The organism is Mycoplasma pogonae (genome assembly GCF_054170725.1).
Genome location: NZ_JBSWZS010000003.1, coordinates 1 through 115,343, shown reverse-complemented (window position 1 = coordinate 115,343; position 115,343 = coordinate 1). Strand labels below are relative to the sequence as shown.

96 protein-coding genes and 1 tRNA gene (1 of these 97 running past the window's edge) are annotated in these 115,343 nt (G+C 26.6%); 40 read left to right on the top strand and 57 right to left on the bottom strand.

Going from position 1 to position 115,343, the window contains the following annotated elements; translation table 4 throughout:
* On the top strand, positions 1-651 hold the 3' portion of the coding sequence (locus ACW95P_RS01715; RefSeq protein WP_457961515.1) for a hypothetical protein. 147 nt of this gene lie to the left of the window's left edge; the window shows 651 of its 798 coding nt (coding positions 148-798); the start codon falls outside the window, past its left edge; the stop codon is at positions 649-651.
* Positions 652-714: 63 nt separating this feature from the next.
* On the opposite strand, the gene ACW95P_RS01710 is transcribed toward ACW95P_RS01715, so the two are convergent.
* Complete coding sequence (locus ACW95P_RS01710) at positions 715-870, bottom strand: hypothetical protein (protein WP_457961513.1); 156 nt, start codon at positions 868-870, stop codon at positions 715-717.
* 350 nt (positions 871-1,220) lie between these two features.
* Between ACW95P_RS01710 and ACW95P_RS01705 the strand changes: the two genes are divergently transcribed.
* From ACW95P_RS01705 to ACW95P_RS01680, 6 genes are all read left to right on the top strand, one after another.
* Positions 1,221-1,976 carry an Mbov_0400 family ICE element protein gene (locus tag ACW95P_RS01705; protein WP_457961512.1) on the top strand — a complete coding sequence of 252 codons (756 nt, stop codon included), beginning with the start codon at positions 1,221-1,223 and terminating at the stop codon, positions 1,974-1,976.
* 253 nt (positions 1,977-2,229) lie between these two features.
* On the top strand, positions 2,230-3,573 hold the full coding sequence (locus ACW95P_RS01700) for an Mbov_0401 family ICE element transposase-like protein (RefSeq protein ID WP_457961511.1): 1,344 nt from the start codon (positions 2,230-2,232) through the stop codon (positions 3,571-3,573).
* 2,087 nt (positions 3,574-5,660) lie between these two features.
* Positions 5,661-5,852, top strand: a complete 192-nt coding sequence (locus tag ACW95P_RS01695; protein WP_457961510.1) for a hypothetical protein — start codon at positions 5,661-5,663, stop codon at positions 5,850-5,852.
* Between the two features lie 412 nt (positions 5,853-6,264).
* Positions 6,265-6,654 carry a hypothetical protein gene (locus ACW95P_RS01690; RefSeq protein ID WP_457961509.1) on the top strand — a complete coding sequence of 130 codons (390 nt, stop codon included), beginning with the start codon at positions 6,265-6,267 and terminating at the stop codon, positions 6,652-6,654.
* A 533-nt stretch (positions 6,655-7,187) separates the two neighbouring features.
* Positions 7,188-8,726 (top strand): MFS transporter, encoded by a 1,539-nt coding sequence (locus ACW95P_RS01685; RefSeq protein ID WP_457961508.1) that lies wholly within the window; start codon positions 7,188-7,190, stop codon positions 8,724-8,726.
* Positions 8,710-10,497, top strand: a complete 1,788-nt coding sequence (locus ACW95P_RS01680) for a choline/carnitine O-acyltransferase (protein WP_457961507.1) — start codon at positions 8,710-8,712, stop codon at positions 10,495-10,497. Before ACW95P_RS01685 ends, ACW95P_RS01680 begins: the two co-directional genes overlap by 17 nt.
* A 314-nt stretch (positions 10,498-10,811) precedes the next feature.
* Here ACW95P_RS01680 and ACW95P_RS01675 read toward each other — a convergent pair whose 3' ends face one another.
* The 6 genes from ACW95P_RS01675 to ACW95P_RS01650 form a co-directional block, all read right to left on the bottom strand.
* Positions 10,812-12,770, bottom strand: coding sequence for a type 2 periplasmic-binding domain-containing protein (locus ACW95P_RS01675; RefSeq protein WP_457961506.1), 1,959 nt, complete (start codon positions 12,768-12,770; stop codon positions 10,812-10,814).
* A 1-nt stretch (position 12,771) separates the two neighbouring features.
* The gene (locus ACW95P_RS01670; RefSeq protein ID WP_457961505.1) at positions 12,772-13,593 is read right to left on the bottom strand and encodes an ABC transporter permease; all 822 of its coding nucleotides are present in this window, start codon (positions 13,591-13,593) and stop codon (positions 12,772-12,774) included.
* Complete coding sequence (locus ACW95P_RS01665; protein WP_457961504.1) at positions 13,586-14,437, bottom strand: ABC transporter permease; 852 nt, start codon at positions 14,435-14,437, stop codon at positions 13,586-13,588. The genes ACW95P_RS01670 and ACW95P_RS01665 overlap by 8 nt, the downstream gene beginning before the upstream one ends.
* Entirely contained in the window at positions 14,427-15,788 is a 1,362-nt protein-coding gene (locus ACW95P_RS01660; RefSeq protein WP_457961503.1) for an ABC transporter ATP-binding protein, read from the bottom strand. The genes ACW95P_RS01665 and ACW95P_RS01660 overlap by 11 nt, the downstream gene beginning before the upstream one ends.
* Positions 15,789-16,239: 451 nt before the next feature.
* On the bottom strand, positions 16,240-18,051 hold the full coding sequence (gene dnaG / locus ACW95P_RS01655; protein WP_457961502.1) for a DNA primase: 1,812 nt from the start codon (positions 18,049-18,051) through the stop codon (positions 16,240-16,242).
* 23 nt (positions 18,052-18,074) lie between these two features.
* Positions 18,075-19,457: a glycine--tRNA ligase gene (locus ACW95P_RS01650; protein WP_457961501.1), complete on the bottom strand. Its 1,383-nt coding sequence runs from the start codon at positions 19,455-19,457 to the stop codon at positions 18,075-18,077.
* Between the two features lie 197 nt (positions 19,458-19,654).
* Here ACW95P_RS01650 and ACW95P_RS01645 point away from each other — a divergent pair.
* Positions 19,655-19,730: transfer RNA gene (locus ACW95P_RS01645), tRNA-His, on the top strand.
* 778 nt (positions 19,731-20,508) lie between these two features.
* On the opposite strand, the gene ffh is transcribed toward ACW95P_RS01645, so the two are convergent.
* Genes ffh through ACW95P_RS01630 form a run of 3 tightly spaced genes read right to left on the bottom strand, consistent with a single transcriptional unit; the run spans position 20,509 to position 24,672 of the window.
* On the bottom strand, positions 20,509-21,867 hold the full coding sequence (ffh, locus tag ACW95P_RS01640; protein ID WP_457961500.1) for a signal recognition particle protein: 1,359 nt from the start codon (positions 21,865-21,867) through the stop codon (positions 20,509-20,511).
* 20 nt (positions 21,868-21,887) lie between these two features.
* Positions 21,888-23,861 carry a DUF2779 domain-containing protein gene (locus ACW95P_RS01635; protein WP_457961499.1) on the bottom strand — a complete coding sequence of 658 codons (1,974 nt, stop codon included), beginning with the start codon at positions 23,859-23,861 and terminating at the stop codon, positions 21,888-21,890.
* The gene (locus ACW95P_RS01630) at positions 23,848-24,672 is read right to left on the bottom strand and encodes an MAGa7180 family putative nuclease (protein WP_457961498.1); all 825 of its coding nucleotides are present in this window, start codon (positions 24,670-24,672) and stop codon (positions 23,848-23,850) included. Before ACW95P_RS01630 ends, ACW95P_RS01635 begins: the two co-directional genes overlap by 14 nt.
* Before the next feature lie 207 nt (positions 24,673-24,879).
* Between ACW95P_RS01630 and ACW95P_RS01625 the strand changes: the two genes are divergently transcribed.
* The 8 genes from ACW95P_RS01625 (at position 24,880) to ACW95P_RS01590 (ending at position 43,568) form a co-directional block, all read left to right on the top strand.
* A complete protein-coding gene (locus ACW95P_RS01625; RefSeq protein WP_457961497.1) occupies positions 24,880-25,701 on the top strand; it encodes a hypothetical protein in 822 nt (273 codons plus the stop codon).
* 283 nt (positions 25,702-25,984) lie between these two features.
* Entirely contained in the window at positions 25,985-29,680 is a 3,696-nt protein-coding gene (locus ACW95P_RS01620) for a hypothetical protein (protein WP_457961496.1), read from the top strand.
* Complete coding sequence (locus tag ACW95P_RS01615) at positions 29,670-33,371, top strand: hypothetical protein (RefSeq protein ID WP_457961495.1); 3,702 nt, start codon at positions 29,670-29,672, stop codon at positions 33,369-33,371. The genes ACW95P_RS01620 and ACW95P_RS01615 overlap by 11 nt, the downstream gene beginning before the upstream one ends.
* Before the next feature lie 43 nt (positions 33,372-33,414).
* Complete coding sequence (locus ACW95P_RS01610; protein WP_457961493.1) at positions 33,415-33,666, top strand: hypothetical protein; 252 nt, start codon at positions 33,415-33,417, stop codon at positions 33,664-33,666.
* 317 nt (positions 33,667-33,983) lie between these two features.
* Complete coding sequence (locus ACW95P_RS01605) at positions 33,984-37,682, top strand: hypothetical protein (RefSeq protein ID WP_457961491.1); 3,699 nt, start codon at positions 33,984-33,986, stop codon at positions 37,680-37,682.
* Positions 37,672-41,385: a hypothetical protein gene (locus tag ACW95P_RS01600; protein WP_457961490.1), complete on the top strand. Its 3,714-nt coding sequence runs from the start codon at positions 37,672-37,674 to the stop codon at positions 41,383-41,385. The genes ACW95P_RS01605 and ACW95P_RS01600 overlap by 11 nt, the downstream gene beginning before the upstream one ends.
* A gap of 24 nt (positions 41,386-41,409) precedes the next feature.
* Positions 41,410-41,664, top strand: coding sequence for a hypothetical protein (locus tag ACW95P_RS01595; RefSeq protein ID WP_457961489.1), 255 nt, complete (start codon positions 41,410-41,412; stop codon positions 41,662-41,664).
* 17 nt (positions 41,665-41,681) lie between these two features.
* Positions 41,682-43,568 (top strand): S8 family serine peptidase, encoded by a 1,887-nt coding sequence (locus tag ACW95P_RS01590; RefSeq protein ID WP_457961488.1) that lies wholly within the window; start codon positions 41,682-41,684, stop codon positions 43,566-43,568.
* A gap of 211 nt (positions 43,569-43,779) precedes the next feature.
* Here ACW95P_RS01590 and ACW95P_RS01585 read toward each other — a convergent pair whose 3' ends face one another.
* The gene (locus tag ACW95P_RS01585; RefSeq protein WP_457961487.1) at positions 43,780-44,943 is read right to left on the bottom strand and encodes an amidohydrolase family protein; all 1,164 of its coding nucleotides are present in this window, start codon (positions 44,941-44,943) and stop codon (positions 43,780-43,782) included.
* Positions 44,933-45,637 carry a glucosamine-6-phosphate deaminase gene (nagB, locus tag ACW95P_RS01580; protein WP_457961486.1) on the bottom strand — a complete coding sequence of 235 codons (705 nt, stop codon included), beginning with the start codon at positions 45,635-45,637 and terminating at the stop codon, positions 44,933-44,935. Before nagB ends, ACW95P_RS01585 begins: the two co-directional genes overlap by 11 nt.
* A 110-nt stretch (positions 45,638-45,747) precedes the next feature.
* Here nagB and ACW95P_RS01575 point away from each other — a divergent pair, with 110 nt between their 5' ends.
* Both ACW95P_RS01575 and ACW95P_RS01570 read left to right on the top strand, forming a co-directional pair.
* On the top strand, positions 45,748-46,497 hold the full coding sequence (locus ACW95P_RS01575) for a DeoR/GlpR family DNA-binding transcription regulator (protein WP_457961485.1): 750 nt from the start codon (positions 45,748-45,750) through the stop codon (positions 46,495-46,497).
* Between the two features lie 21 nt (positions 46,498-46,518).
* Positions 46,519-47,796, top strand: a complete 1,278-nt coding sequence (locus tag ACW95P_RS01570; protein ID WP_457961484.1) for a hypothetical protein — start codon at positions 46,519-46,521, stop codon at positions 47,794-47,796.
* A 45-nt stretch (positions 47,797-47,841) separates the two neighbouring features.
* On the opposite strand, the gene ACW95P_RS01565 is transcribed toward ACW95P_RS01570, so the two are convergent.
* From ACW95P_RS01565 to ACW95P_RS01555, 3 genes are all read right to left on the bottom strand, one after another.
* Positions 47,842-48,861 carry a hypothetical protein gene (locus ACW95P_RS01565; protein ID WP_457961483.1) on the bottom strand — a complete coding sequence of 340 codons (1,020 nt, stop codon included), beginning with the start codon at positions 48,859-48,861 and terminating at the stop codon, positions 47,842-47,844.
* The gene (locus ACW95P_RS01560; RefSeq protein WP_457961482.1) at positions 48,854-49,765 is read right to left on the bottom strand and encodes a single stranded DNA-binding domain-containing protein; all 912 of its coding nucleotides are present in this window, start codon (positions 49,763-49,765) and stop codon (positions 48,854-48,856) included. The genes ACW95P_RS01565 and ACW95P_RS01560 overlap by 8 nt, the downstream gene beginning before the upstream one ends.
* Positions 49,766-49,900: 135 nt before the next feature.
* The gene (locus tag ACW95P_RS01555; protein ID WP_457961481.1) at positions 49,901-50,386 is read right to left on the bottom strand and encodes a redoxin family protein; all 486 of its coding nucleotides are present in this window, start codon (positions 50,384-50,386) and stop codon (positions 49,901-49,903) included.
* A 340-nt stretch (positions 50,387-50,726) separates the two neighbouring features.
* Between ACW95P_RS01555 and ACW95P_RS01550 the strand changes: the two genes are divergently transcribed.
* The gene (locus ACW95P_RS01550; protein ID WP_457961480.1) at positions 50,727-51,464 is read left to right on the top strand and encodes a YebC/PmpR family DNA-binding transcriptional regulator; all 738 of its coding nucleotides are present in this window, start codon (positions 50,727-50,729) and stop codon (positions 51,462-51,464) included.
* Between the two features lie 90 nt (positions 51,465-51,554).
* Here ACW95P_RS01550 and ACW95P_RS01545 read toward each other — a convergent pair whose 3' ends face one another.
* The 11 genes from ACW95P_RS01545 to ACW95P_RS01495 form a co-directional block, all read right to left on the bottom strand.
* Positions 51,555-60,059, bottom strand: coding sequence for a hypothetical protein (locus tag ACW95P_RS01545; protein ID WP_457961479.1), 8,505 nt, complete (start codon positions 60,057-60,059; stop codon positions 51,555-51,557).
* Positions 60,060-60,323: 264 nt separating this feature from the next.
* Entirely contained in the window at positions 60,324-61,001 is a 678-nt protein-coding gene (locus tag ACW95P_RS01540) for a signal peptidase II (RefSeq protein WP_457961478.1), read from the bottom strand.
* An 11-nt stretch (positions 61,002-61,012) separates the two neighbouring features.
* Positions 61,013-63,682: an isoleucine--tRNA ligase gene (gene ileS / locus ACW95P_RS01535; protein WP_457961477.1), complete on the bottom strand. Its 2,670-nt coding sequence runs from the start codon at positions 63,680-63,682 to the stop codon at positions 61,013-61,015.
* Between the two features lie 226 nt (positions 63,683-63,908).
* Complete coding sequence (locus ACW95P_RS01530) at positions 63,909-64,559, bottom strand: 6-phosphogluconolactonase (protein ID WP_457961476.1); 651 nt, start codon at positions 64,557-64,559, stop codon at positions 63,909-63,911.
* Between the two features lie 6 nt (positions 64,560-64,565).
* Positions 64,566-65,297, bottom strand: coding sequence for a DUF2278 family protein (locus ACW95P_RS01525; protein WP_457961475.1), 732 nt, complete (start codon positions 65,295-65,297; stop codon positions 64,566-64,568).
* A gap of 233 nt (positions 65,298-65,530) precedes the next feature.
* On the bottom strand, positions 65,531-66,586 hold the full coding sequence (locus tag ACW95P_RS01520; protein ID WP_457961474.1) for an aminopeptidase P family protein: 1,056 nt from the start codon (positions 66,584-66,586) through the stop codon (positions 65,531-65,533).
* Positions 66,587-66,605: 19 nt separating this feature from the next.
* Complete coding sequence (gene rpmG / locus ACW95P_RS01515; RefSeq protein ID WP_457961473.1) at positions 66,606-66,758, bottom strand: 50S ribosomal protein L33; 153 nt, start codon at positions 66,756-66,758, stop codon at positions 66,606-66,608.
* Between the two features lie 164 nt (positions 66,759-66,922).
* A complete protein-coding gene (locus tag ACW95P_RS01510; protein ID WP_457961472.1) occupies positions 66,923-67,897 on the bottom strand; it encodes a hypothetical protein in 975 nt (324 codons plus the stop codon).
* Position 67,898: 1 nt separating this feature from the next.
* Positions 67,899-68,729, bottom strand: a complete 831-nt coding sequence (locus ACW95P_RS01505) for a deoxyribonuclease IV (protein ID WP_457961471.1) — start codon at positions 68,727-68,729, stop codon at positions 67,899-67,901.
* A 20-nt stretch (positions 68,730-68,749) separates the two neighbouring features.
* The gene (locus tag ACW95P_RS01500) at positions 68,750-69,532 is read right to left on the bottom strand and encodes a Nif3-like dinuclear metal center hexameric protein (protein WP_457961470.1); all 783 of its coding nucleotides are present in this window, start codon (positions 69,530-69,532) and stop codon (positions 68,750-68,752) included.
* A complete protein-coding gene (locus ACW95P_RS01495; protein ID WP_457961469.1) occupies positions 69,519-70,907 on the bottom strand; it encodes an RNA polymerase sigma factor in 1,389 nt (462 codons plus the stop codon). The genes ACW95P_RS01500 and ACW95P_RS01495 overlap by 14 nt, the downstream gene beginning before the upstream one ends.
* A 223-nt stretch (positions 70,908-71,130) precedes the next feature.
* Here ACW95P_RS01495 and ACW95P_RS01490 point away from each other — a divergent pair, with 223 nt between their 5' ends.
* From ACW95P_RS01490 to era, 11 genes are all read left to right on the top strand, one after another.
* Positions 71,131-72,012 carry a hypothetical protein gene (locus tag ACW95P_RS01490; protein ID WP_457961468.1) on the top strand — a complete coding sequence of 294 codons (882 nt, stop codon included), beginning with the start codon at positions 71,131-71,133 and terminating at the stop codon, positions 72,010-72,012.
* The gene (locus ACW95P_RS01485; RefSeq protein ID WP_457961467.1) at positions 71,987-72,454 is read left to right on the top strand and encodes a transcription antitermination factor NusB; all 468 of its coding nucleotides are present in this window, start codon (positions 71,987-71,989) and stop codon (positions 72,452-72,454) included. Before ACW95P_RS01490 ends, ACW95P_RS01485 begins: the two co-directional genes overlap by 26 nt.
* Complete coding sequence (locus tag ACW95P_RS01480) at positions 72,432-72,932, top strand: hypothetical protein (protein ID WP_457961466.1); 501 nt, start codon at positions 72,432-72,434, stop codon at positions 72,930-72,932. The genes ACW95P_RS01485 and ACW95P_RS01480 overlap by 23 nt, the downstream gene beginning before the upstream one ends.
* A gap of 10 nt (positions 72,933-72,942) precedes the next feature.
* Positions 72,943-73,668, top strand: coding sequence for a TlyA family RNA methyltransferase (locus ACW95P_RS01475; RefSeq protein ID WP_457961465.1), 726 nt, complete (start codon positions 72,943-72,945; stop codon positions 73,666-73,668).
* A gap of 1 nt (position 73,669) precedes the next feature.
* Positions 73,670-74,821 carry an aminotransferase class V-fold PLP-dependent enzyme gene (locus tag ACW95P_RS01470; protein ID WP_457961464.1) on the top strand — a complete coding sequence of 384 codons (1,152 nt, stop codon included), beginning with the start codon at positions 73,670-73,672 and terminating at the stop codon, positions 74,819-74,821.
* Positions 74,808-75,236 (top strand): iron-sulfur cluster assembly scaffold protein, encoded by a 429-nt coding sequence (locus tag ACW95P_RS01465; RefSeq protein WP_457961463.1) that lies wholly within the window; start codon positions 74,808-74,810, stop codon positions 75,234-75,236. Before ACW95P_RS01470 ends, ACW95P_RS01465 begins: the two co-directional genes overlap by 14 nt.
* A 53-nt stretch (positions 75,237-75,289) precedes the next feature.
* Positions 75,290-77,332, top strand: a complete 2,043-nt coding sequence (locus tag ACW95P_RS01460) for an Mbov_0121 family peptidase domain-containing ABC transporter (protein WP_457961462.1) — start codon at positions 75,290-75,292, stop codon at positions 77,330-77,332.
* 70 nt (positions 77,333-77,402) lie between these two features.
* The gene (locus ACW95P_RS01455; protein WP_457961461.1) at positions 77,403-77,693 is read left to right on the top strand and encodes a hypothetical protein; all 291 of its coding nucleotides are present in this window, start codon (positions 77,403-77,405) and stop codon (positions 77,691-77,693) included.
* A gap of 18 nt (positions 77,694-77,711) precedes the next feature.
* The gene (gene ybeY, locus ACW95P_RS01450; protein ID WP_457961460.1) at positions 77,712-78,200 is read left to right on the top strand and encodes an rRNA maturation RNase YbeY; all 489 of its coding nucleotides are present in this window, start codon (positions 77,712-77,714) and stop codon (positions 78,198-78,200) included.
* Positions 78,201-78,214: 14 nt separating this feature from the next.
* The gene (gene cdd, locus ACW95P_RS01445) at positions 78,215-78,601 is read left to right on the top strand and encodes a cytidine deaminase (protein WP_457961459.1); all 387 of its coding nucleotides are present in this window, start codon (positions 78,215-78,217) and stop codon (positions 78,599-78,601) included.
* Positions 78,601-79,476 (top strand): GTPase Era, encoded by an 876-nt coding sequence (gene era, locus ACW95P_RS01440; RefSeq protein WP_457961458.1) that lies wholly within the window; start codon positions 78,601-78,603, stop codon positions 79,474-79,476. The genes cdd and era overlap by 1 nt, the downstream gene beginning before the upstream one ends.
* Here era and scpB read toward each other — a convergent pair.
* From scpB to ACW95P_RS01420, 4 genes are read right to left on the bottom strand one after another with little or no spacing between them, the layout of a single operon-like run.
* The gene (scpB, locus tag ACW95P_RS01435; protein WP_457961457.1) at positions 79,473-80,075 is read right to left on the bottom strand and encodes an SMC-Scp complex subunit ScpB; all 603 of its coding nucleotides are present in this window, start codon (positions 80,073-80,075) and stop codon (positions 79,473-79,475) included. The genes era and scpB overlap by 4 nt on opposite strands.
* On the bottom strand, positions 80,062-80,793 hold the full coding sequence (locus ACW95P_RS01430; RefSeq protein WP_457961456.1) for a segregation/condensation protein A: 732 nt from the start codon (positions 80,791-80,793) through the stop codon (positions 80,062-80,064). Before ACW95P_RS01430 ends, scpB begins: the two co-directional genes overlap by 14 nt.
* A 15-nt stretch (positions 80,794-80,808) precedes the next feature.
* Entirely contained in the window at positions 80,809-81,558 is a 750-nt protein-coding gene (locus tag ACW95P_RS01425; RefSeq protein WP_457961455.1) for a lysophospholipid acyltransferase family protein, read from the bottom strand.
* Positions 81,558-81,866 carry a 4'-phosphopantetheinyl transferase superfamily protein gene (locus ACW95P_RS01420; RefSeq protein WP_457961454.1) on the bottom strand — a complete coding sequence of 103 codons (309 nt, stop codon included), beginning with the start codon at positions 81,864-81,866 and terminating at the stop codon, positions 81,558-81,560. The genes ACW95P_RS01425 and ACW95P_RS01420 overlap by 1 nt, the downstream gene beginning before the upstream one ends.
* Before the next feature lie 233 nt (positions 81,867-82,099).
* On the opposite strand from ACW95P_RS01420, the gene recU reads away from it, so the two are divergent.
* On the top strand, positions 82,100-82,600 hold the full coding sequence (gene recU, locus ACW95P_RS01415; protein ID WP_457961453.1) for a Holliday junction resolvase RecU: 501 nt from the start codon (positions 82,100-82,102) through the stop codon (positions 82,598-82,600).
* Here the strand turns inward: recU and ligA are convergent.
* From ligA to ACW95P_RS01395, 4 genes are read right to left on the bottom strand one after another with little or no spacing between them, the layout of a single operon-like run.
* A complete protein-coding gene (ligA, locus tag ACW95P_RS01410; RefSeq protein WP_457961452.1) occupies positions 82,584-84,905 on the bottom strand; it encodes an NAD-dependent DNA ligase LigA in 2,322 nt (773 codons plus the stop codon). The genes recU and ligA overlap by 17 nt on opposite strands.
* A gap of 24 nt (positions 84,906-84,929) precedes the next feature.
* On the bottom strand, positions 84,930-85,856 hold the full coding sequence (locus tag ACW95P_RS01405) for an energy-coupling factor transporter transmembrane component T family protein (protein WP_457961450.1): 927 nt from the start codon (positions 85,854-85,856) through the stop codon (positions 84,930-84,932).
* Between the two features lie 2 nt (positions 85,857-85,858).
* Positions 85,859-86,770 carry an ATP-binding cassette domain-containing protein gene (locus ACW95P_RS01400; RefSeq protein ID WP_457961449.1) on the bottom strand — a complete coding sequence of 304 codons (912 nt, stop codon included), beginning with the start codon at positions 86,768-86,770 and terminating at the stop codon, positions 85,859-85,861.
* Positions 86,761-87,558: an energy-coupling factor transporter ATPase gene (locus ACW95P_RS01395; RefSeq protein ID WP_457961448.1), complete on the bottom strand. Its 798-nt coding sequence runs from the start codon at positions 87,556-87,558 to the stop codon at positions 86,761-86,763. The genes ACW95P_RS01400 and ACW95P_RS01395 overlap by 10 nt, the downstream gene beginning before the upstream one ends.
* Positions 87,559-87,844: 286 nt before the next feature.
* Between ACW95P_RS01395 and ACW95P_RS01390 the strand changes: the two genes are divergently transcribed.
* The 7 genes from ACW95P_RS01390 (at position 87,845) to nusG (ending at position 92,840) form a co-directional block, all read left to right on the top strand.
* Positions 87,845-88,336 (top strand): division/cell wall cluster transcriptional repressor MraZ, encoded by a 492-nt coding sequence (locus ACW95P_RS01390; protein WP_457961447.1) that lies wholly within the window; start codon positions 87,845-87,847, stop codon positions 88,334-88,336.
* A gap of 1 nt (position 88,337) precedes the next feature.
* On the top strand, positions 88,338-89,234 hold the full coding sequence (gene rsmH / locus ACW95P_RS01385; protein ID WP_457961446.1) for a 16S rRNA (cytosine(1402)-N(4))-methyltransferase RsmH: 897 nt from the start codon (positions 88,338-88,340) through the stop codon (positions 89,232-89,234).
* A gap of 29 nt (positions 89,235-89,263) precedes the next feature.
* Positions 89,264-90,487 carry a hypothetical protein gene (locus ACW95P_RS01380; RefSeq protein WP_457961445.1) on the top strand — a complete coding sequence of 408 codons (1,224 nt, stop codon included), beginning with the start codon at positions 89,264-89,266 and terminating at the stop codon, positions 90,485-90,487.
* 15 nt (positions 90,488-90,502) lie between these two features.
* Positions 90,503-91,654, top strand: a complete 1,152-nt coding sequence (gene ftsZ, locus ACW95P_RS01375) for a cell division protein FtsZ (protein WP_457961444.1) — start codon at positions 90,503-90,505, stop codon at positions 91,652-91,654.
* Positions 91,655-91,827: 173 nt separating this feature from the next.
* The gene (gene rpmG, locus ACW95P_RS01370) at positions 91,828-91,971 is read left to right on the top strand and encodes a 50S ribosomal protein L33 (RefSeq protein ID WP_457961443.1); all 144 of its coding nucleotides are present in this window, start codon (positions 91,828-91,830) and stop codon (positions 91,969-91,971) included.
* Entirely contained in the window at positions 91,971-92,213 is a 243-nt protein-coding gene (secE, locus tag ACW95P_RS01365) for a preprotein translocase subunit SecE (protein WP_457961442.1), read from the top strand. Before rpmG (ACW95P_RS01370) ends, secE begins: the two co-directional genes overlap by 1 nt.
* 30 nt (positions 92,214-92,243) lie before the next feature.
* The gene (gene nusG / locus ACW95P_RS01360) at positions 92,244-92,840 is read left to right on the top strand and encodes a transcription termination/antitermination protein NusG (RefSeq protein ID WP_457961441.1); all 597 of its coding nucleotides are present in this window, start codon (positions 92,244-92,246) and stop codon (positions 92,838-92,840) included.
* A 69-nt stretch (positions 92,841-92,909) separates the two neighbouring features.
* On the opposite strand, the gene ACW95P_RS01355 is transcribed toward nusG, so the two are convergent.
* The 22 genes from ACW95P_RS01355 to rpsP form a co-directional block, all read right to left on the bottom strand.
* The gene (locus tag ACW95P_RS01355; RefSeq protein WP_457961440.1) at positions 92,910-93,449 is read right to left on the bottom strand and encodes a hypothetical protein; all 540 of its coding nucleotides are present in this window, start codon (positions 93,447-93,449) and stop codon (positions 92,910-92,912) included.
* Between the two features lie 34 nt (positions 93,450-93,483).
* Positions 93,484-94,176 (bottom strand): 23S rRNA (guanosine(2251)-2'-O)-methyltransferase RlmB, encoded by a 693-nt coding sequence (gene rlmB, locus ACW95P_RS01350; protein WP_457961439.1) that lies wholly within the window; start codon positions 94,174-94,176, stop codon positions 93,484-93,486.
* A gap of 13 nt (positions 94,177-94,189) precedes the next feature.
* Positions 94,190-95,422: a class I tRNA ligase family protein gene (locus ACW95P_RS01345; protein ID WP_457961438.1), complete on the bottom strand. Its 1,233-nt coding sequence runs from the start codon at positions 95,420-95,422 to the stop codon at positions 94,190-94,192.
* Positions 95,423-95,440: 18 nt separating this feature from the next.
* A complete protein-coding gene (locus tag ACW95P_RS01340) occupies positions 95,441-96,118 on the bottom strand; it encodes a ribonuclease HIII (protein WP_457961437.1) in 678 nt (225 codons plus the stop codon).
* A gap of 2 nt (positions 96,119-96,120) precedes the next feature.
* A complete protein-coding gene (locus tag ACW95P_RS01335; protein ID WP_457961436.1) occupies positions 96,121-97,038 on the bottom strand; it encodes a Cof-type HAD-IIB family hydrolase in 918 nt (305 codons plus the stop codon).
* An 84-nt stretch (positions 97,039-97,122) separates the two neighbouring features.
* Positions 97,123-97,392, bottom strand: coding sequence for an HU family DNA-binding protein (locus ACW95P_RS01330; RefSeq protein ID WP_457961435.1), 270 nt, complete (start codon positions 97,390-97,392; stop codon positions 97,123-97,125).
* Between the two features lie 161 nt (positions 97,393-97,553).
* Complete coding sequence (gene ylqF / locus ACW95P_RS01325; protein WP_457961434.1) at positions 97,554-98,378, bottom strand: ribosome biogenesis GTPase YlqF; 825 nt, start codon at positions 98,376-98,378, stop codon at positions 97,554-97,556.
* A gap of 53 nt (positions 98,379-98,431) precedes the next feature.
* Positions 98,432-100,987: an endopeptidase La gene (lon, locus tag ACW95P_RS01320; protein ID WP_457961433.1), complete on the bottom strand. Its 2,556-nt coding sequence runs from the start codon at positions 100,985-100,987 to the stop codon at positions 98,432-98,434.
* 99 nt (positions 100,988-101,086) lie between these two features.
* The gene (locus ACW95P_RS01315) at positions 101,087-101,728 is read right to left on the bottom strand and encodes an MPN527 family putative ECF transporter permease subunit (protein WP_457961432.1); all 642 of its coding nucleotides are present in this window, start codon (positions 101,726-101,728) and stop codon (positions 101,087-101,089) included.
* An 8-nt stretch (positions 101,729-101,736) separates the two neighbouring features.
* Positions 101,737-102,360, bottom strand: a complete 624-nt coding sequence (gene upp / locus ACW95P_RS01310) for a uracil phosphoribosyltransferase (RefSeq protein WP_457961431.1) — start codon at positions 102,358-102,360, stop codon at positions 101,737-101,739.
* 58 nt (positions 102,361-102,418) lie between these two features.
* The gene (gene deoC, locus ACW95P_RS01305) at positions 102,419-103,081 is read right to left on the bottom strand and encodes a deoxyribose-phosphate aldolase (protein WP_457961430.1); all 663 of its coding nucleotides are present in this window, start codon (positions 103,079-103,081) and stop codon (positions 102,419-102,421) included.
* Positions 103,082-104,377 (bottom strand): thymidine phosphorylase, encoded by a 1,296-nt coding sequence (locus ACW95P_RS01300; protein WP_457961429.1) that lies wholly within the window; start codon positions 104,375-104,377, stop codon positions 103,082-103,084. It abuts the gene before it with no gap.
* 48 nt (positions 104,378-104,425) lie between these two features.
* Positions 104,426-105,124 carry a purine-nucleoside phosphorylase gene (gene deoD, locus ACW95P_RS01295; RefSeq protein WP_457961428.1) on the bottom strand — a complete coding sequence of 233 codons (699 nt, stop codon included), beginning with the start codon at positions 105,122-105,124 and terminating at the stop codon, positions 104,426-104,428.
* A 68-nt stretch (positions 105,125-105,192) separates the two neighbouring features.
* A complete protein-coding gene (locus tag ACW95P_RS01290; protein ID WP_457961427.1) occupies positions 105,193-105,945 on the bottom strand; it encodes a DNA-processing protein DprA in 753 nt (250 codons plus the stop codon).
* A gap of 324 nt (positions 105,946-106,269) precedes the next feature.
* Positions 106,270-106,494 carry a phosphopantetheine-binding protein gene (locus ACW95P_RS01285; protein ID WP_457961426.1) on the bottom strand — a complete coding sequence of 75 codons (225 nt, stop codon included), beginning with the start codon at positions 106,492-106,494 and terminating at the stop codon, positions 106,270-106,272.
* 14 nt (positions 106,495-106,508) lie between these two features.
* A complete protein-coding gene (locus ACW95P_RS01280) occupies positions 106,509-106,925 on the bottom strand; it encodes an MHO_1590 family protein (protein ID WP_457961425.1) in 417 nt (138 codons plus the stop codon).
* Positions 106,918-108,075 (bottom strand): MHO_1580 family protein, encoded by a 1,158-nt coding sequence (locus ACW95P_RS01275; RefSeq protein ID WP_457961423.1) that lies wholly within the window; start codon positions 108,073-108,075, stop codon positions 106,918-106,920. The genes ACW95P_RS01280 and ACW95P_RS01275 overlap by 8 nt, the downstream gene beginning before the upstream one ends.
* Positions 108,065-108,367 (bottom strand): hypothetical protein, encoded by a 303-nt coding sequence (locus ACW95P_RS01270; protein ID WP_457961422.1) that lies wholly within the window; start codon positions 108,365-108,367, stop codon positions 108,065-108,067. Before ACW95P_RS01270 ends, ACW95P_RS01275 begins: the two co-directional genes overlap by 11 nt.
* Before the next feature lie 92 nt (positions 108,368-108,459).
* Positions 108,460-110,331: a type I DNA topoisomerase gene (gene topA, locus ACW95P_RS01265; RefSeq protein WP_457961421.1), complete on the bottom strand. Its 1,872-nt coding sequence runs from the start codon at positions 110,329-110,331 to the stop codon at positions 108,460-108,462.
* Positions 110,332-110,498: 167 nt separating this feature from the next.
* On the bottom strand, positions 110,499-110,849 hold the full coding sequence (rplS, locus tag ACW95P_RS01260; protein WP_457961420.1) for a 50S ribosomal protein L19: 351 nt from the start codon (positions 110,847-110,849) through the stop codon (positions 110,499-110,501).
* A complete protein-coding gene (gene trmD, locus ACW95P_RS01255) occupies positions 110,839-111,516 on the bottom strand; it encodes a tRNA (guanosine(37)-N1)-methyltransferase TrmD (RefSeq protein ID WP_457961419.1) in 678 nt (225 codons plus the stop codon). The genes rplS and trmD overlap by 11 nt, the downstream gene beginning before the upstream one ends.
* 13 nt (positions 111,517-111,529) lie before the next feature.
* Positions 111,530-111,802, bottom strand: a complete 273-nt coding sequence (gene rpsP, locus ACW95P_RS01250) for a 30S ribosomal protein S16 (RefSeq protein WP_457961418.1) — start codon at positions 111,800-111,802, stop codon at positions 111,530-111,532.
* Positions 111,803-112,135: 333 nt separating this feature from the next.
* Between rpsP and ACW95P_RS01245 the strand changes: the two genes are divergently transcribed.
* Both ACW95P_RS01245 and ACW95P_RS01240 read left to right on the top strand, forming a co-directional pair.
* The gene (locus tag ACW95P_RS01245) at positions 112,136-113,527 is read left to right on the top strand and encodes an APC family permease (RefSeq protein ID WP_457961417.1); all 1,392 of its coding nucleotides are present in this window, start codon (positions 112,136-112,138) and stop codon (positions 113,525-113,527) included.
* 551 nt (positions 113,528-114,078) lie between these two features.
* The gene (locus ACW95P_RS01240) at positions 114,079-114,201 is read left to right on the top strand and encodes a hypothetical protein (RefSeq protein ID WP_457961416.1); all 123 of its coding nucleotides are present in this window, start codon (positions 114,079-114,081) and stop codon (positions 114,199-114,201) included.
* Positions 114,202-114,692: 491 nt separating this feature from the next.
* Here the strand turns inward: ACW95P_RS01240 and ACW95P_RS01235 are convergent, their stop codons facing one another.
* Complete coding sequence (locus tag ACW95P_RS01235; RefSeq protein WP_457961415.1) at positions 114,693-115,190, bottom strand: hypothetical protein; 498 nt, start codon at positions 115,188-115,190, stop codon at positions 114,693-114,695.
* Positions 115,191-115,343 lie beyond the last annotated feature (153 nt).

Sequence of the window (115,343 nt, the reverse complement as noted above, 5' to 3'; positions counted from 1 at the left end):
GTAGATTTAATGTCTTCTTTTTCTTATCAAGAAATAAATGATCTTTTTAAATTGAAAATATTCAATGATGAAAATTCAAAAATGAAATTTTTTGAAAACTATAAAAAAAATGATAATATTTACAACTATTTCCATAAAGAAGTGAGTAAAATGTCGAAAAGTAAGTCGAGAAAAAAAAGAGAACTACTTACTGAAAATGAAAGAGTTAAGTTAAAAAAACTTTTAAATGATTTAACAGCTAGCAGAGATGAGATCCAAAGAAACAATACTAATGCAGCTATTATCGGAGGAAGTGGATTAGGTATTATTGCTCTTGGTGCCGCTTTTGCACCTTTTACATTTGGTGCTTCACTTAGTGTACTAGGAGCTATTGGTGTGGGTATGGCAGTATCTGGAACTGATACAGGAATACAAACTAGCACAAGGCTTTCAAACATAAATAACTATATACGTAGATTAAAAAATCTAATTGAAGATGCAAAAACATTAAAAGATTCAGACGATGAGTATAATTTACTAATGAACATTTATAAATTTATAAGAGATTATAAAAAAAACGGACCAGATGCCGCTTGAGGTATTCCCATTGAAAATGGTATAGATATTGAAGATTTCCAAAGTACAGCGGAAAAATTTTATGATGATAGATAATAAATATTTTTCAAATGCAATATTTTTAGTTAAATGAAAAAGTAATGAATTTTCTGATATTATTTATAAAAACATAATTAAATTAATTTTTTTAAAAAGAATTTTAGCTACTTTTATTGTTTGTGTTTTTGCAGGCGTTGGAAGCATCCTTTTAACAAGAGCAATATTTGCTTCAAGCTCAAAAACATTACAAATAATTTTTATATCAATTTCAGTCATTCTTTTTTCATTATCAATAATTACTATTTATTTTGGTATTTTTAAAAAAAATAAATATTGAATAGAATGAGCAAAGTTTATTTATATAAATAAAGAAAAAATAAAAGATAAAAAAAATCTTGTCGAAGTAATAAATATGAATTTAAATGTGAAAAAAAGTGATCTTAAATTATATTTAAAATTTTTAAAATAATATAAATTCATTTGATGAAAAAATGCCAACTTATGTTGGTATTTTTTATCTTTTGTTTCATTAATAAGCAGGTTTTTGAGATATTGCGCAGTATAATTTATATGCAAATAATTAAAATTAAACAACTTAAATATATTAATATATAAGGAGAATTAAAATGAACTTAAATGATAAAAAACATATTCCTTTTTTCACTATTGATGAAACTGTTTTATCTTTTAATACATTAGAAGATGAATTGGGACATCATAAAATATTGATTATTTATAATGAATATAAAAAAGAATTTTGCTATTTAACAACAAGAAGCGCAAGAAACAAACAAGGTAATTTAAAAAAATCTTATAAAGGTGAAATATTAATTACTAAAAAAGACACTTACAAAACAAATAAAAGTTTTGAAAGAGACTTTTATGTAGATACAACAAAAATTTTTACAATTAAAGAGCAAGATTTATTTCCTATTGTGTCAGAAAATGAATTTATTTATTCTGAAGAAATTAACCCTTATAAGGTTTTAAATATTCATCATTCTATTGATAAAAATTTAAAAACAATACCACCTTATATAGCCTTAATGAATGTTTATAAAAATAATGAAAATTCTGATTTTAAATCATACACTTTTTATGCTAATGAAGAATTACTAAAATTAGATTACCAAGATACTCTTCGAAAAAATAAAACTGACATAGAAAAACAAAAAATTCATCAATTAGCAGATGAAATACTAAATGAAAGAAATGTTAAAAATGCAAGCTTAATAAAATCATTTATTAAAATTAATAATTCTGAATTAAATGATTTCATTATAGAAAATAGAGATTATTTTAAAGCACATGATAATTCTAAAAAAGAAGCGCAAGAACAGCAAAAAGAAGATGATGAAGAAGATCTAGGACAAGTAATGTAATTCATACTAAACATCAACTTATGTTGGTGTTTTTTTTGTGTTATTTTTAACACAAATATAACAAATTAGCAGGCTTTTTCATAGTTACGTTTTATAATTTATAGATATATTAGGATATAAAATAAAAATAAATTTCGAGCGACAAATTTAATTTTTAACCCAAGCATTGAATTAATATCAATTAACAATTGGTAATTTAGTTATATATTTTTCAAGCTTAGAATTTATTAAAATCAAACCTGAAGGTAAAGTTATGAATAAAAAGCATGATGATTTAGGTGGGCGACATTTACCAAGTTGTTTAAAATGTCAAAATGAAATAATTTTAGAAAGATACAAAGAACAAGTGGAAGTTCTTGAATGACAATTTCGAGACTCTTTTGAACGTAAAAATATGGGATGGAAAATCCAATTTTATAGAACTAAAAAAGTTAAGACACCTTATGGAATAGCTGAATTTTCGCTTATTCATTATCGTAATAAGGACAATAAAATTGTGCAATTTAATAATCCATTTTTAAATCAAATAGAAGCAGCTGTAGGTCAAAGTAGATTTGATGTTAATTTAAAAAACAAAATTAAGCATCTAATTCAAAATGGATATACATACCAAAATGTTATTAAAGAGTTTGGAAATATTTTTTCTATTGCAACTGTTTCTCGAATTGCAAATGAAAAAGAAGTTGATAATAAGCTGAATGATTATTTTTTAGAGTCTAAAAATAAAGAGTATTTATATATAGAAACAGATGATGCATTTCAAAATTTAAGGTTTAATGGACGTAAAAGTATAAAAATATTATCAAGACTGTTTGTAATGCATTTAGGTAAAAATGCTAATAATAAAATCGTTGGTGCTAATGCTTTAATTGAAAATGAATTGGTTAATTCTAATAAAAGAGCCACAATTAAACAGTTAGCTAACATGTTATTAATGATTAGAAAATACTATTATAGTGATCATTTAAAGATTGTTTTATATGGTGATGGAGCCAGACATATGAAGCAATTAGCAAAATTATTAAATGCTAAATACATACTAGATCCCTATCATTTAAATTCAAAATTGCTAAAAGTAATTGGTTATAAAAATTATAAAACTATTAATAAGCAATTGTTTGCTGAGTTAGCTGATGTTAATTTAGGTAGCATTTATCAACAAATAAGGTATTTATTGTGGCATGTTGATTGAAAAAAAGCTGTTGAAAAACTTTGAGAAGTAGTAGATTTTTTAAGGCAAAAAATGGCTCATGAAGTTATTAGCAAGAGTTTAGGTAATAGCAAAATTAATGAAATTTTTGCTTATATTAAATATCTGAAATTAAATAAAATGGGCTTAAACCAATACCAAGAAAAATACCATATTGGATCTAATACAGAAACATTTGTTAGTCATATTATTAAACGTAAAACAGTTAATAGGTATACAGCAATTGGCTATAAATTATTTAAAAATATCATCATTAGAAACATCAATGATATGCAACATGGAATTTACTTTTTTTCAAATGATTTAAATTTTATTGATCAAAAAAATCCAATACAAATGGTAAGTTCAGGTATGTTTGATTATTATTTTGAAAAGAGGCATGTTTAATTAAAAGGCATGTAAATTTTGCTGTACATTTTGTAGTTTTTAATGGGTTTTTTGTTTATGTGAGGCAAAAAATGTTAAAAATGAGGCAAAAGTTGTGTCATGGTAGAATGATGCTATGAGTAGTGTATTTAAAGGCTTTGAAACAATGCTGAATGTATCAGTGAAGCATATTTTGAGGCAAAAGTGAGGCTTATTTGTAAATGGTGAGGCACATTGTGAGGCACCATGAGGCAAGTTTTATATTCACTTATTAGTGAATATCAGGGATTGGTTGTCAGTGAAACGATTCACAAAGTGACACAACCTTATTCCTGCTTAAAAGCAAAAGAAAATTGTTGAAAACACCAAAAATGAGGAAAAATTTGTAAATATAAATCAAAAGTGAGTCACTATGAGGCATAGTGGTTTTTATCATATAAGGCAATGCGTTGCTCGGTTTTGCTTTTAGAGAGAGATTCCAATGTGATTAAAATACAAATAAAGGACATTTTAAATTAAAAAAACAGCTGGAAAAAATTTTAAAAAAGCATCAGCGATAATTGGCGTTGCTGATAGGTTGTGAATAGTGCAAAATGAATTTATGAAATTGAAAAAAATAAATTAAAACATTAAATGCTGAATGATTAAATTCAAGTGCAAGCTTGCATAATTTGTGATAACAGTTTTGATTTAATCTATTTTAAAAATTGAAATTGAAATTTGCCAATCTCATAATTCAAACATAAAGCCTGTTGTAAGCGATTATTTTGTTGAAGATAAGTAAAACATCGTTGCCAAGTGCTTGCGTCCCTTAAAATGGCTAAAAATAAGTTTTAAACAACTATTTTAATTGCTATGTACATGATAAATGGCTCTAATTCAAGTTTTAAGGGCTCTTAGAGCAACAAAAAAATAAAAGATATGTATTTTATTATTTGAAAATAAAATAAGGCTTAAAATGGCTAAAATTAGCTTATTTGGATTTCAATAATACATTTTAGATGAATTACCAGCTAAAAGGCTCTTGAAAAGGCAAAATCACGAAAATAAACAAACAGATTGAAAATCAAAAACATCTATAAGTATTAATATACTTTATGAGATATATTTGCTTATAGAGAAAAATACGAACGGGTTCTAAAAGAACCCTTTAAGTATATATAAGAGTAATATCCCTTCGGGATATTCCTATTTAAATTATCATAAAAAATTAAAATGTCAAGCAAATAATTAAAAAAGCATTTTTGATTATGTAGCTGGACAAAAATTAAGATTGAGAAATTGAGAAATTAATTAATGGGGCAGCATTGATTAATTGAGGTTATTTTGTTTTGTTTTTTTATGGAGATTGAATGAATTACTAGCAATCAAGTTTAATAACCAGTTGGCATGTGGAGACCAAAAAAAAGAAAAGAAAAAAGAGAAAAGGGGCGTGGTTATAAAAATCTCCACACATGAAAAGATTGGGTTTTTTTATGGAATTCCTGTTCATGCACTAATGCCAGCACCAATACGTTAATACCATTAAACATTTGCAAGAAACTTTTATTTTGTTATTTTGTGTTAAAAAAAAGAAATGATTTTTGGTTTTTGATAATTAATGTGGGTAGCATTAATTAATGGTTTTTTGATAATTTTCATCTTTTTATTAATTAATGAGATCGACCTTAACTTAATGTTTTTTTATAGTTTGGTTTCTAAAAATAATTAGGTTTTTTTCTTGACAACTTGGTGATTTATGTTATAATATGTATGATAAAAGATTCGAGAAGTAGTATAAATATTTTTTATATCATTCTAATATCTCGACCATCTTAAACGTAAATCTACCAACTTATTTTATTTAATTGCAAAAATTAATTACTTTTAAATTTTTAAATACGCAATTTATTAATGCATCTAAATATTTATTCATTTAAAAATTTTAAGCAAAATTAATATAAATTTTTATTTTTAGTAAAATAATTGTTTCTAGCTATAATTTTATATATAGTATTAAAAAATAAAATCTTATTTATAAAAGGTAAAAATGAAAAATAAAAAAAATATTTATGGCTTCTGGGTCTTTTAGGATTTTTTTCCTTAGCTACTACATCATTTTTTTAATCATGAGTTTTTCAATCAATAAAAATGGAATTTTTGTAAAAAATAATTTGGTTGATAATAAAATCACAAAGAGAAAAATTAATAATTTTTTCACTAATTATGATTTATATTTAGAAAAACTAGATAAAAATGCAGACTGACAAGTTGTTAAATCAGTTAAAGTAGTAAATTCTAACGTTGAATTTATTAGATAAACTTCAGAAGAAGAAGCTTATTATAGGATTGTGATAAAAAAATATAGTGATTATGAAAAAGATTTTTCATTAAACAAATTGGCGGTTACATATGTTGAAAATAAGTAAAAGAAAATTAAAATATTTAATATCAATTTTTATTATTTTTTTAGTTATTAGTTTTTCTTTTTTGGGTTATTTTTTAAACAAAAGTGAAGTATTAAATCCTCAAGGGAGTGTTTTGTTAAATAAAGAATAAAAAAATAATAATGTTAAAAATTTAAAAATTAATAATTTTAAAAAAATAGATTTAAATAAATTTGAAAAAAAAGAACAAATTTTTGTTTTATCTTTTCCTTTCTTAATTAAAGAAAATATCAAAAAAGGGATCATTAAAAATGAAAACAATTTAATCGATTGAAAACAAAAACTAGTGGAAAAAAAATATAATGAAAAAAAACTTTTTTTTGATAAATTAAATTTATTTTTAAATGATGAATTTTTTGAAAAATTTAATCTTGTTTTTTTAGCTACAGACAACAGGGAATTTTATCCTTATGATGGATTGGATTCTATTAATATTTTTGAAAACAAAATTTTTTTAAATTACATTAATGGAGAAAAGATTTTAAATAAAGAAACATTTGATCAAATGACTATATATCGTGAAAATGAAATATATTTTGCTATAATTCCAAAATTATCTTTTGATAATTATGAAGTTAAAGTAAATAATATTGAATCACTAGAAAAATATAATGATTACAGAAAAAAAATATCCTACGGTGTTTTTTATAAATTTGATAATGAAGAATTAAAATAAATCAGTAATTAAACTATGATTAAAATACAATAAAAAGTAAACCTTCTTAAATATTGTTAACCCCTCAAGATTATTGAGGGGTTTTTCAATCTAAAATTGATTGAATTTGCTCATCATTATATCAATTTATATATGCTTGAATTTCTTGTTTTGCATATAAAGATTGAGACTCCTCATTTTATCTTTTTTAGATATTTTTCAAATTACTTTATTATATATTTTAAAAAAAATAAACTTTTCTCAGTCTTCCAATTTATTATAAATTTTTTATAATTTTACATCATAAAGTCACTTAGGTTTTCGACCTACACCTTTAAATTTTTAATTTTATAATTTGTTAATGTATTTGAATATTTATGCATTTAAAATTCCTATCTAAACTTTTTACGTTTTTAAACAAAATTATATGAACTTTTGTTTAAAAATACGCACTATTTTAGCATCAAATAAAATATTAAAGCTATAATTTTGATAGGTTAAATTTTAAAGATTATTAAAAAATTTAACTAATATTTTTAATTTGAGAGAGAGCGATGAATTTATTTAAAAGAAAAATTAATACTGAGTCTTTAACTCCACTAGAAGAATATTTCAAATTGCCATTAATTAGACAGTTAATGGGAATATTTTTTATTGCTTTAGGTGCGGGAACGATTTATATTACACCATATATGCTTTATACATTTAAATCGCAATTAGTACAAATAATGAATGTACAAGAATCAAATTTTGCAATTTTATTAACGGTTTATGGTGTAGTTAATACTATTTTTTATATTCCGGGCGGCTGGCTTGCTGATCGGATGTCAACTAAATCATTATTTACAATTTCGATGATCGGAACCGGTATTGTAACTATATGATATTCATTAATTGGAATTCAAGGTGCTAACATTGATTTTAATCAATTAATAATTATTCACATTCTATTTTCTTTTACAACAGTTTTGACTTTTTGATCAGCATTTGTTAAAGGGGTGAAATTATTAGGGCCTCCATCTGAACAAAGCAAATTATATTCAGCAACCGAAACAACGCGTTATTCATTGCAATTGGCTACTTCGTTTATTTCAGTTGCCTTATCAGCTATTTTTGTTGTTTCACCAATTTTTGTTCAATTGACCATTGGGGGAAATCAAATTTCTGGTTCTTCAATGTTTATTGTTTTAATAGTTTATGCTGCAATTTATGTTTTAACTGGAATTTTATGTCTATTTTTATTACCTGGGAAATTTCGGATTAAAAGAAATGCTTTTTATAATAATCGTTATCAATATTTAAATATTCAAAATAAAGTAATTGATTTTGCAACAAAAGCAGAATTAATAGCATACAAAAAAAATCAACGAGTGGAATTTTTTAAAAAAATTGGTCAGGATTCAATTAAAGCATTAAAAAATGTAGATGTTTGATTGATTGCTTTTTTAATTTTCTTTGTCATGAATTGTTATGCTTTTATTGCCTACTATGGTTCAAATGTTTTAAAATCACAACAATGAACTGATCCTACAATTTTATCAGCTTTATCAACAACTTGAACTTATGGAATGCCGATTTTAGGGACTTTATCAATTGCTTTTTTAGTTAAATTTAAATTTAAAAAAACCGCTAGAGCATTAATGTATGTAAGTGCCTTATTAGTTGTTTTTTCATTTGTTTTGTTTATGTTAGGGCTATTAACTGTTTCGTCATGAACGATGGGTTTGGTATTTTTAATTTTTATGTGTTTATCATTTTTCGCTATTGGAGCAGCACGTTCAATTTATTGAGTACCAATGACAGAAACAAAAATCCCTGTAAGTATTTTTGGAATTGCAATTGGAATTATTTCAATTGTTGGATTTTTAAAAGATGTTTGAGTATCGCCGGTACTAGAAGAAATTTTTGCATTTGGGGGTTATGAAGGCAACACAGGAATTTTTAATAATTTAGGGTTAAGTATTTTATTTGGATTTTTATTAGCTAATGCAATTTTAGCTTTTATAACTTCAATATTTATTTTTAGAAGAGTTATTAAAAATAAAAAGAAACTAGTGAAAGAAGCATTTAATTTTAGTGAAAAAGATTTATAAAAATTTGCCCAATATTGATAATTTACCAAATTTACCATGGCAAAGTGACTTTACCGTTTATGACCGAATAGCTGAATGATCACGACCCTTTTTTAATGATGAAGAAATAGAAGAATTTTTGAATTTAGCTAAAAAATTTTATGACTCAAATGAAAAACCAAAAATAGACGCAATTATTGCTAAAAAACAAACTCACAATAGTTCTTGGCTTTCTGATTGGTGAATTAAATATGTTTATTTGGCGGGTCGGCAAGCTCCAACTCCAGAAGTTAATGCCCCATTTTTAAATATTTTTTCTAATTCTGAAAAATACAATGCCTTAGAAATTTTAGCAATTACAATTCATTACTTAGCACAATATTATTTTGATTTTTACAAAAAAACTTTTTTAAATAAAACAATTTTTAAATCATTTAACCATCAAGTAGCAGGTCTTTTTGGAGCGATGCGTCTTCCAAATCATGAATTTGATACTTATTTCGTCAATGATAAACTTGCCAAAGAAATAATTTTTATGTTTAAAAATCATAGCTTTGCAATTGAAGTGATTAAAAATGATCAGGTTGCAAGCATTGCTGAAATTTATCAAACTCTTGAAACGATTACAAAAATAAAATTAAAACAAAAAAAATATGATTTTAATTATGCTTTGTCATTGAATGATCGTGAATTTGAAACTGATTTTTTAAAAATTTTATTGGTAAATAAAAAGAATCAAGCAGCTTTTAAAAAAGTTAAAAATGCCATTGGTGTATTTGCTTATGACGAAGACTTTAACCAAACTTCAAAAGAAGCTATTTTTAAAAATTCAATTGCTAATGAAAATGATTTAAACCGTTGAAATGGCAAAGCATTCCAATTAGTTATTGACCAAAATAAAAATATGGTTTTGTTAATTGATCATTCATTTGTGGATGCTGTTACTTATGGCAAAATTTTTGATCAGATCAATGAAAAGTTTAAGCTTAATAACAATTTCTTAATAAAATTAAAAGTTGAAAATTTAGAGTTTCAACAGCTTGATTTTCAATTAACATCAGAACAAAAAAACGTTATTAAAAACAAATATTCAAATTACATAGACTTTGTAAATTCAGTTTATGCACGCGCCATAAAACTAGATTACTTAAAACGTTCAATATTAAAAAAATTAAATGTAAAAAGTATTGATGCTTTTATTCAGTTAGGGTATCAACTTGCTTATTATTGAACAAATAATCAAATTAGAAATACTTATATTGCTGTTGATATGAGTAAGTATTTTATGGGAAGAACTGAGTGCATTCGCCCCGCATCATTAACGCTCTTGGAATTTATTAAAAATTTTGATTTTTATTTTCAAAATCCAAAAACCGCAGAAATTCAGTGAAATAAATTACAAGACATTCATTATCAAAGAACAAAATTATGTCAAGCAGGACAAGGTGTTAATCGTCATATTCTAGGACTGAAATTAGCTTTATTAGAAAATTCTGAATTAGATAATTTCAAGGAGCTTAAAAAACTTTTAGCTTCACCAGTTATTGCAAACATTTCAGGGAATTACATCTCAACCTCAACTATTAATTATGAACCAATTAAATATGGCTACTTCTATCCAGTTGAAGCTGATGGAATTGGAATTTTCTACATCACAGTTGATGATACTTATCGAGCAATGTTAACTGCCTGAAAAAATAATCAAGTTTTTTTAGATAAATTTATTAAAAATCTTGATTTAGCCTATCAAAGTATGCTTAAGTTACTAAAAAAAATTAACGCTTTAAATTAAATTCTTAAAACCAGCTAGAAAATTTTTCAAACTGGTTTTTTTATTTATACTTAAAATTAATGTAGTTTTGAAATGATTTTGCTAATTTATTAATTTTTCAATATTTTAATTTATTAAAATGAAACATTTCCATAAAAATAGATTTTGTAAATAAAATTTATTTTTTTATCAAAGTTAAGATTACAAATTTTTTTCAAAAATATTTAATTGGATTAATTAAAGAATTTAAAACAACTATTATTAGCCAAATTTCAAAAAAATTAAAAACCAGCTAAATAATTTATAGCTGGTTTTTAATTGCGCGGTTGGAGAAATTATTTTTTAGTTCTTAAATTATATTCACTAATCACTTCAGATCTTAATTTATCGCTAATTGGTTTAATTGACTGATATTCGACTTTATAAATATCAGCGGGATCTGTATCAGTTGTTGGTTGTCCGCCATAAACAGTTTGTTCTGGTTGTTGTGTGATGTAAATATTTAATAAACTTTCTGTTAATTTATCGCTCACTTCATGTGCTATATTGTTAGTGTTGTATTTAGCTTTAGCTTCAGTTAGTTTTTCTTCTAAAGCTTCATCTTCTAAATTAGCATCTAATGCAATAGTAATCAATCCATTTGCATCATGTAAAAAAGCCGTTTCTTCATTTTCGCTATCTTCGCCAGCTAATGAACCATCAGCATTTAAAGCTTTAAAATATGTTTGGGCATCATTGAAATATCATTTACCCATTATTTCAAAATCATTTTTTCAAGCAGGAGTATAGTTAACATAATCATAATTACGTAAAATTGGTACATTACTATAATCTAGATATAAAGCATAATTTTTCTTACCATTTTTTTCCATTAATGGCATATTTGGATTATCGAGATCTGTTTCAGCTTCCCATTCACCTTCTTCATTTTTTTTAAAAAACGGCACTTGCTCTCAAGTTAAAATTTCTTGAAATACTTCTTCCTTAGGTTGGTTAACACCTTTATATATCGATTCAAAAATAACATCATAAATATCATTATTTAATTCTTCAGAATTACTTTTTCGTAAAACAAAACCTTCCATTAAAGTGATATTATGCTTAGGACGAATGTATTTAATTTGGCCATCAGGAATGTCGCTGAAATTATCTGATGAATAGATAGCATCAATCGCATCTCCGTTGTACATAACAGCAACATCATTCCGTGAATTTTTGTCAATTAAACTTTGCAATAATTCTGTTCCATTACTTACAAAAGCATTTTTAGATACATCATTAACACTACCACCGGTTCCGTTTTTAACAACTTCCAAAAACCCTTCAATCATTGATTTGTAATTTGAAGGTGTGACATAACCTGAATAAGTTTCACTACCAAAGGTTGAAATGGTTGAAAAATTTTTGTTAATTAAATTTTGTAATGATGTATTTATGTTATTTAAAAAAGCATTTTTAGCAGCTTTGCTTACATTAACATCATTTCTTTGTAATATAACATCTAACAACTCTTCAATTTTTGATTTAAAATTCGAAGGAGCATCACTATTTTTTAATTCAGAACCAATTAATAAATTATCTCTTGAAGCTTCAGTTCAACCAAAGCGGTTATATTTTTTTTCTGATAATTTTTTCATAATCCCAACAAAAGTTTGGTCTTCAAAACGAATGCCATTTTCTTTTTCTTCATCTGTTAATGTGTTAAATGAATCTGGACGCAAAGGACGTTCTTTATTATCAGTTCCTGTTGTATAAGCAACAACTTTATCTTGGATATAATATGGAATTAAGTATTCTCACATTTCATCAGCAATACCATCGTTGTCATTATCAATTCTTTCATTCTTGTAATTAACTAAATATTTATTATAAGAATCTACATGCTTCATAGTTTCTGGACGTCAATATTTAGCAACTACAGATTTTTTCAGTCTTCCCTTTGCATCAAAACTATTTGGATTGTTTAGCTCAGGAATATTACGTAAAATTTTAGTAAAATCAATTTTTTGGATTTTATCACCAATAATTAATCTAGCAATTTCAAAGTCAGAAGAAATTCCTCCAACTATTCTATCACTTTCAATTGCTCGCGAAAATTCATTTAATTCTGAAAAGGCTTTATATTGAAATTTTTCAGAAATTTCCTTCTCAGCATCTGGATCCAAATAAGATTCAAAATTCATTAATACAGGGCGAAAAGGTTTTTGTGCTCAATGAACAAAACCTGCAATTGTTAACCCAGCAAGTGTTACTAATCCAGAAGTTACTAAAAGTAATTTTTTATTTAATTTCAAGTTACACCGCCTTCTTGTTTTTATATTTTTTAAAAATGATGTAAATGATATTCCCGATAATTACAAAAAATAACATGATTGCTGAAAGTGCTAATGATCAAGTTTTAAACTTACCTTCATACAATTCAGTCCCGATTGTTTCAGTATTAGAAACAATTCTTGTAATAATGAAATCATCAAATGATAAGAAAACACTAATGAAAAATACAAAAATGATTGATGGAATCATGTAAATAAAATAAGTTTTAAATCAGGTACGAATTGGGCCATAACCTAAGTCTTGAGATGATTCCATAATACTTTTTGAAAATTTTTCACTTCTTGGTAACATGAATAAAATTCCATATGGCAAAGCCATTACTGCATGCGAAACAATTACCCGTCACATCCCCTCTTGGTTAGCAAATAATGAACCAAATAAGATTGACAATACCACTGATAAAGCTACAGCAGTTATGATATCGGGATTAATAAGTGGAATTGATGAAGTTGAATTAATAAAAGTACGAGCTAATTTTGATCTTTGTTTTCAAATTGCATAAACTGTAATTAATGAAATTACAATCACAATTAAAGAAACACAAATGGCAATAATAAATGAGTTAATAAATTTATTGGCAATATCAGATTCAAATAATTGTAATCATCCTTTTCAGGTTGTAGTATTTCAAGTCGAAAGAGAAACATCACCTTTTTTTGATTCAGCATTAAAAGAATAAATTGTGGCAAAAATAATTGGAATATAAAATAATCCAATAATAATTCAAACATAACTTTTTCTTAAAATTTCTCTCGAAGTAATAAAATCTCAAATTTTAGACATTTCTCATTCCTTTCAATTTGATGATCAGTCAAGGAATGAAAAACGTTAATGAATAACCACCAATTAAAATTAGAGTTGTGACAATTACCAATGTTGAAGCAATAGCAATATCAAATTGACTAGTTGGATTTGAATAGTAGTTGATTGTATTTCCGATCATTTGAAATTGTGAACCATTTGGTAATAATTTATCAGTGATAATAACTGAAGAAGCAGCCATCAGAAAGACGATTCCAATTCCAGTAAAAATCGCTTTTAAGCCATAAGGTAGTACAACTTTAATTAAAGTTTGAAATTTGTTATATCCCAAATCCTGCGAAGCTTCTAATAAGTTTTTAGGCATGTCACGGAAAACTGTAAATAAAGGGATAATCATGAAAGGTAAATTTAAAAATACAGAACCTAAAACCATAAATCACTCACTAATAATTTGATCCTCACCAATAATTACAGTAAATAAACCTCTTAATGCCAATACCTTAGCAATTGTAAAAATTATTAATGGACTAACAATTAATGAAATTCCATAAACTTGAAAAATTTTTGATTTTGAAGTTGAAATGAAATATGCATATGGTAAGCCGATAAGCAAACAAAAGATTGCAGACAAAATACCAATTTTAACACTTCGTCACATAATTCATCAAGTTGATGCTTGTGAAACAACATTTCATTGGTTGAATTCTTCTTGGTTATCATTTACCGGAACATTGCTTACAGCTTTTACGAAAATTAAAATTGTTGGCAAAATAATAAATAATAAAGCAATAATTGCATAGGGTAAAGCTAAAATTAAACGCGGATGAAAATCAATTTTTTCTTTTAAATATTCCTTAATCTTCATCTCTTGCATACCCTTTTGTATCTTTTTTCATTAAGTGTAATGCATCAATATCTCAGTTTAATTTAATGCTGTCGCCTTCATTGTATTGTTTTGTTGTTTCAACATAAATTATTTTATCTTTGTATCTAACATCAACAAAGTAATATGAGCCTTTGTAGGTGTTTTTGATAACTACCCCATCTATGTAGCCTTTAGTTTTAGAAACGTTCATATCTTCAGGGCGAATTAAACAATCGACTTCTTCACCAACCTTAAATTCATTGTCAGTATGAATTGAATCAATAATTTGACCTAAAATTTCAACTTTCCCTTTTCCCAAATACTTCCCTTTTAGTAGGTTTGAATCACCAATAAAATTGGCAATTCAAGTATTGATTGGATAATCATAAATTTTTTCAGGTGTATCAAATTGTTCAATTTCACCATCTCTAATAACAGCAACACGATCAGATAATTCTAGAGCTTCATCTTGATCATGAGTAATTAAAATAAAAGTAATTCCTAATTTTTGTTGAATATTTCTAAGCAGTTTCTGCATTTTTTCACGAATTTTAGCATCAAGTGCCGATAATGGCTCATCTAGTAATAAAATTTTAGGTTCAATTACTAATGAACGAGCTAAAGCTACCCGTTGTTTCATCCCTCCAGAAAGTTCAGTGATCGCTTTTTGCTCACTACCTTCTAACCCGACAAGATGAATCATTTTTTGAATTTCATCATCAATTTCTTTTCGAGTAATTTTTCTTGTTAAATATTTTTTAACAAACGCTTCTTTTTTACTAATTGCATAATTTTCTCAGTATGAGTATTTAAAGTCAGAATCATCTAATCATTTTTGATATTTTTTCTTAGTATTTTTTGGTAAATTTTCATCTTCTAACGCAACTTCATACTCACTTTGAGTTTTATCTAGCTCTGCCATTTTTTGTTGAGCCTTTTGCTGTCATTGAGATTCTTTTGCTGCTAAATTTTGTAGTAAATCAGGATTGATATTATCTTTGGGATAACGCTTTAGTTTTAATCCATATTTAATATTGTCATAAACATTTAAATGTGGGAATAAAGCATAATCTTGAAAAATTGTTGAAATATCACGCTTGTAAGGTGGTAAATCTTTGATATCAATTCCTTCAATTTTAATTTCACCACGAGTTGCTCATTCAAATCCTCCTAATAGTCGTAAAATTGTTGTTTTACCACTTCCAGAAGGACCTAAAATTGTTATAAATTCCCCTTTTTTAATTTTTAAATTAACATTGTTTAAAACACGTTTTTTACCAAATTCTTTAACAACATCAACGAGTTCAATAAAGTTTTTTTCTTGTTTTTTAGTCCCGCTTAGGCTATTCATATATCTCCTTAATTTTGATAAATAAATAATTTCATTACTAAAAATGAAATTAGGTTATTGAAAATTGTATTATTTAAATATTTAAACTGAATTTTTATCGCAATAAAAACCAGTTACTACTGGAGATAATTATCAAAAAGATCTTGGTTAATTTCAATATAAAAAGAAGGCAAATTACTGTATTTTAAATGAAAAAATTCAATATAAAATTGATCACAAAATTTTTTAATTTCTTTAATTTTTTTAAATTCCTGCCTTGCTTTTTTCATAGTACTTAATAATACCAAAAAAGTTTTAAGATTAAAAAAAATTTACTATTTTTTTTGGCAAAAATTAGTAAATTAAATTTATAAATAAGTAATGAAATTAAATTCTAAATTTTTTAGTTTAGATAAAATCATATCGCAAAAAATTAGTTAAAAATTATTTAATTGACTACTATTAAGAGAAATTAATTTTCTCGTTTAGATATTTTGGTTTTAATATTTTTATTTATTGCTTTAATCATTTCTTTGCTATCATACCCCAATTCTGTAAACCCGTTAGCTTGCTCTTCTTTTTCAAGTGATTCAATTGCTACTAAAGTAGCTTTATCAATTGTAATTTGCTTTAAACGTTCTAATAATTCAAGTAAATCATGATAATTTTGAGAATATTGATTTTTAGGTAAATTATCTGTTTCTTTATTTAAAGCTTCTAAAATTTTGCTTTGTTCCAAATTTAGCGGTGTTGGATATTTATTTTTAAAGTGTTTATCTCTTAGGTTTTCGCCTATTTTCATATAATCTAAAAATGGTCCTCAAGGAACTTCTTTTAACGGAAATGTTTCAAAAAAATGAGGATTTTTAATTAGTAAAAATAAAATTCTTTTGATATGAGTCTGCTGACTTTTAATAAATTCAGATTTTAGATTTTGTTTTTCTAAACGACGCTCACGAAATTGTTGCTCATAATCTAAAAAACTGTCATTTGGCTCTTGTTCCAAAATTTTTTTTTCAACTTGAAACTCTTCTAAAAAATGAGTATCAATTTTAATTCCCATCTCCTTATCAATTTTGTTAATGTAAAAATTTTGTTTTTCTTTTTCAAGATAAGCTAGCAATTCTCCAAAATTAGTTTTGAACTTTTTCACATCTTCGAAAACGGCAAGATCGGTTGTTGCTTTTTGATTTTGATAAAAAAATTCAATTCCTGGCATACGTTGGTTTTCAATTAATTGCTTTAAAGATCCAGAGCCATTTTTAGTTAAATATTCATCAGGATCCAATAAACTAGTATTATGAATTACAAAACATTCAATTCCAGCTTTTATCAAAAGTTTTAAAGACTTAATTGTCGCAGCAATTCCCGCCTTATCACCATCCAAATTTAAAATTACTCGATGGTTTTTCAATAATTTTAAATGCTGATTAGTTAATGCTGTTCCCATAATTCCAACGACATTTTCAATCCCATCACGATAATGAGCAATAACATCCATAAAGCCTTCAACAATAATAATTTCTTTTTTAAAAAGAATTTTTTCTTTAGCATCAAAATAGTTGTATAAAATTTCTGATTTCTGAAATAAACTGTTTTCAGCTGAATTAATATACTTACTTTCTTTTGCATCAGTATGTAATGTACGAGCTGAAAAACCAACAATATCGCCCTGATTATTTTTAATTGCAAATGTTAAACGATTATTAAAAAAAGCTTTTTCATTTTCATTAAGTAATGAAGCATTAATTAAAATATCTACTTGATGTTGTTTTTTTATTAAAGTAGCAACATAAGCGGGGTCAGCAAATCCAATATTAAAACGCGAAATAATTTCATGATCTAGTTTTCGTTTTTGTAAATAAGTTTGCAAATTTTGGTATTTCGAAGCATTAATAAAAATTGTAAATAAGTTGTAAGCATCTTTTAATGCGCTAAGCATTTTTTCTTCGTATGCATCATATTTAATAACTTGATTGTTATTAAAATTACTTTGAATATCAAGTGTAATTCCTTGTTGCTGAGCTAAATATTTAATTGTTTTAACAAAATCTCATTTGTTATAATTCATCAAAAAAGTTACAACATTCCCAGAAGCTTGGCAAGCAAAACACTTAAAAAGTTGCTTTTCCCGCGATACTGACATTGATGGTGAATTATCACTATGAAAAGGACAAATAGATCAGTAATTTTTTCCTTTTTTAGCTAGATTTAAATAGGTAGAAACCACTTCTACAATATCACTATTTTTTACAATTCCATCAAAGTCAATTTTATTATCCATTAACGCCTTTCAATTAATCTTTATTATTTTAAATAAGTTTCAATCTCATTAATTGCAATTCTAGTTTGCTCCATTGTATCGCGATTTCGAATTGTGACTGTTTTTGCACTTTCGGTGTCATAGTCGATAGTAATGCAATAAAAAGTTCCAATCGCATCTTGGCGACGATAACGTTTTCCAATTGATGCTGTTTCATCGAATGTAACATCAAAACCATTTGCTACCAATTTTGTAAATATTTCTTTTGCAAATGATGATTGTTTTTTAGTTAAAGGTAAAATCGCAGCAGTATATGGTGCTATTGATTTAGCTAAACGTAATACTATTCTTTCATCGTTATTATTAGTAAGCTTTTCAATTTCATAAGCGTCTACAAAAATTGCTAATAGCAAACGATCCAATCCTAATGAAGGTTCAATTACAAAAGGAATAATATTTTGATTAGTTTCAGGTTCAGTATAATAAAAATTTTCCTTAGAATGCTCCATATGTGCTTTTAAATCATGATTTCCTCGATTAGCAATCCCTCATAATTCACCTCACCCGAACGGAAAAGCGAATTCAATATCAGTTGTGGCTTTGGAATAATGAGCTAACTCTTCATCTGCGTGTTGACGAAATAGTAGTGAAGTTGGTTTTAATTCAATAACCTTAACCAAAAAGTCATTTGCTTTGGCAATATAATTTGCAAAAACAGCATCAGCTTCAGTTTCTTTTGTGAAAACTTCTAATTCCATTTGCTCAAACTCTCTAGTTCTAAAAATAAAATTTCCTGGGGTTATTTCATTACGGAATGCCTTACCAATTTGACCAATTCCGAATGGTAACTTTGGACGCATTGTACGCACAATATTTTTAAAATTAACAAAAATCCCTTGTGCAGTTTCGGGGCGTAAATAAACCTTGTTTTTAGCATCTTCAAGCACACCTTGTTGAGTTTCAAACATTAAATTAAAATTACGAATTGGTCCTCATTCAACAGCTGAATTATCATATTTAGTAACATTACTTCTTAAGAAATTTTCAATTTCGGAATTATTCATTTCGCCCACATTAATTTCAGGAAATAACTCTTCCATAATTTTGTCAGCTCGGTAACGTTTTTTGTTGATTTTATTTTCAATTAATGGATCAGAAAAATTTGTTGTATGACCAGAAGCTTCTCAAACTAAATTACTCATTAAAATTTTACTATCTAGTCCATAATTGCTAGCTTCTTTAGTAATGAAATTATTTCATCACAAATCCTTAACTTTTTTAGCAATTAAAGCTCCTAGAGGTCCATAATCTCAAGTATTTGCTAAGCCTCCATAAATTTCAGAACCTTGAAAAACAAAACCTACATTTTTTAAATGATTTACTAGTTCTTTCATATTTTTATGAGCGTTTAAATTTTCTTTTTTCACTATACCACCACTATTAATATATATGTATAAAAATGTTTAAAATGTAAAAATAATTTTAAATTAATTATACTTTTAGACAATAAAAATATTAAAAAATCTTTAAATTTAATTTTAGAACAAACTTTAAATATTAATTTAAAATTTTATGAAAAATATTTTTTATTTTTAAAAAATTAGGTATAATAATTTTGCTCTTGGCGGATGTGGTGAAGTGGCTAACACATCGGTTTGTGGATCCGACATTCGCGGGTTCGATCCCCGTCATCCGCCCCATTTTTTTAGATCGATTAATATTGTTTAATCCTTTAAAAAAATGGTTAATAAATTTAATAATGAGGTAACTAATTAAATTAGTTGCTTTTTTATTTTAATTCATTTTTTTATTAGAATTATGCATTAATTTACATATTAAACTAGAACAAAAAAAGTAGATCATAAAATATTAAACTCACCGAAATATTTAAGTGAGTGAAATTTGGAGGTTCATTTTTTTATTATGACAAGGCATTTTGATTAGGGGTTTTTGAAATGTATGAAAAAAGTTATGATTCTTTTATCATTTTTGAAAATGATATTGCAATAAATTCAACAGAAAAAAATATTAAACTCCAAAAATAGAGAAATCACCAAAAGAAAAATAAAGGCATAGGTAAAAAAATAAAACTTTTCATATAAATATTTATTAAGAATTTACAATAAATTAAAAGATTAAAAAATCTACAAAAAAAGCTAAAGAATTTAAAAATACTAATGTAAAATTTTTAATTTAGTAGAACGTAATTATTACAATGCTGCAAACAAAAATATTGTTGCAGCAGATGTTACTTATATTCCAACACTCAAGTATATGAATACAAATTATGTTTGCTTATTAGTGAAAATTCATCAAAACTAAAAAATTCTTTTTTTTAGAATTCAAACATATATTGATTAATATAATATGAATGAATTTAATCAATTTTAAATTGAAAAACCCCTCAGAATCCCTGAGAGGCTTACAACATTTAAAAGGTTTATTTTTTTCTAGTTTAATGTTAAACTACTGCTTTTTTTAAAACATGCCACCAAATGAACCGGGATTAAAGCCGCCGCCGCCATTTTTCATCATGTTTGACATTTGTTTCATTTGAACTGACATTTTTTCAAATTCATTAACTAATTGATTATATTCTTGGGCACTCCGACCTGAACCCTTCATAATTCGATTTTTTCGTGAAGCGTTTTTTAATAATTTAGGATTTTTTCGTTCTTGCATTGTCATTGATGAAATCAAAATTTCAAATAAACGAATTTTTTTCTCAGCTGATTCTAGTTTTGTTTCATCAATATTTTTTGCCGCTAAACCAGGAATCATTTTTAATATTTTAGACATTTTTCCAAGTTTGCGAAGTTGTTTTAAACTTTCCATTAAATCATCAAGATCAAAATTACCAGAAAACATTCGTTTAGTTAATTTTTCAGTTTTCTGTTTGTCAATTACATTTTCAGCTTGCTCAATCAGAGATAAAACATCACCCATCCCCAAAATTCTATCAGCCATTCGATCGGGGTGAAATAAATCAAGATTATCAGCTTTTTCACCAGTACCGATAAATTTAATTGGTAGATTTAGCAATTGACGCAATGAAAGAGCAGCTCCTCCACGAGCATCTGAATCTAATTTTGTAATAATTAACCCTGTTAAAGCAAGTTTGTTGTTAAAAATTTCTGCAGTATTAATAACATCTTGACCAACAAGAGCATCAGTAACAAATAAAATTTCATTTGGGTGAGCAATTTTTTTAATATTAATTAGCTCATCCATTAATTCTTCATTAATTGCTAAACGCCCTGCAGTATCAATAATTACTAAATCATAGTTTTCAACTTTAGCTTTTTCTAAACCATTTTTAACAATAGTTTCCGGTTTTGAAGTTGTATCTTCTGAATAAAAACCTAAATTTAAATTATGAGCTAAAATTCTTAACTGTTCAATCGCAGCTGGGCGATAAGTGTCAGCTCCAATTAATAAGATCTTTTCTGCTTGTTTAGTTTTAATAAAATATTTTGCTAGTTTTGCTGTTGAAGTTGTTTTACCAGTACCTTGAAGCCCAACCATCATAAAAACATTAGCTTTATTTTTGTTTAAGGTAACTGATTGAGCTTTACCACCTAAAATTTCTTGCAATTCTTGATGTACAATTTTAATCATTTGTTGCTCAGGATTTAACTTACCAACAATTTCTTGCCCAACAATTTTTTCCTTAACATTTTGAATAAATTTTTTAACTACTTGCAGATTAACGTCAGCTTCTAATAAAGCTAAACGAATTTCACGCGTAACAACGATAATATCTTCTTCATTTAAAAGTGTTTTTTTTGACATTGAGCCTAAGGCTTTTTGAATTTTTTTACCTAAAAAATCTAACATTTTTTAATTATATCACCCTTCTATTTTTGTTGTTTTGCAAACTTTTGATATTGTAATTTCATAAAATCAAACACCATTAACATTGCCATTACATCATTTTCACAATATTGCTTTAGCAATGGTACTTTTTCATTATTTCATTCATTATCGCCAATTCCACCTAAATAGCGACTACCAGCAACATTCATTGCCATCATTCCATTTTGGATTTCCAACTCTGAATAAGGAGTAATTTTATGTTCTAAATCAATTTTATGCTTTGTAATATATTTTTCAATTTTTTTAATACTAAAATAACATTTTATTTCAGGAATAAAAATAATTGGATGATCATTTGCTTTGCGATTTGCAAAACATTCCATTAAATCTACCGTGTGATCAGTAATGTGAGCCACTTTTTTGCTATAATCTCGAGCTTGCGGATCATGAACTTTTTGAAATAATTCTACCATTTCCTTTAATCTTGTATTTTCAAAATTTTTATTGAAAACAACAAATTTATTAGCTTTATTTGCATAAATATCGTCAATAATGTTTTTGAAAACATCGTTATTAATTTTAAGTGGGTCATAAACAAAATTTTCTTTTGAAAAAATTGCACCATTTTTAGTTTTGATAATCGAGACTTGAAAAACAATTTGACTATAAGGTTTAGAATTTTCCAATACCGGGAAAGGGAAAGAAAAACTTTCAAAATCATATCAAACAATAATTTCGTTAGGTTGGGTCAAAAGATCAATGAATGTCTTAAGTTTATCAGGAACAATTTTGATTTCATCTTTTTTTAAAATACTTAATAAAATATGGGCATTTTTACTATTTTGATCTTCAAAAAAATTAGCTTTTTGCATTAAATGCATAATTTCATTGCAATTAATCTGCTGACTATTTTTAGTGTCTAAATATAATCTTTTTTGCTCAATGTAATTAATTTTTTTCTCAAATTTAATTAAATTTCCAGTAATACCAAAAATTTCTGGATGTAAAATTTCAATTACATTTTCTGCAAAAGCATCATTGCCAGCTGGAAATTCATATTTTTCTAGTGTATCAGATCAATATTGCAAAGGATTAATATCAGTAAAGTATTCAAGATTTTGATAACTATTAATTTTGTCAATAATATCATCAATTTCATCAAAATACAAAGTATAATTTGGTTTAATATCAATTTTTTTACTTTCTAAAAAGGTTGCAATTCGATTAAAATCCTCTGAATCACAATGGGAATCATTAGCTACACCTTTATGAAAAAAACATCTAGTCATTTCTACATTACCTTTATATTTTTCGGGTAAGCTTTTGCCGCTTTTTAATGTTGCCGCTTGATAAGTTTCAGTGATGGGAACAATTTTAGGTTGATATTTATGAACAATATCAATTACAAAAAGTGAATAATCATGAATTGAATTATTACCCAAAGCTTTTTTAGTAATTCAGTAATCATAATAGGCACGGAAATAATTATTTAACTTTGTTTTTGAAGAAACATTTATATTAGAAATTTTTTGTTTTTTAGGAAAATAAGCCATTGGTCTTGCAATGGCATTGCGATATTTAAAAACAGGATTGATGATAACTTCATAATTTTGTAAATTGATAGCTTCAAGTGTTTCTGAAATAGCTTGATCATTGCTTTTAGCTTTAACAAAATAAACTTTTTCAGCTGCGAAATCTTTAACAATATAGTCTTGAAATTGTTTAACAACTATATCAAAAGAATTTTTGATTACATCAATTTTACTAAATTGTTCTAAATCTTCTTCTCCAGAAAAAATACTCACTAATGTTGCTAAAATATCATCATCTTCAAGCTCATCATTAGAATAGGAATTATCTTTTAAAATTTCTATGTTAGAAATATTTTTTAATTCAGGTTGCAAATTATTTGGATTAAATTCATTGTGTCATACAAAATATGGTTGAGTTGTTAAAAAACGTTTGTAATGATTGAATTTGATTATCGGTAATTCATTTTCATTATTGTGATTCAACGTATTTACCTAATGCCTTTCATTTGTCTAGTAATGTCTGCAATTGATCTTCATTTTCGCACTCTAATCAATCAATTAAATCACCATCAATTGCTTCGTTGTATTGTGGGGAAATGCCTTTTTGAGTATAAAATTGGTATCATTGCTTTACTTTTTGAATATCATCCATTGCTTGATCGCGATTTAATTTGTAAGGGTAGGCTTTTAATTTGCGGTTTTTAATTGGGAAATTTTTCGGATGTGCATAATCTTCTTCTTTCAAAAAAGTTGCAACGATGTAGAATTTTTCTTTATTCATTAAATAGGTATAAAGTTGAGCTTGCTTTAAATAAGCAAGAGGTACCCCATATTTTTCCCAATCATAATATTTTTTTTCGCCGGCTGTTTTAATTTCGATAATTGATTCATTTTTGGGAATATAACCATCGGGGATTCCGCCGATGATGTCATCTTTACCAGCGAAATAATCATAATTATATTGCTCGGGAGGAAAAGTTTCAATTTCAATATTTAATTTAGTTTCTAATGCTTCAACAACTTTAGGTTCGATCGCCACCCCGGCATTAACATATTTTGGATCTAAAACCGGCATTGATAGTCATGCAATTTTAGCGAATGCTGCAAAATGTGATTTAAAATTATCAGTTAATAAAACATCGGCAATTGAAGAACCACCAATTTTTTTAAACCCAAATTTACCTCAAAGTTGTTTATTTAATAACTTTTGATGAAATTCAGGTTTTAAAATTACAACTTTATTAACTTTGTCCAATACATATTCACGGTTGTTATAAAAATGTCGCTTAACCATATTTAACCTCTTTTAATGATATTTTTCTTTGAAAATATTTTAATTATTAATAATTTTAAAAATTATAGCTTTCATTAGCTAAATTGCCGCATATAATACATAAAATTATAACTTTAATAAAAATCTAGAAAATATTTTTAAATTTTATTTTAAAATATAAATAAGTAAATTTAAAAAAATAGTCAAAAATAAAAAGGTTGGAAAAAATTGAAAAAAATTTCTATAAAATCAAAAAAAATTAAACTAGGATTATTAATTGGAGCTATATCCTTAGGTTCAATTGGTTTTATTACACCTTTTGCATGATTTGGTTATAGTGTTTTTAAAAAATATTTTGTAAAAAATGAGGATTTTAGTCAATATATTAATCAAATTCATCAATCAAAAGAAGAAAATCAACGCTATTTTTTAGATTACATGAACAAAGCTGGTAGAAATTATCTAATTAAAAGCTTTGAATTGAATTTTGATGTAGCAGATCAAGATCAAGCTTTTTTAATTAAAGACAGCAAAGATTTAGAAACATTCAAAAATAATGTTTTAGCCAGAAAAAATGAATCACAAAATATTTTATTTAATATTAAAAAACCAAGATTAATGATTAATGACAGATGATTTTCTTCTCAATTTGATCAATTTGACAAAATTGCCTTTTTTCAAAATATTGAAAAAATTATCGGTAATAATACTTCCGCTTTTTTTGAAAATAATTTATTAATTATTGATTACCGCAAAAATAGCATTTTTTATAATTTTTTCTATGATTTAAATGGCATTGATACTCAAAATCAAATTATTGAAATTGATGCATTAAATGTTGTTGAAATTTTAGATACAGAAGTTACACAACCAGATGTTTTACATAATTCAAGTCATGTTGTGAATTTATTAAAAATTCCTAAAAAACATGATATGAAAGATTTAAAAAATGTTAATTTAAATCACATTAATAGCATGGATCATTTTATAAGTTACTTTAAAAATAAAAACCTTGCTAAAAAACCTAAAATAATTATTGATAAGTACTAGAAAAAATTAACAGTAAATTTTGAAAATCTTAAAAGTTTATTTTAAATTTTTAAGATTTTTTTATTTTAAAATTTAAGTTTTTTTATAAAAACTTATCTTATAAAAACTTTAATTTATGTTAAATTACTTAAAAAAACTATTTTTAAAGCTAAAAATTTACTTTTTTTCAGAAAGTAAACTTCTTTTTTTTTTTTTTTGTTTTTAAAATAGAATTTAAATTAATAACGCATATTTTATACTTCAAGTTATTAAAAATTAATAAGAATTACAAAAGGAAATCTTTATGGAAAAACAGAGTAAAAATCGTAAAAAATGACTTTTATTAGGTGGTGGAGGAGCTGTTTTAGCTATTGCTGTTATTACTCCTTTGAGTTATTTTTTAACAAGAAATAATGGTCAGAATCAGTCAAAAATCATTACAACAACAGCCTCAAATTTTTGAGTTAAAGGTAATGAATTAATTTTGAGCTTGAATCAAACATCATTAACTAAAAATGATAATGAAGTTACAATTCAATATTGAGCAAATAATGATCCGAAAAATATTCGAGAAATTAAAACTAGTGTTGATTTGTCTAATAAAAACATTAAAGCAAGTATCGCTAATTTAGCGCCTGGTCAAGAATATTCAGCAAGAGTTTTAGACAGTAATGGGAATATCTTACAAGAAGTTAAAGATTTTTTTGTTTATCAAAACCCTACATTTAGCCATGTTGCAACAACTAATGAATTAAACTTCAAATCAACAAAACTAGATTCAAGATTAAAAGATGCTGATATTTATGTTGCATATGCTGAAGCTACAAAAGAAGGTGACACTAGATTTAAAATGCAAAAAGCCAAAGTTGTAGCTGCAACTAATAATCCAAATGATTATTACATCCAAGCAACAATTTCAGATTTAAACCCCGAAACTGGCTATATCGTTTCTTTCTATATTGATAAAAATGAAGTTCCTTTAATGGAGCAAAGAACATTTTATACAGTTGGTGAAAATAATTTAGAATTAAGTGTATTAGAAGCAACTAAAACAACTGCCAAATTAAATATTTCAAGCATTCAAAAATTCTTTAATAAATTCGGCATTAAAGAGCATGTTACTTTGAAATACATTTCACTAAAAGAGAATAAAGAATTTTTACTGAATTTAACATTGCCAAAAAATGAAGACTCTTTAACTATTGAATTAGAAAATTTAAATTCTGGTGATTTATATGAAAGTTTTATTTATGATAGTGCATCAGAATCAAAAGAAGTTATATCATCTAGAGTTGATTTTATAACTGATACTAATCCAAAATTACAAAAAATCTTTTTATCTCAAAAGGGTCATGACTTTTTACCATTAACTGAAAAATTAGTTGTTTCATTCACTGACTTTATTAATCAATATAACGCAGATAAATCGATCGACCCCAAAACTATGCATGTAGTGTTTTGAGAAGGCGATGAAAATACCAAAATTGATGATAACTTAGCGATTGTTAAAAAATACGACTTACCTGATTTAGTTTTTGGTTTTGCAAATGTTTTTGTTGAAGGATTAGAACACAATAAAAAATATAATTTTAATTTATTTAAAAAAACAGATGCTAATTTTGAAAACCCTCAAATTGCAACTGTGAATTTTCTTTACCAAAATGTGGCTATGACTTCAACGATAGATTTAACTAAAATAAGTCATAATTCAGCTTCAATTACTTTAAATAATTTTCCAAGTGATTACTCAGAAAATGAATTATTAGTGAAGTTATATAAGCAAAAAGCTGATGGTGGGTACGATTATAACGACCCTCAAGCTACAGAAATAATTTCTACAATTAATAAAGAGGCAAAAACTGCCGTTGTAACATTTAATGATTTAGAACCTTTAAATACTTACAAATTTGCAGTTTTTCCAAACTACACTTTAACTCAAAAAATGGAATATAATTTTCTAGGAACTTCAGCAGCTGAATTTAAAACCAAAGGTTTTTTAACTTTCAACTTTGGAAGCTGAAATAATTTAAACTCTCCTACAGGATTTTTAGATAATGAAGATTTTACTTTTACCTTATCAAAAATAGATCAAGATTTTCCATTTGGACAAGATTTAGTTTTACAATGACGTAAAAAACCAGAAGATCCTGCAGCTGAATGAAGCCCTGAAGATGACAAAAATTCATATGAATTTAATATTGCTAATGCAACTGATTTAACAAATGATGCTAAAGAATTAAGTTTTAAACGAAAAGAAAAAGTTTTTTGATTAGGGGAAGTTAATCAAGTTCGTTTATTTAATAAAAGCGATACAAATAAAACTAATTTAATCAAAGAAGGTAATACTGAATTTAAATTTAATGATGCTGTTACAGCTACAGTTTTAGAAATTACTAAGGATAGTGATTTCATTAATGTAATTAAAACTAAATTCCAAAGACCAGAAGTTAAAAATATTGTTAACTATGACTATTTAGGTGGGTTCCAACGTTATGAACCATGACAACGCTACCGTGGATTTAATACTAAGAAAAAATTAATTGATTTGTATGAATATTTAGCTTTTGGTAATGACGGATCAGAAGATACAAATACACTTGGACAAAATATCGCAAATGGGTTTCATAATTACATTAATACACCGAGTGATAAATATAAAGCAACAGGTATTTATATTTTATCACCCTTAGATATTTCTGATTATGAAGGTAATAACCTTTTGGAAAAACATGGAAATTTAATTAGAAATGGTGAAGTTGGTAATAATAAACCTGCTAAAAAAATCATTGAAATCGGTGGTGTGTCACCGAGTTATTATTCATCAGCTAGTCCAATCAAACCAAGCGACTTTATGGATGGTCGATGAAAATTTAAAAATTGAGGTGTTATTGTTAAAGCATTCCAATTTAGAATTCAAAGATTTAAAGATACCGGAATAACTTTAAATAATATGTATTTAAAATGAAGCTACAAAAAAGAATTAAGCCAAATGGTACCTTCATTTTTTAAAGAAAATAAAGACTATTTAACAAAAATTTTACAACTTAATTTTTCTGAAGGCTTTACAACAAAATATAATTTAGTTATTTCAGAATTAACGGATATTTTACCTAATGATTTAACTGGAGAATTAGGACTGAAAGTTAAAGCAACTGCCAAAGCAGGTTCTTCTGATCCAAACATAGATTTTTACATTGTTTTAAAAGGTTTGAAAAAATCAAATGACGGAATCATTAGACAAGATATTGAACTAAGTTTATATCCTGATCAAGCAATTGGTAAATATTACTTTGTACAAGAATTTAACAAATTAACTGATGATAACAGTAAAAAAACTTTTGTAGAAAAATATTTTAAAATTACTAAAGATGCAAATGTGGATTTTGTTCCCAAAGGCGCAAGCATTGTTGAGAATGAATTAGTTTTAGATCTTGAAATAACTAAAACAATTCATAAATGAGGAACAGCAAGTGAACCTTTAGTTAAACAATTACAAATTACTGTGCCATTGACATTGTTAGATAATTTACCGGTATTATCCAAAGGTTTCCCTAATGGGAACAGCTATACTCAAAATAATCAAGGCGTTGACATGCCCATTTCAGGAATTTCTAATTTTGATAGCAGTCCAACCAAAAATGGAAAAGGTTATGCAATTAATTTAACTCGCCCTGACTTTTTAGCATTAATGCAAGAAGCAGTTGCTAAAGATGCTGCATTGGGATTAGGTGATCATGCCGAAGCTAAAAAAATTGCAAATCAAATTATTAATAATCCACTTGATTTCCCGATTATAAACTTACAAACATTAGGATTTTTATTTTTCTCCCCAATGGGAACAACTCCATTAAAACCCGTTGTTAATGAAGGTCAAGGTAGTTTAAATGTTGACAAAAATACAACTAAAGGATTTTATATTGCTGTAGCAGATGGAATAACTGGGACAATCAAAGATTTAGAAGATACATTAGTAAAAATGGTGGAAGAATATGGAAAATAATAAAAAAAATAAATGAAAATATGCAGCAGTTGCTGGTGGGGTTTTAAGTTTAGGTGTAGCTGGGATTGTTGCAGCAAGTCTTTTAACAACACAAAATTCAGAAAAAACCACAAATGCAATAATTAAGCATTACGCTCATTCAAGTGTTGTTCCTATTTCTGATCAAGCTGTAAATTTTGAAATTAGTAATTTAGAACCTTTGCAAAGTGAAACATTTTATATTAAATATTGAGACGCCAATTACCCAAATCCTGATCCTCAACTTGCTAAGATAACTCGCAAGAATAGTGAAACTGCAGTCAAATTTAGTTTAGGTAATTTAAATAAGCGGATTGTTTATAATTACAGTATTTTAGATCAAGATTATAATGAAATTTCTATTAATGGAACTTTTAATACTTTTAATATCCCAAAAATTAATTTTATTTCTCAAAAAAATTCAATTAATTTTGCTTCAGAAACATTGAATGAAGAATATTACAAAAATAAAATTTATTTAAAGTATTGGGAGTATCGCGAAGATGGTGAAGCGCCAGAAAAAACATCTTGAATTGCTGTAATCGCTGAAAAAAATGAATTAGATGATAATAAACAGTCATATCAATTTAGTGGTGAAATTAATAATTTAAAAGAAAATACACCTTATGTAATTCAATTGTCATTAAATGGCAAAGATGGTGATATTGATTTTCAGTCAGTTGTTTATACTTTAGGACAAGCTAGTGCTGCTCAATTAAGTTTGTTAAATGTTTCAAATTCAACAGCAAATTTAAATCTTTCTAATTTATCTAGTTATATTGATTTAAACAAGAGTTCTAATAACTCAATTGAATACTTTATTAAATATTGAAAAAAATCAGAGCCACAAAATTCGCGAAAAGCTGTAATAAATCTAACAGAACAAAATTCAATTTTGAAAGAGTTAACAGATTTAGAAAGTGCAACAGAATACCAAGCTGTTTTTGCATTTGCTAAAAATAACGAAGAAACAATTGTTTCTTCAACCATTGATTTCACAACTAAACTAGTGCCTTATGTTGTGGAATTCACAAATTCATCAAACAAACACCAAGTTATTGTATCTAACCACAATGCTGCTGTACGTTTTTCTGGATTTACTTCTTCAACATCTAATTTAGATACCACTAATATGCAACTAAAATTAATGTCTGAAACAGGTGGGCAATGAAAATATAATTTAGCAACACTGAGCTCAAATATCTCAACTAATGTTTTTTCATTTGAAAGTGGTTTAAAATATGAATTAAATATTGTTGACACCGCAACGGGATCACAAAACTTTTTAACAAGTAATGTTCAAATCCAAGATGTTAAATTTAATGCAGATTTTAAGTTAGTTACTAAAACTGATACTTCAGTAAAATACGAAATCACCGACTTACCAACATTTTATAAACCAGAAGAAATGAAACTTTCATTAAAACCTATTGGAGCTGGCGGTGAAGTTTTAGAGGCTGATTTAACTGATGTAGATCTTGGAGCTAAAAAAGCTTTTGCAACAATTGAAAATCTTGTTGCCGGAACTAGCTATCATGTAAGATTGTTACCGAAATACACAGAGTTAAATTCTGATCGCGATGATTTATCAAGATATTCATTAACTGATACTACTTTCAAATTTGAAGTACCTGGGAATGTTACATTTGTAGGGGTTGAAGGAGAATTTTTAAATGATGTTGCTTTAAAATTTAAATTAAATAACCTAGGAACTGATTTTCCAACTAATGAATCTTTAAAATTACAATGAAGAATTAAACCACTAAAAGATGGTGTTAATTGAGAAAACCCCGATGAAACTAATTCAATTGAATTTAATTTAGCTTCAGTTCCAGAAAATAATAGTTATGATGTAATTTTAAATTTGGTTAATAATGAGAAAATAAATTTTGCAATTAATGAAGTTAATGAAGTGCGCTTAGTAAAAGCTAGTGATACTGGTACTGACTTAATTAAAGCCGGGAACAAAGAATTTAATTTAAATAGTTCTATAACACCAATCTTATTTAATGAAACATACATTCCAAATCAAAAAACTGTTTCATTAACTTGGCAAAAACCTTTAATTAGTAATGTTGTTGCTTCAGGATTAACAGGTCAAAATTATGGCATTGTAATGGAACGTCATTTTGATGGATTAACAACTCAGAAACAATGGCAAGATTTTTATGGTTATTTAGCATTTCAAGGTAGTGAAAGTGAAGTTAATAATTTTGTAAATCATGCTGTTGCCGCAGCTCAAGGTTATAAAACTGATAGTAGCGCAAATGATTATACTAATAGAAACTATATGGTGCCATTAAATCCAGTTAGTGGTGCACTAACTGATTTTACAGTCGGAACAACAGATGATGAAAAATCAGCAAATTTAGATACTTATTTCAAAAATTATAATTACAACATTTTATTAGGTTCTTATGCTTATGATGCTGATTTCTCGGTAGTACCGTATAATCCTTCTTCATTTTTATCAATGCTAATTTATCACTATCATGAAACCAATAATAGAAGAGAATATGTTAAATACGGAAATAATAAGTTCCAAAGTTGAGATTCATTTCCATTTACAGTTTTTTATAAATTAAGTAAGTATAAACAAATCGGTTTAGCAAAAGATAATTTATATTTAAAAAATAATTTTTTAACTAAATCACTAGCAGAAATTCCTGCTTATACTTTTGCAAATGAAAGAAGAACTCGCGACTTTTTAAGTGCAACAACAGCAACACCAGGTTGAAATGCATCGCTAGTAAGAAAAAGCGCTAGTGATACAAGTGATATCGTTTATGTGAATGATGCAACTGGAAGTGTTTATGCTAAAATGCATTTCCAAAATAATGAAAACCAATATTTATCATATTATGGATGAGTTAAATTGGAAGGCTTTAAAGTAGTAGACAAAACTACTCCACCTACCCAAGATCAGTGAAGTGTAGCCCCTTTCCCTGAAACAGTTATTGGACCATATTATTTAGCTAAACTGTTTAAAAATGCAACTGATGAAGCCGCTAAAAAAGCAGTAATTGAAAAATACTTTAAAATTACAAGTGATGAAAATATTGATTTTATTCCTGTAAGTTTAGAAGTTGACAAAACTGATTCTACTAAGGCAATATTAAAAGTAAAACTAGTTAAAAAAGGTTTAGAAAATAAAGATTTATACCAAGTAGAATCCACTGAATTTAGCTATGAATTAACACTAAATAAATTAAGTGGTTTGCCAGAACTTGATTTACTTAATACTGATTTCAAAGGGACTAATACATTAAATGAAGCAGAAAAAGCAATTTGATCAGTAACTAAACCGCTTGGAGCTGTTTTTGATATTAACCTAACAATGGCGCAATTATTTTATAAAATTCAGGAAGCTAAAGCTCAAGATGAGGTAAATTCGAATGATGAAGCTGTTAAAACAATCAAAACAGCATTTAAAAATAAATTAAGTTCAAGCTTTACTGGCTTCACTAATTCAATGGGTTATGTATATTTCCGTGCTAAAGGTGAAAGATTTATCTCAAAAACTTATGCCGATTTAACAGCTTATACTACAATTATCCCTGAAGAAAAAATTGGTTTCTTTTTAAAAGTTGCTGAAGATAATACATTAACAAACGATGAAGATAAACTAAAATTAATCGATTACTTAACTGAAAATATTGATGAAATGTTTTAGTTTTTAAAATAAATAAAAAACAAAATACTAAATTAATAGTTTTATGAGGCAATTAAAAAAAGAAGAGTGATTAATTTTATTTAATAATTATGAAAAAGCATTAAAAAATAATGAGATTGAAAATTTTTGAAAATTATATTTTACATTAAAAAATGATGTTACTAAAGATAATGCCAAATATCGATTTATAAAAAAATATAATGCTTTTATTTCTGGTAAAACTAACTTAGAATCTCAAACCGGAAAAGCCTCCAAAAAAGGCAAAGGTAGTGGAAGACCTAAAAAAACTACCTAAATTTTAGTTATAAAAAAGATTTAATAAACTTTGTAAAAAATGTTAAAGAAAATTTATTTCTTAACTTGATTTTTACAAGGTTTATTTTTTATTTCAAAATAATTAAACTCGCGCCTTTAATAACTTAATAATAATTTTAAAAACTATTAAAAAAGTTTAAATTTACAAAAAAGTCTTTTTTTTGGGCTTTTTTTTACTTTTTTTTAAAATTGTAGGGCTTTTTTTTTTTTTTTGTTTTTTAAATAGAATTTAGAATATTGACACATATTTTACAATTTTAAGTCATTAATTAAAAAGAATTACAAAAGGAAGAACTTATGAAAAAACTAAACAAAAATCGCAAAAAATGATTTTTCTTAGGTGGAATTGCTGTTGTAGCTTCAGTAGTTATAATTGCACCACTAAGTTATTTTTTACACAAAAAAAATACAGAAAATCAGCAATTAAAAATTACGTCAACTAATGCTTCAAATTTCTGGGTTGAAGGCAACAATTTAATTTTGAGCTTGACACAAACATCTTCACCATTAAAAAATAATCAAGTAACTATTAAATATTGAGATAATGCTAATCCTAAAAATATTAAAGAAGTAAAATCTAGTGTTAATGCATTATTAAAGAACATCAAAGCTACAATTCCGAATTTAGAGCCTGGTAAAAAATATTCAGCTGAGGTTTGAGATTCAGAAAATAAACTTTTACAAAAAGTTGAAAATTTTTTTATTTACCAAAATCCAACATTTAAACATAGCGCAACTACTAGTGAACTTCGTTTTAAATCTTCAAAATTAGATCCAGGTTTAAAAAATGCTAATGTCTATATTGCTTATGCGGAAGCTAATAAAGAAGGTGATACAGCTTTTAAAAAAGAAAAAGCTCAAATTGTTGCCGGAGCAGATAATTCAAATGATTTTTTTATTACAGCTACAATTCCTAATTTGAATTCAGAAACTGGATATTTAGTTTCATTTTGAATTGAAAATAATCAAGAACCTTTAATGCAAGAAAAAGTATTTTACACAGCTGGAGAAAATAATTTAGAACTTAGCGTTTTAGAAGTTACTAAAACAATGGCTAAAATTAGAGTCCAAGCAATTCAAAAATATTTCAATAAATTTGGTAGAAATAAAAATAATGTTTTGTTAAAATATTTTTCTTCAAAAACTAACAGTGAAAAATCTCTTAATTTAACACTACCAGAAAATGAAGATCAATTTAACGTTGAATTGAATGATTTAAACTCTGGTGATTTATATGAAGTTTATATTTTAGATCCGACATCGGAATCAAAAAATGTTATATCTTCAAGAATGGATTTTGTAACTAATACAGAACCTAAATTGCAAGAAATTTTTTTAGCAAAAAAAGGACATGATTTTTTACCATTAACAAATCAAGTAGTAGTTTCTTTTACAGACTTTGTTAATAATTATGATGCTACTAATTCCATTGATCCACAAACAATGCAAGCTGTATTTTGAGAAGGTGATGCAACAACAAAAATTAGTGATGCCGCAGCAACTGTTAAAACTTTTAATTTACCAGAGCTAGTTTTTGGTATTTCAAATTTATTTGTTGACGGTTTGGAACATAATAAGCAATACAACTTTAATTTATTTAAAAAAACTGATCAAAATTATCAAGATCCGCAAATTGAAACAGTTAATTTTACTTACAATGATATAAAAATAACTCCACAAATTGATAAAACAAAAATTACTTACAATAATGCTGTAATTACCTTAGAAAATTTTCCAGCCGATTATGCAGAAAATGAATTAATTATCTACTTGTATAAACAAAAAGCTGATAAAACATATGATTACACCACACCAATTAGTTCACAATTAATTTCTGTAATTGATCAAGAAACTAAAAAAGCTGTTATTAATTTTGATAATTTAGAACCATTAGAAACATATCGATTTGCTGTTTATCCAAATTATGCTCTTACACAAAAAAAGGAATATGACTTTTTAGCTGATACTAATGTCGAATTTACCACAAAGGGATTTTTAACTTTTGAATTAGGAAATTGATATAACTCTGCAGCACCAACTGATTTTTTAGCTAACAATGAATTTACATTTAAATTAGAAAAAATTGATGAAGATTTTCCATTTGGGCAAGAATTAGTTTTACAGTGACGTAAAAAACCAGAAGATCTATCGATGAGTTGAGAAGAAAATGATTCTAAAAACTCATTCGATTTCTCAATCACCAATGCAAATGAATTAGTAAATAATGCAAAAGAATTTAGCTTTGATAAAAAAACAAAAGAATTCTGATTAGGCGAAACTAATGAGGTGCGTTTATTTGCAAAAAGTGATAGCAACAAAACTAATTTAATTAAAAAAGGTAATACAGAATTTAAATTTAATGACACTATAACTGCAACAGTTGTTGAAATTACAAAAGATGAAGCTTTTATTAATGATTTAAAAACTAAGTTCCATAAACCAGCTGTTAAAAATATTGTTAATTATGATTATTTAGGTGGTTACCAACGATTTGAACCATGGCAACGTTATCGTGGATTTAATACTAAGAAAAAATTTATTGATTTATATGAATATTTAGCTTTTAAAGATGAAGTTGGCGAAGATACAACTACATTTGCTAATAATATTAAAAACGGGTTTAAAAATTACATGAATACTACCGATAATCAATATGCAGCTTCAAGAATTTGGATTTTGTCGCCATTAGATATTTCAGATTATCCCGGTGATGATCTTTTAGCAAGGCATGAAAAAATGGCTGAAGAAGGTTCTGAAGATCCGCGTAACCCTCAAAAAATAATTCAATTTGGAGGAATAAGTCCTCGTTCTTTAACTGGTTACACACCAATAAAACCATCAGATTTTATGAGTGCAAGATTTAAATTTAAAAGTTGAAATGAAGTTCCAAAGGGTGTTAAATTTAGAATGGAAAGGTTTAAAAAAACCGGTATTTCACTAGATAATAATTATTTAATATGAGATTATAAAAAAGAATTAAATCAAATAGTTCCATCATTTTTTAAACAAAATTTAGATTATATAAATAAGGTACTTAATTTAACTTACCCAGATACATTTACAAATACATATAATCTAGAAGTCAAAACTCTAGAAGATATTTTACCAAATGATTTAACCGGAGAATTGGGACTAAAAGTTGAAGCCACACCAAAAAATTCTAGCGATGGCCAAAAATTTACTTTTTTTATTACATTAAAAGGTTTGAAGAAAGCTGTTGCAGGAATTATTAGTCAAGATATTGAATTTAATTTATACCCAGACCAAGCTATTGGAAAATACTATTTCACTCAAGAATTGAACAAAAAAACGGATGCAGAAGATAAGAAAAAATTTGTTGAAACATATTTTAAAATTACTAAAGATGCAAACGTTAATTATAAAGTTTTGGGAGCAGAAATTATTAATAACAATTTAATGCTAAACTTAGAAATAACAAAAATAATTTCTAACTGAGGCACAGAACAAGCGCCAATAACAAAAGAAATTCAAATTAACGCTCCACTAGCATTAGTTGATAATTTGCCTGTTCTATCAAAAGGGTTTCCTAACGGAAATTCATCAACTCAAAATAATCAAGGTGTTAAAATGCCAAAATCCGGAATTTCAAACTTTGATAACTTGCCAACAAAAGATGGTAAAGGTTATGCAATTAATTTAACCCGTCCAGATTTTTTAGCACTAATGCAAGAAGCTGTTGCTAAAGATACTAAATATGGGTTAGGAGATGATGCTGAAGCTAAAAAAATAGCAGATCAAATAATTAATAATTATGAAGATTTTCCAATTACTAATTTACAAGATTTAGGATTTTTATTTTTCTCACCAATGGGAACTACTCCTTTAGCTAATGTTGTAGTTCGGGGTGAATCAAGTAAAAGTGTTGATAAAAATACGACACAAGGGTTTTATGTAAGTGTTAATGCAACAGAAGATTGAACAATAGATGACTTAAAAAATATTTTAGTAGGAATGGTGAAAGAATATGGAAAGTAATAATAAATCTAAGTTAAAATATATAGCTGTTGCTAGTGGAATTCTAACATTAGGAATAGCTGGGGTGATTTCAGCCGCTGTTTTAGCACAACAAAATACAAATGAACAAAAAACTTTAAAAATAAAACAACAAGTTTATTCAAATGTTGTTCCTATTTCTGACCAGTCTGTTAATTTTGAAATTTTTAATTTAGGAAATACAATAGGTGAAAAATTTTACATTAAATATTGAGATGCTAATTTTCCAAACCCTAGCCCGCAAATTGCTGTAATTAAAAAAAGAGAAAATGAAACTACATTAAAATTTAATTTAGGTAATTTAAATCGTCGAATTATTTATAACTATCAAATTTTAGACAAAAATTATAATCCAATTTCATCCAATGGAACATTCAACACTTTTAATGTACCTAAAATTAATTTTATTGCACAAAAAAACTCAATTAGTTTTTCTTCAGAAACATTAAACAATGAATATTACAAAAATAAAATTCATTTAAAATATTGAGAATATATTGAAAATGATCAAGCTCCCAAAAAAACTGAGTGAATTCCTGTAATTGCTGAAAAAAATGAGCTAGATGACAGTAAACAATCTTATCAATTTAAGGGGTTGATTGAAAATTTAAAAGAAAACACACCTTATGTAATTCAACTATCATTAAATGGTAAAGAAGGTGATATTGATTTTCAAGCTATTGTTTATACATTAGGACTAGATAGTTTAGCAAGTTTAAGATTATTAAATGTTTCAAATACAACAGCAAATATTAATTTAGGTAATTTAGCAAGCTTTATTAAGATGGCTGAGGCTACAAACTCAATAAATTTTTATCTTAAATATTGAAAAAATAATCAACCAGAAATAATTCAAAAATCAACAGTAATTTTTAGCAATCAAAATTCTATGACTCACCAATTAACTGATTTAGAAAATGGAACAACTTACCAGGCGACACTTGCTTTTGAAAAAGATGGAATTGAAACCATTATTTCATCACCAATTAATTTTACAACTGGATTAATTCCTTATCCTGTAGATTTTGAAAACAAAGAAATAACTCATAAAGTTATTTTTTCCAATCATAATGGAGCAGTTAAGTTTTCGGGATTTGCTGCAAACGGTAATGCTATTGATTTATCAAAAATGCAATTAATGGTTAGCACAGACTTAGGAAGTCAACAAAAAATTAATTTAGGCAGTTTATCACAAGGAATTTCTAATAATGTTTTTCCAATTCGAAATAATTTACAATACAACATAAATATTGTTGATACCGCAACCGCTTCTGTTAAATTTTTACCAGAAAATATGCAATTTGAAGCAGTTGTATTTAAAGCGGATTTTAAATTAACTGAGCAAAATGATAATCAACTTGTTTATGAAATAAATGACTTGCCAACATTTTATAAGCCAGAAGAAATGAAATTATCACTAAAACCAATTGGCGAATCAACAGAAATTTTAGAAGCTGATTTAGAAAATTTTGATGCTACAAACAATAAAGCTACTGCAACTATTAAAAATTTAGCAGCTGGAACTAGTTATTATGTGCGATTATTACCAAAATACACTGAATTAAATTCTGATCAAGATGATTTGTCAAAATATTCACTAACAAATGAAACATTCAAATATTTAGCGCCTGGTAATGTAACTTTTGTAGGTGTAGAAGGTAATTTTTTAACTGATTCAAGTTTAAAATTTAAATTAACAAATTTAGGTCAAGATTTTCCTAAAAATGAAAATTTAAGATTACAATGAAGAATTAAGCCTACTAAAGATGAAACAGAATGAAAAACCCCTGATGATACCAATTCTATTTTAATTAATTTATCAGAGATTCCTACTTCTAATAGTTATGATGCTATTTTAAATTTAGCAAATAATGACAAAATTAATCTTGCGGTCAATGAAATTAATCAAGTACGTCTAATTAAAACTGATGATACAACTAATGATGATTTAATTAAAGCTGGAGTTAAAGAGTTTAATTTAAATACAAATGTTACCGCCGCTATTTTCAATAAACAATACATACCATTTAGTAAAATACATTCGTTAACATGGCAAAAACCAGAAGTTGCTAATGTTGTTGGATCAGGGCTAAATGGTACTAATTATGGTGTTGTTATGGAGCGTCATTTTGATGGTTTGAAAACTCAAAAACAATGACAAGATTTTTATGGATATTTAGCTTTTAAAGGTAGTGAAGCTGAAGTCAATAATTTTATCGACCATGTTACAGTGGCGGCTCAAGGTTATAAAACTGATGATACAACAAATGATTATACTAATAGAAATTATGTTTTACCAGTTACTCCAGGGGAAGCACAATTAACTAATTATACATCTCCAGCAAGTGATGGAACTGAAGATCAAAAATCAACAAGCATAGATAATTATTTCAAAGCTAACGATTACAACATTTTATTAGGTTCTTATGCTTATGATGCTGACTTTTCGGTTTTACCTTATAACCCTTCGTCATTTTTATCGATGATTGTTTATAACTACAGTGATTGAAATGTACGTCAAGGTATAAGAGCTGGAAATAACAAATTCCAGAACTGAGATTCTTTTCCGTTTACTATTTATTACAAATTATCCAAATACAAACAAATTGGACTCGCTAAAGATAATTTATACTTAAAAAATAGTTTTTTAACAAAAACCATTAATCAAGTTCCCGCTTATACTTTTAACAACGAACAGTGGACAAAAGATTTTTTAGATCTTACAACAGATCAAGAAAATTGAAATTTAGCATTAATTACTAAAAATAATGACGATACCGATGCAGCTGTTTATGTAAATGATGAAAAAGGAAGTGTTTATGCAAAAGTACAATTCCAAAATAAAGATAATCAGTATTTATCATATTATGGTTGGGTAAAATTAGATGGCTTTAAACAAGTGGATCGTACAACACCTCCAACTAAAAGTGATTGAAATTTAGAATCTTTCCCAGAAGCAATTATTGGCCCATATTACTTAACTAAAGTGTTTAATGATGCAACTGATGAAAGTTCTAAAAAAGCAGTAATTGAAAAATATTTCAAAATTATTAGTGATGAAAATATCGATTTCACACCATTAAGCATGGAAGTTGACTCAACAGATAATACAAAAATTACTTTAAAAGTTAAATTAATTAAAAAAGGTTTGAACAATACAGAAATTTATCAAGTTGAATCTGAAGAATTAGAATACAAATTAACACTAAATAAATTAAATTCTCTTCCTGCTCTTAATTTATTAAAACAAGATTTAGTAGTTACAAAAAATCTTAACGAAACAGAAAAGCTTGCATGAAAATTAACTAATAATAGCGGAATTCTATTTGATATAAATCATTCAATGGCGGAATTATTTTATAAAGTTCAAGAAGCTAAGGCAAAAGATAAAGCAAATGGTGATGATGGCGTAGCTGTTACAGCATTAAAAAATGAATTTAAATCTAGCATTGATGCAACAACAGGATTCAGAGATTTGGAAAATAAAAATTTCGTCTACTTACGTGCAAAAGGTGAAAAACTTGTTTCTAAAAAATATGCAGATTTAGATGCTTACCAAATAATTATTCCTGAAGAAAAAATTGGTTTCTTTTTAAAAGTAGAAGATTCAAATGCTCTGGACTCTGATGAAGATAAATTAAAATTAATCGACTATTTAGTTGAACATATTGATGAAATGTTTTAAAAATTAAACACAAAACTTAATTTAATGAAACAATTAAAAAAAGAAGATTGATTAATTTTATTTAATAACTATGAAAAAGCTTTAAAAAATAATGATTTAGAAAACTTTTGAAATTTTTATTTTGCCTTAAAACACGTTGGGTCTAAAGAAGGTGCTAAATACCGCTTTATACAAAAATATGATGCTTTTATTGCTGGTAAAACTAATTTAGTATCCCAAACTGGGAAAACTCCCAAAAAAGGTAAAGGTAGCGGAAGACCAAGAAAAAAAATAAATTAATAAAAGGCGAAAGAAAAATGCAATCAAAAAAATTTTTTAAACTAATAACCTGGGTAGGGATTTTAGCTATTGGTAGTCTTGGCACAATGGTTTTAAGTTATAAATCTAATAACAAGGCTATTAAAACAGTTGCTAAAAAAAATTTTAGTAATAAATCAAATGATTATATTGCAAGTAAAAAATATCAATTAAAAATATTTTTAAATTACTCATCACCAAATTTTGACCAAATAGAAGATGAAGTAAATTACTTTGGTAAAAAGAATCAACAATATGCACAAGAATTAATGACTAGATTAAAAAATGTAACATCCTTTGAAATTAGTCATTTAATGCCGATTGTATGATTAAATTTTGACAATTTAAAAGCTTATGAAGCAAATATTAAGTCATTACAAAAAATAGATTTTGTAATTGGAGCAACATTAAATGAATATAAAGTTCAAAATGCTGCAAAAGCTGATTTGAATAACAACAAAATTAGTTTTAGCGATAATTCATTGGTCGATAAATTAAATTTAATTAATTTTACAAAACGCCGAAAATGAGAAAATAAAAGTCAGTTAGCTTTAAATTGAGATAAAAGTAAATCTAATTCTAAAATTGGAATTTTAGAAGTTGGTGATGCAGTTTTAAATACTGATTTAGATTTATTTAAAGATCGTGATATTGAAATTTATCAAGATCAACAAACTAAAGCAAACAAGCATGCCACAATAGTTGCAGCGGCGGCAGCTGGAAGAAGTGGTGTAGATCGTTTTGCTAAAATTTATGCTGCTGGTTTTGGTCAATACGGGATTAGTGATTGACAAAAAAAGATTGAATGAATGATTATTAATGGTGTAAAAATTATTAATCATAGTTACGGATCTCGTGAAGATTTAGATAATGTTGAATATGGTAAAGATTCATATTTTTTAGATTATATTACTCGAAAATATGGCATTATTAATGTTTTTGCCGCTGGAAATGGTCATAAAAAACCAGATAGTAAAAATGAGTGGATTGATGGTGCTCAACTAGCTTTAAATTCAATCACTGTTGGAGCAACTGATTTATATAAAAATCACTATAATCCTGCAGAATTTTCAAATCGGACAAGATTTGGTAAATGATTAGATCTTCCTAAACCTTTAATTGCAGCTCCTGGATATGATTTTAAAATTAAATTTAAAAACAAAGAAGTTAGTTATGATGGAACTAGTTTTGCAACACCAATAGTAACTGGAGCTATTTCTGTGTTACTTAAAAAAGCTAAACATTTAAATACTGATGAAAAACGTGTAGTAGCAATTAAAGCAATTTTAGCTGCTTCAGGTCGTGAAAGTGATCAATCATTTTTTGAAAATGAAATTAATAAAAATGGTTTAAATAATGCCGTAGGTGCTGGTTTATTAGATTTCGAAAGAATGAAAAAAGCAGCTAAAAACATAACTATTAAAACAATTGGTGCAAAAAATAAACAAGAAAATGTGCTTATTAAAAAAGTTAATTTAAAAGCAAAACAAAAAATCCAAATTGGCTTAGCATGATTATTTAATGCTGGAGTTTTAGAAACCCCAGACCCAAAACCAGATAAAAACTTAAGCAACTATAATGAATTACTAAAACAATATTGAAATCAGCATGTAAGAACAGATATTTTAAAATTAAAAGAAACAGTTAAAAAACAAAATAATCAATTTTTTTCAAATTATGATTTATATTTTGAATGAAAAAATCCGACAACTAAACAATGACAAGTTGTTAAAAAAGTCGATGTAATTAATTCTAATGTTGAAGTAGTCCGTTATACATCGCCACATGGAGGTCAATATCGAATTGTTGTTAAAAAAGTCAGAAGTGCATTATTTCCTAATTCTGTGCCAGATAAATTAGCAGTAAGTTTTGTTAAATCCAAATAATAATTTACTAATATTTTTTAAAATCTAACCAAAAATAAAATACAGTTAAGAGCTAAATATTTAGATTAGCTTTAACTGTATTTTTTATTTAGTAAATGCTATTTCAAAAATTTTTGTGGCTTTAATTTTAATTGCATATAAAAATAAATTTTCAGTCAAAAGAACAAAAACTACTTGAATTCTTTGACTGAAATTTAAATGTTTGTTGATATTAAATTTTTTTTAATATTGTTTCTGCACCAAATTTATTTATTAACAATATTTTAAATTTAGGATTAATCAAAACAAAATTAGCTAATTGATTTATTTTAATTGTTCCATAATTTTTAGTAATTTTAAGATTTTTAGCAAGATTATAAGAAGATACTTTAACGATATCTTCTCAACTACAATTAGTTGCTAATTTAAAATTTTCTAAAATTAAGTTGTAGGGTTTACCACTTCCCGCTAATGTATTTTGGTCTTTTAAATAAAAAATATCTTTTTTCTTAACAATATCTAATTCACCTAATTTATAAAAATCATCTTTTAATCCTTTAGCATGTAAAGAATCAGAAACAACAATTAAATTATTAATATTAATATTGTCATAAGTAAATTTCAAAGTACTATTATTGACATGAATTCCATCAGCAATTATTTCCACTAAATATTTAGGACTAATATTTTGTTTTTCCAAAATGGTATTCACAAGCGATTGGCGTTTGTGATCAAAAGTTGACATACCATTGTAAAGGTGTGTCATTCTTGTATAATAGTAATCAATTAAATGCTGATTTTTAACATCATATGCATTTGAATGCCCGATAGCAAACTTTAATTGCTGTAAATTTTGTTGAACAATTTCATAATTTTTAGCAATTTCTGGTGCTACTAATAACAACATTTTTTTGGTCGGCATTTTTTTAACTAGTTGATTTAAAAATTTTTGTGTGAGCGGCTTGATATATTCCGCTTTATGCGCACCTTTTTTTTCATGAGAAATAAATGGACCTTCTAAATATCAATTCAAAAAAGTTTGAGAATATTGTTTAATTAAAGCTTGAAATTTTTCTGCCATTAATAATAAATGATTTTCACTTTGAGTTACTGTAGTTGCAAAAACAGCGCTTACACCTTCTTTTAAAAGTTTTCGCTCATAATCAGCAACTTTTGAAGTTCAATTTTGTTCCAAGATATCATCAAAAGATAATCCATAACCTCCATGAGTGTGACCATCAATAAATGTCGGTAATAAAATATTACCTTGGCAATCCAAACCTTGTTTTTTAGTTTTGCCTTTGCCAATTTCTACAATTATTCCTTTTTCATTTACATCAATTCAACCTAAAAACTGTTTTTCATGGGTAGTTATTAAAGCGTTTTTATAAATCATCAATCGCTTCCTTATCTACAATAATTTCAACATCACTATGTAGTGCTAATGCTGAAGCTGGAAAATTACGATCAAATTCTTTACTTGCTAGTAATTGTTTTACAGCTGCGTGTTTATTTTTACCAAAAGCTAAAATAAAAATTTTACGAGCTTGTAAAATTGTTGCAATTCCCATTGAAATAGCAGATTTAGGCACTTCATTAACATTATTAAAAAATCGCGCATTATCATTAATCGTTGAATCTGCTAAAGTGATTTTTCGGGTTTGAGAATTTAAATCTGAACCGGGTTCATTAAAAGCAATATGACCATTAGAACCAATTCCTAAAATTTGGATATCAATACCCCCTGCTTGTTTAATTAATTGATCATAATCGTGTTTTAAATCAGGGAAAAAACTTTTTTGATGGTTAAGATCTAATGATTTAAATAATTCTTGCTCCATAAAATAGTGGTAGCTTTGCGGATGCTTATGATCAATGCCATCATATTCATCTAAATTAAAAGTTGTCACTTGAGCATAAGAGGTGTGATTTTGTTGGTGCAATTTAATTAACTCGCCATAAGTAGAAATGGGTGTACTTCCAGTTGCTAGACCTAGTACAATTTTGGGATTGTGTTTAACTGCATTGTCAATATATTTAGCTACATAAGTAGCTGCAAGTTGTTGGTTATCAAAAACTTTTATTTTCATATTTTCCTTTATTTTTTAAAAATTAATTATTGTAAAATTATACTTTATTAAATTTTAAAAATAAATTAAAAAGTTATAAAATGTTATAATTTTTTGAGGAAAAAATTAACATGAATAAATCAGAACGTCAAGATAAAATTTTAGAGCTAATCAATAGCAAGGGAATTGTTCAAACTAAAGAAATCAATAGTTTACTTGCTGATGTAACGCCAATGACACTAAACCGTGATTTGCGCTTATTATTAAGCGCTGGTTTAATTCATAAAGTTTCATTAGGGTACTCTTCACTTGAATATTTTAATAAAAATAGTAAACCTAAAATTGTAGAACGAATTTTATTTGCTAATGAAAAAAATAAAATTGCTAAAAAAGTTACCAAAATCATTGAAAAAAATGATGTTATCTATTTTTCACCAGGGACTACAAGCAAAATTGCTGTTAAAGAAATTTCTAAGCCTTGTGTAATTTATACCAACTCTTATGCAGTTTATCAAGTAGCTAAAGAAAATTCAAATGTTAAAGCCGTTTTAATCGGTGGAGAAGACAAACATAATAAAAATATTTTTGTTGGAATTGAAGCAGCCAAAACAATTTCTAGTTTACATTTTAATAAGGTATTTTTATCAATTGTTGGAATCAGTGAAGATGGTTTTTTATTAAATAGCAATCAAGAAGAATCGCTAATTGAATCAACAGCCGCAATTAATGCCCAACAAATTGCTGTAATTGCCGATTTAAGTAAAATGTCAGCAAAAGGAAATTACAAATTTTTTAGCTTACAAAAATGTGATTATTTAATTGTTAATGATCTTAAAAAATTAAAATTAAAATTTGATTTACCAAATACTAAAATTATTTAAACTAAAAGTGGGTTTTTAAACATGAAAAAATTATTACTTTTCGGAACTGCACCTTTGATTATTGGTGTTGTAGGTTGTGCTGAAGTTGTAGCCCAAAAGCAAACTTTTCCAAATGATCCAATTGATAAAAAACCAATACAAAAACCTAAGGAGCCAGAAACCGCATTGCAATTGACATTAGAAAAAATTAATAATCTATCAAATATTAAAAATTTAGCTATAAACAATAATAAACATTTTTATTTTATTGATAGCCAAGGTAATCTAAAACAAAGTTTTAACGGAATAATTTCAACCTTAATTGAAAATATTCACCCTGAAAGTCCAATTTATGTTGATAAACAAAAAATTAGTTTAATTGATATAAATCAAAATTATGTAATGCTTGATTTACAAAATAACAAAGCTTATAGGAGTGATATTAAAACTAGTTTAAAAGGCGGATTTGTACATTTAAATTTTGCTACAATTATTGTTCACAAAGTTAATGACAAATATTATTTAGCAAGAATTGAAACAAATGGAAATAATTTAGTTATTGTTGCTAAATCACAACAAGAAATTACTCATGATGCCAAGCCATTAGCGGTAGGGCTGATTAACCAGACTGATAAACATATTGCTGTTTTAGCTAAACCGAGTTCAAATAGCGATTACCGCCATGGTGTTTTGGGTGATGAAATTGAATCAAAACAAATTATATTTTTAGAACGTCATAATTTAAGAGATTTACTAACACCACTAACATTAAATAATTCAGAAGTTTTTGAAGAAAATCGTTTGCAAATTTTAAGAAAAAACAATGTTGATTACTTAGTTACTGTAAGATCTGGTTGAGCAAATCATGGAGCTCAAATTGCAGTAATTGAAAACAAAAATAATTCACTTAAAATAGCCGCAACCGGCACTCCCTTACCTCCTAATAGATGAATGAGTGCTTTTGTTTATAAAAATTCTTTAAGTGAAGATGCGATTTTTGTAAATTACATGCCTCATTTTAAAAGAGAAGTTTGAAACTATAGTTTTGAAAATAACAATTTAATCGAAAGGGCAATCACTAATAAATATCATCCGAGTTTACATGAAATTAGCAACTATAATACAGCTATTATTGCACAAGTTAATGATTGATTATTAATGCCTGATGCCGATCATAAAAATTTGTTATTATATTCCATTACCAAAAATGAATTTAAAGAAGTGGCAAATAACAGTAAAATAAAAAATATCTATAATACCGAAAATAGTTTTTATGTCTTATTAGAAAATGGTAATATTTTAACGTTAAAAGTCAAGTAAGTTATTCCAAAAGCGGGAGCTACCTGCTTTTTTAAAATTATTAATTTAAAACTTTTGAAAATAATAAAAGTATTTTCAAAAGTTAGTTTCGCTTTTATCGCAATCAATATTTTCAAGTTTTTTCAAAGCATTTTTAAGATAAGTTTGAAAAATGGGAAGTTCAATATTGTATTTATTTAAAAAAGAAAATATTGTTTTGTAATACGAAAATAATGTATGCTTCAACAAAATTTTAGTATTCATTTTATTAATTTGAGATTTTGTAATTGTCAAAATTGTTATTATTGCATCCATTAATTTATAATTGTCAGTTAAATTTGCAATATCAAAAATAAGATTATAAAAAGAATCTGATGCAAAAATTTTACTATCTAAATTCATTTTAGCTTGTACTAAAATTTCAGCGCCGCCACCAAATTCAAATCCTACAAGTTTTTTTTCATCAAAAATAGCTATTACATTGCCGAAAGCATATCTATTATTATTTTCAGTATTAATGATTTCCCAGCTCGTTCCTAAGCCTTTAAAGTTATTGAAACCATATTTTCAAACTAAGTCATTATTTTTTTCTAATTTTACAATTATTTTGTTTTCTTCATTTTTAAAAATTTCTAAAAAATTCAAATTAAAAAAATTTACTAGCAAACTATTAAAAGTGATTTTAATAATAAATTTTTTTTCAGAAAATATTTCATTTAAAAATAAAAACTGATTTTTTAATTCATTTTCAATAGTTGTATCTGAAGATATAACAAAACCCCCAAGCATTGTAAGTTCTGAATTTCATTTAAATTCTTTATTTTCGTCATGATTTATAAATGTATTTGTTCTTAATGCTTTTTGTACAGTTATATAGCTTTTGTTTTTATTATTAATTCACATTTTTTTAGCTGTTGTTATTGTGCAATTGGTAAATTGAAGTGTTGGATCAAAATTTATTTTTAAAGGCAAAGGCTTAGTAAAATGATATTTTTTACTATAAAGTTTTAAAAAAGTTTTTAAAATCTTATCTTTTTCAATTTTAATTCTATTTAAATCATTAGTGTTTAAAATTTTTCTAATCATATAATTCTCTACTTAACTTAATTTTAACTTCTATAAAATCAGGGAAACTAATTATATGTAAATTATTATTACTTACATTTTTTAAAGTAATTTTTTTAGAATTATGTTTGATCACTTCTGCAAACAACTTATCATTTCAAAAAATATAATCACTTAAGTAATTGTTTTTTTGATTTGGAAAATTTGTAAAATAATTAATACCAATTAATTTAAATTTCAAAAATTTATTAAAAACGTGTACAAAAAGTTGATTTTTGTTTTTAAAATATTTTAATGACTTAATATCTAATAACTCAAATTGAAGTAAATGCTTTTTTATATCTTGAAAGGAAGAATTAGTACCCAATTTTAAATAGTTAGTCATGACTTGATCAAAATTTAATTTAGCAAATGGTGTTAGTTTATTTAAAAATTTTTTTACAAAAAGCAATATTAATTTTTCAATATTCAAATAATCAGTTTTAATCAAAAATAAGCTTAGATAATTTTCTCTATCATTATTATTTTCAATAAAATAATTTTTATTAATTCCATTAAAAATAAATTCATAGATGTTATTTCTTGAATAAATATTTTTAAAATTATGTTTTTTTAAAAAAGTTTCAAGACTAGACAAAAAATTTATTTTTTTATAAAAAAAATCATGATAACTTTGTTTCAAAAAATAATTTTGACAATTTGGTTGAGATAAAATTTGAATTGTTTTAATTTTTATTGTTTTTCACCCAATCCTAGTAAAATACTGTTCCCCTGTTATTGCAATAAACATTTCTTTTCTTAATTTTTTTTCAATTAAAAATTTAGTTTCTAAACTCACTTGATAAAAAGTATTTTCTGAAAATATATCTAAAAAAGAAATATTTTTAAATTTTCTAATATTTTTGATTCTTCCTAATATTTTCATGAATACTTTTGCCCCTTCTATCAAAAATCGCTAAAATAATAAATTTTCTAAAATTATAAGCTTTTTTAGTAGATATTTAATTTAACACTAAAAAAATCCCCGTTAAGAGGATTTAAAAATGATTTAAGTTTTAAATTATAAAAAATCTAAAACTTTTAATAGATTTAATTCAGTTTTTAAAGTTGGTGCATATTCTAGATAAACAACTTTGTTATTTTCATCTAAGACAAAAACTGCACGATAAGTTAGTGCTGGTAATTCTGGTAAAAATAGTCCCAAAGCTTTTGCTAACTCATAATTGTTGTTAAATAAAGATAAAAAAGTTACATTATCGTGATTTTTTTGACTGCATCATGTGCCACCTGCGATTGGTGCATCATTACTTACACCAACTAAAGCAACATCATGATTTTTTAAGTCATTTGCCAATTGGTTTAATTGCATATCACAAATCGGAGTTTGAATTGAAGGAAAAAAAATTACAACTTTTTTCTTATTTCCTAGATCTTTTAACTTAGTTGTTGTTAAATCTTGATTAAATAGTTCAAAATCTGGAAAATTATCACCAACTTTTAATTTTTGTTCTACTGTTTCATTTGCTAAATAATCTCTAACTGCCATATTTTATAGCTCCTTTTCTAAATTGATTTTTAAATATAAAAATCTATTAAAATTATAAAGCTTTTTTTAAGAAAAACAAATTTTAAAAATTGACTAAAAAGTGGTTAAAAAGCAATTATTTTTACTAGACAGCATTAAAATTAGTGTAAAATAATTAATTAGTAATTTAAATCTTTTTTACATTTAAAAATAAAATTTAAAAAATATATTTTTATTTATTAAATAAACAATATGGTAATTAAAATTAGTAATTGTAATTTAGCAAAAATGTAAAAAGAATTTATTTGTTTTTAGAATGCAAGAATAAAATTTTTATTTTTTTTATAGGAGAAAACTATTTATGGCAGGACATTCAAAATGAGCCAATATTAAACATCGTAAAGGTGCTCAGGATGCAATTCGGGGAAAAATGTTTGCTAAATTTTCTAAAGAAATTATGGTAGCTGCAGCTCGAGGCGGCGGGGATATTGATACAAACCCGGCATTGCGCTTAGCAGTTTCTAAAGCCCGGGCAAAATCAATGCCTAAAGCAAATATTGAAAAAGCTATTGCAAAAGCAACGGGTTCATCAAAAGACGGTAATGATTTTAAAGAAATTATTTATTCAGGAACTTTAAGTGGAGGAATTCAAGTTTTATTACTTTGTTTAACCGACAATGTAAACCGGGTTTCTGCAAATATACAATCATATTTTCGAAAAGCTGGCGGAAGCATTGGAAAGCAAGGGGCAATTCCTTATATTTTTCAGCAACGTGGCATTATTGAAATTAAAAAAGACTTAGTTGATGAAGAAACGCTAATGCTATTTGCACTAGATAATGGCGCTGATGATTTTGTTTCAGAAGATGCTGAAGTTTATGAAATTTATACTTCACCAAGTAAATTTATGCAATTAAAAGAAGCGCTTGATCAAGAATTTAATCTAGAGTATGAAACAGCAGAAGTTACTTATATTCCAGATTCTGAAGTAGAATTAAGTTCTGAGCAAGCTGAAAAATTAATGGCTCATATTGAAAAAATGGAAGATGATGAAGATGTTCAAGAAGTTTGACACAATATTAGTCCAAATTCATTTTAGAATTAATTTTACAATTAACATTTAGAAACTTTCAATAAAAGCTTTGAAAGTTTTTTTTATATAAAAAATAGTCTCTTAGTGAATTAGAGACTATTTTAATTTTTTATGATGTTTCTTTTTAAATAATAAGAATCAAATAGCTACCGGAATTGCTAATAATGGCAATAAAATTAAAAATCATAAATAATTTTTATTCATTCCTTCAGTTTCATCACCAACATTTGGTAATGTATCTAATTGCCCCATTAAATCAATAAATTCTTTTTGATATACCGAAACCTTGTTAACATCATTATTTTTAATTTTGTTAACTAAGTCTGTTTTAGTATTTATTATTAGTGGGCTTTTATTAATTTCATCAATTAGGTTTTGTTTAATATCATTTGAACTTTGAGCTTTTTCAAAATTCTGAATGTTTTGATTAATTTTGGTATCAACCATATTAATTACAGGAACAATTGTTGGTTCAATATGTTTTTTAACTTCATTCTTTTCAGCAACATTTAAATTAAATAATTTATCTATTTTATTTTTTAAGTTTTCATTAATTTTTTGGTAAATACTACTTAAAAAACTTTTAGCTTCTTCGGCTGTCGTGTCAAGGTTGAAGCTTGCTATTTTTTGCTGAAAAATCATTTTTTCATTTGGTAATAAATAATGAGAATTTTTATCAATAAAATCTTCAAATGTTTTTTTAAAATTATTTAATAATTCATTTTCGCTAGCAATTAGGCTACTCAAGCTTTTTTTGATTTCATTACCAACTTCAGTTGGGGTCAAGTTACCATTATTATTTATTGAAAAAAGTGGGTTTGCACGCATTTTATCAAGCGCAATTTCAGCTTGAGCAATTGTTGCATTAAAATCATTCTTATTTACAGCAATTTCAAAAGCATATTTACTTGTTGAGTCTTGTTTTTGACCACTAATTAGTTTTGCAGTCTCAATTTTTGTTTTTAATAAATTAATTTCTAAATTAAGTCGAGTTGCATTATTAATTAAATCACTTAAAGCATTCTGATTAGAAATTGTAGCAACTTTTTGCTTTAGTAAATCTCGTTGAATTTGACTTAAATGACTTAATGCATCGATTTGATTAATGTATTTTGTTACATTTCCACCGCTACTATCATTTGTAGAAATATTTTTTAAATCATCAAGTAATTTATTAATGTGAACAGTTTTTTTAGCTTCAATTTCTTGATCAGCAATATCAGTTTTTTCCGATTCTTTTGGCGGATTAACTGGTTCAGGTGTTTTTGAGCTTTGTGGTTGATTTTTGTTAGCATCTTGGGCTTTATTTTTAGTTTCTTCAAGTAATCTTTGGCGTTCAAGTTCCTGCCTTGCCTCTTCAAGCTTTCTTAATTTTTCAGCTTCAATACGTTGATCCTCCAACTCTTTTAATTGTTGATTTAGCATTTGTGCTTTTGTTGCTAAATCATTCACTTCAAGAATTGTAGTAACTTCATTTAACTTATTAGTAATTTCTGCTTTTATATTTTGATTTAAATAAGTTCAAATTGTTGAATCTTGTAATTTTTGCTGTAATTTTATTTTTTCTTTTTCAACTTCTATAGCTTGAATAATTGCGTTTTTAGAAATATCCATTTCAATAATTGCATTATCAATTTTTGTTATTGTTGCATTTAAACTGAATTTAGCATTATCAATTACTTGATTAATATTTGTAATTTTTATATTTAAAACTGAATTAAGTGCAGTTTCAACATTTTGATCATTATATATCTTAATAGCATTGCTAATATTAGCAGCTTTAGAAGCTGTAGAATAATTTCTGAAAGCAGTTTTCAATTTATTGAATTTATTATTAAGATTTGTGGCTTGATTTTTTAAACTTAAAATTTTTGAAATAATAACATCTTTTTCTAAATTTGGGTCAATAGCAATCATTTCATTTTGTAACTGTGTTTTTAACTCATTAGTTAAATATGGTAAATTATCAATTGTTTGTAACTGTGTTTTAATCGTTTCAATAATTACTTCATATTCTTTGATTTTAGCATTTAAATCTACTAAATTATCTTTTGATAATAATGATTTAAGCTTTGTCTTAGTTTCAAGTGGTAAATAATCAAAACCATCAATCTTAGCATTAGCTCTAGCTCAGTTAGCATTTCCATTTAAAATATTATTATCAGCTGTTGAATTTGAAGCATTATTAGCTGCTGTAATGATGGTATCATCATTTAAAGTTTTATTAGCTTCACTTTTTAGAGAAATAATTAAATTGTCAAACCGTTCCTTATTTGAATCATTTGCTAACTTGTAATTTATTGATCTCTTTAAACCCTCAAGTTCGATAATTTTATCTGTAATAATTTTAAACTGATTATTAATAAGACTAGCTCGCACTTCTAATTCAGCTACAGCTTCTTTTGTTTCTATTTGACTTAAATTCGCTAATATTTCTTGCTTGATATTAACTGGTAAATAACTATAGTCATTATTATTACCTAATTTTCTTCTAAAAACTTCTTTTATCTTTTGGATTTCTGAAGCATCAGAAACTGAATCACGAGCAATATCAATATCCAAAATTGCTTGATTAATTTTTGCAATCGATACTAATTCACTAAATTTTGAATCATTAATTGGTTGATTTAAATCCGCAACTGGGTTTTGAAATACGGAATTTAAAGCGCTAATAACTTTTTGATTATTCATTTGTTTATCAGCATCCGTAATAGTTGAAGAAGTGATTATTTTTCCATAATTATCAAATGCAACTTTTAGTTCATTAAATTTAGTATTGATTTTTGTGGCTTGAGATGTTATTTCACTTGCTTTTGTAGTCGCTTTTTGCTTTGTAAAATCATAATAATTATTAACTAAATCTATTTTAAATTTAGCTTTTAATGGTTCACTTAAATGCTGAAAATCATCAATTTTATTAACTTGTAATTTAATTGCATCCACAATTTTTTCATATTCATTGAATACTTGATTTAAATTCCTAAAGTTATCTTTTGGTAGTGAAGATATAAATTTACTTTTTAATTCAGAACCTATAATTTCAAAATTATTAATTTTTCTTTCAATTTCATTTAAATTAGTTTCACCATTTAAAGCACTAATATTAACTGTATTAAGTAAATTATTTGCTAAGGCAATTAAGGAATTGTCGAATAAGTTTTTATTGTATTCATTTTTCAATGAATCAATACTGTTATTGAATTGAGTTTGAATTGTAGTGGTTGCTAATTTGTAGTTAACTGTATTTTTTAAATTTTCAAGCTCAGCGATTTTACTTTCAATTTTTTCAACAATAGCAATTGCATTATTGATTTTATCAGTAAGTTGGCTAAAATCAACTTCAGAATTAGCAATATCAATTATTTTTTTTAGTTCATTACGAATTGGTGAATTAATTTTTGTTAACGGTAACTGATTTAATTGTCTTGCTAGTGCTTGTTTACGACTTTGAATCACATCTTTGCCATCAAGAGCTTTAGTTGCATTCTTAACAACTTGAATAGCTGCATTTAATGTGGTTATAGTAACACCTTGTTTTAATGGTAAAGTATTAATATTTGAATTATTATAAATAACAGAATTAACACTAGAACTTGAATTTAATGCCAAAACAGTATTTAAAGCATTAAAAATATTTTGTTTTTGTTGACTTTGATTTGAAGATTGTTGATATTCAAAACTTCCCATAGCACTTGTGAAGACCTTAATTGTAGCATCTAATTCACTATGCTTTTCAATAAGTTTTTCAACTTCTGTTTTAATTAAATTAATTTTATCATTGACACCTTCGATAGTTCTTACTGTTGTGTCTGCTTGAATTTGATCCAATTTTTGATTAAAGTAACTTTTTAATTCATTTGATAATAAATTATTGTTAGATATATCTCTTTTTGTAGCGTTTACTAAAGTTGCTTTTTGTTGATTAAATTTGCTTTCACCATTAAAAGAATTCATTAATGAAGTAATTGCATTAATCAAGTTTTCAACTGTTGCAACTTGATTAACTACTATTAATCCACTACTAATTGTTGATGTTTTTATTAAAGGCGAACTCAAACTTGTATTAGTTATAACAACATTAATTTTTTGGATTAATTCAGTTTCTTTTTGAATTATATTATCAGTTAAATCATGATCTAATGTACCAATTGAAGCTTTATATTGATTAAATTTATTAATCAATATAGTGAATTTACTATTCAAAGTTGTTGCATTAGTTAAGGAATTATTTAAATTAGAAATAATAGTTGCTTCAGGTAAATTTTGTCAAGTAATATTATCAAGTTGTTGAATAAAATGTTTGCTAACATTTTTATTTAAGTAAGTAAGATTGTTAATGCTGCTTTTAATTTCATTCATTTTGGTATTAATGTTTGAAAACATTGCCAGTTTTTCATTCAAAAGCGTAATAGAATTAACGATATTTATATCAGAAATAATTCTAATAGCATCATTTTTTTGAGCACTTGTAAAATTAGTTAAGTTATTAATTTTAGTTTTAGCAGCCTCTAGATTATTATTTCCATTTAATTCATTAAATGCTGTATTAATTGCATTAATAGCATCATTGATTGAACCGATATTATTTGCAGTTAGAGCTGAGCCGCTAATTGCTGAAGTTTTTGTTAATGGGGCAGTTAATCTTGCTGTTGAAAGAATTAAATTAACTTTTTGCGCCAATATTGTTTCTTTTTGAAGAATATTATCACTTAAATCATGATTAGTTGTGCCAATTGTATTTTTATATTGATTAAATTTACTAATTAAATCAGTAAATCTATTATTTAAGCTAGAAGCTTCAGCTAGTATGTTATTCAAGTTAGCTAAAATTGTTGTTTCATCTGAATTATCTCAAACGATGTCATTAATTTGTTTTTTGAAGTGGTCTTTAGTAGCTTGACTTAAATTTGGAAATCTATTAATGCCATTTAAAACATCAGTCATTTTGGCATTAACATTAGAAAACATTGTAACTTTTTGTTCTAATAACGCTTTTGTATTAATAGTGCTGATATTAGAAATAATAGCAATGGCATTGCTTTTTTGAGTGCTAGTAAAATTAGAAAAACCATTAAGTTTAGTTTTAGCTGTTTCCAAATTAGTTACACCGTTTAAACTATTAATTGTTGTTGTGATTGCGTTAATTGCTTCATTAATTGTATTGATGTTGGTTACATTAATTAATCCACCAGCAATTGAAGATGAAGTTGTTATTGGAGCTGATAAAGTAATGCTTGGTATAACTAGTTTTATTTTTTGCGCTAATGCAGTTTCTTTTGCATTTAAATCATCACTTAAGTCATGTTTTGGTGTTCCAATTACAGCTTTGTACTCAGTGAATTTATTTGCTATTTCACTAAATTTAGAATTTAAGGCTGTAGCATTAGTTAAAATAGTTGTTAAACTATTTATAATAGCGCTTTGATCAGAATTTCCTCAAGTAATATTAGCAATTTGATTTTCAAAATTTCTTTTTACATCCGAACTTAAATTTGAAAGGCGATTAATAGCTCTTTTAATTTCATCAATTTTAGTATTGATATTTGAAAACATTGCAACTTTTTGGTCTAATAATAATTTTGTATTAGTAGTATTAATATTAGAAATAATATTAATTGCACTAGTTTTTTGTGTTGAACTAAAATTATTAAGACCATTAACAATCCTTTTGGCAGCATCTAAATTGCTAATTCCATTCAATGAAGTAATTGCTGTTGCAATAGCATTAATAGCTTCTTGAACTGCTTCAACATTATTAGTAGCAAGTGAAACTCCGGAAATTGTAGAACTAGTAGTTAATGGTGCTGATAACCTTGAATTTGAAAGCACTGAATTTACTTTAGGAATTCATGTTGTTTCTTGGCGATTGGTTAGATCACTTAATTTGTAATTTGGTGTTGATAATAAATTTTTATATTCATTAAATTTATTTGATAAATCACTAAACTTAGAATTTAAAGTTTTAGCATTATCAAAAATAGTTGTCAAGTTAGAAATAATTACAGATTCTGATGCATTCTTTAAAGCAATGTTGCTAATTTTTTCTTTGAAATAATTCTTAGTAGTTTCACTTAAATTTAAAAGTCCAATAATATTATTTTTAGTTTCGCCAATTTTGGTATTAATTCTTGCAAAACTTTCCACTTTTTGATTAAGCGATGTTAAAGTATTAGTAATTGCGGTATCAGAAATAACATCAGTCGCTTGGTTTTTCTGGTTGTTAGTTAAATTCAAAAATCCATTAATTCTATTTTGTGCTATTTCGAAATTTCTTATTCCATTTAAACCAGCTAGTGCTGTATTAATTGCGGAAACAGTATCATTAATTGAACTAGCATTAGTTGTGGTAATTAATCCATTTCTAATTGATGATGTAGTAGTTAATGGTGCTGATAAGGAAATATTAGTGGCAACGGCTTTAATTTTTTGGACTAATTGGCTTTCATTGCTTGTTAAATTATCAGCAAAAATGTATTTTCGCGTACCGATTGTTACAATATACTCATTAAATTTATTTAAAAGTTCATTAAATTTATTATTTAAATTTTGTGCATTAGCTAAGATGTTATCTAAACTATTATTGATTGTTGATTCGGAAAAACTATTTAAATTAATAGCTGGTTTTTGCAATTTAAAATAAGTTTTGGTACTGTTATCTAAATGATCTAACTTATCAATCGATCTATTAAAGTCTTCGATTTTGTTATTAATTCTAGTAAAAGCATCAACTTTTTGATTTAATAAATTTATATTACTTATGGTATCGATATTGGAAATGATATTAATAGCTTGCGACTTTTCAGAACTAGAAAAACTACCAAAATCATTAATTTTATTTTTGGCACTAGCTAAATTGGTATTTCCATTTAATGCTTTTATAATAGCAGCTACGCCATAGACAATCCCATTGATATCTCTATTTTGGCTAATACCTGCATTTTTAACATTTTCAAAAGTTGTAATATAGCCATCTAAATTGTTTCTTCTTGCATAATTTGATAATTTGTAATTATCAGTATTTTTTGCATCATACATTTTCAATAATTCATTATCAACTTTTCTTAAATTTTCTAAAAATTTATCAATTTTTCCAGTCATTTCATTGATAGAATTAATTGTTGTTGTATTTTTCGAAGGGCTTTCTAAAAAAGTATTAATTTTATTCAAAAATTCTTGATCTAATAATTGCTTAGTTTTTAAATATGGAGTATTATTAGAAAACTCATTTTTAAAATTAGTAATTTTTGTTTTTAAATCTTCTCATCTTTTGATAAATAATAAATCAGGCAAAACTTTTGCACTAAATTCTAATTTATTATATTCACGTTCATTATAGTATGGGTTTCAAGGAGTTTTTTTAAATAATTCAACTTTTACATTTTCTTCACCATTAAATGAAGTAATCCCTGTTATCTCACCATTGTTGGAATTGATTTGAAAATTGCTTTTAACAAGCCCTCCATTAACATAAACATTAGCAAAAAAACCTTGTGTATTTCCTGTAAATGAAATTTTGTTGTCATTAGGCTTCATTGGCTTTAAGGTTATTTCATTTTTTTGAATAATTCTTCCAAAAACACCTTGATTAACGACATAATCAGGGTAGTAAAAATTGTTCATAATGACCCTATGAACAAGTGAGTCCCCTGCATAATCCATAAAAACAATTCCTAATCTAGTTAATTTCATTCCTTCATCTGAATTCAATCATTTTAAAACTTCGGGGTTCATCGATTTCGCTGTTGCCCATGGCTGTGAATTACTATGGGATCTACTTGTAAAACTCACATTTCAAGCTGGAGAATTAGTTCAACTATCACTAACATTTTTTAAATGATTTTTTATAGCATTAAATTTTGGTCAGTGATCTAAATTTCACTCATCTTGAGTATTCATGCTATATCAATTAACGCTATAATTATTGCCTGTATCTCATGCATTGTGATGCATATTGTTAACGATTAAAAATTTCCCTCTTAAATCTTTAACTTTTAAATTTAGACTTCCAACCACAGAATTAGAAGGTCTATACAAAAAACTTGAATAACTTCCATTATTCAAAAGATCATAAATTTTTTTACCTACACCACCTCTTTTATCTCTATTACCAAGGTCACCAATATTTTCATCTTTAATTCTAATTACAAAAAATTCACTAGGATTATCTATCAAATGAGCTCTAACCGCTCATAAAATACGATTTAAATTCCAACCACTATAAGCTCCCCCATGATTTACATCTAAATTTTCATCAATTCGAATATCTAGTGCTCGAATCCCCTGTTTGAATTGTTGCGTAAAATCACGATCTTGTGTTTTAGCTCAAGCCTGACCAAAAAATCCTCTAAGTCCAGTTACTGAAAACATTCCAGAATCATGAGTTCCAGGAATAGAAAGATCTTTTATAGGCATTTCATTTGGTAAATTGCTCATTCAATTTCTGAACTCTAAATCAGTGTGATGATTATCCTGATAAGCTTTATTATTATTAAAGGTTGAAACTGCTTGCCTAGGAAAAGCAGCAATAACAAAAAGCGGGACTGTCATAATTGATAATCCAGCAAGCGGAATTAAAAGTGGTTTTTTTAACTTCTTTTTCATAATATTGCTTCCTTTTTTATTATTTATAAATTTTTAGAGTTAGACAATGGGTTCATATATATAAATTTTATTACTATTTAATAAATTATTTGAAAATTCATGACTTTTTTTTTTTTTTTTGCTAGAAAATTAGTAGAGAGAGAAAAATGAAAAATATTTAAAAATTATAGCATTTTCATTAAAAAGCTTACTGAAAATTCAGCAAGCATTAAAATAATATGTTTTTAATAAGTTATTTAATTGAACTAAACTACAAAATTGAATTTAACTATTTTTTGAGGGTTTATTAGTTTGATTTCCGTCGCTATCATCGATTTCTTTTAAATGTGAGTTTTCTGAGTAAATAGTTTCCGGATCTTGCAATAGTTTAGTTGCTTGTTTAGTTTTTCTAGCATTTTTAAAATAAGTAATAATTTGTACTAAAATATAAGAAATGGGAATGGCAATTCCTCCACCAATTAGAAAAATATCAGCTAAGTTAAAAGTTCCATTATCATGTCAAGGTAAGAAAAATAAATCACGTACACTATTATGATAAATAATTCGGTCAATCATGTTACCTAAATTTCCAGCTGAAATTACAGCTATAAAAAATAAAACTGTTTTGCTTTTTGAAAAAAAGATTGAAATGAACATAAACAATAGTAGCAAAGCTGTAAAAAGATGCACAATTCAAAAGCCACCAAAAGTATCGTGCACTTTTGAAGTTACACCGTGGTGTAATAAAGGGCGCAATCCAATAAAACCTAAATTTTCAACTCAATCTGGGTTACTAAAAAAACTTAAATGATATTGTTCATCGGTAAAAATTAAAAATTTTGTTAGCTGGTCAATTAATGTAAAAATAATTAAAAAAACTAATAAAAAAACAGCATTAGAAATAATGCGTTTTTTGGAAACTATATGATTTGTTAAATATTTTGAAAATAATTTTTTTGTCATTTGTATGTTTATTATATAACACTATTGCATCTTGAGCATAAATTATTTTGCATTTCTGCAATTTCGAAGTGGTTTCAGCAACGTTCACATTTTGCAGAATCAAAAGTTTCAACTTTATCCTCATTACCAAACGAAACTTTTCCAACCATTAATAAATATGGAAGATTTAAAGATTTAATAAACTCATTATCGGTATTAATTGTTACATGAGCTTCATTACTTCTCTTAATAATGCCTTCAGCAATTTTTTGCTCAATTAATCGATAAACTTTATCTTTTAATTCAAAAAATGGTGCTCATTTCGTTTCTTCATCAGTGGTAATTTTCACTTTTGTTAAAAAGTCTTCTAAATGAACTGACTCTAACTTAGCAGTTTTGTCAAAGTAACTATAAGCTTCTTCGGTTGTAGTTGGCATAATTGGCGCTAGTGATATAAGTAATAAATTTAATAAATTATAAAAATTGTATAACACTTGTTGACGCTCGGATGAATTAGCGGCATCAGCATATAAAACATCTTTTGTAATTGAAAGGTAATAACTCGAAATATCAATAATAAAGTTATTTAATTCTTTAATTGCATTTAAAAATCTGAAATTAGCAAAATGCTCCACTACTTTGTTTTGAACTTTTTTAATTTTTTCATCAATTAATAAATTAATCCCATCTAATTGAGTTGCTGGATTATGATGGTATTGATTTAAATTACCTAATAAAAAGCGCATTGTATTTCTTAATTTTCGGTAAATTTCCACATTTTGTTTTAAAATGTTTTCAGAAATTGAAACATCATTTGTATATTCGCTATTAGCAACTCATAAACGAAGTACATCCGCTCCATATTTGTTAATTACCTCTAGTGGTGCAACACCATTTCCTAATGATTTAGACATTTTACGGCCTTTTTCATCAACTACAAATCCATGTGATACTAATTGTTTATAAGGGCTTTTACCACGGAAAGCAACACTATTAATTAATGAAGAGTTAAATCATCCTCGATATTGGTCGGAACCTTCTAAATATAAGTCAAATGGAGCTTGAAAATTATCTGGCTCAACCGCAATTGATGTTGAGCCTGAATCAAATCAAACATCCATAATATTATTTTCCTTAGTTCAATTGCGACCACGATATTTCTCAGGTAATAGTTCATCAACTGTTTTTTCAAATCAAATGTCAGTTCCGTACTGCGAAACTAAATCAATTACATAATCAAAAATTTCAGCATCCATAATTGGTTTTTTATTTTCATCATAAAATACCGGAATCGGAACTCCTCAAGTTCTTTGACGGGAAATAGTCCAATCATCACGATTCTCAATCATTGTTTTTAGCCGTTTTTTTGGTCATTCTGCATAAAACTTAACATTTTCAATTTCAGCAACAATATCTTTTTTAATATTTTCGATTGATACAAATCACTGCGGTGTACCTCTAAAAATAATTGGTTTATGAGTTCTTCAGTCATGAGGGTATGAGTGCTTGATAAATTCAAATGCTATAAGTGCATGCTTTGCTTCTAAAAATTGTCCAATATTTTTATTGGCATCGGCATAAAATAAGCCTTGAAATTGATCAGCTTCTGGTAATAATGTTCCATCATCATCGACGTGCATAATCATGTCTAAATGCTCACGTTTTCCAATTATAAAGTCATCTTCACCAAATAACGGCGCCATATGAACTAGTCCAGTTCCTGAATCTAGTGTAACATGGTGTCCTAATACAACTGGAGCTTCTAAATCGCGTTTTATTGGTCTTTGGTAAATTGTACCTACTAAATCTTTCCCTAAAAATTCAGTTAAAATGGTGTATGACTCTCATTTTGCTTTTTGCGCTACTTCTTCAAGTAATTTTTTAGCAACTATATAAAAGTTTTGACCTACTTGTACTCTTACATATTCAAATTCAGCTCCAACTGCAACCCCTGAGTTGGCAATCAATGTTCAAGGTGTTGTAGTTCAAATTAATAATTTATCACCTTTTTGCAATGCGGTGCTTGGTTGCAAAACATCTAAAGCAACAATAATAGAAGGTGAACGGTGTTCAGCATATTCAACTTCCGCTTCAGCTAAAGCTGATTGTGATGAAGGTGATCAATAAACAGGTTTTAACCCTTTATAAACAATGCCATCTAATGCCATTTTTTTAAAAAGTGTTAGCTGTGCTGCTTCAAATTTAGGGTCCATAGTAATGTAGATGTCTTCTAAATCACTTAGCAATTGTAATGTTTTTATTTGTTCTTTCTGATTTTGAATTTGTTCAGTTGCATATTTTGCTGCTGCCTTACGTAAAGCCACAACATCAATATCTTTGTGATTTCAATTCATTTCTTCAAGCATTTTATTTTCAATTGGTAATCCATGCGTGTCTCATCCAGCTACAAAAGGTGAATAAAAACCTTCCATTGATTTATACCGCACAATGATATCTTTTAAAATTTTATTCAGTGCATGTCCCATGTGAATTGAACCATTAGCATAAGGAGGTCCATCATGCAAGATATAAGTATTATTGCGACGATTTTTATTTAGAACTTTTTGATATAGTTTTTCATGTAGCCACTTTTGACGATACGCCGCTTCTTTAGATACTAATTCTGCTTTCATTGAAAATGGTGTTTGTGGCATATTTAAGGTTGTTTTATAATCTTTTTTTTGACTATTATGCATGATCATTTTGCTCCTGTTACAAAAATAAATTTTTGATAAAAAAAATGTTTCAAGATGCCAAAAGGACACTATCTTGAAACATTTATATAAATGTTGATAGTGTATTTTATATAATGATAATTAATGATTTATTTCAAAAATTATTTAACATAAAATATCCTTTATAAAATAATAAATTTAAAAATATAGAAGAATTATAACATTTTTTTTAAAATTGGCACTTATGTTAGCACTAAAATGCCTCTTCATCAATTAAAACAAATAAATTAGTATGTTGTTTTAATATAGAAGCGGGAATTTCTGGTAAAAAAGTTTTTGTTTTAATTACTTTTCGAAAAACTTGAGTTTTATCTTGACCCGAAACAACAAGCAAAATATTTTTTGCTTCCATAATAGTTTGCAACCCCATTGTAATCAGCGTTAAGTTTTTCTCATCTTTAATTTTAATTTTGTGTGTGACCGAATCTTGCTTACCATTTGGGAAATTAAAAGCAATTTCCCCATTTGTTCCTAAATATAAAACAAGTAAATCTAAACCACCTGCTAATTTAATTAAATCATCGTAATTATGAGGATTAGGCAAATTAATTTGCGATGATGTTATTGTTTGATTTTGAAAAATATTGTTGATTCATGTTTCTTGAATTAAAGCATCATTTTTAATTTCAAACCGACTTGTTAAAAAAAATTCAACCTCAGTTAAGTTTAATTGAGGTTTGGCTAAAACTTTGTGCAATGTTTTATAAAATGGCAATAATGGTTTATCAGTGGCCAAACCAATATTAACTTTGGAATTATGTAAGATTTTTTTACCTATTTCTTTGGCAATGATTTTTGCCATTTTTTCTTTTGAAGCTAAGATTTTAATTTTCAAATCTGCCATAATGTTTTATTTGGCACATTCTCCAGTTTGATCGTTAGTTTTTAAGCATTGACTTGAAAATACTAAAAAGATTAAAAATTGGACACCTTGTTCATTACAAAACATTAAAGCGCCGTCTTTACCAACGAAATTTTCACTACCATTGACACTACCTTGATTCATATGAACATCATGCATTCCATAAACATCGCCACTTCGCATTTTATTGTCATACAAAAAACCTCAAACAACAACGTGGTATTTTGCACTTTTAGCTTCTGTTAAATATTTGTTTAATGTATCAACTAAAACTTGTTCATTAGGATTAACACCATCTCTTAAAATGTGTAGTTGTTTTAAATCAAATAAATTATCTCTTAAATAATCAAGTTTTGTAGTTGCATCTACATCGCTATAAACTCCGGGTGAAGCTTCATACATTTTCAAAAAAGGTGCTTTATTTATAATATCTTCATTAAAATTTTCAGTATAAAAAACCATCAAATCTGGTGCTTGAGGGTCACGAGAACGAACATTAACATTAATTTGGAACGGGGTATCTCCAACATTAATATTAAAGTTAAAATGTGGGTGTTTAGATTTTGAACTTAATTTCCGTTGCATTGTTTGTGAAAAATTTTCGACAAAATCTCCTTTAATTACTGCATAACCTTCTGGAAAGTTTGTTGATACAGTTGGGTTTGTTGTGGTTTGTGTTTTTCCAAAAACTTTTTGGAATCATTTTTCTAAAAAATTCATATATTACTCCTTTAGTGTTTTACTTTTTCAATGTAAAAATTTTATATTAATTTTTACAAAAACAAAGATAAAAAGACTTCCTTAGTAAGGATAAGCAAAAACCTAAAATAAAAAAAATAATCATTTAACCTATAAACAAGTTAAATGAATATAATTTTAATTTTATACAATGTGCTTTTATACTTTATATCTTAATAAATGATACTACTTAAAAAAGCAGCTATTAAATTCTATTATTGTTGAATTCCATTAACTTCATTTTTACGTGATAAAGTAATTGAACCAGTTTCTGTAACTAAAACATCATCTTCAATTCTTACACCACCTAAACCTTCGATGTAAATTCCTGGTTCAACAGTAATTACCATTCCTGGTTCTAAAACAGCGGGGTTATTATAAGAAACATTCGGTAGTTCATGAACATCAATTCCTAGGCCATGGCCAGTTGAGTGTAAAAATTTATCACCATATCCTTGAGCTTGGATGTAATCACGACATACTTTATCAATTTCTCCAGTTGTAACACCGGGTTTTACAGCCTGACGGCCACGGCGCGCTGCTTCTTCAACGATTTGATAAATTTTTTCAGCTTCCGGGTTATTTGCTTTACCGCCTACAATAAAAGTTCTTGTAATATCTGCACCAAAACCTTCGTAAGTTGCACCAAAATCAATTTTTAGCAATTCACCTTGTTTAACAGTTTCATCAGTTGGATGATGGTGTGGTTTCGATGAATTATGTGCTGCCGCAACAATGGAGCTAAAGCATTCCTTACCTGAACCTTTTTGTTTCATTAGATAATTTAGCTTATGATCGATTTCACGTTCAGTTTGCCCTGGTTGAATTGTTTTAACTAAATCATCATAAGCCGCTAATGAAATATCGATTGCTTTTTGTAATTTAGCAATCTCTTCTGGCGTTTTTATCAAACGTAGTTTTTGGGCACTAATACTAACAATTTTTGAATTTGGACTCATTGTTTCAATGTTTTTAACACTATTAAAAACTTCATAGTCACCTTCAATTCCAATTGTTTTGTAATTTTTATCAGCTAAAAAATGCTTTAATGGCGTTTCGCTCAACAATAAAACTTCGACATTACGAGCTTTAGCTCTAGCATATTCAATATAACGTGAGTCAACAAATAAATAAGCTTTATCTTTTTCAATCACGATTCAACCATCAGAGCTTTCAACTCCTGAATATCACAAACGAGTTTGTGGACTAGAAGTTACAATAGCATCTAATTTATTTTCTTTAAAAGTTAAATCTAAGTATTTTGTATCCATTTGAACTGCTTTCAAATTGTTATTTTTTCTCTTTATGAGTTGTATGGGCGTTGCATTTATGACAATGTTTTGAAACTTCTAATTTTTCTGTATGAGTTTTTTTATTTTTTTTAGTAATGTAATTTTCCATTTTACATTCTTCACATCTTAATGTAATACCTTCTCTTGGCATTTTTCCTCCAAATTTTGACTAGTTTTAACTAGTAATAGTTGATGAATAAATATAAATAAATAAAAGTTTTTAAATTTTAACATACTTTAACTAAATTTTTATATCAAAATTATTTAATTTAGCATTGACTGAGGTATTGAAAATATGTTTACAAAATTTAATATTTAATTATTTATTGATTTAAAATAACTTTTATTACCATATTTTACAAGAATATTTTCTTCTGAAATTTCAATAATTTCATCACCAATTTCAAAATTATTTTCAGTTAATTTTTTAATGTTTTGATTCTCCTTGAATGTTAAAGCATCGAATCTAAATGTAAAAACTCAATTATAATTTTCCATTTCAAAATTAGAACTAAAATAGTTAGAGCTTTGATAATAAGAAATTGTTTTTTCTTGTGTTTTTTTGTTAGTTTTTTTTATTTTCAAATATAAATAGTTTTTAATTTCTTCAGACTCATTTGGCTGTTTTTTCAAAGTATCAGAATTATTTTTAGTGACTTCAATTTCAAAATTTAATTGTTGTTTTTTTGAAACTAAATTATTTATTTGAGTTTTTAAGTTTTTAAAACTTAAATTATCCGTTGTTAAAAAAATATAAGGCTTTTTAGGTGAATTATTATCATTTAAATTTTTAATAGGATAAAGTGGGTAAATATATTTTTCGTTATTTTTTAATGAAATCAAGTATAAAATTTGATACTTTTTGTTTGGTTTAATTGGAAATTCTAAATTTTTAAGCAAAATAAATTTTGAATTATTACCAGAAATATTTTCGCTAGTTATTTTAAATTTTTGTGTCTGAATATTTTGCTTTTGAATAGCATTTTCTCAATTAGTATCTTCAGGTGCATTTAAATCCATTTCTAAAAACTCAAGGAAAAACTCTTTATCTTTTAAATTATCTAATAAAATTAGATTTCAAGGATCATTTGATGTTTTAACAATTAAAGAAAAATCAAACTTAACTTTAGTCTCCTCCACTTTATTGATTGTATAACCATTTAGATCAAAGGGGCTTTGCTTAATTGCTACATTTTCTGAAATTAAATCACTCGTTTGACTACAAGCAACAATACTAAACGGAATCAAACTAATCAATGAGTAAAAAAAATATTTTAATTTAAGTTTCATGCTAATCCTTTTTTAAAAGCATTGCGATTTCCTCTTTATAAATGGGCTTGTTATCAATTCAAGGAGTTTCTAAAATAATGGGAATATTATCAAAAGTAGGATCATGAACGATTTTTTGTAATACCTCTTTACCAATAAACCCTTTACCAATGTTTTCGTGACGATCTTTTTTAGAACCTAAGCCATTTTTTGAATCATTTAAATGAATTACTTTTAAATGATTCAAAATTTGTGAATCTTTCAATTGCTTGATAAATTGATCATACTCATGTAAATTATACCCAGCATCTCATACATGACAGGTATCCAAGCAAACGCCTAAGCGCTCAGAATTTACTTCATCAATTATAGTAATTAATTGTTCATAAGTAATCCCTACTTCTGTTCCTTTGCCAGCCATTGTTTCTAGAGCGATAACAACATTTTCAGTGTTATCTAAAATGTATTTTAAACTTTTAGATAATTGTTTTAGTGCACTTTCGGTAGTGAGGGTTGTATAAGAACCTGGATGCAGCACTAAATATTTAGCTCCAATATAATTCATTCTTTCAATTTCTTTTATTAAAAATTCATTTGCAAAATCAGCTTTTGTTTCAGAAGCTGGATTGGTAATGTATGGAGCGTGAACAATAATATCTTCTGGGGCGATTTTGTCTTTTAAATCCCGAATATATTCAAATAATTTGTAATCTTCAACACTTGCGCGGCGCGATGTTTGTGGTGCTCCAAGATAAATCATGGCACAATTAGCACCATTAGCAACTGAATCAGCAATTGCTCCATATAAATAATCTGGTTTTTTGAATGAAACATGACTTCCAAGTTTGATCATAAAACTCCTTAAAAACTTTTTTAATTATTATAATTATAGTTTTTTTTGATCTCTTTATCTTCAAAAATAAAAAATTTAGTAAAAGGAAATTTTGTTTTCAATTGCTTAGCGATTGTCTGACAAAAAACACTTTCAATTAAATGTGCTATTTCTAAAATTACAATATGCTTTTTAAAATGCTTAATCGTTAATCAATCGCTTCATTTTAGATCTGAAGTAATAATTAAATTAGCGCTCATTTTTTGAGCTTTAACTATAGCTTCAATACCTCCTGATCCAGGCAAGATAGCAATTTTATTTGTGGTAAATTCTAATATGTCTGCAATATTAAAATTAGAACTGTAATTTTTTAATCCAAATTTTGCTAGATTTTTAATAATATTTTCTAATTTTATAGATGATTCAAAAATTAGATTGTAATCATCAATTATATTTTTTTTAGCATTTGCATTAATTTTTAAAACCTTAGCAATTGCTCTTGCAGTTGCAAAATTACTACCATCAAAATTTGTATGAATAGTAAAAATATTGATTTGATGTTGCTTAACTAGCTTTATAATTTTCTGCTTGTAAGGTGCTTTTTGGTATTCTTCTTTTCAAGTTGAATAAAATTTAAATGGGTGATGAGTGATAATGGTGTCAATTTTATTTTGAATAGCAAATTCAACAACTTCAATAGTAACATCTAAAGCTATCAAAACATTTTTAACATTTTCTTGAAAATAAAAAGAAAAACCTACAGGATCTCATTCTGCAGATTTTTCTTGTGGATATTTTTGATTTAAAAAACTAAAAATAGTCATTTTGAATAAAATCTTTCAATTTACGTTTTTTTTGTGGGTGTTTTAATTTTTTCAAAATCTTAGCTTCAATTTGCCGAATTCTTTCTTTAGTAACGCCTTTTTCACGAGCTAATTGATCTAATGAATGAACCTTATAACGATCACCATTTTCATTATAACCAATGCCATAACGTTTTTTAATTAAACGCCTTTCGTCTTCATCTAAATAATTTTCTAAAACTTCATTTAAAACTTTTGATAATTCATCTCGTACAGCAAAATCAACTGGCGAAATTACAGACTCATCTTTAATAAAATCAGAAAATGATGAGTCTTGTTCTTTTCCGGTTGTCTTATCAAGTGAAATTGGATCGACATTAATTTTACGAATTTGTTGAACTTTTTCAACTGTAAAATCACCACCAATTTGTTCAGCGATTTGTTCATCAGTTGGTGCCATACCTAATTCTTGTTGCAGTTCGCGTTCAATTTTAGTAATTTTATTAATTGTCTCTACCATATGAACCGGGACACGAATGGTACGAGCTTGATCAGCAACAGCTCTTGTTATTGCTTGTCTAATTCATCACGTTGCATAAGTTGAAAATTTAAATCCCTTAGTATGATCATATTTGGAAACAGCTTTCAAAATTCCTGCATTACCTTCAGAAATTAAATCAATAAATGAAAGCCCACGATTTTTATATTTTTTAGCGTTATTAATAACAAGTCTTAAATTACGTTTAATTAGTGTTTCTCGAGCTTTCTTACCTTTACGTCCCCCGAGTGACATTTGATAAGCCAATTCTTTTTCCTCTTCTGAAGTTAACAACTTTCCATATTTACCAATTCAACGCATATACCATTTAACAATGTCATTGGTTTCACTTAGTTTATTTTTTAGTTGATTATTGTAATTTTTGGCGCTATTAACTTTTTCATAAGATAATGAAACTTCATCGTCATCATAGTCTTTTAAATACAATTCATCGTTGTGAAATTCTTCATCATCGATGTCAATATCAGCATCAATGTCAGGGTCGATATCATCAAAATTAAACCCTAGTTCAACTTCAAAATCTTTTTCACTAGCATCTAAATTGTCATCAAGATCTGTTTCAGTACTAATAATTTTTTCTTTAACTAATTCAGCAAAAAATTCATCAGCTTCAGATTCATCTACGAAAAATTTTTTCTTATTAAGAAATTGGTAAACATCTTCTTGTTGTAAAAATTTTTGTTTTTTATTTTTCTTGTTTTTTTCTTTTCTTAAAACTTCTATAATTGTGGCAAATTTACCATTTGAAGTAGTTGTTTCTTTTGTGGTGTTTTTAGCTGTTTTGCCAACAGTTTTTTTTGATTCTTTAATTTCTTTGTCTTTGCCAGCTTTTACCATTTACAAAACTCCTAAAAATTTTTCTAAAAACAAAAAATTTTTATTTTTAGAAACAATATAGTTTAAAATGTCTATACATTTTGTTAAATTTATAAAATCAAATTTTTATTTTGTTTTTTAATCTTTAATAAAAATTAAAGTTATATTAAAATATCATATAGTAGTTAAAAATTTTATCAAAATTATAAAAAAATCAAAACAAATAAAAAAAGAGAGGTAAGATATGGAAAAACAAAAAGATAGTGGACGATTAGGCAAACTTTTTGTCAACACAACTAGAATTTGAAGATTCGGGATTTATGATTTAACAATTGCTGGGTTGCTATTTGCAATGTTTTTAGTGGTCAATTTTATCGCTAAGACAACTTTAACAGGACGTCTAGAATTTACATTTGAAATTATGTTTAGTATTTTGTTTGGTTTGGTTTTAGGGCCTGTTAAAGGTGTGATCCTCGCAATATTAGGTGATACATTTACTCTATTAATGTTTGGTAGAATTTATGTTTGAATGTGGCAATATGCAATTGTACCGCCATTAGTTGTTTTGATTAGTTGATTCATTTTTTATTTGTATAATGGTAATTTTAAAATTACACCTTATATTCCAATTATTTTAGTTTATGTAACTGCAACTATTTTTTATGGTTTTTTTGCTTATGTAATTTCCTATTCTGATTTAATTGTTTTTAAAAATAATACATACAAAGAAATTAGTGCAATGACAGTTTTAGTAATTACATCAACTTTTTTAGCTTTTAGTTTTATCTTTGTTGGTGTAACATTTTATTTTGGTTGATTCAAAAACAAAAAAAGCATGTTACTAATTGCTCTAGTTTTTGCCTTAATTGTGTTTATTTTTGTAATGAATCGGTGAATTTGAAAACCAATTGCATTCATTGATTATTGAAATCGATTTTTAAGATTAGGGAAACGCGGAACAAGACCCACTCGTGAAATAGAAGATTATTACATTTACTATTTAATTCCAGCAATTTTTAAATCATTATTCGCAATTCCGGTTTATGTTTTTATCTTGTCATTTGCAGTACCAGTAATTATAAAGCTTAATAATAAATATAGTGGAATTAGAAAGTCGAGCTATTAAAGAAATGGAAAAGGAAAAAAAATATTCAGCAGATTCAATTAGTACTAGGCGATCAAGTTTGGAAAAAATCATTGCTATAATTTATATGTTTGAAGTCCAAAAAGAAGCAATTAATTTGCAAAAAATTTTAGATGATTTTGAACTAAAAAAAGGTGAAATTAAAAAAATTGAGATGGTAAAACAAAATTATGATTTTTTTAAAAAAAATATTGAAAATAGTTTATCAAATGGTTGGAAATGAGCTCGTTTAAGCCCTTTTATTAGAGCGGTACTTTTATTAGGTTCACTTGAATTATTAATTACTTCTCCAGCATTAACAATCAATGAAATGGTTGACATCACAAAGGAATACACACTTCCAGAGGTTGAAGCTGATTACAAAACTGTAAATTTTATTTTAGATAGATTGAGTAAGATATATGCTAAAGTTCAACAATCATAAAACATTTTTAATTAAAAAAAAATTAAAAAAATTAAACCTATGAAATGATTATAAATCCACTTTCCCAATTAAAAAGCACCGTTTTTTAATTTTTAAAATTGCTAAAATTTTTGAAATTAATATTAGTGAAAATCGAATCACAAAATTTGAGGCTAATTTAATTAATTGTAAAAATAAAGAAGGATTTTTAGATTCATTAAATAGTTTATTTACATTTACAACAAATGATAAATTAAAGGATGAAAAGTTTCTTAAAGATTTAGCAACATTTTTATACTATTGCTGGCAATTAGCTCGTTTAAAATATGATAAAAAATATAAAAAAGAAAATATTTACATTGATTTAAATAAACCAAAAAATTTACTTGAACAAAATCGCAAAAAAAGAGAATACTACTACAAATTATGTGATTATTTAAAAAAAATAACTTCAAATTACAATTATTATGTTGTTAAAATTTTAAAAGTAGCATTATAATTTGACGTAGATGAAAAAAGATATTTTAAAAAATTTAGTTGCTAAGGAAATTGGAGATATTAGTTTTGCTGAAAAACTAATTCGTAGTGGCAAAGTAATGGTGAATAACGAAATCATTATGATGCCAAATCAAAAAGTTTTGCTTGATGCCAAAATTATTATTAAAGAAACAAAAAAGTGAGTTTCTCGTGGGGCTTTTAAATTAATTAAAGCGATTGAAGTTTTTGAATTAAATTTTAAAGATAAAATTGTTTTAGATATCGGAGCTTCTAAGGGGGGATTCACCCAAGTTGCTCTTAAAAATGGTGCTAAAAAAGTTTACGCCCTTGATGTTGGTACTAATCAACTTGATTATAGTTTAAGAATTGATCCTAGTGTTGTTGTTTATGAAAAAACTAATTTAAAAAATATTGAAAAAAATTTTTTTGCAGAATCTCTTGATTTAGTTGTTTGTGATGTTTCGTTCATTGGTTTAAAATCTGTTTTTGAAGTTTTGAATAAAATATTAGATTCAAATAAACAAGTGCTAGTTTTAATTAAGCCTCAATTTGAAGCGAGTAGCAAATATGTAGCTGATGGGGGCTTTGTTGAAATTCAATATCATCAATTTTTGATTGACAGAGTTGTTAATCAAGCTAATGACTTAAGATTTAAATTACTTGCAATTACTGAATCACCAATTAAAGGTAATAAATCAAAAAATATTGAATATTTAGCATTATTTGAAAGGAATTAAAATGCAACAGTATCGTAAATTTTTTCCAATGTTAAAAAAAGTTACTTATTTAGATAATGCTGCCTTATTAATGAAACCTTTAAGCGTGATTGAAGCGGGAACGGATTATTATACAAATTATTGCATCAGCCCTAGAACTTCAGATTCTAAACTAGGTGTTATAGTTAACCAACGAATCGAAAACACTCGAGCGATGATTGCTGAATTCGTTGATGCTCAACCTCAAGAAGTTATTTTCACTTCAGGGACTACTGAATCATTGAATTTATTCGCTCAAATGGCGTTACAATTTTTAAAACCTAATGATGAAATATTGATTTCCGCTTATAATCATTCCTCGAACATTATTCCTTGAATTGAAGTTGCCCAAAAAACGGATGTTAAAATTATTTATTCAGAAAACATCGTGAATGATATTACCTCAAAAACTAAGATTGTCGCTCTTTCGCAAATAACAAATAATTTTAATCAAAATTTTGACATGAAAAAAATTAATCAGTTATGTCAAAAAAATCATTGCCTAGTAGTTAATGATGCAGCTCAAGCTGTTTATTATGAAAAAGTTAGTTTAAAAAACAGCGATGTAATTGCTTTTAGCTCCAATAAATTATACGGACCTACTGGACTAGGTTTTTTAGTTGTTAAAAAAAATTTGTTGAAAAAATTGGAGCCAACACGTTTTGGTGGAGGATCAGTTAGCGCAATTAAAAATGAGTATGAATGATTGAAAAAAAACGGTATTGCTGCTTATGAACCCGGAACACCTAACGTAGCTGCTATTTGACAAATGGAATCAGCTTTAAATTTTATTAAAACAATTGATTATCCAATGATTCAACAGTATCTAAAAGAACTAGCTAATTATTTATATGACCAATTGTTAACAGTAAAAAATATTGAAATAGCTTCTCAAAGAGGTGATTCAATAACTATGTTTAACATTAAAAACATCACTTCACAAGATGTAGCTTCATACTTAGGTCATAAAGATATTTATGTTCGTGCCGGAACTTTTTGCGCTAAGCTTATAGATCATGTAACTAAAAGAAATAGTTATGTAAGAGTTTCATTAGCAATTTACAATACTAAAGCAGATATTGATATTTTAGTTAATGCATTAAAGCAAGGCGGTGATTTTCTTGAGTTTATCTAATGATAATAATCAAAAACGTGCTTTAATTATGAAGCATTATTTAAGCGGCATTAATCGTGTAGGACAAGTAGAACAATGAAAGAATACTAATGTTTATAGTCAAAATTGTGTTGATAATTTAGAGTTGGCAATAAAAATTGAGAATAATAAAATTATTGATGCTAAATTTAGCGGTGATGGTTGCGCAGTATTTTTAGCCTCAACAGATATCTTTTTAGAAAATATTAAAAATAAGTCACTTAATCAGGTAGAAAAAATATTAATTAATTATGAAAACTTAATTAATCAAAAGCCTACAGATGTAATTAATTTAAATAATTTAGTTATTTTCAATAATGTTAAAACACATTTAAATCGCTTGGAATGCGCAAGCATTATTATTAAAGCAACAAAGAAGATTCTTAGTGAAAATTAAGAATTTTTTAATTATTTTTTTATATTTTAGCTAATTTTACGCTATATATAAATGTGAAGATAAAAACACAAGCTGATATCAATGAATGTGGTTTGGTGATAGTTCAAGCTTTTTACCATTACTTTTTCAAAAAATGAATTAATATTAATGATTTAAAGCATCAATCACATTACACTAAAACTGGAATTAATCTCGATAATCTAGAAAAATTAGCTTCTCAGTTCAATTTAGAAGCTAATTCATTAAAAGGTAATTGGGAAAATTTGAAACAATTAAAACTAGATAAACCTATTGCCGCATTAATAAATAAGTCTGGTTTTTTTCATTATATTATCATTACTAAAATTGACCAAAATTTATTTTATATTTTAGATCCAGTTAGTGGTTTTGAAACTATTAGTCATGAATTAATGAAAAAATATTTTCAGAACGTAATTATCATTTTTTCAAAAAAACTTAACTTACAACCTATAAAAACTCAAAATAATTTTTTGGGAAAAAATATTTTAGGCTATCTTAAAAATTTTGAAACTATTTTGATTCTAATAACTGTAATTTTAGATGTTGCATTTTTATTACTAGGATCTTTTTTTATCAAATTAATTTTCAATTATGTTTTAATAAATTCAAATGAACTACTTTTATTAAAAATATTTTTAATTTTTGCAATTAATTTAGTTTTAAAAGTAATAAATATAATTTTTAAAACTTACTATTTGAAAAAAATAACTATCAAAATTGAAAAAGTAATTTATAAAAAATTTTTAAAATCATTCGCTAATATTGAACTTAATTATTTAGAAAAAATGGATTATAAAGATAATTTAAGAAAAATAAATAACATTAAATCAGTAAGCATTTTTATTGGAAATTTTATTTTTAGTTTAATAGGCGAATTTTTACTAGTCATAATAAGTTTGGTGATGTTAACTATTATTAATCTAGTTTTATTTTATGTAGCAACTGGATTTATATTTGTGATTGCAATCTTTAGTTTTTTTCAACAAAAATACCTTTATAAACAATACAATGCAAGTTTAATTTATCAAAAAGATATTTTTTCAGCAAATTATAGCTACATCAATAATCTTGCTAAAATAAAAAATTTACAAAATAAAAAATTTTATGAAAGCATCATGTATGAAAATTTTTATAATAAAAACTTTTTTGAATATAAACTTAGTTTAAAAGAAAACTTTTTAAAAAATTTGACTAATTTTTTAATGGGATTTGTACCTTTAGTAATTATCTTTGTTGGATTTTATTTACTATTCAGAAACGAAATTTCATTGAGTAATATTTTAATTTTTATGACGTTTTTTAATTTTTATTTAGAACCAATTAAAAATTTTTTGCAACTATTTTTAAATTATCCTATTTTTAAAAAACAATATAATGAATTGGAATTCATTTTTCAGTCTAAAAAAGAAATTTTTACTATTAAAAATCATATTACAAGTAGTATAAATAGTATAAAGTTTAAGAATTTTACTTATAGTTTCGATAATTCAAAAGCAATATTTAATATTGATAATTTTGAAATTAATTCAGATGTAATTTTAAAAGGAGCTAACGGTTCAGGAAAATCAACTTTTTTAAAATGTTTGGCTTTAGAAAAACAAGTTAATTCTGAAAAATATTTTATAAATGGAAAAGCACTTAAAAATTATAATTTTGCTGAAATTAGAAAAAAAATTATAATAATTAGCCCAGATGAATATTTACCAGAAATAACCCCAATAAGTTTTATTACAAAAAATAATGAGCAAAAATTAAAAACATTAGAAACTAATTTGGAAAAATATGATTTAGTAAAAAAGCTTTTGCTAAAAAATTTAAATTTATGAGTACCAATTGAAAATAATAGTCAAAATTTCTCTTCCGGGCAAAGACAAATAATTTTAGCTTTACAATTACTAACTGAAAAATATGACTTAGTGATTTTAGACGAAGCTTTTGACAATGTTGATTTTGAAACTTTTCAATATTTAAAATTAGCAATTAATGACTTCCAAAATAAATCGATGTTTGTAGAAGTTTCACATAATAATAAATTTATTAAAAATGGAGAGGTAATAAATTTTGAAAATTTATAAATTTAACTTTTTAGTATTTATAATATTTTTAATTTTTATTATCTTAGTTATTTTAGGGGTTATTTATTTAATGGAATTCAATTTTAATAAAACTGAAAAAGTCGACTTAATCAATAGTGATGAAAATTTTTGAAAATTTAGATTAAAAACCACAAATCCCGAATTAATTAAACAAGTGGAATTAGATCTAAATGATTATTTTGATGATGTAAAAATTTATAATTACCGTCAAATAACAAATGAATATTATGATTTTTTTGTTGCAAAAAATCTAGTTCCTAAAAAATATCAGAATTTAACTAAAATTTTAGGTCTAATTTATCATGAAAAAATTAATTTTTTTAAAGCATTAATATGATAATAAAATATAATTACTAACGTGAAAAAAATAAGTAAGCAATTAGTGATTAAATCAAAAAACAAACTTAATTTTTTAAATAATACCGATTATAATTTTCCATATTTAACAATATTTAAGCAAATAGTTGATGAAGCTACATTAGTTTTAAAAATAAAAAAACCAATTGAAGTTGATTTTACATTAATTAATAATGATCAAATGCAACAAATTTATAAAAAATATAAAAGTATTGATCGCAGCACAGATGTTTTAGCTTTCCCTTCTGATTGAAGAAAATTTGAATTTATGGATTTTTATCCTTTTGGTGAAATTTTTATTTCTTATCAGAAAGTAAAAGAACAAGCTAAAGCATATAATCACAAAATTAAGCGAGAATTTTGTTATTTATTTACTCATGCAATTGTGCATTTATATGGCTTGGATCATCAGACGGCTGAAGATGAAAAAAAAATGAACAATTATGTTAATAAGATTATGAAAAAAATTAATGTTTTAAGAGAAAACTAAAAAAGGATTTAATAATGTATCAAAAATTAACCGAACTTTTAAAAAATTCATATGCACCTTATTCTAACTTTCCTGTGGCTGCAATTTTAGTGGACAGCAATAACAAAGAATGAAAAGGTGTTAATGTTGAAAATGCGGCTTTTCCTTCCGGTTTATGCGCTGAAAGATCAGCGCTATTTGGAGCAGTCAGCCATGGATTTAAAGTTGGAGAAATTAAAGAAATCCATATCATTTCTAAAAGCAATGATTTCATTTCTCCTTGCGCTGCTTGTCGCCAAGTAATGACTGAGTTAATGCCGTTAAATAGTAAAATTTATCAGTATAGAAATAGTGGCGAATTTAGAGTAAATACACTTTCGGAATTAGTTCCATATCCAATTAGAAAGAAAGATATTGAATAATGAAAGTTTGTTTTGTTTCAATAATTGGGAGACCTAATGTCGGGAAATCAACTTTACTAAATCAAATTTTAGATTACGATTTATCAATCATTAGCAATAAACCACATACAACTAGAGATCAAATTAACGGCATTTATAATGAAGAAGATTATCAGATCGTTTTTATAGATACACCAGGAATTCATAAGGCTAAATATAAAATCGGAGAAGTTTTAAATCAACAATCTTTTGAGAGTTTGAAAGATGTTGATTTAGTACTTTTTTTAAGTCCGGCTAATGAAGAAATTGGTAAAGGTGATCTGCTAATTATTGGCAAAATTCAAGATATTAAAAACAAAATTGCAGTTATTACTAAAGTAGATTTAGAAAAAGATAATCGCGAGAAATTAGATGCTAAGGCCGCTTTATTAAAAACATATGGCTTTGAAACTATTTTAGGAATTTCATCAAAATATAAAGCAACAATTAATGATTTAATTGCTGAAATTAAAAAACACACTTATGAAAGCGAACCTTTTTATAATACTGAATATGTCACTGATAAAAGTATTTCTTTTATTGCAAAAGAAGTAATTCGAGAAAGTGCAATTAAATTACTACAAGATGAAATGCCACACTCCATAGCTGTTGTAATCGATAGCTTTGAAGAGCATGAAGATCAGCCGTATAAAATTTATGCTACTATTTATGTAGCGCGCGAATCACAAAAAGGTATTGTAATTGGTAAAAATGGGGCATTAATAAAAAAAATCGGGCAAAATGCCCGTTATAAACTAAGTCAACAATTTGGTCATCATGTAATTTTATTTACTAATGTTAAAGTTAACAAAAGCTGAGTTAATGAAGAAAAACAAATTAAACGAATGGGTTATTAAAATTCATCTTCTCTTTGTGAACTAAAAATATCAAAATTTTCATCAATGTTTTCTTCATTTGTAAAATTTTCAAATTCAAATAATTTTGGCAATTCTTTTAATGAATTTAAACGAAAGTAATCAAAAAATTTATTAGTAATACCATATAAAATTGGATTACCTGGAGTGGAAGCTACACCAACTTCTTCAATAATGCCTTTTGCTAAAAGTGAAATTACAATTGAATCAGAATTTACACCCCTAATTTCCGCAATTTGACTTCTAGTAATGGGTTGTTTGTAAGCGATAATTCCAGCGGTTTCAACAGCGGCATTTGATAGTCGCTGTTTTTTAATAATTGTTACTAACTTTGAAATACTATCTTTAACGTCTTCAATAGTTGCGAATTTATAAGTTTGATTAAATTCAACAACGTAAATTCCCCGCTGATTTGTTTGATTAAATTCTTGTTTAAAATTTTTTAAAATTTCTCTAGCTTTTGCAATTGCATCTAATTCTAGAACATCTTTAATCTGTTGCGGAGTAACTCCATCCTCACCTTGAAGATACATTAATGCCTCAACAATTTGTTTAGTTTTTAAATCATTAATTTCGTCCATATTTAGGCCCTTTCAAAATTTTTATTTCACTAAATTGATAATCTTGTGTTAATAAAATTTCTTCTTTTCGAGCCATATCTAAAAGAGCAATTAAAGTAATTACAAAATGGCTTATTGTTGGTAAATTATCAATGCTTTTTAAATCTAAAAACTCTTTATTTATGAATAATTCATAAATGTATTTTCGTTGTTCTTCAGGTGTTATATTAACAGACTGAACATTAATAGTATGTAATTTATTAACCTTAATTTTTTCAATTAATTGCCGCATAATTTTTAAAAAAGTTTCTAATGTTGAATGACTATTAATAAAATTTCTATCAATTTCTAATTGATAATCATCATAATTAGAAGCCTTTTTAATAAAAATCTTTTCACGCTCAATTTCTTGTTTTCTCAAAAAATCTGCTACTTTCTTAAATTCTTGATATTCCGCAAGCTGCTTTAGCAAAATTTCTTTTTCAGGATTAATAACTTCTTCTTCCGGTCTTTCTAACAACATTTTAGCTTGGATTTGTAGCAACGTTGCTGTCATCAATAAATAATCTGAAGCTAATTCTAAATTAGAATTTTTTACTTCTTGCATAATTCTAATATATTCATTAGCAACTTCCATTAGATTAACTTCGAAAATATTCATTTTTTTTTCTTTTACTAAAGCTAACAAAAGATCTAATGGACCAGTAAAATTTGCAATATTAATATCTAAATTTTTCATAATAAATAACTAATCTTACTTAAGCTTAGAAGCAACGATTTCTTTAACCCGCTTAGCAATAGCTTCATTACTCTGAGTAATGAAAATGTTAGGTTTTATTGGTTTATGAAAAATTACTGTAATTGTTTTTTTAAAATCTGATCGTTTATTTAAATTATCAGATTCATAGCTATTAAGAATTGTTGTGGGAATGATACTTAAATATTCTTTTTTAGCAACTTTAAAAGCGCCGCCTTTAAATTCTTGAATTTCACCGTTTTTTGTCCTTGTTCCTTCCGGAAAAATCACTCCATAAGTTTTATTTTCTTTTACATATTTTCCAAATTCATCAAGTGTTTTGACTGCTTGACGAATATTTTCGCGATCAATATAAAATGTATCAATGATGTTTAAAAAAGATCTTTGTAAACGTTTTTTGCTTAATTCAATTTTAGCAATAAATGTTCCAATTTTGTTTTTTTCTTCTTTATCACTAGTTTGTTTTTTTAAAGCAACTAGCATTGCTAATGCATCCATATTAGATTGATGATTTGGAGTAATTAGTGCTGGGCCATTTTTAGGTAAATTTTCATAGCCTTCCACTTTAACATTGATCCCATAAAGTTTTAAAAACTTATAAGCTTTTTTAACCATATAATCATTTCGCATTTGAGTGTTAAAATTAGCTGGCTCTTTTTTATATTTTCTAGCAAAACGCAAGACACTCAAAATTCTTACGACTCAGATTGGTAATAAAATTATTTTTTTTAGTTTTAATCAAAACACTAGATTGCTCCTTCTTTAATTACAAATGCAATTACATAATTATTTTCTTTTGATGTTGAAATTTTAAAACCTGGAAAATAGTAATTATTAGCTTTTTTAATTAAAGTAATTTTATTAAATTCTAACAAGCTATTATCAGCTTTAAAAAGAGCTTCTTTAATACTTCAAGACTTAGCTAAAAATAAAGATTTTTCAGCAATATCCTTAGTTAAAAATTCTTCATATTCTAAAGGCGAAAGAATGCGTTGCACAAATTTTAGCGACTTATTTTTGAATCGAGGAATATAAGCGATATCAACACCTATCATAATGTTTTTAAATTATAATACATTGGAATTTTTTTAAAGATTTTTTTAATTAAAAATAAAAGCATTTTTCACCTCTAATTCAAAATACAATTAAAATTTGCCATAAAATACAAAATTATAAATTCAAAATTACTTTGAATATTTTTTTGCTTTTAAATTTAATAAAAATCATTTGGATTAAAAAATCAAAAATTTTTTAACAAAATTATTAATTTTTAGCTATATATAAATGTATGAGTAAAAATCGCGGAATGTTATTAGAAAAAATTATTAATAATTCAATTCACTTTTATGAAAAAAATAATTTAGCAGTTTTTCATAAAAAAAATATTGATATCGTATTTCAAAGTGTTAAAAAAGACAATAAAGATACTAAAATAAAGAAATTGGAGAATGCCTTTTTATCTAAAAAAAGTACAGTAGACTATTATGGTATTTATAAAGGCAAATTTATTGCCTTTGAAGCAAAAAGTGTTGAAGGGAATAATTTGCCTTTAGCAAATATTGCTAGCCATCAATTGCAATATTTACGCAAAATAAAAATGCATTTAGGGTATGCATTTTTGATTATATATTTTAAAACTCATGATAAATTTTATTTATTAGATATTAATGCAATTGATAGCACTGATCAAAAACGTAAATCTTTATCATTAAATGAAGTTGCAGAATATGGAATTGAACTAGAACTAGTTTATCCAGGGATTTTAGATTTTGTTAATTTTTTGGATTAAAATTACCTTTAGATATAAACTCTAAAAATTCAGTTTCAGTTAAAATAGGAATATTTAATTTTTGAGCTTTTTCAAATTTTGAACCAGCTTCCAAACCTGCTAAAACATAATTAGTATTTTTAGTAACAGCATTATTAACAACTCCACCTTGAAGCTCAATCATTTCTACAAAAGCTTTACGAGGTTGAGATAAGGTTCCAGTAATTACAAAGTTTAAATTTGCAAAAACTTTAGACTCAGTTTTTTTGTAAGTTTTGAAATCTCAATCAATTTTACTTAATTGGTGCCAAGTTGCGATGTTTTTAGAATCACTAAAAAAATCTTTTAAACTTTGAATAGTTTTAGGACCAATATCATTATAACTAATTAAATCATCAAAATTATAAGTCAAATATTGGTGTAATTGCGGAATTGTTTTAGCCAGAAAAATTGCTGTTTTTTCTCCAATATGTTTAATTCCAATGCCATTTAATAGTTGATGTAAATAAATGTTTTTTGATTTTTGAATTGAATCAAAAAGGTTGCTAATTGATTTTTCTTGGAAACCTTCAATGTAAATATTTTTATCATTAGCAACATTTTCAAAAACCTCAATTACAGAATTAGTATTTCTTGTAATTTGAAATGTTTCTTGCGCTTTATCTAATGCTTCTAATAAGGCAAAAACTTGTTTTTTATTAAATTTTTTTTGTTGCTCAGAAGCCAAATTAATTGGAATTAAATTTTTGGCATCATTTTCAATTGCGGTTAATGCTGATTTAATTGTTGAAAAATTTTTCCAAAGTGCTAGCAAGTGTTGATCTTGCTTTAATGATGTCAAAAAGTTAACAACACTATCATTTTGAAACCCTTTTCAACTCATGATTTCGTTTTTTCTATTTACTAGTTGAAAAATATCAGTAACCGTTTTTACAAGTCCAACGCGATAGAAAAATCGAATATTTTTTTCACCTAGTGATTCAACATTAATTCCAGCCTTAGAAACAAAATGAATAATTTTACGAATTTCTACTTCAGGACAGATTGAGTTTATGCAAAACTGATCAATTTTAGTTTCGCTATCAATTAAAAAACTATTGCAAAAAGGACAATTTGTTACTTTTGGGAAATTAGTTGCAGCTCGGGGGTTTACTGAATATAAAACTTTGGGAATGATTTCACCAGCTTTTTTAACAGCAACAACATCACCAATTGAAATTTTTAAATTTTCAATGTAACTATAATTATGTAAAGTAGCAGCAGTAACAATTGTTCCTGATAAAAATACCGGTTCTAAAACTGCATTATAATTAACAATTCCAGTTCGTCCAATTGTAGGAAAAATATCCAATAAAGTCGTTTCTACAATATCATCAGTAAATTTAAAAGCAATAGCACTATGCGGAAATTTAGCAGTTTGCCCTAATTGATTGTAAAATTCAAATTGTTCAAGTTTGATAACAAAGCCATCAATGTCATATTCAAAATCTTTTCGAATTTTTTCAAACTGTAAAACAAAATCATAAGCTTCAGTAATTGTTTTTACAATTTTACCTTCGGGGTTAATGACAAATCCATTTACTTTTAAAAATTCTAGCGATTCTGAATAAGTTTTAATTTCGTGCTTTCATGGTTCAACAAGTGAATAAATAAAACTTGAAAGTTTTCTTTCTTTTACAATTGCAGAATCTAATTGACGCATAGTCCCTGAAGCTAAATTTCTAGCATTGGCATAAATTTGTTTATTTTGTGCTTGTAAGTTTTCATTAATTATTTCAAAATCTGATTTTGCTAAATAAATTTCTCCGCGAACTTCCAATTTTTTTTGATAATTAATCCTTTTGGGAATCGAAGCAATTTCCAAAACATTATGAGTAACATCTTCGCCTTCTATTCCATTACCTCGAGTTAAAGCTAATTGTAATTCACCCTCATTATAATGTAGTGCAATTGATAAACCATCAATTTTAGGTTCACAATAAAGGGAAAAATCAGAAGCAATTTTAGCAATGTTATCACTAAAGCGTTGCAAATCTTTTAAATCATAAGCTTTATTTAATGAAAGCATCGGAATTTTATGTTCCACTTTTTGAAAGCGAGAATCTACTGTTGCTCCAATATTTTGAGTTGGTGATGTTGCAAAATCGGTATCTGCATATTTAGCTAAATATTTAGCTTCTAATTGTTTTAAATTTTCAAGTCCTGCGTCATAAACCGCATCAGCAACTAGTGGTTTTTCTTGATTAAAATATGCATCATTTCATTGCGAAATTTTTTGGCGTAATTCATCAATTTGTTTTTTTAACTTTATTTTTTCAGCTTTCATATTCACCTAATTCCAAATTTCAAATTAAAACTTAATATATGTGTATTGGTATCAAAGCGGTAAATTTGCAGCAATATTGTCAAAATTTGTTTCTAAAAAAGAAATTCCAATAATAATTCCAGCTAAAAATAAAAAGAATAAGTAATCAAATCATTTTAATTTTAATACTCTATAACGGGTGCGCTTAGCATAAGGTTCAAATCCACGCGTTTCCATAGCATTACCCAAATCTTCAGCTCTTTGAAAAGCAATTACAAATAGAGGAATTGTTAAAGTAACCATTGCTTTAATTTTTTCACTACCTTTACCATTTTTGAAATCAACCCCTCGCGAAGCTTGCGCCTTCATAATTCGGTTAGCTTCAGAAAGAATTGTTGGAACAAAACGTAAAGCAATTGAAATAATCATGGCAAAAATATTAACAGGTAATTTAATTAGCTTAAAAGGATATAATAGATCCTCAATAGCTTTTGTTAATAAAATTGGTTTTGTGGTAAAAGTTAAAATTGTAGTCACAATAATCATATTGTAGATTCTAAAAGAAATTGTTACAGCTCGCATAATTCCAATGTAACTAACAACAAAAATTGAATTATTTGGCGAAACATAATAGACAGATGCAACTAAGTCTTTAATTTGTGGTTGTAAATATTCTGGTAAAGCTGAAAGGCTGTTTTTAATATTTTCTTCTTTTAAAACAAAAGAGTTAACAAGAAAAATTACTATCCCAACAACTAATGGCATTTTCAGCATTTTAATTAGTTTTAGTGGCGATTTAGTTGCAAGAATAAAAGCTAAAGCTAAAACCGAAAATAAAATAATTAAAGTTACAAAATGAGAAACAACAAAAAACAAAACAACATAAGTGATATTAAATAAAATTTTTAATCGCGGATCAATTTTATGGATTAGTGAATTAGTTGCGACATACTTACCAATAATTATATCCATTGTTATTTTCCTTTTCGTTTATTTTTTAAATATTCATTTAGCTTTTCAGCAATTTCATCAATTGAACGCACATTTCCTAGATCAATTCCGCGTGATTTTAGACGGTTAGTAAACTCAATGATTTTTGGTGGTTCCATACTATATTTACGTAAAAATTCCACATCATTTAAAACTGTTAAAGTTTTTTCATCTCGCAAAATTTTTCCTTTATAAAAAAACAATACTCGCTCACTTCAATGTAGAACGTTATCTAAATCATGTGTTGCTATAATAACGGTTTTACCTTGTTTGTGCAATTTTGCAAAAATTTCCATTGTATCATACACTCCAGCAGGGTCTAAACCCGCAGTTGGTTCATCTAATACAATAAAATCCGGTTCCATAGCTAAAATTCCTGCAAGTGCTACTCGTCTTTTTTGTCCGCCAGATAATTCAAGCGGTGATTGTTGTAAAAATTTTTCATCAAGTCCCACAATTTCTAAATATTCCTTAGCCCGTTCCTTAGCTTCTTCCTTAGCAACGCCCATAGAAATAGGGCCAAACATAATATCTTTTTCTACCGTTGATTCAAATAGTTGGTATTCAGCAAATTGAAATACAACACCAACTCTTTTACGAATCTGTTTAGCTTTTTTTACCCGATTAAAAAAATTTTTTTTAGCCACCAAATGCATTTCAACATCTTGCTGCGTTTTTTGATCAAAGTCACTAAAAAAAAATTCTACCTGCCCATAGTCAGCTAAAATTAAAGCATTCAAATGTTCAATAAAAGTTGTTTTCCCACTTCCGGTCTGGCCAATAATTGCAACAAATTCGCCCTGATTGATTGTTGCACTTACTTCATCTAATGCACGAAAAAAAGTAGGTAAAGCTTTATCATATGTTTTAATAATTTTATCTACTTTTATTTTCATATTTCTTGCAGCAACTCCTCTTCGTTATATGTTGGCTCAATGCCTTCAATTTTCTCAGATAATTTATAAATAAAAGGAGAATCAATTTTAGCAATTTCAATAATTTCTTTATTTTTTAAAATTTCTTTTGGAGAACCTTGAGCCACAACTTTTCCTTTCGCCAAAACAATTACTTGATCTGCTAAAATAGCTTCATCCATATCATGAGTAATTGAGATTAAAGTTTTTTCCCGCGAAGCTTGGATTTCTTTAATAATTTTAATGACATCACTTTTACCTTTAGGGTCTAGCATTGATGTTACTTCATCAAAAATAATAATTTCAGGGTTTAATGCCAAAACTGAAGCGATAGCTATTCTTTGTTTCTGTCCCCCTGACAAATTCGCCGGTTCACGATCTAAATGTTCTGACATTCCAACTTTGTTAGCTAATTCCAAAACTTTAGCCTGCATTTCTTTTTGAGAAATGTTTTTATTTTCTAAACCAAAAGCAATATCATCTTCTACAGTCGCTCCCACAAATTGGTTATCGGGGTTTTGAAAAATAATCCCAATATGTTGACGTGCTTTTTGAATTGTTTTTTTTGATAACTTAATGTCATTAATATAAATTTCACCATCTGTAGGCTTAAAAATTCCTACCAATAATTTTGATAGGGTGCTTTTCCCAGAACCGTTATGACCCAAAATTGCAATGTATTGTGACTTTTTAAACTCCACATTAATACCATCAAGTGCATTGTATTCTGAACCTGAATATCGAAAAATTAAATCTTTAACCTTAATCATAATTAGTTTGAATTATACCTTTTTTATTATAAATAGGGCTAATAAATGCATTTTTCCCAAAAACGAGATTTAAAAAACTTTTTAGAATTTTGGCTATTAGGCTTTTGAAATTAAAAAGTTTTAAATTTCCTTATTAATATAACTTGAATACTTTAAGTTTTTTACTAATTTTATTTTAATTATTCTATTGAATCATTAGAAATGCTTGATACATCAATAAACACCTAATTTTAGCCTTAGTTTAACATTTATAACTAAAGCCAAAAAAATGAGATTTTTTTATAAAATGGCTAAAAAAGTGTATAATGTGGGTGATAGTGGAAATAAGTGGGAGAAAATGTACGGAAGACAAGACAGAAGTTTAGATGCCAAAAATCGTGTTGTTATTCCTTCGCAATTTCGCGAAGAATTAGGTGATGTTTTTTACATAACCTATGGATTACACGCAGTTTTGGAAATTCGTTCAAAAGATGAATTTTTAAAATTTAGTCATAAATTCCAAAACGTTAATGAACTTGATGCTGATTTAAAAAAACTTTGAAGAATACTTTCGATGCGAACAGCTGAATTAACAGTTGATAAATCAGGACGAGTGATTATTCCTAAAAATCTTTTAGATTTAGCTACTATCAAAAAGGATTTATCTTTTGTGGGAATGGGCAATGTTTGTGAAGTTTGAGCCCAAGAAGCATTAGATAAAACAACAGAGCAGATCGAACAAAGTTCTGAAATCGAAAAGCTTGTTGAAAAAATTAGTAAAAAAGGTGTTGTTTTATAACATGCCAAAACATCAACCAGTTTTACTAAACGAAGTTTTAAAAGCCCTTGCTGTAGAACCTAATGAAACGTATCTTGATTTGACACTAGGTTTTGGTGGACACTCTTCCAAAATATTAGAAGGATTAACAACTGGTCAATTAATTGCTTTTGATAAAGACAAAACAGCGATTGAATACAATCGCCAAAATCTACAATCAAAGCATTCAAATTTTCATTTAATTCATGCGGATTTTCAGAACTTAAGCAATGAACTAGCAAAAATGGGAATTTCAAGTGTTAAAGGAATTTTAATTGACTTGGGAGTTAGTTCCCCACAACTGGATGTCGCCGAAAGAGGTTTTTCTTACAATAAGAATTCCAGACTTGATATGCGAATGAACCAAGATCAAGATTTAGATGCTCATTTTATAGTGAACAACTATGATCTGGAGGATTTGGTGCGGATTTTCAGACAAAATGCTGATGTAAAATTACCACAAAGAATTGCGAAAGGCATTGTTGAGAATCGGCCAATTCATTCAACTCTAGATCTGGTTGAGATCATAAAACAATCATTACCTGCAGCTGTGGTACGCGAGAAAAATCCTGCTAAAGCAGTTTTTCAAGCAATTAGGATGGAAGTTAATAATGAAATGGAATCGTTGGAAAAAGTTTTAACAAGTGCAATTAACTTTTTAAAGCCTGGCGGTAAATTAGCAATTATTACTTTTCATTCAATTGAGGATCGGATCGTCAAGCGTTTTTTTGCTTCTTTAGTAACGCCAGAGCATCATACTAAAATGCCGATTATGGAGCAAAAAAACTGAGTCATTAAAACTTACAATCCTTCAGCTCAGGAAATTAGTGAAAATTCACGAGCTCGAAGTGCTAAATTGCGAGTTTTAACTAAATTATAAATATTTGATTGCGAAAGGAGATGCATGCTATGACCAGAGAAATTTATGTTGTAATTCGTTTTGCAAATTCGCATTTAGCAATTACTGCCTTAGAAAATATTCATGGAAAATTTAATAATATTTTCTATAGCAGCCAAAATTGTCTAAATCTTGCAAGTATGAAAAAATTTGTCAAAGCTACAATTGGACAAATTGAACATAAAATTCGCGGTAAAATTCACAATGTTTATGTTCAAATTCATGATAACAAGAATTTAGGCTTAAAAATTGATTTGAATCGTCATATTTTGCAACTTACAGAGCAAGCAATTACAAAACAAAATTTAAAATTAGTTGTCAATGAACTAGTAAATCAAAATGCAAACGGTTACCAGAACATTTCAATTCAACCCTATCAATATCTAGTGCAAACATTAGAAAACACAACAAAAGCTTTTTTTTCAATTCCAATTGAACAAAAAGTAGCTAAAGTTGAAATGTTAAACACTGAAGTTAAAATTGATATTAATAATTACAATTTTTTTAAAAATTTTTTTAACTCATTAAATTTAAATTTAATCTCAATTCTACCTACATCATTTGCTAATGCTTATGCTTTAATGAATGAGATGGTGTTAGAAAAAGGGTTATTCAACTTAAATATTGGTAATGAACAATCAACGCTAGTTCGAATTCAAAATCATGTTATTTTAGAATACATTACATATGATTTTGGAACCAATAATTTAGTTAAAAAAATTGCTAATGATTTTCAATTAGATTCAAAAATTGTAAATAAAATTTTAAAAGCTTATAAAGATGTTTTTTTAAAAACAGAGCTTGAATTTGATTTTAATAAAAAAATTATTTCAAGTAGTACAATTACATATGGTGATATTGCTTCATTAGTGCAAAAATTTATTAAACAAATTTTTACATGAGCCAACCAACTTTTGATTAATAAACAAAATCTTCAGTTGCCATTATTTATTACTGGGAAGATAAATAATTACATCGATTTAGAAGATTATGCACAAAAGTTTTTTGGATCAAAAGCAATTTATGTTAGCCAAAAAAAATACTTTCAGCAATTTAATCAATCCCAAGCTGAATTACAAGCTTTGGGCGTTGTAAAGTATTTTAAGCAATTAGATGATATTTTTGAACAGCAAAAATATCACACTCTAATTGACACCCAACCAATAAAAATTTCAAATCTTTTACCAAATAAACAATCACTAATACAAGCATTGTTTAAGAAATTGATTTATTAAATTAACGGAGGATATATGTTTGACAATACACAAAATAATCAAACAGATGTGAATGAACAAAATTCAGGTGAAGCTTTAGCTAAAATTACCATCATTGGTGTCGGTGGAGGCGGAAACAACTCTGTTGATTCAATGATCCAAGCCAAAATTAATGGTGTTAAATTCTTGATGGCTAATACCGATTTACAAGTTCTGCATAAGTATAAACCTGAAGATGTAATTCACCTAGGTGATGCCGCAGGTAGAAGAGGATTAGGTGCTGGTGCTAACCCCGAAGTTGGTCGTGAAGCAGCATTGGAATCAGTAGAGGTTTTAAAAGAAAAATTTGCTGGTTCTGACATGGTAATTGTAACTGCAGGAATGGGTGGAGGAACTGGTACTGGTGCAGCTCCGGTTGTAGCTCAAGTTGCTAAAGACATGGGGATTCTAACAATCGGAATTGTCACAACACCTTTTCAATTTGAAGGTCCAAAACGTTCTAATAACGCTTCAGAAGGAATTGATAGAATGCGTGAATCAGTGGATTCATTGATCGTAATTTCTAACAATAAATTATTAGAGCAATTTGGAAATATTCCTTTAGTAGATTCTTTTAAATATGCGGATACAATTTTAAAACAAACTGTAAAAACAATGACTGATATTATCTCGGTGCCTGCACTGATTAATCTTGACTTTGCTGATGTAACTACAGTTATGAAAGACAAAGGAGAAGCGATTATCGGAATTGGTAAAGCTTCTGGAAAAGATAAAGCTGTTAAAGCTGCTACAGCAGCAATTAACTCACCAATTTTAGAAACATCAATTATTGGGGCAAAAGACATGATTGTTAACATTACAGGTGGTGGAAAAGACTTTTCACTTGCAGAATCAAATATTGTTGTTGAAACAATTAAAGATGCAGTTGGGGGTTCACCAAACATTATTTTTGGAGTTTCAGTTGATGAAACTAAAGATAATGAATTGTATGTTTCAATTATTGCTACAGGTTTAACAGGACAAACTCCTGAAGTTTTAGAAGCTGAAGAGCAAAAGGAATTACTTGAAGGAATGACTCAAATCTTTACTAGTGAAATTGATATTGATGATATTGAAGATCAGTTTTCAAAAGAAGAATATCCTGAAGAAGATCTAGATGATGATTTACCTCCTTTTTTACAAAAATAGTTTAAAATGCGATGTAAGAAGCTAAACTAAATTTGCAAAAAAGAAAAGTTATTACACTTTTTCAGTTTTACAACAAAAAGCGCTGTTTTTTAGAAAATGGTGCTTTTATTTTGTTAAAAATTAAATTGAGTAATATGTTATAAAATAAGCTTTTTTTAGTATAATTTCCAAATATGTCTAATAAAAAAGTTGTACTCTCTTGTGAAGTGTGTTTATCGAAAAATTACACCAAAAATAAAAGCAATGATGAGCGTTTAAAAATTAATAAGTTTTGCAAAAAATGTAATTCTATCCAACTACACAAGGAAGAAAAATAATGAAAGCATTTTTTAATCGTAAAAAAGATTCTAATAAACCTAAAAAAGCTAAACGTTATCCATTTCGCTTATTTTTCTTAGAGCTAAAACGTGTACGTTGACCATCTTATTCTGAAGCTGGAAAATGATATACAAAAACAATTATTTTTATTGCAGTTTTTGTGATTGTATTTTTTGTAATAACACTAGCAGCTACAGCGCTTTGAACTTATTTAGGCGCAGGACTAACTTTTAATAACTAAAAATAATAATGTGATGGGAGTCAAAATAATATGGAAAATATCGAAAAACCAAAAAAATTATTTAGTTGATACATGGTTTCAACTGTTTCTGGAAAAGAAGATATTGTTAAAGAATCATTGTTAAAAAGAATAAAGTCTTATGACTTACAAGACTATTTTGAAGAAGTAAAAATTTTTAAAACACCTTATATTTCACCCCGTGATTTAGAAAAAAAACGTGCTGGCGAAAAATTCAATATTAAAATGATTAATGTTTATAAGGGTTACATTTTTATTAGAATGCTAATGAATGATGATGCATGATTTTTAGTTCGTAATACTCAGTATGTAACTGGATTAGTAGGTTCTTCCGGAAAGGGAGCTAAACCCACTCCAATTTCTGATTCAAAGATGCAAAAAATGTTTGTTAATGAACAAAAAATGTCACAAGAATTTGAAAATAACAAAGAAAAATCCGGTTTTGAAAAAGGACAATTTGTACAAATTATTAATGGTCCATTTTTAAATGAAATTGGTCAAATTATTGAAAATAATGATATACAAAAATATGCTGTTGTTGAACTGGAAATATTTGGTAAAAAAACTCCTACACAATTAGAACATGCAGTTTTAAAAATAAAAGATTAATTGTCTATCTTAATTATTTAAAAAAACAATCGCTTTTTTATATGCGATTGTTTTTTTCTAATATATCAATTAATCTAAAATACTACTAATTACATCACGAATTTCTTTTAATTTTTTCTTGATTAAGTATGGAGTAGTTTTTAAATTTTTAGCTAAAACAGAAATCGAAACTTTTTCACTAATTAATATCTCTTCAACAATTTCGATTTGTTCTTCAGTTAAAAAATTTCATGCATTAAAATATCTTGGTTTTTCATATTGTTTAAATATTTTAATATCATCGTTATCAATTGAAAAAGCCTTATTTAATACTGAGTGTTTTTTATTTAATCATTTACGACACTTATTGCGCATAAAATAATTTAACTTAATTGACAAATAAATATATATGTTATCATGATTTTTTGAATTATATTTACGTACATAAATAATTAGACTTGGTAATGATTCTACAAATAAGTCTTCTCAAGTAATCGGAAGTGAATAATATTTATTAACAATTATTTTGGCTATTTTTTCTACTATGACCTGATATTTTAATATAATTTCATGATCAGATCATGACTCATAGTTGCATTTATATTTATTATCTTCTTTATTGGAAGACATAGAAAAAACCTTTCCTATAACAATAAAAATTTCACTAAAATTTAATTTTTTTATTAACATGAAATAGAGTTATTCCTGTTGCAACAGAAGCATTTAATGATTGAACAGTTCCTTCCATTGGAATGTAAAAAGTTTGGTCTAAAACTTTAATAACAGATTTAGAAATTCCCTTACCTTCAGAACCGATAACAATAGCTAAAGGGGAATTAAAATTAGTTGCATCAATTTTTGTAGCTTGGTTAGATAAATCTGAACCATATATTCAAAAATTATTTTTTTTCAATTTTTCAATTGCATTAACAATTGATCCAACTTTAATAAATTTTATGTCAATGAACCCACCGGAAGAAACTTTTAGAACTGTTTCAGTAATATCTACCGCTCTTTCTTTTGGGAAAATTATGAATTTAAAACCAAAAGCATTAGCACTTCTAATAATCGCACCAAAGTTATAAGGATCTTGTAAGTGATCTAAAATTAATACTTTTTCAGGTTTATTTTTGAAAATAATATTCAAATCATAAATTTTAATCTCGTTAATTTCAGCTACAAAACCTTGATGTTTTTGTTTTGTAAGTGCGTTTAAATACTCTTTTGAAACAAACTCTACCTCAATATTACTTGGTGTGGCAAGAGTGTTTCCGAATGCTAAATATAACTTTTTAATAGGTATTTTATTATTTATGGCATCTAAAACTGAATTCTTACCACATAAATATTTTATCATTTATCTTTTTCCTTTATAAAATTTTTTTAAATTTTAAAATTTCTCTAAGTTCATCAGCCTTTGCAAAATCTTTGTTATTTACTAAATTTTTCCATTGATAAAAAAGTTCATAATCATTTTTTTCAAGTCTTTGATTAACAAAAATAAATCCTAATTTTTGTAAAATACCAAATAAAATATTGGCGGCTTCTAAATTTTTACGGCTAATTTTAGCTATTTCATTAAGTTTCCGATTAGCTTCCGCTCATCTCAGATTGATAATATCATTAAAAATCTGTTCAACTTCTAAGTTATTAGGTAACTCAATTTTATAATCAGGGTTTGCCAAAAGCTGTTGATTAAAAATTTTTATAAAATCATTTAATTTATTTTGATTTGCTTGGATTAGATTTGCATCTAAATTAATTTCTGAAGTAATTCCGGAAGTGAAAATTATTAAACGAAACAAATCACTATTATAATTTTTTAAAAAATCTTTAGCTAACAAAACATTACCTAAAGATTTGGACATTTTTTCATTATTAATGTTAATTGTTCCAGTTCATAATCATTTTTTTGAAATATTTTGCTGGTACAATCCAAAATGCTGTGCATTTTCATTTTCATGGTGTGGAAATTTTAAATCAATTCCCCCACCATGAAAATCCACTCCATTTGCACCAAAATGTTTATTAATTATTGCTGCACATTCAGTGTGCCACCCCGGCCTTCCCAACCCTAGCTTAACTTGATATTTAATTCCCCTATCGGTGTCTTTCCATAAGACAAAATCATGAAAATTTTTTTTACTATTTATTTTTTTATCATCTTTTACTATTAACTTTTCAAGTTTTTGATCAGAAACATTGCCATAGTTTTTTATTTTAGAAATATTTAAAAAAATGTCATTTGTTACTTCACTTTTATAAGCGATATCTTTAAAAATTAATTGATTTATGTAATCCACAATTGAATTTAAATTATCAGTGACTTTTTCAATGAAATCGGGTTTTTGAATATTAAAAGCTTGTAATAAATTTAAATATTCATTTAAATATTTTTTTGCAATTGATTCTTCTGAAACAAAATTTTCGATTGCTGCATCAATGATTTTATCATCTATATCAGTGATGTTATGCACAAACTTTACTTGGTGATTCAAACTACGATATGCTCGAATTAAAATATCAAAAAACATAACTGGACGTAAATTTCCAATGTGTGGAGAATTATAAACTGTTGGACCACAAACATAGATTTTAATCATTTCTACCACTTTACCTTGTTAATTATTTAAAATTTTTTCTGTATTTTTAAAAGTAAATTTTGCCACTTTTTTTAGTTCATCAATTCCAAAAGATTTAATAAATCGTTTTCCAAATGCATCAACTAATGAACTAGCTCCTAATGGAAAAATTAAATTTCATTTTTTATTTTGCTCATTCATTAAATTTAGTAATTTAGCTCGTGCTAAAATTGATGCTACTGCCACTGAAAGATATTTACTTTCTGCTTTTGTTTCTAAAATCAAATTACCTTTAATTGGAATCAAATTAAAAGCTTTTTGAGCAACTAGTTTGGTTTGGTATTTATAAATGGTATTAACGGTTGAAAATAAATCAATGATTACATTTTCAACATTATATTTTTGTTGCAAATAATTAATATTTTTTAAATGTAAAAACATTTTTAATTCATTTGCATTATAAATTTGATTTAATTCATTATAAATTTTTTGTGATAAAAAAGAAGTTTGATGATAAACATATTTTTTTAAAATTGGTTCTAATTCCAAAATTTTTTTATCAGAAATTTTTTTAGAATCATCCAAATTTAGCGTTTTTAAAAAAGCAATATTTTCCATTGGGATAAAAACCGCTGTAGCAACTAATGGTGTAAAATAATCGCCAACACCAGTCTCATCAGCCCCGATCACTAATGTATTATCATCTAAAAATTTCATTATTATGTTAACTCCGGCTCCGTACCTTTTTCACGCATCATTCTTAAAAGTTTTGATTTTTTAATTTCCTTGTCAGGATTTTTTAAGAATTTTTTAATATAAATTCCAACTCCACCTTCAGCATTGCTTTTACTTGCTACTACTGTCGCAAATTTTTTTACTCTAGCATCACTATTTTTCATAGCTACAGCAACTGTAGAAGTATTAAACATTGAAACGTCATTAAAACCATCTCCAAATGCCACAACATGATCAACATCAATACTATAATAACGCATTAGTAATGACAATACTTTCCCCTTATTAACTCCAACTGAAGTAATATCAAAAACTGGCGAAGAATTAGAACCTTTAGATCAAGAAGAGAATTCACCTAGATCACCATATTTTTTTTCTAAATAAGTTTTTAGTTCATAAACATCAACATTTTTTTTAATATCAAAAACAATTCCTGTGGGCTTTAAGGGAATCTTATTAAAATTCAAACCTACTTGAAATTTTTCTACATCATTAAAACCAAAAACTTTTTCCAAAACTTCATCACGCTTTTGAATTTGCACTCATCCCGGCCCTTCAATTGCAATATTAGTAATCACTTTTTTTAATTTTTTATCTCCTAAAATATATAACATTTCGTTCAAATTTAAATATTTAATTTCAGGGATAAAAAAACTATCGCTTGGATTGTGTACATGAGCACCATTGTAATTAGCAATAACTGTATCTAGGCCTAATTGTTCATAAACGCCCTTGCTGCTTCTTCATGGACGACCAGTTAAAATACATACTACATGCCCTGCTTCTTTTGCTCTTTTTATTCCTTCTAATGTTTGGGGGTGGATTTCACAAGTTGAAGAATCTGCTAATGTTGTTCCATCTAAATCTAAAACAAATAAAAATCTTTTTTTAATTTTTGGCATTTCACTCCTTTAAAATTTCTTTTTTTAGAAAAAAACAAATACTTCAATTTTTTTTAGTATTTGTTTTTTATGAATTTAATAAGTTTATACTGCTTCTTTTAAAGCTTTAGCTGGCTTAAATTTAATGCTATTACGTGCTGCGATAATAATTTTTTCTTTTGTTGCAGGATTAATACCAGTTCTTTCAGGTTTGGCAACAACTTCAAATGTACCTAAGTCTGGCAAAGCAATTTTATCACCTTGAACCATTAGTTGTGTTAAAGCTTCTGTAAATCCTTTTAAAACCAATTCAGTAGTTTTTTCTGATTGATTAGCAAGTTCTGCTACTTTTTTAACAAAGTCTTTTTTATTCATCTGATCTCCAGTTCTAAATATTAATAATCTTAAAAAATACTTATTAATATTAATTAAAATAACATTAATTTTAAATTTTTTTTAATATTTTTTGTTAAAAAAATTATTTTATTTTATAAAAAAGTTCAATTCATTATTTTTTTTATTGTTTAAAAATAATTTTAATCATATGTTACATTTTTTAAATCTTTAACATAGTTTCTAAATCACTCAATAGCTTTTTTAGTATCCGGCTGGTGATTATTTAAAAACATGTTTTTTAGGCTACACAATTTATACAAATTATTATAAATTGCTACTTCATTATTAGCTGGTTCTAAGCCTAATAAAGTTAATTTTTCTGGGTAATATTTTGATAATAATCTATAACTTTCATCAAAAAACTCCTTATTGGCGATTGCATCAAAGCTAATTGATCCAATAATTGCTAACTTAATAGCGACTAATTGGTCATCAAATTTTGGTCATAAAATTCCTGGAGTGTCTAGCAACTGAAATTCGCCACAATTGATTCATTGTTGTGATCTAGTAATTCCAGGCATATTCCCTACTTTAGTTTTGGAATTTGCTAATAAATTAATTAATGTAGATTTACCACTATTAGGCACTCCCATAACAAAAATTCTTAAGCGAGGCTTTAAAAGACCTTTTTTTAAATCACGCTGTTTTTTTTCTTCTAACATTTGCTGAATCATTTTTAATAGTTTAGCTTTTGAAACGTTTTTTTTCAAGTTAACTAAAATAGTTTTAGAATTTACGCTATTAAATCTTTGAGTAATAGCATTAAGTTTATTTGCATCAGCTAAATCTACTTTTGTAATAACAAATAAACGCGGTTTAGATGGGACAATATCATCAAATTCGGCATTGTAAGTGCTAATCGGAGCTCGAGCATCTAAAACAATAATAAACAAGTCTGCCAATGACTGCTTTTCTTTAATTTGTTTCATGGCTTTTGCCATGTGGCCGGGGAATCATTGAATCATAGACTCTAATTATATAGTCATTTCACTTTTAAATAAAATAAAACATTTTTAAATTACTTAAAAATGTTTTCAAAAATTTCTTCATATTTTGAAACAGGAATAATTTCCAAACCTGCTTTAACCTGATCTGCTAATTCCTCAATATTATTTTCATTTTCTTGCGGAATAAAGATCTTATTAATACCATATTTTAATGCTGCTAAAGTTTTTTCTTTTAAACCACCAATTTTTAAAACTTTACCACGTAATGTAATTTCACCAGTCATTCCGATTTTGTGACTAACTGGTTTTTTAGTTAAAGCGGAAATAATTGCTGTTGTAAATGTTACACCTGCAGACGGACCATCTTTAGGGACAGCCCCTTCAGGAACGTGGATATGAATGTTAGTATTATCTCAATCAAAATCATTAATACCAAATTTTTCTGCATTTGAGCGCACATAACTTAAAGCAATTTGTGCAGATTCTTGCATTATTTCTTTTAATTGTCCAGTGATTTTTAATTCACCTTTACCTTGTGATAAAGCAATTTCAATTGCCAATGTTGAACCACCATATTGAGTATAAGCTAAACCATTAACAACCCCAACACGTTCAACTGTATCATTTTGGTCATCTGTATATTTAGGAATTCCTAAAAACTCAACAATTTTTTCTTGAGTAATTTTAAACTCATTTTGATTATCTAATTTTCCAGTAATTTGTAGTAAAACAATTTTACGTGCAATTTTATCTAAAACTCTTTTTAATTCTCGAACTCCAGCTTCACGAGTGTAGTTTTGAATAATAAACTCAATTTCTTTTTTACCAATTTTGAAAAAGTCTTTTTCAAGTGAATTTTGCTTTAGCGTTCTTCCGATTAAATGATTTTGAGTAATTTCAATTTTTTCTAATGATGTGTATGAAGAAAGCTCGATAATTTCAACACGATCCAATAATGCTTCAGGGATTGATTCATAATAATTAGCTGTAGCAATAAATAAAACTTTTGATAAATCATATTCTAATTCTAAATAATGATCTTGGAAATGAGCATTTTGTTCAGGGTCAAGCACTTCTAACATTGCACTTGAAGGGTCTCCTTTATGATCAGAAGCCATTTTATCTATCTCATCTAATAAAATTAATGGGTTTGATACTCCAGCTTTTTTAATTGCTTGCACAACTTTTCCAGGCATTGCTCCAACATAAGTTCTTCGATGACCGCGAATTTCTGATTCATCACGAACTCCACCTAAAGAAATTTTTACAAATTTTCTTCCCATTGCTTCAGCTATCGCTGTTGCCAATGAAGTTTTTCCTGTACCTGGAGGACCTAATAATGTAATAATTGGTACATTATTAAACAATCTCTGTTTTTTATTTTTACCTTTTTCAAATAAATCATTATTAAATAAATCTAAATCAACAACTTCTTCATTATTAAATTTAATTAAGTTTTTAGAGTTATTTTGTTCTTCTAAAATTTCTCGTTTTTTTAAAACCGCAATAAATTCAACAATTCTTTCTTTAGCTTCTTTTAATCCATAATGGTACTTATCAAGAATTTTTTTAGTATTTTCAATATCTAAAATATCAACTCGTGTTCTTCTTCAAGGTAAATTTTTGATTCAATCTAAATATGTTCTTGAAATATTAGCTTCAGGAGAAGTAACCATCATTCCCTTTAAACGTCTTTTCTCAGAAAAAATTACTTTTTGTACGTTTTCTGGATAAACATATTTTCATTTTTTATTATTGATTTTTTCGCGAAATTCATCTTCATCATCTGAAGTGTCATCACCTAGTTTTTTACGAATAACTTTAATTTTTTCTCGTAAAATAAATTCTCTTTGTTGTTGATCTAAGTTATCTCGAATTTCACGGTCAATTTCTCTTTCTAATTCTGCTTCAAGCTCACTTTTTTCAGCCGGTTTGTGATTTTTTGTTTCAACCTCAAATTCGCCATCATAACCATATTCAACTTTAGCATTCATTTTGAAGTAATTAATTAAAGCATCAAATGCTTGAATAATATCTTGAATTACAAAAATATCATATTGGTTATTAAATTTAACATCAAAAAAATCTAAAATTACAGAAATTACATGATAAGGATTTAAGTTAGGGTTTTTTTCATCTAACATATTTGATAATTCACCAATAAAATCATCAAAAGTATTTGACATATTACCTTTATTTTCTAAAATTGGTTCAAAAAATGAACGCAATAAAACAATGCGTTTAGCGATTTCTTTATGATTATCTAAGCTTTTAGTTTCCATTTTAGCAACTATTGCATTAATATTTTCAGTTAATAAACGTTTGCTAGGTAAAACATCCATAATCATTGCTTTTTCATAACATGAAAAAATTACCGTAATGGTTTTTTTGGTGCGTGAACGAAGTTTAACTTCAGCTAAGCTACCAAACTTGTGTACGGATTCTTCAATATTTTTTGAATTATATAAGTTGCTATCACGTTTTTTTCTATAAAAAATCGCCATCTGCCCATTAGAAGCCAAAGCTTCCTCGATGGCAAGAATTTCCACGGGATTAGATGTTTTAAATTCAAAAACATTACCCGGAAAATTAATTTGATTAAATTTTGTTATAAATGGGACTGTCATTTGTTACCTCTTGTCATAAATAAACGCAGCTTTTTAAATTGGTGCTGCAAAAGTTTTATATTATTATACTAAAAAATTAGCAAAAGCATAGCACGATTGCTAAATTTTTAAAGCTACTTTTCAAATTGGAAAAATCACAATTGCAGAAACTAATAATAAAATTAAATTAAATCCAGTATAAAGTGCAAAACTTCCTAAATAATAATTTGGCATGAATAAAAAGAATGATTTATAATTATCTCATTTTTCTTGAATTTCTCAAAAAGAAATAAAACGTTTTTCATATAGAAAGAAATACAACGAATTTACTAAAAATAAATTAACAAGATTAATAATAAAAGTTGTTAGCAAAATTGTAATGATCAGTGTAGCAATCATTGCAACATTTTGATTTTGAAAAACCTTTTTAAAAACTTTAACAAAAAATCAAATTGAAGCAATAAAAATTAAAGCCACTAAAAACGTGACAAATTGACCTAAAAAACCTTCAGCAGAATAACCAATAGTTGAAAAAGAAGGGGCGATAAAAAAACGTGCCAAAAGAATAACGATTGTATATTTTCATCTCAGCACTAGAAAATTAGCAACAATAAAAATAATTGAAAAATCGAATTTTAAAAAGGCTCCAAAAAAAAAGAACCTTTGTAAAAACGAAAACAATAATGCATGCGCTAGCATTATCGCTGCAAAAATAATACTAAATGTTACAGAATGATAGCGATGATTTTTATTTTTAAGCATTTTTACCGTTACTTAGTGCCGAAGATTCGATCACCAGCATCACCCAATCCTGGAATAATATATTTTTTACTATTTAATTCTTTATCTAAAGCTGCTAAGAAAATTTTTACATCATTAAATTGACTAAAAACTTTTTCAACTCCTTCATTAACTCCAACTAAACAAACTAGTTGAATATTAGTGAAACCATCTTTTTTTAAGCGTGTAATAGCATCAACAGCTGAACCGCCAGTCGCCAACATTGGATCAACAACAATCATTAATGAATCTTTTGGTACATCGGGGATTTTGTAAAAATATTCTTGCGCTTGAAATGTATCTTCATAGCGGAATAAACCTATGTGTCCTACACGAGCTGAAGGTACGAGATCTAAAATTCCTTCAACCATTCCCAATCCTGCTCTTAAAATCGGCACAATTACAACCTCTTTATCCATTTTAGCACCTTGAGCAGTTGCTCCAGTAGGCGATTCAACACTGTAAGGTTTAGTTTGATAATCACGCATGATTTCATAAACCATTAATGATGAAATTTCTTTTAATAGTTGTCTAAATACATGGTGTGAAGTATCTTTATCGCGCATAATTGTTAATTTTGTTTGAATCAATGGGTGTTCAATAATTTTTAGCATATGTTCTACATCCTTTTTTGTGTTTGTTTTTTATAAAACAAAACAATTATAAATAATTTTAATATTTTTCAGTAGGTTTTTCTTGATTTAAAATTTGCACAGCAGAAGAAGTCCCGAATCTCGTTGCTCCTAAACGGTACATATTTTCCATGTCTCGCAAGTTTTTAATTCCACCCGCTGCTTTAATTTCGATTTTTCCAGCTGTATTTTCTTTCATGATTTCAATATCCTTTAATGAAGCGCCACGATTTGAAAATCCAGTGGAGGTTTTTACAAAATCAGCATTTGCCTTAACAACAAGTTGAGTAGCAATGGCAATTTCTGCTTCATCTAATAAAGCTGTTTCAATAATGACTTTAAGAATTTTATTCCCAATAGTTTGCTTTATAGCTGCGATTTCTTGTTCAACATAAAGGTAATCTTTAGATTTGAATTTTCCAATATTGATGACCATATCAATTTCTGAAGCTCCTTCTTCAATCGCTAATTTAGCTTCAAAAATTTTAGCCTCAGTAGCCATTGCTCCTAAAGGAAAACCAATTACCGCAGTGATTCCAATATCACTATTTACTAATTTTTGTGAAGCGTATTTAACTCAAAAAGTGTTAACACAAATTGTTTTAAATTGATATTTAATTGCTTCAGCAATTAATTTATCAATATCAGCTTGGGTTGCCTCAGGTTTTAATAAAGTGTGATCAATTAAATTGTTGTAATTCATTTATTTCATTCTCCTTGTTACAATTGGGGTATTGTTAATTTTTTTCACAATTTCATAAGCCTTATCTAATTTTTCAGCTAGTTTAGGGGCGATGGGATTTGATGAATAAAGTGTAAAAATAACATCACCATTTTGAACTAATTCATTTGTTTTTTTATTAATTGTGATACCAGCTTCAAAATCAATTGGCGATTCCTTTGTTAACCTTCCTGCGCCCAGTTCTGAAGAAACTTCGCCAAAAATTAGAGCTGATTTAATATTCATAAATCCATCTTCAGTCGCTTTAACTTCGTACTTGTATTTTGGAGTTCAAAAATCTATTGCTTTTAATTTTGCAACATCACCATGTTGTAAGCCAATAAACTCATAAAATTTATTCAGTGCAGCTTTGTTTTCTATTACTTCCTCAATCAAAACTCTTGCTTCTTCTTCATTTTTAGCTTTACCAGCTTGTATTAAAATTGTTTCACAAGAAGAGTAGCATAATTCAACTAAATCACTTGGCCCTTTACCATCAAGTGTAGCAATTGCTTCTAAAACTTCATTTTTATTACCAATTTCTCGACCTAAAGGCTGATTCATATTGGTTATTTCAACACGAACATCACGATTCAAATGCTTTCCAATATCAATCATTTTTTGAGCTAGGGTTTCAGCATCTTCTAAGGTTTGCATAAATGCACCATTACCTCATTTAACATCTAATAAAATTGCATCACTACCTGTAGCTAATTTTTTAGACATAATTGAAGAAGCAATTAATGGAATCGAATCCACAGTTCCTGTTACATCGCGTAAAGCATACATTTTTTTATCTGCCGGAACTAAATCATGATTTTGACCCACAATAGCAATTTTATGTTGATTAACATGTTTAATAAATTCTTCTTCTGTTAAATTTGTTTCAAAATTAGGAATTGATTCCAACTTGTCAATTGTGCCACCAGTAAATCCCAATCCCCGCCCTGACATCTTTGCAACCGGTATTCCAAGTGCGGCAATAATTGGGGCAATAATTAATGTTGTTTTATCACCAACTCCACCGGTTGAATGCTTATCAACTTTAATCCCGCTAATTGCACTTAAGTCAATCACTTTTCCTGAATGCATCATTGCCAAAGTTAAAATAGAAGTTTCTTCAGCATCAAGATCATTTAATAAAACTGCCATTAAAAAGGCTGCCATTTGATAGTCTTTAATTTCATCATTAACATATCCTGAAACTACATATTCTATTTCTTCTTTGCTAAGTTTTTCTTTATTTTTCTTTTTGTTAATAATTTTAATAATATTCACGTTTCTGCCCTTTCTGGAGCAATAAAAAACTAACTTAATAAATAAATATTAAGCTAGTTCTAAAGCTATTTTCATCATATCTTTAAATTTAGTTTCTCGCTCTTCTGAACTTGTTTCTTCATGTGTGATTAAATTATCACTAATAGTTAATAAACAAGCTGCTTTTTTACCGGTTTTTTTAGCATTAGCAAATAAACCAAAAGATTCCATTTCTACAGCAATTGCTTCAGTTTTAGCGATCGTTTCTGCCAGTGGCCTTGATGAATAAAATACATCAGAGGAATGAATTTTTCCTACATGAAGTTGAATTTTTTCGCGCTCAGCAATTTGTTTAATTTCAGCATTTAATTCTTTATCAGGGTATAAAACATGAGTTTTTTCACCTAATGCTAATTCAGCATAAATTCCTGAATCTGAATATGAACTTTCAACTAAAACTGTATCATATAATCGCAAGTCAGCTGTATAAGCTCCTGCTGAACCGATTCTAACAATTTTATCAACATCATAAAATTCAAATAATTCATAAGAATAGATTCCAATTGAAGGAATTCCCATTCCTGAGGCAGCAACAGTAACTTCTTTACCATTGTATTTTCCTGTGTAAAAAAAACAATTTCTTACTGAATTAACTAATTTAGCATCTTCTAAAAAATTTTCTGCAATATATTTCGCTCTTAGTGGGTCGCCTGGCATAATTACTAATTTAGCAATTTCATTTTTTTTGGCATTAATATGTGGAGTCATTTTTCCATCCTTAATTGTTAAAATACTTATGCATTTATTTTAACAAATTTAATTAATAAAAAAAATATTTACTTACTTAAAGCTCCGATGTTACTAATTGAGGTAATCATTTGTGCCCCTTGCATAATTAACTCAGTATTTCTGTCTTCATCAGAAATTTCGCCAGGAAAGCAATAAATTTCTTTGCCCATATTTAAAAAATTGCTAACTAAATTCATAATGCCGCTTTTTTTAGTAGATGAAAAGATAACTAATGATTCGCCTAGAGCTGAAATTAAACGATTTCGCTCGCGTAGACGTTGTTTTGATACATTGGCAAATTCGGGATATTCAGAAATGATTAAATTGTTTTCTGAAACTATGACTTCAGAAGCAAAATAAGGATCTTCAACACCATTGCAAGAAATATAAATAATTGGTTTGGCATGCCTTTGGTAATAATGAACAATTTCTTTTTCTAAATTTGGGAAATAACTAGTTACTAAAACATAATTTTTAGCAACTTCTGCAATCGCTTTTTCAAATACTTGTTCAACATTTGAATTTTTGAATTGACCAGTTAAACTAATAATTTTAGAATTATTGATTAAGTTTCAATTTCCTTTATAAAAAATAACAAATGGTGGTTTTGCAAGATATTTAAACACCTCAGGATATTGATCATCTAATATTGTTATTGCTTGAATTTTGCCACTATCAACAGAACTTTTAATATATTCAAAAGTTTTTTTATCAAGTATTTCATTTGTTTTTAAAGCTTTATAAATAGCATCAAAGTCACCTTTGTATTTATAAGCAAAATAAATTAATACATAGTTCATGATATTTATATGTTCCTTTCATTTAATATAAGCTCGAAAATTATTAACTTATTAAAAATATGATTTTAATAAGTTAATTTCAAAATACATTATTGGTAAAATGAATAAAAAACTAGATTTTGAATTATCAATAGATTAAAAATAATGTAATTATTTTTTTAATTTAATAAGTTTTTTAATGGAGGCTTTTCCCTCCATTTATATATAGCTAGAAAAAGCTAATTTTGTAAAAAAATTTTTGAAATTTTTATTAATTAAATATATTTGGCAAAAATAAAAAAAGAAAACTCAACGTTTTCTTTTGTAATTATGCTATGGTTAATATTAATTGATTTTAGCTTTAGCTAAAGCAACAACATCTTTAACTTTTTTGATTTTTAGCAATTCTTCATCAGAAATAGAAATATTTAATTCCACTTCAAGATCAGTTACCATTTCTACTAAATCTAATGAATCAATTCCAATTTTAAAAATATCACTATCTAAATTAAATTTTTGTTTAGTATATTTTTTTAGATATGATATGACCTTGTCTTCTAAATTTTTCATGCAAAAAATTATAACTAATTATTATTAATTTCAAATGCAAATTGATCAACTATTTTTTGACCTTGATAGTGAAATGTAAAGTGAAAATTAATTTTTTGATTTGATACTTTTTGATATTTAACTTCTAAATCACCTTCTGGCAATGTTATTCGATTAGCAAAATCTTTAATTAGTGTGGCAATTAATTTATCAGAAATAATTAATTGATTGTTTTTATATTCTAAATATGGTAAATAATCTTTTACTTCGATTTTTGGAAATACCTCCTCTTTATTCAAAAGTTTGCGACGATCATTGAGATTGTGATTAATCATATTAGATTTTTGTGTTTGCAAAAAAATTAGTGAAGTTAAGCCTGCTGTAGCTGCTAAAATAATAATTGCAGATGAAATTCATACAATTTTTTTATAACGATAATAAAGTTTATTCAAAAAATTCTTCATCTTTTTTATAAGCTAAATTTTTTAAAGTTAGAAAGTCATGAAATTCATTTGCAATATAACTAAGCTGGTTATTTTTAAAATATAATGTTTCATCAGGTTGAAAATCTGAAATTTTTTTCAAAATTTTTAGTTTCATTTTTCCTGTATTATTTAATGAAAAAAACTCATAGTCAAATTCTTGTTGAAAAAATAGATTAATATCTTTAAAATCATAATTTAAATTTAAGTTTACACCATGGTTTAAAATTCCCTTAAAATCAAAAGGTATAATGTATCCTTGACGAGAATTGGGACCCATACCTTTAACCGTTTGTTTGGTAATAAAATCATAATAAGTATGACTAACTATTTCAATATTACCAATAATATCGAAATTACCATAGCGTTCTGGAGAATCTAATTTTTTAAATTCTAAATCTAAATTAGCTTTAGTTTTTAAAGGTAAATTAGAAATTGAGTTAGCAACAATATTTAAATCTCGCTCAATATTTTCGTTATCATCATTAAAAACAGCAACTTTATAAACAATAACATTATGCTCTCCTTGAATAAATTTTTGAGGCAACAAAACAATATTGTTGTAAATGATTGTTTCTTGTTTTTGAATTTGATCTTGCTGTTTTGTTATTTCAGTACGATGAAGTTTTAATGTTTTAAAGTTAATTCCATGTTGATCAACTTGATAATCTTTGTATAAATTTTTAGACTCAAGTTTTATTTGGTTTAATAAATATAATTTTTCATAATTATCATGACGGTGATTAATAACAAAAGCAACAGTTTTTAATTTATCAAATGTTAAATCATTAACTTGCTGAGGTGGTAAAATACTTGCTAAATCTTGTTGCTTTTGTTTTTCTTCAAAAGCAACAAAAAATGTATCTTTATTATTTAGCTGCACATATTTAGCAATTGCAATATTGCCATTAACATTATTTTGCATTTTAAAAGCAAATAAATTAGTTTTTAAATAACGTTTGATTTCAAAAATATGATTTTCAAATCCATAGTCAAATTCGTTAGCGAAATTTGTGTTAGTAGTAACTGCCAAAGCTTGTTTAATAATTTTAACCTGATTTGTTGCAAACTCATTTTGAGCCACAACTACTTGCGGAGCGTAATAATGATTAATTTGCATAAATATGAAATAACAATTGATCCATAGCAGCAACTAGACTTTGATGATATTGTTTATTTTGAAGTTTATTTTTAAAAAAATTAGGTTTTAATTCTTTGTTTAAAAACTCAACTTCTAAAAGATAACGTTTATCTTTATCCAAACTTTGTAAAATAGTTTTAAAAAGAAAGATTTGATTTGATGACTTGTTTTTTGCAAGCATTTCTTGATACGCTAAGAAAAATAAGTTTGTTATTTGCTTTTTTTCAAAAAATTTCATACCTTGAATATAAGCATTTTTTGTTTGTTTCATTTTTTCCTCCATTTATATATAGCTAAAAATGGGCAAAAATGTAAAAAAAACACTTAAAAAAGTGATTTTGCATTTATTTTTAAACAAAAAGGTTATTTTGACTCAGTTTCGGATTTGGCAGTCGATTTATAAAACCTTCTTTTAAATGTTGGTTTCGCATCAGGATCGGATTTAACAAACCGGCAATTAGGAAATCCTGAACAAGCAATGAAACGTTGTCCGGTTCGTTTATTAGTGCGATAAATTAAATCATGATTTGATTCAGGGCATAACTCACCCGTTTTTTCAATGCTAATTTCTTGTTTTTGAATTTTTTCAGCTGATGCATCAACTTCTTTTTCAAAAACATCTCAAAAATGTTGCATTGTTTCTTTATAATTTTGCTTACCTTCAGCAATTAAATCTAAATTTTCTTCTACTTTTGAAGTATAAGTTTCATTGATGATATTAGGAAAATTGGTTACTAACATTTCATTAACAATGTCACCAAAAGAAGTTGGTTTTAAAGCTTTACCTTCTTGTTCCGAATATAATCTTTCTTTTAAAATTTTTACAGTTGAAGCAAAAGTGGAAGGGCGACCTACCTTAATTTCATCTAGTGTTTCGATTAATGATCCATCATTATAACGAGCTGGTGGTTTAGTTTCGTGTTTTTCATCAACATATTCTTCAACCAAAATTTTATCACCTTGCTGGTAATTAGGCAATTCAGTTTCAGCTTCTTGTTCATCTTTATTTAAAGCATAATAACCATCAAAAATTATTTTTGATGCTGACATTTTAAATTGATGATCATTATTACTTAATTTAAATGATGTAACATTTCGAACTGGTGGTTCCATTAGCGATTGCAAAGTATTGTTATAAATTAATGTGTAAACACGTAACTCAATATCATTTAATTGATTTAAATTTTTAGCCGCTTCAGGAGTCAAATTAACATCAGTTGGACGAATTGCCTCGTGAGCATCTTGATCGCCAGCTACACCTTTAATAATTTTAGAAACATACTCAGAACCAAATTTTTTATTAATATAAGCTTTACCTTGATCAATAAAAGTTGTTGATAAACGAGTTGAATCAGTTCTTGGATAAGAAATTAAACCACCTTCTCCAAATCCTTCATAAAGCTTTTGCAGCGCACTTTGAACAGTTGAAGCTGCTAAACCAGCTTTTTTATATAATGCCGATTGCTTAAATGGAGTAAATCGTTTTTCAGTACGTTTCGAAGTTTTAACCTCATTAACAACTAAATCACCTTTTAATTGTTCCATAATAGTTGTGATCTCTTCAGGTTTAACTCAGCTATCATCTCAATTTTTATCATCTGTTTTTTTAAAATATGTTGCAATAATATTTTTATTAATAACAGCTTTGATAGTGTGGTAATGGATTGGAATAAAATCATTAATTTCTTTTTCGCGATCAATAATTAATTTCAGCGCCACCGACTGCACTCTACCCGCCGAAGGATTAGTTGGAGCATTTGCAATTTTGCGATTAATTAGATTTGATAATCTAAAACCAATAATTCTATCAATCATTCGACGAGTTTTTTGTGATTTAACTAAATTTTCATCAATTTTTAACGGGTGCTCTAGTGCTCTTAAAATTGCTTCTTTAGTAATTTCATTATATTTAATTCTTTGGTATTTATCTTCCACTTTTAAAAATTTAACAAGATTTTCACCAATTGCTTCACCTTCACGATCAGGGTCAGTTGCAATTAATACTTCTTCAACCTTTTCAGCAGCTTTTTTTAGTTTTTTGACAATCTCTCTTTTAGTTGGGTCAATTACATATTCTGGTTCTCAATTTTCAAAATCGATTCCTAAACCCATTTTACCTGAGGTTTTCATTTTTACAATATGACCAACTGAAGCCATAACTTCATAATCTTCACCTAAATATTTTTTAATAGTTTTTTCTTTATTTGGTGATTCAACAATAACTAATTTACTCATAGTTAAATTAATATACTATAAATTTCCAAAAATTTCCAAAAAAAAATAAATTTTTAAAAAAAGCAAATAAAAAGAAGCTTTATGCTTCTTATATTATTGAATTAACCTCACGGTAATATAATTTGTATTGATAGCAAGTTACTAAAACAATAAGTAAACTATAAATATTAACGACGAATTTCTTTCATTCTTGCAGCTTTTCCTTTACGCTCACGCATGTAGTAAAGTTTTGCTCTTCTAACTTTATTAGAACGCACTAGTTCAATTGTTGAAATTAGTGGTGAGTTAATTGGAAAAGTTCTTTCAACACCTACACCATAAGAAATTTTTCTAACCACAAAAGTTTCTTTTGTACCTTCGTGTTTCATAGCAATAACTAAACCTTCAAAAATCTGAATTCTTTCTTTTGTTCCTTCTTTAATTCTGAAGTGAACTTTAACGTTATCACCAACACGAAAATGCGGTAAATCTTTACGAATTTGTGAATTTTCAACAGCGGCAATTAATCTATTTTGCATTTTTTATCCTTTCAATTATATCTGGGCGATTTTTTTGAGTTTTTTCTCATTGTTTGGATTGTTTTCATTTTTCAATTTCTGCATGATTACCATTAAATAAAACTTCAGGAACTTTCATGCCTTTATATTCTCTTGGACGTGTGTATTGAGGATAGTCTAAAAGGCCTTGGTTTTGAAATGATTCATATAAATATGATTCTTTCTTAATTACACCATTAACTAAGCGAATTACAGCATCAGCAACAACCATTGCTGATAACTCACCTCCAGTTAATACATAGTCACCAATTGAAATTTCTTCATCTACTAAATAATCAATAATTCTTTCATCAAAACCTTCATAGCGTCCTGCAATAATTGTAATTTCTTTTTCATTTGCTAGTTCATGAGCAATTTTTTGATTAAAAGTTTTACCTTGAGCTGACATAACAATTTTTTTACCACCACATTGTTGTAATGCTAAATCAATTGGTTCAACTTGCAATAACATTCCGTGACCGCCGCCATAAATTTCATCATCAACTTTGTTATGCTTGTTTTGACTAAATTCACGAATGTCAATTACATTAATTTCAACTAAACCTTTAGAAATTGCTTTCGCTATAATCGATTCATTGATAAAGGGTTCAAAATATTTAGGAAATAAAGTTAAAAAATTGATTTTCATAGTTTTGTTAAAACTAAGCAACTTTTTGTTGCTCTTTTTTAGTTGCAAAAGTTTCTAAGATTGCTTCTTTTCTTAATAATCTTTTTGCAGTATCCGTTGGAACAGCTCCTAAAGATAATCATTTGAAAACTAATTCTTTTTCAACTTTTAATTCTTTAGTTTTTGGATTGTAATGTCCAATAACTTCAATAAATCTTCCGTCACGCGGCGCTTTTGCATCAGCAGCTACAACTTTATAGAAAGGGTTGTATTTGCTACCGATTCTTTTCAATCTAATTTTTACCATTCATTTCTCCTTAGAGTGGATTTTTAAAATAAAAAAATAACATAAAATGTCTTTTAAAGCCATTAAACTCGCTACTTTACAAACTAAAGTAATAAAATTTTACCAAAAAACTTAAATATGCTAAGTATTTTTTGCTTTTTATTTTTTATTGGATTTTAAAAGTTATCATTAGTGCAAAATTTTTAGAAATTTATTTTCTAAAAAAATTGGCTAAGGTATAATTTTTTGAAAAAATGAAGTAGGAATTGTCAAGCTAAAAAATATGTTACTATTCCACTTCATTTTTTTATTAAAAAAATAAACAAATGAATGAAAGAGGTTATGAAATTTAAAATGTCAAATACAACAAAAATTGAACAAAAAAAAGATTCTAATAAATTTGATAAATGACAGTTTATTTATTTTGGATTTAATTGAATTGTTGGTTTTGGTTTTATTGGCGCTATGTCAAGTGGATCTAAATTAGGTCCTTGGTCTTTGATTTCTTTAGGGGTTGCTGCATTTATTGCTTTTGCTGTGATGCTAGCTTTTGCAAACTTAAGTAATAGCTTTCCTAAAGAAACTGGTGGAGTTTATGGATATGCAACAAAAATATTTTCACCTTTTTGAAGTTTTTTTCATGGTTGAAACCAGTTATTACAACTTGTCTTAGTTTCAGCAGCAACGCCATTGTTTTTGCAAAAATTAATCACTCAATGGATTGATAAAAATCCTGAACATGAAATTTATTATATGATTGCTTCATTAGTTTTTTTTATTTTAATCAGTATTGTAGGAATTTTTGGCTTGAAATTTTCGAAAATATTTTTATTTTTATTCGGTTTTTTTAAATGATTAATTATATTTGGTGCTTTTTTTATTATTGCTTATTTCGCTTTTAATGAATGAGATTATAAAAATAATTTTGAGTATGTTATAAATGCTAAAAATCAAGTCAGCATTAGTTTAATTACTGCAAACGCTATGGCTTTTATTTTTAGTTTTAATGGATTCAATTCCTTATCAACAATTACTAATGATAGTCGAAATAAAAACTTTAAAAAATCAATGATTTTAATTTACTTAGTTGTTTTAGCATTTTATTTAATTACTTATATTTTGTTTTTAGGTATTAAAAATTCTTATGCTGTTCAAGGGTTTGAAGGGATTTGACAAAAAGCTTTTGGTTGAGCCGGAACTATTATTTTCTTAATCGGAATTGTTGCTAATCGAATTTCGGGACAATTAGCTTATGCCGTGGTATATCCTCGAATTTTAGCACCATTAGCAGAGCAGGGATATTTACCACAAATATTTGTAAAGAAAAATAAATATGGAGTTCAAGCTAATGCAACATTATTGGGCTTAGCAATTGTGATTGTATCAATGACTTTTTTTGTAATTTTGCCATTTGCTTTAAAAGTCGATGATTCTTTTCAAAGTGCTTTAACTACAGGAACTATAGTCTATATTGTGACATATTTAGGAGCATTTTTAGTAATTTTAAAAAGACATTATAAAAAAATACAAACTATTTCCATTTGACAACACATTTTATATCTTAGTGCAATTGCTGCTATTTTTATTGTCTTATTATTTACTTTATTTCCAGTTGTTTTAAATGAAGCTTGACAAGTTAAACACACAGTTATGTTATCTTCTTATATAGGTTCAGTGGCTATTGGAGTAGTAATTTTTCTAATTGCTCGCGTTTTACAAAAAAGAAATATTTCAAAATTAAAATAGAAAGTTAATTCATAAATTAAGTTTGTTAGTTTATTCAATAAAGAAAGTTATAAAATTAGATAAATTATAATTTTTAGTTTTTTTAAATTTAATTTTGATTCTTAAAGAATTTTTATAATAAATTTACGAAGGAAACCTTAAATTCCATACAAATCCATTAATTTTTTAACTATTATTGCTTTAATTCGCATTTTTTTAGAAATTGCATAATTTTTCATTTTTTTATATTTTTCTTATTTGACTTGATTTTTTAGTTTTTTATCTTTTACACAAAATCTGAATTAGAATTGAATTTTTATTTTTTCAATTTTTTAGGAATTGCACGAGTTTTTTATGTATTTTATCTATATTGAGCTACAAAACCTAGGTTTTGTAATTCTTTACATAATGTTAAATAAGAAGCTAATTTAAAATTCTAAATTTTGTTTTTTTAATTCAAGTTCATAAAAAATTATAAAAATTTTGTTTTAAATTCTACAAATAAATTACAAAAACTTAATAATTTTAAAAATATATTTTATAATTTAAATCTATATATTAAATTATTATCATTGACACCAATTGCAACAATAGCTCCTGTAGCATTAATTGCTTGTGGTGAAAATACCAATAAAATTGCAACAAAAAATGTTGTTGATAAACTTTCTGAAAATTTTTTTATGATATTAGCTTAGATTTAAGTTCTGAGCAACCAGTTAATAATCCGGTTTATGTTAAATTAGTTAATTTATTAGCAAAAAATAATTATCCACAAGGTGATAAAAATTTAATTTTAAATTTAGTTGCTCAAGAAATTAATAAAATTCCGATCGCGAACTAAAGAAAACAGAATTATTTGGCGGAGTTGGATTTTCAATAGGTAATTTAGCATTTATAAAACCAGCGAACATAGATAAAATTCAGTCATTACTTTATCTAGAAGTATCGATTACAAATCTAAAATTTAAATTTGTAAGATTTTATACACCAAGTGGTGAAGTGTTCAAAGATTTTGGTGGTTCTGCGAAAGATTTCACAGGTCAAAATATACTTCAATTTATAAGTGAAATGCAAACAGACCTACTAGAATATAAAAGACTTTGGAATGAAGAAATAATTAAAAACCTTACCCCATCAGCAAATCCACCTGTAACTGAATAGAAAATTTTAATTAAAAATCCTGCTTTTAATTAGCGGGATTTTCACTATTTTGTTTTGGGTTTTGTTTAGTTTGGCGACAAACTTTTTTAAGCTGCTCAATATTTTTGCGTTGCGTTATAATTGTGGCAATAGTTCCAAATGGAATAAAGAAACTTCATACCATCATAGTTCTAATGCGTTCGATATTTTTAAATTCTTCAAGATTATCTTTGAAGTAACTAACTAGATCTGCTAATTTTAAAATCATTAAAACTTTCATCACACCACAAGCTGTTATTAATATAAAATAAATTACAAGTAAAAAAAACGCAATAATTGCAAATACAATGGATCCAGCTCATGATATTTCTAAATCATTCATTGCAATCACATTAGCCCTAACTAAGCTGCCAAGTGAAAAATAAGCCAAATATAATGCGAATAAAATAATTATTAAAGGGGTGCCAATTCAAATTGCAATTGATAAGCGCTTTAAAAGTCGATACTTTCAAAGAAATTTATCTAAATTATATTCAATTACCATAATTATTATTTAATGCTCCGTTTCAGTCATGAATTTAATCATTTTCAAGTTTATTAATTATATATTTATTTTAATTTATTAACTAATAAATTTAATTAAATGTGTATTTTCAAACAAAACTTCCTATTCATGTTTTCAAACAAAAGTTCATAT